This window comes from Nocardioides sp. cx-173 (genome assembly GCF_021117365.1).
Taxonomy (GTDB): domain Bacteria; phylum Actinomycetota; class Actinomycetes; order Propionibacteriales; family Nocardioidaceae; genus Nocardioides.
In genome coordinates, this window is sequence record NZ_CP088262.1 from 2,233,943 (window position 1) to 2,345,609 (window position 111,667).

Annotated in this window: 109 protein-coding genes and 1 tRNA gene (1 of these 110 only partly in view); 44 read left to right on the forward strand and 66 right to left on the reverse strand. The window is 71.5% G+C overall.

What is annotated here, in order from left to right:
* Positions 1 to 51: 51 nt before the first annotated feature.
* Positions 52 to 507, reverse strand: a complete 456-nt coding sequence (locus LQ940_RS10835) for an Lrp/AsnC family transcriptional regulator (protein ID WP_269217202.1) — start codon at positions 505 to 507, stop codon at positions 52 to 54.
* A gap of 68 nt (positions 508 to 575) precedes the next feature.
* Between LQ940_RS10835 and LQ940_RS10840 the strand changes: the two genes are divergently transcribed.
* Both LQ940_RS10840 and LQ940_RS10845 read left to right on the forward strand, forming a co-directional pair.
* Positions 576 to 1,478 (forward strand): 5'-3' exonuclease, encoded by a 903-nt coding sequence (locus LQ940_RS10840; protein WP_269214771.1) that lies wholly within the window; start codon positions 576 to 578, stop codon positions 1,476 to 1,478.
* Between the two features lie 34 nt (positions 1,479 to 1,512).
* Positions 1,513 to 2,172, forward strand: coding sequence for an NAD(P)H-binding protein (locus tag LQ940_RS10845; RefSeq protein WP_231243465.1), 660 nt, complete (start codon positions 1,513 to 1,515; stop codon positions 2,170 to 2,172).
* 193 nt (positions 2,173 to 2,365) lie between these two features.
* Here LQ940_RS10845 and LQ940_RS10850 read toward each other — a convergent pair whose 3' ends face one another.
* The 18 genes from LQ940_RS10850 to LQ940_RS10935 form a co-directional block, all read right to left on the reverse strand.
* Entirely contained in the window at positions 2,366 to 5,188 is a 2,823-nt protein-coding gene (locus LQ940_RS10850) for a DEAD/DEAH box helicase (RefSeq protein ID WP_231243466.1), read from the reverse strand.
* Positions 5,185 to 6,060, reverse strand: a complete 876-nt coding sequence (locus LQ940_RS10855; protein WP_231243467.1) for a diacylglycerol/lipid kinase family protein — start codon at positions 6,058 to 6,060, stop codon at positions 5,185 to 5,187. Before LQ940_RS10855 ends, LQ940_RS10850 begins: the two co-directional genes overlap by 4 nt.
* A gap of 26 nt (positions 6,061 to 6,086) precedes the next feature.
* Positions 6,087 to 6,497, reverse strand: coding sequence for a hypothetical protein (locus LQ940_RS10860; protein WP_231243468.1), 411 nt, complete (start codon positions 6,495 to 6,497; stop codon positions 6,087 to 6,089).
* Entirely contained in the window at positions 6,494 to 7,330 is an 837-nt protein-coding gene (gene tatC, locus LQ940_RS10865; RefSeq protein ID WP_231243469.1) for a twin-arginine translocase subunit TatC, read from the reverse strand. The genes LQ940_RS10860 and tatC overlap by 4 nt, the downstream gene beginning before the upstream one ends.
* Before the next feature lie 28 nt (positions 7,331 to 7,358).
* On the reverse strand, positions 7,359 to 7,631 hold the full coding sequence (gene tatA / locus LQ940_RS10870; RefSeq protein ID WP_231365021.1) for a twin-arginine translocase TatA/TatE family subunit: 273 nt from the start codon (positions 7,629 to 7,631) through the stop codon (positions 7,359 to 7,361).
* 57 nt (positions 7,632 to 7,688) lie between these two features.
* Positions 7,689 to 8,675, reverse strand: coding sequence for a helix-turn-helix transcriptional regulator (locus tag LQ940_RS10875; protein WP_231243471.1), 987 nt, complete (start codon positions 8,673 to 8,675; stop codon positions 7,689 to 7,691).
* Positions 8,672 to 9,640 (reverse strand): helix-turn-helix transcriptional regulator, encoded by a 969-nt coding sequence (locus LQ940_RS10880; protein ID WP_231243472.1) that lies wholly within the window; start codon positions 9,638 to 9,640, stop codon positions 8,672 to 8,674. Before LQ940_RS10880 ends, LQ940_RS10875 begins: the two co-directional genes overlap by 4 nt.
* A gap of 10 nt (positions 9,641 to 9,650) precedes the next feature.
* Complete coding sequence (locus LQ940_RS10885; protein ID WP_231243473.1) at positions 9,651 to 10,586, reverse strand: FKBP-type peptidyl-prolyl cis-trans isomerase; 936 nt, start codon at positions 10,584 to 10,586, stop codon at positions 9,651 to 9,653.
* 167 nt (positions 10,587 to 10,753) lie between these two features.
* Complete coding sequence (gene pafA, locus LQ940_RS10890) at positions 10,754 to 12,115, reverse strand: Pup--protein ligase (protein WP_231243474.1); 1,362 nt, start codon at positions 12,113 to 12,115, stop codon at positions 10,754 to 10,756.
* A 93-nt stretch (positions 12,116 to 12,208) separates the two neighbouring features.
* Complete coding sequence (locus LQ940_RS10895) at positions 12,209 to 13,216, reverse strand: hypothetical protein (protein ID WP_231243475.1); 1,008 nt, start codon at positions 13,214 to 13,216, stop codon at positions 12,209 to 12,211.
* Positions 13,217 to 13,395: 179 nt separating this feature from the next.
* A complete protein-coding gene (gene prcA / locus LQ940_RS10900; protein ID WP_231243476.1) occupies positions 13,396 to 14,316 on the reverse strand; it encodes a proteasome subunit alpha in 921 nt (306 codons plus the stop codon).
* The gene (gene prcB / locus LQ940_RS10905; protein ID WP_231243477.1) at positions 14,313 to 15,167 is read right to left on the reverse strand and encodes a proteasome subunit beta; all 855 of its coding nucleotides are present in this window, start codon (positions 15,165 to 15,167) and stop codon (positions 14,313 to 14,315) included. The genes prcA and prcB overlap by 4 nt, the downstream gene beginning before the upstream one ends.
* The gene (locus LQ940_RS10910; RefSeq protein WP_231243478.1) at positions 15,164 to 15,361 is read right to left on the reverse strand and encodes a ubiquitin-like protein Pup; all 198 of its coding nucleotides are present in this window, start codon (positions 15,359 to 15,361) and stop codon (positions 15,164 to 15,166) included. Before LQ940_RS10910 ends, prcB begins: the two co-directional genes overlap by 4 nt.
* A gap of 106 nt (positions 15,362 to 15,467) precedes the next feature.
* Positions 15,468 to 16,976: a depupylase/deamidase Dop gene (gene dop, locus LQ940_RS10915; protein WP_231243479.1), complete on the reverse strand. Its 1,509-nt coding sequence runs from the start codon at positions 16,974 to 16,976 to the stop codon at positions 15,468 to 15,470.
* 581 nt (positions 16,977 to 17,557) lie between these two features.
* Positions 17,558 to 19,315 carry a proteasome ATPase gene (gene arc / locus LQ940_RS10920; protein ID WP_231243480.1) on the reverse strand — a complete coding sequence of 586 codons (1,758 nt, stop codon included), beginning with the start codon at positions 19,313 to 19,315 and terminating at the stop codon, positions 17,558 to 17,560.
* 195 nt (positions 19,316 to 19,510) lie between these two features.
* Positions 19,511 to 20,242 carry a glutamine amidotransferase gene (locus tag LQ940_RS10925; RefSeq protein ID WP_231243481.1) on the reverse strand — a complete coding sequence of 244 codons (732 nt, stop codon included), beginning with the start codon at positions 20,240 to 20,242 and terminating at the stop codon, positions 19,511 to 19,513.
* The gene (locus LQ940_RS10930) at positions 20,239 to 21,243 is read right to left on the reverse strand and encodes a tRNA (adenine-N1)-methyltransferase (RefSeq protein ID WP_269217203.1); all 1,005 of its coding nucleotides are present in this window, start codon (positions 21,241 to 21,243) and stop codon (positions 20,239 to 20,241) included. The genes LQ940_RS10925 and LQ940_RS10930 overlap by 4 nt, the downstream gene beginning before the upstream one ends.
* 26 nt (positions 21,244 to 21,269) lie before the next feature.
* Positions 21,270 to 22,403, reverse strand: a complete 1,134-nt coding sequence (locus tag LQ940_RS10935) for a site-2 protease family protein (RefSeq protein WP_231243482.1) — start codon at positions 22,401 to 22,403, stop codon at positions 21,270 to 21,272.
* A gap of 99 nt (positions 22,404 to 22,502) precedes the next feature.
* Between LQ940_RS10935 and LQ940_RS10940 the strand changes: the two genes are divergently transcribed.
* Positions 22,503 to 23,390: a RecB family exonuclease gene (locus LQ940_RS10940; RefSeq protein ID WP_231243483.1), complete on the forward strand. Its 888-nt coding sequence runs from the start codon at positions 22,503 to 22,505 to the stop codon at positions 23,388 to 23,390.
* Here the strand turns inward: LQ940_RS10940 and LQ940_RS10945 are convergent.
* From LQ940_RS10945 to metH, 8 genes are all read right to left on the reverse strand, one after another.
* Complete coding sequence (locus LQ940_RS10945; RefSeq protein WP_231243484.1) at positions 23,387 to 24,502, reverse strand: ABC transporter ATP-binding protein; 1,116 nt, start codon at positions 24,500 to 24,502, stop codon at positions 23,387 to 23,389. The two genes, LQ940_RS10940 and LQ940_RS10945, sit on opposite strands and share 4 nt — an antisense overlap.
* Entirely contained in the window at positions 24,499 to 25,539 is a 1,041-nt protein-coding gene (locus LQ940_RS10950; protein WP_231243485.1) for an ABC transporter ATP-binding protein, read from the reverse strand. The genes LQ940_RS10945 and LQ940_RS10950 overlap by 4 nt, the downstream gene beginning before the upstream one ends.
* Positions 25,540 to 25,543: 4 nt before the next feature.
* Complete coding sequence (locus LQ940_RS10955) at positions 25,544 to 26,503, reverse strand: ABC transporter permease (RefSeq protein ID WP_231243486.1); 960 nt, start codon at positions 26,501 to 26,503, stop codon at positions 25,544 to 25,546.
* Positions 26,500 to 27,504: an ABC transporter permease gene (locus LQ940_RS10960; RefSeq protein ID WP_231243487.1), complete on the reverse strand. Its 1,005-nt coding sequence runs from the start codon at positions 27,502 to 27,504 to the stop codon at positions 26,500 to 26,502. The genes LQ940_RS10955 and LQ940_RS10960 overlap by 4 nt, the downstream gene beginning before the upstream one ends.
* 42 nt (positions 27,505 to 27,546) lie before the next feature.
* On the reverse strand, positions 27,547 to 29,211 hold the full coding sequence (locus LQ940_RS10965) for an ABC transporter substrate-binding protein (protein WP_231243488.1): 1,665 nt from the start codon (positions 29,209 to 29,211) through the stop codon (positions 27,547 to 27,549).
* Positions 29,212 to 29,440: 229 nt separating this feature from the next.
* Complete coding sequence (locus LQ940_RS10970; RefSeq protein WP_269217204.1) at positions 29,441 to 30,151, reverse strand: HAD family hydrolase; 711 nt, start codon at positions 30,149 to 30,151, stop codon at positions 29,441 to 29,443.
* Between the two features lie 161 nt (positions 30,152 to 30,312).
* Positions 30,313 to 32,388 (reverse strand): MDR family MFS transporter, encoded by a 2,076-nt coding sequence (locus tag LQ940_RS10975; RefSeq protein WP_231243489.1) that lies wholly within the window; start codon positions 32,386 to 32,388, stop codon positions 30,313 to 30,315.
* Positions 32,389 to 32,495: 107 nt separating this feature from the next.
* On the reverse strand, positions 32,496 to 36,233 hold the full coding sequence (metH, locus tag LQ940_RS10980) for a methionine synthase (RefSeq protein WP_269217205.1): 3,738 nt from the start codon (positions 36,231 to 36,233) through the stop codon (positions 32,496 to 32,498).
* 212 nt (positions 36,234 to 36,445) lie between these two features.
* Between metH and LQ940_RS10985 the strand changes: the two genes are divergently transcribed.
* Positions 36,446 to 37,306 carry a PAC2 family protein gene (locus LQ940_RS10985; RefSeq protein ID WP_231243490.1) on the forward strand — a complete coding sequence of 287 codons (861 nt, stop codon included), beginning with the start codon at positions 36,446 to 36,448 and terminating at the stop codon, positions 37,304 to 37,306.
* Positions 37,307 to 37,416: 110 nt separating this feature from the next.
* Here LQ940_RS10985 and mshC read toward each other — a convergent pair whose 3' ends face one another.
* From mshC to LQ940_RS11005, 4 genes are read right to left on the reverse strand one after another with little or no spacing between them, the layout of a single operon-like run.
* Positions 37,417 to 38,655, reverse strand: coding sequence for a cysteine--1-D-myo-inosityl 2-amino-2-deoxy-alpha-D-glucopyranoside ligase (gene mshC / locus LQ940_RS10990; RefSeq protein ID WP_231243491.1), 1,239 nt, complete (start codon positions 38,653 to 38,655; stop codon positions 37,417 to 37,419).
* A gap of 22 nt (positions 38,656 to 38,677) precedes the next feature.
* Positions 38,678 to 39,469, reverse strand: coding sequence for an SCO1664 family protein (locus tag LQ940_RS10995; RefSeq protein ID WP_269217206.1), 792 nt, complete (start codon positions 39,467 to 39,469; stop codon positions 38,678 to 38,680).
* Positions 39,466 to 40,050 (reverse strand): DUF3090 domain-containing protein, encoded by a 585-nt coding sequence (locus LQ940_RS11000; RefSeq protein ID WP_231243492.1) that lies wholly within the window; start codon positions 40,048 to 40,050, stop codon positions 39,466 to 39,468. The genes LQ940_RS10995 and LQ940_RS11000 overlap by 4 nt, the downstream gene beginning before the upstream one ends.
* Before the next feature lie 10 nt (positions 40,051 to 40,060).
* Complete coding sequence (locus LQ940_RS11005; protein WP_231243493.1) at positions 40,061 to 40,780, reverse strand: histidine phosphatase family protein; 720 nt, start codon at positions 40,778 to 40,780, stop codon at positions 40,061 to 40,063.
* A gap of 33 nt (positions 40,781 to 40,813) precedes the next feature.
* Here LQ940_RS11005 and corA point away from each other — a divergent pair, with 33 nt between their 5' ends.
* Entirely contained in the window at positions 40,814 to 41,794 is a 981-nt protein-coding gene (gene corA / locus LQ940_RS11010) for a magnesium/cobalt transporter CorA (RefSeq protein WP_231243494.1), read from the forward strand.
* An 81-nt stretch (positions 41,795 to 41,875) separates the two neighbouring features.
* Here corA and LQ940_RS11015 read toward each other — a convergent pair whose 3' ends face one another.
* On the reverse strand, positions 41,876 to 42,700 hold the full coding sequence (locus LQ940_RS11015; RefSeq protein ID WP_231243495.1) for an undecaprenyl-diphosphate phosphatase: 825 nt from the start codon (positions 42,698 to 42,700) through the stop codon (positions 41,876 to 41,878).
* Positions 42,701 to 42,772: 72 nt separating this feature from the next.
* Between LQ940_RS11015 and LQ940_RS11020 the strand changes: the two genes are divergently transcribed.
* Both LQ940_RS11020 and LQ940_RS11025 read left to right on the forward strand, forming a co-directional pair.
* Positions 42,773 to 43,723: an aldo/keto reductase gene (locus LQ940_RS11020; RefSeq protein WP_231243496.1), complete on the forward strand. Its 951-nt coding sequence runs from the start codon at positions 42,773 to 42,775 to the stop codon at positions 43,721 to 43,723.
* Positions 43,720 to 43,938, forward strand: a complete 219-nt coding sequence (locus tag LQ940_RS11025; protein WP_231243497.1) for a DUF5703 family protein — start codon at positions 43,720 to 43,722, stop codon at positions 43,936 to 43,938. Before LQ940_RS11020 ends, LQ940_RS11025 begins: the two co-directional genes overlap by 4 nt.
* A 95-nt stretch (positions 43,939 to 44,033) precedes the next feature.
* On the opposite strand, the gene LQ940_RS11030 is transcribed toward LQ940_RS11025, so the two are convergent.
* Entirely contained in the window at positions 44,034 to 44,429 is a 396-nt protein-coding gene (locus LQ940_RS11030; protein WP_231243498.1) for a tetratricopeptide repeat protein, read from the reverse strand.
* A 3-nt stretch (positions 44,430 to 44,432) separates the two neighbouring features.
* Positions 44,433 to 45,767, reverse strand: coding sequence for a M20/M25/M40 family metallo-hydrolase (locus tag LQ940_RS11035; RefSeq protein ID WP_231243499.1), 1,335 nt, complete (start codon positions 45,765 to 45,767; stop codon positions 44,433 to 44,435).
* A gap of 77 nt (positions 45,768 to 45,844) precedes the next feature.
* Between LQ940_RS11035 and LQ940_RS11040 the strand changes: the two genes are divergently transcribed.
* Positions 45,845 to 45,930 (forward strand) — tRNA-Leu (locus LQ940_RS11040).
* Between the two features lie 73 nt (positions 45,931 to 46,003).
* On the opposite strand, the gene LQ940_RS11045 is transcribed toward LQ940_RS11040, so the two are convergent.
* The gene (locus tag LQ940_RS11045) at positions 46,004 to 46,696 is read right to left on the reverse strand and encodes an NADPH-dependent F420 reductase (RefSeq protein ID WP_231243500.1); all 693 of its coding nucleotides are present in this window, start codon (positions 46,694 to 46,696) and stop codon (positions 46,004 to 46,006) included.
* Positions 46,697 to 46,736: 40 nt separating this feature from the next.
* Complete coding sequence (locus LQ940_RS11050) at positions 46,737 to 47,300, reverse strand: TetR/AcrR family transcriptional regulator (RefSeq protein ID WP_231243501.1); 564 nt, start codon at positions 47,298 to 47,300, stop codon at positions 46,737 to 46,739.
* 86 nt (positions 47,301 to 47,386) lie between these two features.
* Here LQ940_RS11050 and LQ940_RS11055 point away from each other — a divergent pair, with 86 nt between their 5' ends.
* Positions 47,387 to 48,103 (forward strand): SDR family oxidoreductase, encoded by a 717-nt coding sequence (locus LQ940_RS11055; RefSeq protein WP_231243502.1) that lies wholly within the window; start codon positions 47,387 to 47,389, stop codon positions 48,101 to 48,103.
* Positions 48,104 to 48,219: 116 nt separating this feature from the next.
* Here LQ940_RS11055 and LQ940_RS11060 read toward each other — a convergent pair whose 3' ends face one another.
* The gene (locus LQ940_RS11060; protein ID WP_231243503.1) at positions 48,220 to 48,747 is read right to left on the reverse strand and encodes a potassium channel family protein; all 528 of its coding nucleotides are present in this window, start codon (positions 48,745 to 48,747) and stop codon (positions 48,220 to 48,222) included.
* Between the two features lie 372 nt (positions 48,748 to 49,119).
* On the opposite strand from LQ940_RS11060, the gene LQ940_RS11065 reads away from it, so the two are divergent.
* From LQ940_RS11065 to LQ940_RS11075, 3 genes are all read left to right on the forward strand, one after another.
* Positions 49,120 to 49,536 (forward strand): pyridoxamine 5'-phosphate oxidase family protein, encoded by a 417-nt coding sequence (locus LQ940_RS11065; protein ID WP_231243504.1) that lies wholly within the window; start codon positions 49,120 to 49,122, stop codon positions 49,534 to 49,536.
* 54 nt (positions 49,537 to 49,590) lie between these two features.
* Positions 49,591 to 50,502 carry a universal stress protein gene (locus tag LQ940_RS11070; protein WP_231243505.1) on the forward strand — a complete coding sequence of 304 codons (912 nt, stop codon included), beginning with the start codon at positions 49,591 to 49,593 and terminating at the stop codon, positions 50,500 to 50,502.
* A gap of 109 nt (positions 50,503 to 50,611) precedes the next feature.
* Positions 50,612 to 51,391, forward strand: a complete 780-nt coding sequence (locus tag LQ940_RS11075) for an isocitrate lyase/PEP mutase family protein (protein WP_231243506.1) — start codon at positions 50,612 to 50,614, stop codon at positions 51,389 to 51,391.
* A 129-nt stretch (positions 51,392 to 51,520) separates the two neighbouring features.
* Here the strand turns inward: LQ940_RS11075 and LQ940_RS11080 are convergent, their stop codons facing one another.
* A complete protein-coding gene (locus tag LQ940_RS11080) occupies positions 51,521 to 52,489 on the reverse strand; it encodes an NAD(P)H-binding protein (RefSeq protein WP_231243507.1) in 969 nt (322 codons plus the stop codon).
* 76 nt (positions 52,490 to 52,565) lie between these two features.
* Between LQ940_RS11080 and LQ940_RS11085 the strand changes: the two genes are divergently transcribed.
* On the forward strand, positions 52,566 to 53,150 hold the full coding sequence (locus LQ940_RS11085) for a LysR family substrate-binding domain-containing protein (RefSeq protein ID WP_231243508.1): 585 nt from the start codon (positions 52,566 to 52,568) through the stop codon (positions 53,148 to 53,150).
* Positions 53,151 to 53,238: 88 nt separating this feature from the next.
* Here the strand turns inward: LQ940_RS11085 and LQ940_RS11090 are convergent, their stop codons facing one another.
* Positions 53,239 to 54,678 carry a GuaB1 family IMP dehydrogenase-related protein gene (locus LQ940_RS11090; protein WP_269217207.1) on the reverse strand — a complete coding sequence of 480 codons (1,440 nt, stop codon included), beginning with the start codon at positions 54,676 to 54,678 and terminating at the stop codon, positions 53,239 to 53,241.
* Positions 54,679 to 54,700: 22 nt separating this feature from the next.
* Between LQ940_RS11090 and galK the strand changes: the two genes are divergently transcribed.
* Positions 54,701 to 55,804, forward strand: a complete 1,104-nt coding sequence (gene galK, locus LQ940_RS11095) for a galactokinase (protein WP_231243509.1) — start codon at positions 54,701 to 54,703, stop codon at positions 55,802 to 55,804.
* Here the strand turns inward: galK and LQ940_RS11100 are convergent.
* Complete coding sequence (locus LQ940_RS11100) at positions 55,791 to 57,098, reverse strand: DUF2252 domain-containing protein (RefSeq protein ID WP_231243510.1); 1,308 nt, start codon at positions 57,096 to 57,098, stop codon at positions 55,791 to 55,793. The two genes, galK and LQ940_RS11100, sit on opposite strands and share 14 nt — an antisense overlap.
* 117 nt (positions 57,099 to 57,215) lie before the next feature.
* Between LQ940_RS11100 and LQ940_RS11105 the strand changes: the two genes are divergently transcribed.
* The 3 genes from LQ940_RS11105 (at position 57,216) to LQ940_RS11115 (ending at position 58,854) form a co-directional block, all read left to right on the forward strand.
* Positions 57,216 to 57,503, forward strand: coding sequence for a YiaA/YiaB family inner membrane protein (locus LQ940_RS11105; protein ID WP_231243511.1), 288 nt, complete (start codon positions 57,216 to 57,218; stop codon positions 57,501 to 57,503).
* 122 nt (positions 57,504 to 57,625) lie between these two features.
* A complete protein-coding gene (locus LQ940_RS11110; RefSeq protein WP_231243512.1) occupies positions 57,626 to 57,988 on the forward strand; it encodes a hypothetical protein in 363 nt (120 codons plus the stop codon).
* Positions 57,989 to 58,104: 116 nt separating this feature from the next.
* The gene (locus LQ940_RS11115; RefSeq protein WP_231243513.1) at positions 58,105 to 58,854 is read left to right on the forward strand and encodes a hypothetical protein; all 750 of its coding nucleotides are present in this window, start codon (positions 58,105 to 58,107) and stop codon (positions 58,852 to 58,854) included.
* A 72-nt stretch (positions 58,855 to 58,926) separates the two neighbouring features.
* Here LQ940_RS11115 and LQ940_RS11120 read toward each other — a convergent pair whose 3' ends face one another.
* Both LQ940_RS11120 and LQ940_RS11125 read right to left on the reverse strand, forming a co-directional pair.
* Entirely contained in the window at positions 58,927 to 60,144 is a 1,218-nt protein-coding gene (locus tag LQ940_RS11120) for an acyl-CoA dehydrogenase family protein (protein ID WP_231243514.1), read from the reverse strand.
* Positions 60,144 to 61,508: an acyl-CoA dehydrogenase family protein gene (locus LQ940_RS11125; protein WP_231243515.1), complete on the reverse strand. Its 1,365-nt coding sequence runs from the start codon at positions 61,506 to 61,508 to the stop codon at positions 60,144 to 60,146. The genes LQ940_RS11120 and LQ940_RS11125 overlap by 1 nt, the downstream gene beginning before the upstream one ends.
* Positions 61,509 to 61,585: 77 nt before the next feature.
* Here LQ940_RS11125 and def point away from each other — a divergent pair, with 77 nt between their 5' ends.
* A complete protein-coding gene (gene def / locus LQ940_RS11130) occupies positions 61,586 to 62,179 on the forward strand; it encodes a peptide deformylase (protein ID WP_374229531.1) in 594 nt (197 codons plus the stop codon).
* Between the two features lie 3 nt (positions 62,180 to 62,182).
* Entirely contained in the window at positions 62,183 to 62,818 is a 636-nt protein-coding gene (locus LQ940_RS11135; protein ID WP_231243516.1) for a sulfotransferase family 2 domain-containing protein, read from the forward strand.
* Positions 62,819 to 62,908: 90 nt separating this feature from the next.
* On the opposite strand, the gene LQ940_RS11140 is transcribed toward LQ940_RS11135, so the two are convergent.
* Complete coding sequence (locus LQ940_RS11140) at positions 62,909 to 63,712, reverse strand: TrmH family RNA methyltransferase (protein WP_231243524.1); 804 nt, start codon at positions 63,710 to 63,712, stop codon at positions 62,909 to 62,911.
* 10 nt (positions 63,713 to 63,722) lie between these two features.
* On the reverse strand, positions 63,723 to 64,946 hold the full coding sequence (gene cobA / locus LQ940_RS11145) for a uroporphyrinogen-III C-methyltransferase (RefSeq protein WP_231243525.1): 1,224 nt from the start codon (positions 64,944 to 64,946) through the stop codon (positions 63,723 to 63,725).
* Positions 64,947 to 65,016: 70 nt separating this feature from the next.
* On the opposite strand from cobA, the gene LQ940_RS11150 reads away from it, so the two are divergent.
* Positions 65,017 to 65,538 (forward strand): YbhB/YbcL family Raf kinase inhibitor-like protein, encoded by a 522-nt coding sequence (locus tag LQ940_RS11150; RefSeq protein ID WP_231243526.1) that lies wholly within the window; start codon positions 65,017 to 65,019, stop codon positions 65,536 to 65,538.
* A gap of 23 nt (positions 65,539 to 65,561) precedes the next feature.
* Here the strand turns inward: LQ940_RS11150 and LQ940_RS11155 are convergent, their stop codons facing one another.
* The gene (locus LQ940_RS11155; RefSeq protein ID WP_231243527.1) at positions 65,562 to 66,158 is read right to left on the reverse strand and encodes an FMN reductase; all 597 of its coding nucleotides are present in this window, start codon (positions 66,156 to 66,158) and stop codon (positions 65,562 to 65,564) included.
* Positions 66,155 to 67,276 (reverse strand): LLM class flavin-dependent oxidoreductase, encoded by a 1,122-nt coding sequence (locus LQ940_RS11160; protein WP_231243528.1) that lies wholly within the window; start codon positions 67,274 to 67,276, stop codon positions 66,155 to 66,157. Before LQ940_RS11160 ends, LQ940_RS11155 begins: the two co-directional genes overlap by 4 nt.
* A 135-nt stretch (positions 67,277 to 67,411) precedes the next feature.
* On the opposite strand from LQ940_RS11160, the gene LQ940_RS11165 reads away from it, so the two are divergent.
* From LQ940_RS11165 to LQ940_RS11175, 3 genes are read left to right on the forward strand one after another with little or no spacing between them, the layout of a single operon-like run.
* Positions 67,412 to 68,212 (forward strand): ABC transporter permease, encoded by an 801-nt coding sequence (locus LQ940_RS11165; RefSeq protein ID WP_231243529.1) that lies wholly within the window; start codon positions 67,412 to 67,414, stop codon positions 68,210 to 68,212.
* A complete protein-coding gene (locus LQ940_RS11170; protein ID WP_231243530.1) occupies positions 68,205 to 69,002 on the forward strand; it encodes an ABC transporter permease in 798 nt (265 codons plus the stop codon). Before LQ940_RS11165 ends, LQ940_RS11170 begins: the two co-directional genes overlap by 8 nt.
* A gap of 1 nt (position 69,003) precedes the next feature.
* Complete coding sequence (locus LQ940_RS11175) at positions 69,004 to 69,975, forward strand: ABC transporter ATP-binding protein (RefSeq protein ID WP_231243531.1); 972 nt, start codon at positions 69,004 to 69,006, stop codon at positions 69,973 to 69,975.
* On the opposite strand, the gene LQ940_RS11180 is transcribed toward LQ940_RS11175, so the two are convergent.
* The 4 genes from LQ940_RS11180 to LQ940_RS11195 form a co-directional block, all read right to left on the reverse strand.
* Positions 69,929 to 71,044: a PP2C family protein-serine/threonine phosphatase gene (locus LQ940_RS11180; RefSeq protein WP_231243532.1), complete on the reverse strand. Its 1,116-nt coding sequence runs from the start codon at positions 71,042 to 71,044 to the stop codon at positions 69,929 to 69,931. The two genes, LQ940_RS11175 and LQ940_RS11180, sit on opposite strands and share 47 nt — an antisense overlap.
* Before the next feature lie 92 nt (positions 71,045 to 71,136).
* The gene (locus LQ940_RS11185; RefSeq protein WP_231243533.1) at positions 71,137 to 73,560 is read right to left on the reverse strand and encodes a GcvT family protein; all 2,424 of its coding nucleotides are present in this window, start codon (positions 73,558 to 73,560) and stop codon (positions 71,137 to 71,139) included.
* Positions 73,553 to 74,467: a choline kinase family protein gene (locus LQ940_RS11190; protein ID WP_231243534.1), complete on the reverse strand. Its 915-nt coding sequence runs from the start codon at positions 74,465 to 74,467 to the stop codon at positions 73,553 to 73,555. The genes LQ940_RS11185 and LQ940_RS11190 overlap by 8 nt, the downstream gene beginning before the upstream one ends.
* Positions 74,467 to 76,065 carry an amino acid permease gene (locus tag LQ940_RS11195; RefSeq protein ID WP_231243535.1) on the reverse strand — a complete coding sequence of 533 codons (1,599 nt, stop codon included), beginning with the start codon at positions 76,063 to 76,065 and terminating at the stop codon, positions 74,467 to 74,469. Before LQ940_RS11195 ends, LQ940_RS11190 begins: the two co-directional genes overlap by 1 nt.
* 155 nt (positions 76,066 to 76,220) lie before the next feature.
* Here LQ940_RS11195 and LQ940_RS11200 point away from each other — a divergent pair, with 155 nt between their 5' ends.
* The 7 genes from LQ940_RS11200 (at position 76,221) to LQ940_RS11230 (ending at position 82,644) form a co-directional block, all read left to right on the forward strand.
* A complete protein-coding gene (locus LQ940_RS11200) occupies positions 76,221 to 76,955 on the forward strand; it encodes a FadR/GntR family transcriptional regulator (protein ID WP_231243536.1) in 735 nt (244 codons plus the stop codon).
* Between the two features lie 7 nt (positions 76,956 to 76,962).
* Positions 76,963 to 78,339 carry a glutamine synthetase family protein gene (locus tag LQ940_RS11205; protein ID WP_269214787.1) on the forward strand — a complete coding sequence of 459 codons (1,377 nt, stop codon included), beginning with the start codon at positions 76,963 to 76,965 and terminating at the stop codon, positions 78,337 to 78,339.
* Positions 78,339 to 79,697, forward strand: coding sequence for an aldehyde dehydrogenase family protein (locus tag LQ940_RS11210; RefSeq protein WP_231243537.1), 1,359 nt, complete (start codon positions 78,339 to 78,341; stop codon positions 79,695 to 79,697). The genes LQ940_RS11205 and LQ940_RS11210 overlap by 1 nt, the downstream gene beginning before the upstream one ends.
* Before the next feature lie 70 nt (positions 79,698 to 79,767).
* Positions 79,768 to 80,547 carry a 3-oxoacyl-ACP reductase gene (locus LQ940_RS11215; RefSeq protein ID WP_231243538.1) on the forward strand — a complete coding sequence of 260 codons (780 nt, stop codon included), beginning with the start codon at positions 79,768 to 79,770 and terminating at the stop codon, positions 80,545 to 80,547.
* A 1-nt stretch (position 80,548) separates the two neighbouring features.
* Positions 80,549 to 81,265: a gamma-glutamyl-gamma-aminobutyrate hydrolase family protein gene (locus tag LQ940_RS11220; RefSeq protein ID WP_231243539.1), complete on the forward strand. Its 717-nt coding sequence runs from the start codon at positions 80,549 to 80,551 to the stop codon at positions 81,263 to 81,265.
* 12 nt (positions 81,266 to 81,277) lie between these two features.
* Positions 81,278 to 82,252 (forward strand): alpha/beta hydrolase, encoded by a 975-nt coding sequence (locus LQ940_RS11225; protein ID WP_231243540.1) that lies wholly within the window; start codon positions 81,278 to 81,280, stop codon positions 82,250 to 82,252.
* A gap of 26 nt (positions 82,253 to 82,278) precedes the next feature.
* Positions 82,279 to 82,644 (forward strand): hypothetical protein, encoded by a 366-nt coding sequence (locus LQ940_RS11230; protein ID WP_231243541.1) that lies wholly within the window; start codon positions 82,279 to 82,281, stop codon positions 82,642 to 82,644.
* A gap of 12 nt (positions 82,645 to 82,656) precedes the next feature.
* On the opposite strand, the gene LQ940_RS11235 is transcribed toward LQ940_RS11230, so the two are convergent.
* From LQ940_RS11235 to LQ940_RS11250, 4 genes are read right to left on the reverse strand one after another with little or no spacing between them, the layout of a single operon-like run.
* Positions 82,657 to 83,421 carry a sulfite exporter TauE/SafE family protein gene (locus tag LQ940_RS11235; protein ID WP_231243542.1) on the reverse strand — a complete coding sequence of 255 codons (765 nt, stop codon included), beginning with the start codon at positions 83,419 to 83,421 and terminating at the stop codon, positions 82,657 to 82,659.
* Positions 83,422 to 83,424: 3 nt separating this feature from the next.
* Positions 83,425 to 84,552: an SPFH domain-containing protein gene (locus LQ940_RS11240; RefSeq protein WP_231243543.1), complete on the reverse strand. Its 1,128-nt coding sequence runs from the start codon at positions 84,550 to 84,552 to the stop codon at positions 83,425 to 83,427.
* A gap of 36 nt (positions 84,553 to 84,588) precedes the next feature.
* Positions 84,589 to 85,050, reverse strand: a complete 462-nt coding sequence (locus LQ940_RS11245; protein ID WP_231243544.1) for an NfeD family protein — start codon at positions 85,048 to 85,050, stop codon at positions 84,589 to 84,591.
* 9 nt (positions 85,051 to 85,059) lie between these two features.
* Positions 85,060 to 85,854: an ABC transporter ATP-binding protein gene (locus LQ940_RS11250; protein WP_231243545.1), complete on the reverse strand. Its 795-nt coding sequence runs from the start codon at positions 85,852 to 85,854 to the stop codon at positions 85,060 to 85,062.
* 64 nt (positions 85,855 to 85,918) lie between these two features.
* Here LQ940_RS11250 and LQ940_RS11255 point away from each other — a divergent pair, with 64 nt between their 5' ends.
* Positions 85,919 to 86,650 (forward strand): hypothetical protein, encoded by a 732-nt coding sequence (locus tag LQ940_RS11255; RefSeq protein WP_231243546.1) that lies wholly within the window; start codon positions 85,919 to 85,921, stop codon positions 86,648 to 86,650.
* A 121-nt stretch (positions 86,651 to 86,771) separates the two neighbouring features.
* Complete coding sequence (gene serB, locus LQ940_RS11260; RefSeq protein ID WP_231243547.1) at positions 86,772 to 87,989, forward strand: phosphoserine phosphatase SerB; 1,218 nt, start codon at positions 86,772 to 86,774, stop codon at positions 87,987 to 87,989.
* 89 nt (positions 87,990 to 88,078) lie between these two features.
* On the opposite strand, the gene LQ940_RS11265 is transcribed toward serB, so the two are convergent.
* Together LQ940_RS11265 and LQ940_RS11270 are read right to left on the reverse strand one after the other, a co-directional pair.
* Entirely contained in the window at positions 88,079 to 89,044 is a 966-nt protein-coding gene (locus tag LQ940_RS11265) for a type IV toxin-antitoxin system AbiEi family antitoxin domain-containing protein (RefSeq protein WP_231243548.1), read from the reverse strand.
* Between the two features lie 205 nt (positions 89,045 to 89,249).
* A complete protein-coding gene (locus tag LQ940_RS11270; RefSeq protein ID WP_231243549.1) occupies positions 89,250 to 89,765 on the reverse strand; it encodes a SixA phosphatase family protein in 516 nt (171 codons plus the stop codon).
* A 23-nt stretch (positions 89,766 to 89,788) separates the two neighbouring features.
* On the opposite strand from LQ940_RS11270, the gene LQ940_RS11275 reads away from it, so the two are divergent.
* From LQ940_RS11275 to LQ940_RS11290, 4 genes are read left to right on the forward strand one after another with little or no spacing between them, the layout of a single operon-like run.
* On the forward strand, positions 89,789 to 90,781 hold the full coding sequence (locus LQ940_RS11275; protein WP_231243550.1) for a cyanophycinase: 993 nt from the start codon (positions 89,789 to 89,791) through the stop codon (positions 90,779 to 90,781).
* Positions 90,778 to 93,552, forward strand: a complete 2,775-nt coding sequence (gene cphA / locus LQ940_RS11280) for a cyanophycin synthetase (protein ID WP_231243551.1) — start codon at positions 90,778 to 90,780, stop codon at positions 93,550 to 93,552. Before LQ940_RS11275 ends, cphA begins: the two co-directional genes overlap by 4 nt.
* On the forward strand, positions 93,552 to 93,926 hold the full coding sequence (locus LQ940_RS11285) for a cupin domain-containing protein (protein WP_231243552.1): 375 nt from the start codon (positions 93,552 to 93,554) through the stop codon (positions 93,924 to 93,926). Before cphA ends, LQ940_RS11285 begins: the two co-directional genes overlap by 1 nt.
* A gap of 9 nt (positions 93,927 to 93,935) precedes the next feature.
* On the forward strand, positions 93,936 to 94,640 hold the full coding sequence (locus tag LQ940_RS11290) for a YwaF family protein (protein WP_231243553.1): 705 nt from the start codon (positions 93,936 to 93,938) through the stop codon (positions 94,638 to 94,640).
* On the opposite strand, the gene LQ940_RS11295 is transcribed toward LQ940_RS11290, so the two are convergent.
* The 4 genes from LQ940_RS11295 to LQ940_RS11310 are packed head-to-tail and all read right to left on the reverse strand — an operon-like array spanning position 94,596 to position 98,078.
* Positions 94,596 to 96,284, reverse strand: a complete 1,689-nt coding sequence (locus LQ940_RS11295) for a Mur ligase family protein (protein ID WP_231243554.1) — start codon at positions 96,282 to 96,284, stop codon at positions 94,596 to 94,598. The genes LQ940_RS11290 and LQ940_RS11295 overlap by 45 nt on opposite strands.
* Before the next feature lie 17 nt (positions 96,285 to 96,301).
* On the reverse strand, positions 96,302 to 97,090 hold the full coding sequence (fabI, locus tag LQ940_RS11300; protein WP_231243555.1) for an enoyl-ACP reductase FabI: 789 nt from the start codon (positions 97,088 to 97,090) through the stop codon (positions 96,302 to 96,304).
* 1 nt (position 97,091) lies between these two features.
* Entirely contained in the window at positions 97,092 to 97,817 is a 726-nt protein-coding gene (gene fabG, locus LQ940_RS11305) for a 3-oxoacyl-ACP reductase FabG (protein WP_231243556.1), read from the reverse strand.
* Between the two features lie 48 nt (positions 97,818 to 97,865).
* On the reverse strand, positions 97,866 to 98,078 hold the full coding sequence (locus tag LQ940_RS11310) for a dodecin (RefSeq protein WP_231243557.1): 213 nt from the start codon (positions 98,076 to 98,078) through the stop codon (positions 97,866 to 97,868).
* A 65-nt stretch (positions 98,079 to 98,143) separates the two neighbouring features.
* Here LQ940_RS11310 and LQ940_RS11315 point away from each other — a divergent pair, with 65 nt between their 5' ends.
* Positions 98,144 to 98,464: a DUF3099 domain-containing protein gene (locus tag LQ940_RS11315; protein WP_231243558.1), complete on the forward strand. Its 321-nt coding sequence runs from the start codon at positions 98,144 to 98,146 to the stop codon at positions 98,462 to 98,464.
* 32 nt (positions 98,465 to 98,496) lie between these two features.
* The gene (locus tag LQ940_RS11320; protein WP_231243559.1) at positions 98,497 to 98,691 is read left to right on the forward strand and encodes an acetone carboxylase; all 195 of its coding nucleotides are present in this window, start codon (positions 98,497 to 98,499) and stop codon (positions 98,689 to 98,691) included.
* A gap of 223 nt (positions 98,692 to 98,914) precedes the next feature.
* Here LQ940_RS11320 and moaA read toward each other — a convergent pair whose 3' ends face one another.
* Positions 98,915 to 99,913, reverse strand: a complete 999-nt coding sequence (gene moaA / locus LQ940_RS11325; protein WP_231243560.1) for a GTP 3',8-cyclase MoaA — start codon at positions 99,911 to 99,913, stop codon at positions 98,915 to 98,917.
* A 35-nt stretch (positions 99,914 to 99,948) separates the two neighbouring features.
* On the opposite strand from moaA, the gene LQ940_RS11330 reads away from it, so the two are divergent.
* Entirely contained in the window at positions 99,949 to 100,821 is an 873-nt protein-coding gene (locus LQ940_RS11330) for an SURF1 family cytochrome oxidase biogenesis protein (RefSeq protein WP_231243561.1), read from the forward strand.
* 66 nt (positions 100,822 to 100,887) lie between these two features.
* Here LQ940_RS11330 and LQ940_RS11335 read toward each other — a convergent pair whose 3' ends face one another.
* The 3 genes from LQ940_RS11335 to LQ940_RS11345 form a co-directional block, all read right to left on the reverse strand.
* A complete protein-coding gene (locus LQ940_RS11335) occupies positions 100,888 to 102,771 on the reverse strand; it encodes an ABC transporter ATP-binding protein (RefSeq protein ID WP_231243562.1) in 1,884 nt (627 codons plus the stop codon).
* A 35-nt stretch (positions 102,772 to 102,806) separates the two neighbouring features.
* The gene (locus tag LQ940_RS11340) at positions 102,807 to 103,598 is read right to left on the reverse strand and encodes an enoyl-CoA hydratase/isomerase family protein (RefSeq protein WP_231243563.1); all 792 of its coding nucleotides are present in this window, start codon (positions 103,596 to 103,598) and stop codon (positions 102,807 to 102,809) included.
* Positions 103,599 to 103,798: 200 nt separating this feature from the next.
* The gene (locus LQ940_RS11345) at positions 103,799 to 105,397 is read right to left on the reverse strand and encodes an ABC-F family ATP-binding cassette domain-containing protein (protein WP_231243564.1); all 1,599 of its coding nucleotides are present in this window, start codon (positions 105,395 to 105,397) and stop codon (positions 103,799 to 103,801) included.
* Positions 105,398 to 105,468: 71 nt separating this feature from the next.
* Between LQ940_RS11345 and ypfJ the strand changes: the two genes are divergently transcribed.
* The 5 genes from ypfJ to LQ940_RS11370 all read left to right on the forward strand — a co-directional run bounded on the left by ypfJ (position 105,469) and on the right by LQ940_RS11370 (position 110,499).
* Positions 105,469 to 106,416, forward strand: a complete 948-nt coding sequence (ypfJ, locus tag LQ940_RS11350; RefSeq protein ID WP_231243565.1) for a KPN_02809 family neutral zinc metallopeptidase — start codon at positions 105,469 to 105,471, stop codon at positions 106,414 to 106,416.
* Between the two features lie 132 nt (positions 106,417 to 106,548).
* Positions 106,549 to 107,562: an iron-siderophore ABC transporter substrate-binding protein gene (locus LQ940_RS11355; RefSeq protein WP_231243566.1), complete on the forward strand. Its 1,014-nt coding sequence runs from the start codon at positions 106,549 to 106,551 to the stop codon at positions 107,560 to 107,562.
* An 83-nt stretch (positions 107,563 to 107,645) separates the two neighbouring features.
* Positions 107,646 to 108,647, forward strand: coding sequence for a FecCD family ABC transporter permease (locus tag LQ940_RS11360; RefSeq protein ID WP_231243567.1), 1,002 nt, complete (start codon positions 107,646 to 107,648; stop codon positions 108,645 to 108,647).
* Positions 108,644 to 109,678 (forward strand): FecCD family ABC transporter permease, encoded by a 1,035-nt coding sequence (locus LQ940_RS11365; protein ID WP_231243568.1) that lies wholly within the window; start codon positions 108,644 to 108,646, stop codon positions 109,676 to 109,678. Before LQ940_RS11360 ends, LQ940_RS11365 begins: the two co-directional genes overlap by 4 nt.
* Positions 109,675 to 110,499 (forward strand): ABC transporter ATP-binding protein, encoded by an 825-nt coding sequence (locus LQ940_RS11370; protein WP_231243569.1) that lies wholly within the window; start codon positions 109,675 to 109,677, stop codon positions 110,497 to 110,499. Before LQ940_RS11365 ends, LQ940_RS11370 begins: the two co-directional genes overlap by 4 nt.
* A 9-nt stretch (positions 110,500 to 110,508) precedes the next feature.
* Here LQ940_RS11370 and LQ940_RS11375 read toward each other — a convergent pair whose 3' ends face one another.
* Both LQ940_RS11375 and LQ940_RS11380 read right to left on the reverse strand, forming a co-directional pair.
* Entirely contained in the window at positions 110,509 to 111,414 is a 906-nt protein-coding gene (locus LQ940_RS11375) for a phosphotransferase (RefSeq protein WP_231243570.1), read from the reverse strand.
* A 26-nt stretch (positions 111,415 to 111,440) separates the two neighbouring features.
* On the reverse strand, positions 111,441 to 111,667 hold the 3' end of the coding sequence (locus LQ940_RS11380; protein WP_231243571.1) for a metallophosphoesterase family protein. 280 nt of this gene lie beyond the right edge of the window; 227 of the gene's 507 nt are visible here — the last part of the coding sequence; the start codon falls outside the window, past its right edge; the stop codon is at positions 111,441 to 111,443.

A 111,667-nucleotide genomic window follows, 5' to 3' on the forward strand; every position in this document is an offset into this window, starting at 1 on the left:
CCAGTAGAACCTGCGGTTTGTGACCAAACCGCGGGTCCGCCGCGCGCAGGCTCAGCCGGTGACCGGGCGGTTGTCGTACGGCGTGGACAGCACGATCGTGGTCCGGGTGGAGACGTTGGCGGCCGCGCGGACGCGCGCGAGCAGGTCCTCCAGGTCGGCCGGCGTGGGAACCCGGATCTTGAGGATGTAGGACTCCTCCCCCGCGACCGACCAGCAGCACTCGATCTCCGGGATGTCGCGCAGCCGCTCCGGCGAGTCGTCGGGCTGGGAGGGGTCGATCGGCCGGATCGAGATGAACGCCGTCAGCGGCAGGCCGATCTCGTCGTAGTTGATGGTGGCGCCGTAGCCCAGGATCAGTCGGCGCTGCTCGAGCCGCTTGACGCGCTGGTGCACCGCGGACGTCGAGAGGCCCGTCGCCTTCCCGAGGTCGGTGAAGGACATCCGCCCATCGCGGGCCAGGAGTTCGAGGATCCTGCGGTCGGTTGACTCGAGGTCGGTCGCTGCCACGCGGCACAGACTAGACCCAGCGCCGTGGCAGGATGCGCGACGTGACCAGCCCGCAGAACGGCCGTTTGATGCTCCTCGACACCGCCTCGATGTACTTCCGGGCCTTCTACGGCGTCCCGGAGATCACCGGGCCCGACGGTACGCCGGTCAACGCCGTGCGCGGGCTGATGGACTTCATCTCCCGGCTCGTGGACCAGTACCGCCCCACCGACCTGGTCTGCTGCTGGGACAACGACTGGCGCCCGCAGTGGCGGGTGGACCTGCTGCCGTCGTACAAGGGTCACCGCGTCGTGGAGGAGGTCGCCACCGCTCCGGACGTCGAGGAGGTGCCCGACCCGCTCCAGGTGCAGGTGCCGATCATCTTGGAGGTCCTCGAGGCGTTCGGGATCCGGGTGATCGGTGCCGACGGCTACGAGGCCGACGACGTCATCGGGACCCTCGCGACCGGGGCCGGGCAGCCGGTGGACATCGTGACCGGCGACCGGGACCTGTTCCAGCTGGTCGACGACGACGCGGACGTGCGGGTGCTCTACATCGCCCGCGGCGTGGGCAACCACGAGCAGGTCACCAACGACTGGGTGCGCTCGAAGTACGGCGTCGACGCCCACCAGTACGCCGACTTCGCGACCATGCGTGGCGACGCCTCCGATGGGCTGCCGGGGGTCCCGGGGGTCGGCGAGAAGACCGCCGCGACCCTGTTGGGGCGCTTCGGCGACATGGACGGGATCATCGCGGCCGCCCAGGACCCCGCCAGCGACATGGGCCCCGGTCCGCGCGGCAAGATCAAGGCCGCCGCGGAGTACCTCGCGGTCGCGCCCCAGGTGGTCGCGGTCGCCCGGGACCTGGACCTCGAGCGCGGCGGCTGGGCGCTGCCCTCGTGCGCCGCCGACCCGGAGCGGGTGGCCGACCTGGCGGCGCGCTACGGGCTGGAGAGCCCCACCCAGCGGCTGCTAGCGGTCCTGGCCGGCTGAGAGCGGCGCTGGCTCGCCGCCGTACGGTGGGTACATGTCCCGCATCGCCATCGTCGGGGGCCACGGAGCCGTGGCCCGACACCTGCTGACCGTCCTGCGTCGTGCCGAGCACACACCGGTAGCGCTCGTGCGCCGCGAGGAGTACCGCGAGGAGCTCGAGGGCCGAGGCGCCGAGGTGCGCCTGCTCGACATCGAGCAGCAGGGCGCCGAGGCGTTCGCGGAGGCCTTCGAGGGGTGTGACGCGGTGGTCTTCGCGGCGGGTGGCGGCCCGGACGGCAACGTCGAGCGCAAGCGCACCGTCGACCTCGAGGGGTCGCTGAAGTCGATCCAGGGCGCGAAGCAGGCCGGCATCTCCCGGTTCGTGCAGGTCTCCGCCATCGGCGTCGACGAGCCGCTGCTTGCCGACACCGCCGAGGTCTGGGCGGCGTACGTCGTCGCCAAGCGCGACGCCGACGCCGCGCTGCGCGACAGCGGGCTGGCGTGGACGATCCTGCGCCCCGGACGCCTCACCGACGACCCGGCCACCGGCCGGGTCACCCTGGCCCCCGAGGTGCCCCGCGGTGACGTCACCCGCGCCGACGTCGCCGCCGTCATCGCCGCCGTGCTCGACCACGACGCCTCCATCGGGCACCAGTGGGAGCTCGTCAACGGCTCCACGCCCGTTCACGACGCCCTCGCCGCAGCCACCCGCTGACCCGCCGGGTCGCGGTTTGGTCACAAACCGCAGACCGGACCGCTCGTCGCCTGCGGTTTGTGACCAAACCGCACGCCGGTGGCCGACGCACCACGGTCGGAGCGTGCATACGCGGTTTGGTCACAAACCGCATCCTTCGGAGACTCGGACGTGCGGTTTGTGACCAAACCGCACGCCTAGGGGCGGGCCGACCTCACTCGGCGAGGCCCGAGTAGGCGACGACACCGCGACGGAGGGTGCGGACGAGGTCGCGGGAGGTGGCGCGGAGCGGGGAGTCACCGGCGGCGTCGGCGACCTGACCGGCCAGGTCGAGCAGCTGCTTCATCCACCGCACGAAGTCGCCGGCAGCGAGCTCGGACCCGCCGAGGACCTCGTCGAGGTCGTCGCCCTCGGCCCACCGGTAGGCGATCCAGGCGAAGCCGAGGTCGGGCTGGCGCAGGAAGTCGAGCTTGTGGGCGCGCTCGAGCTCGTCGAGCTCGGCCCACAGCCGCACCATCTCCGCGACCACCTCCTTGACGACCCCACCGGGCAGACGGGGCGCGCTGGCGTCGTCGGGCCGACGAGCCTCGAACACCAGGGTCGAGAGCACCGCCGCCAGCTGGGACGGCGAGAGGTCGTCCCAGAGGCCGCGCCGCAGCGCCTCGGCGGCGACCAGGTCCATGTCGGAGTACAGGCGCCGCAGGTGCCGGCCGCGGGGCGTCACGTCGTCCCCCTCGAGGTAGCCGAGCGACGTCAGCACCTCGCACACCCGGTCGAACTGGCGCGCGACGGTGTTGGTGCGCTGCTCGACGCGTCGGCGCAGCGTGGCGGCGTCGCGGTGCAGCTTGAACCACCGCTCCGCCCACCGGGCGTGGTCCTCGCGCTCGGGACAGGCGTGGCAGGGGTGCGCCTTGAGCTCGGCCCGCAGCGTGTCGATCTCGTCGACCACCGCCGGCGGCAGTCCGCCACCGGCGCGCCGTCCGGTCGCGGACGGCGGCGGCGCGGTCAGGTCGTGGGTGCGCGACCTCAGTGCCGAGGCCAGGTCGCGGCGCATCTGCGGGTTGCGCGGGTTGAAGCTCTTGGGCACCTTGAGCCGGGTCAGCGCCGACACCGGGACCGGGAAGTCGATCATCGCCAGCCGGCGCGCCTGGCGGTCGGCGGTGACGACGTACGGACGCGGGCCGTCGGGCGAGTAGCCGGGGTCGACGACGACCGCGAAGCCCGCGAACTTGCCGGCCGGCACCTGGATCACGTCGCCCACCTTGAGCTCCGCGAGCGAGGCGAGCGCCTCCTCGCGCCGGTCCGAGCGCCGGGCCCGGCTGGCGTTCTTCTCGGCGTCGCTGATGGCGCGCCGCAGCCCGGCGTACTCCATGAAGTCGCCCAGGTGGCAGGTCGCCGCCTCGACGTACCCGTCCAGCGCCTCCTCGGCCTTGCGCAGCTGCCGGGCCAACCCGACGACGGCCTTGTCGGCCTGGAACTGCGCGAACGACTGCTCCAGCAGCTCCCGGCTGCGCTCGCGGCCGAACTGGTGGACCAGATTGACCGCCATGTTGTACGACGGCCGGAACGACGACCGCAGCGGGTAGGTCCGGGTCGAGGCCAGACCCGCGAGCTCGCGCGGGTTCATCCCCGGCTGCCACAGCACGACGCCGTGCCCCTCGACGTCCAGGCCGCGGCGGCCGGCGCGACCGGTGAGCTGGGTGTACTCCCCCGGCGTGATGTCGGCGTGGGTCTCGCCGTTCCACTTCGAGAGCTTCTCGATCACGACGGTGCGGGCGGGCATGTTGATGCCCAGTGCCAGGGTCTCGGTCGCGAAGACCACCTTGCACAGCCCGCGCACGTAGAGCTCCTCGACGCACTGCTTGAACGCCGGCAGCATCCCGGCGTGGTGGGCGGCCACGCCGCGGGTGAGTCCGTCGAGGAAGTCGTGGTAGCCCAGGACGTGCAGGTCGTCCTCGGGCAGGTCGCGGCAGCTGGCCTCGACGAAGGCGAAGATCTGGTCGCGCTCCTCGGTGGTGGTCAGGCGTACCCCCGCGTTGAGGCACTGGGTCACCGCGGCGTCGCAGCCCACCCGGCTGAAGATGAACACGATCGCCGGGAGCAGCCCCTCGCGGTCGAGCCGGTCGATGACGTCGGGACGGCTGGGGATCCACACCCGGCGTCCGTTGCCGACCTGCCGGGGCCCGCCGGTGCGGCCGCCCCGTCCGCGCGGAGTACGGCGGTCCTTCATCCGCGAGGACGCCCAGTCGTCCCGGGCGATCCGGTTGAGCTCGTCGTTGACCGGGGCCCCCTCCTTGACGAAGCCGGCCGCCGCGTCGACGTCCGAGGAGGCGAACAGGTCCAGCAGCCGCCGGCCCACCATCACGTGCTGGTACAGCGGCACCGGGCGGCGCTCCTCGACGATGGTGGTCGTCTCCCCGCGCACGGTCGCGAGCCACTCGCCGAACTCCTCCGCGTTGGACACCGTCGCGGACAGGGAGACCAGCGCCACGGACTCGGGCAGGTGGATGATCACCTCCTCCCAGACGGCGCCGCGGGAGCGGTCGGCGAGGTAGTGGACCTCGTCCATCACCACGAAGCCGAGGCCCAGCAGCGTCCGGGAGCCGGCGTACAGCATGTTGCGCAGCACCTCGGTGGTCATCACCACGATCGGCGCCTCGCCGTTGATCGTGTTGTCGCCGGTGAGCAGGCCGACCTGCTCGGCGCCGTAGCGCGCCACCAGGTCGTGGTACTTCTGGTTCGACAGCGCCTTGATCGGGGTGGTGTAGAACGCCTTGCGACCCGTGGCCAGCGCCAGGTGGATCGCGAACTCGCCGACGATCGTCTTGCCCGACCCGGTCGGCGCGGCGACCAGGACGCCGCGCCCGTCCTCGATCTCGCGACAGGCGCGGTCCTGGAAGTCGTCGAGCGGGAAGTCGTAGTGGGCCGCGAAGTCGCGCAGCACGGGGTGGCGGCGGTCCTTGCGCTGGGCCGCGTAGCGCTCGGCGGGGCCGGGCTCGGCCGCGGACTGGGTGCGCGAGTGGTCGGAGGTGGTCATGACAGCAGGCTCAGTGCTCCTGGGACGCTTTCGATGGTGAGGGGCAGCGGACCGAACCGCTCGCCGTCGGCGTACCCCACGATGCCAGGTGCCGCAACCGTGACCCTGCGGGCCCGGTGCCGCTCGTACTGCGGATGGCTCATGTGGGTGCCGGTGAAGAGCCTGGGGTAGGTGCGGACCAGGTCCCGCCTGCTGATCGGCTTGATGACGATCACGTCGAGCAGGTCGTCGTCGAGCCGGGCGCCCTCGGCGATCCGCAGGCCCCCGCCGAACGACGGGCCGTTGCCGATCGCCACCAGCATGGCGGGCAGTCGCAGGACCGTGCCGTCCAGGTCGATCGTGTAGTCGAGCGGCCGGAAGGTACGCAGCTCCGCGAGGGTGGCCAGGTGGTAGCGCAGCTGCCCCTTCGGCCAGGTCATGCTGTTGGCGCGCTCGTTGACCACCGCGTCGAACCCCGCGGCCATGACGGTGACGTAGTAGCGCCCCTGGCACAGCGCCAGGTCCATCGTGGTGGTGCGGCCGGTCAGGACCCGGTCGGCCGCGGCGAGCGGGTCGGCGGGCAGGTCGACGTAGCGGGCCACGTCGTTGCCGGTCCCGGCGGGGATGATCCCGAGCGGGGTGTCGGTGCCGACGACCGCCTGGATCCCGAGGTTCGCCATGCCGTCCCCGCCCACCACGACCAGCGCGTCGACGCCCTCGGCGACCAGCGAGTGGGCCAGGTCGAGGCCCTCGTCGGCGTCGCGCCCCTGCGCCGCCCGGACGTCGTGGCCGCGGCTGCGGAGCCGCTCGAGTGCCACGGCGCCGTGCCGCGCTCCCTTGCCCCTGCCGGAGGTGGGGTTGGTCAGGAGCGCGATCACCCGGGTGTCGGCCACCCACGGAGCCTAGTGGGTGCGCATGCCTACCGGTGGCCGATCCGCAGGTGCACGGCGTAGCGCTCCGGCGATGCTCCGACCGCCATCGCCAGCCGCGCCAGCGCCTCGAGGACGAGGTCGGCGTCGAAGCCGGTGCCGGGCACCAGCAGCGTCAGGCGGCCGTCGTACGTCGCCAGGTGCAGCTGCCCGTGGCGCCAGGCCTGGTGGGTGCGCGAGCGCAACGGCGCGTCGGTGACCGGCTCGGGGTAGGCCTCGTCGACCGCGAGCAGGTCGCAGGGGAGCACGGGAGCCGCCTCGGGGCCGCTGCCGGTCAGTCGCCCGGCGACGAGGTGCCCGGTGCGCAGCCCGGAGTCGGAGGACCAGGTGACCTCCCGCTCCCCCAGCCAGTCGGGCAGGTCGAAGGGGTCGACGTCGAGGACGGTGACGGCGGCGCTCACAGGACCGAGGCCTCGTCGGGCGACAACCCGGAGTTGGGGTCGCTCCTGGCGCGGCGCCGGTCGTTGTAGCGGGCGATCTGCTCGGCGAGGAGGAACAGCAGCACCATCGGGACCGCCATGAACGTCATCGTGAAGGGGTCGGCCGACGGGGTGGCCACCGCCGCGAACACGAACACCCCGACGATGATCCAGGGCCGGTGGGCACCCAGCCCCTTGCCGGTCACGACGCCGGCGAGGTTGAGCAGCACCACGAACAGCGGGATCTCGAAGGCGATGCCGAACACCAGCAGCGTCCGGCTGAAGAACGTGAGGTACTCGTTGAACTCGACCAGGTTGGTCAGCCCGTCCGGGGTGAAGCCGATCAGGATCTCCAGGCCCTTGGGCAACGTGACGTAGCCGAGCAGCACGCCGGCGATGAACAGCGGCCCGGCGATGGCCGCGAAGATCCGCGACCAGCGCTTCTCCTTGTCGTGCAGCCCGGGCAGGATGAACGCCCAGATCTGGTACAGCCAGAACGGGCTGGTGGCGACGACGGCCGCGAGGCCGCAGAGCTTGAGGTAGAGCATCAGGCCGCCGCCCGCGCCGTTGGTCGTGGCCTCGGTGGCCCCGTTGGGCAGGGACTTCTGGGCCTGCAGGTAGGGGTCGTAGACCAGCTCGAACAGCGGGTCGAAGTAGACCAGGGCGACGGCGAGGCCGAGCAGGACGACCACCGTCATCTTCAGGATGCGCGCGCGCAGCTCCCGCAGGTGGTCGGACAGGGCCATCCGACCGTCGGGACCGACCGGGTGGACCGGCTTGCCCACGAACCACTGGACGACGCCGGAGATGGACACGCGGTGATGCTCTCAGGCCGCGGTGCGGTCAGCTGTTGCGGGTGTCGGACTGCTGCTCGGTGGGCGGCTGCGGCTGGGAGACCTGGGGGCCGACGGGGGGTGGGACGGGAGGCAGCTCGGCCGACGGGGTCACCGGCGGCGTGGTGGGGTCCTTCTCGTCGTCCTCGCGCAGGCCCTTGGTCTCGGCCTTGAAGATGCGCAGCGACTGCCCGGTGCTGCGGGCCAGGGCGGGGAGCTTGGCCGCACCGAAGACCAGGATGACGATGGCCAGGATGACGAGCCACTCGGCTCCATTCGGCATGCCAATCAGCGGGTAGGGCATCGGGACCTCATTACGTCGGGGGCGTGCGTCACTAGCCTACGCCGGGGGTGGCCGGTACAGGCGGAGGGCGTCGCCGGCCGCCGCCCGGAACGCCTCGCCGTACGCCGCGGGGGCGACGACGTCCGCGTGCGGGGCCAGGCGCAGCAGCAGCCGGGTCAGCCACCGCTGGTCGGCCACCTGGAGGTCCACCTCGAGGCTGCCGTCGCCCTGGGGACGCACCGCCTCCATCGGGTAGTACTCGGTCACCCAGTGCGCCTCGGGCCGCAGTCGCAGCGTCACCGGCGTGGTGTCGGAGGAGGAGGTGAACAGCCCGTCGCCCAGATCCCGGGGCTCGGTGTCCGGCCGGGAGACCGGCGTCTCGAGGGTCTCGGCCTGTGCGATCCGGTCCAGGCGGAACAGCCGCGGGGCCTCAGCGCTGTGGCACCAGGCGTCGAGGTAGGCGAGGCCGCGGTGGGTGATGACGCCGTGCGGGTCCACTACGCGCACGGACTCCTCGTCGCGGGCCGGCACGTAGTAGGTCAGGCGGATCTGGCGGCCGCGGCCGGCTGCGTCGCGCAGCCGTACGGCGAGCAGCGCCTGGTCGGCGTCGGCGGCGTTGACGCCCGGGTCGATCTGCGGGGCCGCGGAGCCCTCGGCGGCGGCCGCCTCGAGCTTGGCCAGGGCGCGGTCGACGACCTCCCGGGTCTCGTCCTTGGCGCCGCTGCGCAGCGCGCGCAGCGCCACGATGATCGCGCTCGCCTCGGTGGGGGTGAGGCGAAGCGGGCGGGCGAGGTAGTCGGCGTTGGAGACCCGGATGACCCCTGCCTCGAGGGCGTCGAGGTCGACGTCGATGAGGTCGTCGGGGTAGCCGCCCGGCAGCCCGCACATGAGCAGCACCTTCAGGTCCTTGACCAGCTGCTCCTCGGGGACCCCGAGCGCCGCCGCCGCGGTGTCGATGCGGACCTGCCCGTGGGTGTGCAGGAACGGCACCAGCGTGAGCAGCCGGGCGACCTGGTCCTTGGCGCCGGAGGGGGTGATGCTCACGCGGCTCCCCCCACTGCGCTCAGGCGCGACACGACCGCGTCGCGCAGCTCGGCCGGCTCCTCGACGTACACGTCGGCACCGTAGCCGAGCAGCTCGTCGGCCAGCCCGGTCGCGGTGCGGGTGAGGACCAGGCGGTCCCACGAGGTGCGGTCGTCGGGTCCGGTGACGCCCGGGGTCACCTCATCGGCCTCCCGCCGCAGCGGCAGGCCGGCACCGGCGCGGGCGAGGACGACCGCGCGCTCGTGGCGCGGTGCCGGGGCCAGTCGGCGCGCGACCTCGCTGACGTCGGTGCCGGGCGGGACCTCGTAGGCGCCGGCGGGACCGACCTTGCGAGCGCTCCCCCGCACCCGGGAGAGCCGGAACAGACGCTCGGCGTCCCGGTCGAGGTCGTGCCCGACGACGTACCACCGACCGGCGTAGCGCGCGACGCCCCAGGGGTGCAGGCGTCGCCGGCTGACCTCGCTCTGGCCGGACCGTACGTAGTCGAACTCGACGGCGCTGCGCTCCTGCACCGCCTCGAAGAACACGTCGAACGACGGCTCGTCCGCGCTCAGCCGAGGCTGCACGATGTCGAGCGCGGACACGTCGAGCGGCACGCCGAGGGCAGTGAGCTTGCGCACGACGTCGGTGGTGGCCTCGGCGAGCCGAGCGTGCTCCCACACCTTGGTGGCCAGGCCGATGATCGCGGCCTCGTCGGGCTCGAGGTCGATGTCGGGCAGCGCGAACTCATCGGGGCGGATGCGGTAGCCGGGCTCGTCGGCGAAGAACGCGTCCATCTGGCCGACCTCGATGGGCACCCCGAGGCTGCGCAGCTCCTCCTTGTCGCGCTCGAACATCTTCTCGAAGGCATCCGTGCTGGAGTCGGGGTAGAGCAGGCTGCGGATGCGCTCCTTGGGCACGAAGTGGCGCTGGACGAGCAGCATGATGAGCAGGTTGAGCAGTCGCTCGCTCTTGCGCTCGTTCACGACCGGCAGGCTACTTGGCCGAGATGATGTCGACCACGAAGTACAGGGTGCTGTTGGGCGGGATGGTCTCCTTGTCCGCGGCGTTGCCGTAGCCCAGGCTCGGCGGGATCGTGAGCAGCACCCGGCTGCCGACCTTGACCCCGTCCAGGCCCTGGGTCCAGCCCGGGATGACCTGGGTGAGCTTGAACTTCGCCGGCTCGGCGGAGAAGCTCTGGTCGAACGGCTCGGCGCCTTCGTAGACCGAGCCCAGGTAGTTGACGGTCAGCTCCATGTCCTGGGTGACCGGCTTGCCGGTGCCCTGCTTGACGACGGTGCGCAGCAGGTTGCCGTCGGTGGACGGCTTCTCGATGCCGGAGAAGTCGAACCCGGTCGGTTTGCCGTCCTTCTCGACGAGCGAGGGCTGGCGGCGCGCCGGGACGTCCTTGAGCACCGGCGTCCGCGGCGGCTTCATCAGGTCGAGGATGAGCAGCACGGTGTCCTTGTTGCCGATGCCCAGGCCGGGGTTGCCCATGTCGCCGAAGGCGTCCTTCGCCGACGACGTCACGGCCACGCGGGAGCCGATGGTCTGGCCGAGGAGAGCGTCCTTGAACGCGGCGGTGACCTCGTCGGACACCGGCACCGTCTCCGGCGCGCCGCTGTCGTAGGTGCTGTACGTCTTCTGCTGGGTGAAGCCGTTGCCGACCCAGTAGTTGACCGACACCTCGTCGCCCTCGGCGACCTCGGCGCCGTCGCCCTCGCTGAGGACCTCGATCTCGACCTCGTCGGCAACCAGCTTGTCCTTCCAGGTCACCTTGGGCTCCTCGCCGTACTCGCCGGAGATCTCCACCGCGGCGAGCCCCTCGAGCCCATCAGCTTCCTCCGCGGAGTCATCACCACACGCGGCGAGGATGGGCAGCAGGAGCGCGGACACGGCCAGGGCCGCGGCACGACGACGACGTGAGAGCAAGAGATTCACCTTCTGGAGCGGAGCATGACAGCGCGGTCACCCTACAAGCCGCGGCTGAGAGAACCCCAAGGCCCGGGGTCGGTCCGGGGCGGGGTTTGGTCACAAACCGCAGGCCGCAGCCATCACGTGATGCGGTTTGTGACCAAACCACAGGTGGGCGGACCGGCTCACATGCCGTCGATCAGCCGCTGCACCCGCTCGTCGTAGGCGCGGAAGGGGTCCTTGCACAGCACGGTGCGCTGGGCCTGGTCGTTGAGCTTGAGGTGCACCCAGTCGACGGTGAAGTCACGCCGCCGCTCCTGGGCCTTGCGGATGAAGTCGCCGCGCAGCCGAGCGCGGGTGGTCTGCGGTGGGACCGACTTGGCCTCGAAGATGCGCAGGTCGGTGGAGACCCGGGCGACGGCGCCGCGCTTCTCCAGCAGGTAGTAGAGCCCGCGGCCACGATGGATGTCGTGGTAGGCCAGGTCCAGCTGGGCGATCCTGGGGTGGCCGAGAGGGAGCCCGTGCTTGGCGCGGTAGCGCTCGATGAGCTTCCACTTGATGACCCAGTCGATCTCCCGGTCGACCAGCCCCAGGTCGTCGGACTCGACCGCCTTGAGACCCCGCTCCCACAGGTCGAGCGCGCGCTCGATCAGGGGGGTGCTGATCTGGCGACGATCCACGAAGTCGCGCGCCTTGGAGAGGTACTCCCCCTGGATCTCCAGGGCGCTCGCCTCCCGGCCGTTGGCCAAGCGGACCTTCCGGCGACCGGTCACGTCGTGGGAGATCTCACGGATGGCGCGGATCGGGTTCTCCATCGTGAGGTCGCGCATGACCACGCCCTCCTCGATCATGCGCAGGACGAGGTCGCAGGTGGCGACCTTCAGCATCGTCGTGGTCTCGCTCATGTTGGAGTCGCCGACGATCACGTGCAGTCGCCGGTACTTCTCGGCGTCCGCGTGCGGCTCGTCGCGGGTGTTGATGATGGGACGGCTGCGGGTGGTGGCGCTGCTGACGCCCTCCCAGATGTGCTCGGCACGCTGGGAGATCGAGTACGACGCGCCGCGCGGCGTCTGGGTGATCTTGCCCGCGCCGACGACGATCTGGCGTGTCACGAGGAACGGGATCAGGATGTCGGCCAGTCGGCTGAACTCACCGGCGCGCCCGACCAGGTAGTTCTCGTGGCAGCCGTAGGAGTTGCCGGCGGAGTCGGTGTTGTTCTTGAACAGGTAGATCTCACCCTGAATGCCCTCGTCGTGCAGCCGCTGCTCGGCGTCGAGCAGCAGCCCCTCCAGGACCCGTTCCCCCGCCTTGTCGTGGGTGACGAGCTCGGCGATGTCGTCGCACTCCGGTGTCGCGTACTCCGGGTGGCTCCCGACATCGAGGTACAGGCGCGCCCCGTTGCGCAGGAATACGTTGCTCGAGCGGCCCCAGCTCACGACCTTGCGGAACAGGTACCGGGCTACCTCGTCCGGGCTGAGGCGTCGCTGACCCTTGAACGTGCACGTGACGCCGTACTCGTTCTCGATGCCGAAGATCCGCCGGTCCACACCTAAACCCTACGGTGCCCCTGCGCACGCGTCCGCACGTTCTCGGTGCGGCGCGGTCGCGGTTTGTGACCAAACCACGATCTCGGCGACGCCTCAGGCGACCCGGGACCAGTCGATCACGCCGGTCGCGCGCTGCCAGCGCAGCAGCAGTCGTCTTCGACACGACGCGGAGTACATCGAGTTCTCGACCAGGACGCGCCACCTGGTCAGCCGTGAGCTCTGGTGTGCGCGTCCCAGCGTGCGGTCGATCTCGTGCATGGTCGCCGCTGGGTGATTCAGCAGGTCGTCGAGGGTGAAGCCTCGGCGCGTGTACGTCGGCGAGAGCCCGCGCTCGCGCCTCAGATCGGTGCGCTGCTGGACCTTGCCGCGGTGGTGCTCACCGTCGTACTCGTGCACCAGCCGCGTGCCCGAGACGAGCAGGTCGACGCGCCCCAGGAACCGACCCGACTCGTCCGTGATCCGGACCTGCGGCTCGACGGGCACCCCGATCGCCCGGTGAAAGAGATGCAGGACCGTCTCCCCGGCCGACTCCGCCCTGCGGTCGGCCAGCAACCAGGCCGTGCGCAGCTGGCGTACGCCCGGGCGACGGCTGCGGAGGAGAGCCTCCATGCGGTCCGGGTCTATGTCGCCGAGGCGCAAGGCCGAGTTGATCATGATGACCAGGTCCAGGACGCCCAAGTCGCGGGCGGCCCGGAGCAGGATCTCCTCCGCGCCGTCCACCGGGAGCCCGTGCCTCACCTCGGCGTGCGACTCCCCCACCAGCCGTGCACACAAGAGCCCCGGTCGGCGAGGACGGCGTTGCCCCGTGCGCACCGCGGCGAACACGGGTAGGTCATCGGGCAGACGCGGCAGCTCCCACCCGCGAAGCATTGCCCCCGTCAGGTGAGTGAGGACCGCTCCTGCGGGCAGCACCAAGAGCCAGGCGGCCAGGTCGCGCAGGAGCTCCGTCCAGGCGTCGCTGTCGGTGCTCGGTCGCTGCAGGCCGTGGCTGACCCGGCGCATCCCGGCCAGCCGCACCTCGCCCCTCGACGCACCTGCGGCCTTGATGGCCGCCGCCGCCGCCTGCTCCACCGCCGCGCCGCTCGCCTGCTTCCCCGACATACCCTCCAGCCTGAGTCCTTCGAGCCCGGCTGAAACTCGCGTCGCCACCGCCTGTGGACGAACGCCTGAGCGGGTGACGGCGCGGGGCACCACCTCGTGGTTTGGTCACAAACCCCGGGATGGCGGCGCCCCCAGCTGCGGTTGGTGACCAAACCGTGAGGCGAGGCCACGGCACGACGTCAGAGCGGCGAACCGGACCCCGGCGCGGGGGGCGCGACGGGCGGCTCCGGGTCCTGGTCGGCCCTGCCTCCCCTGGCGGGCTCACCGGTGAGCGGATCCTCCAACGGAGCGACGTGGCCGCTCGACTGGTCGGTGGGGTCGGCCGGGTTGTCGGGGCTGGCGTCGCTCGGTGCCGACCCCGCCTGGGTGTCCTCCGGGGAGGGCACCTCGGGAGAGGAGGGCCCGCGCTCGCCGAGGAGCCCCTGGAGGCGCCCGGGCGCGAGCCGCACGAACTTGCGGGGCTGCGTCCTGGTGCGGTCCAAGATCGCGACCTCGAGGTCCTCGACGTCGATGACCCGGTCCTGGTCGGCCGTGTGTCCCAGGGCAGCGACCGCCAGCCGAACCACGTCCTCCAGGCTCGAGTCGGTGACGTAGTGCTCCCGGATGTATGCCGCCACCACATCGGAGGCGCCGCCCATGACGGCGAAGCCCTGCTCGTCGGCGACCTGTCCGTCATAGGTGAGCCGGAAGATCTGGTCGTCGGCGGCGGTGTCGCCGACTTCGGCCACGAAGATCTCCACCTCGTAGGGCTTCTCGCCGCCGCTGGAGAAGATTGTCCCGAGGGTCTGGGCGTAGGCGTTGGCGAGGCCGCGACCGGTGACGTCGCGACGGTCGTAGGCGTACCCGCGCATGTCCGCAAGGCGGACGCCGGCGATGCGCAGGTTCTCGAACTCGTTGTAGCGACCCACCGCGGCGAACGCGATGCGGTCGTAGATCTCCGAGACCTTGTGCAGTGCCTGCGAGGGGTTCTCGGAGGCGAACATGATGCCCTCGGCGTACTGCACCGTCACGACGGAGCGCCCGCGGGCGATGCCCTTGCGGGCGAAGTCCGCCCGGTCCTTCATCAGCTGCTCGGGCGAGACGTAGAAGGGCATGCTCATCGCTGGCCTCCCGTCGTACCGCCGGTCAACGGTGCGCCCGGCCCATCGGGCCGGATCATGCGGCCGGCGATGACACGGTCGGCGATCTCCGCCACGTCGTCGTCGAGCAGGCGGCGACCCCCATCAGCGGTGATCACCCGCACGACGGGGAAGATCCTCCGCGCCATGTCGGGGCCACCGGTGGCGGAGTCGTCGTCGGCGGCGTCGTACAGGGCCTGGATCACCGCGGTCACGCACCCCGTCTCGTCGAGGTCCTCGCGATAGAGCTTCTTCAGCGACCCCTTGGCGAACAAGGAGCCCGAGCCCACCGAGTAGAAGGCGGTCTCCTCGTAGCGTCCGCCGGTCACGTCGTAGCTGAAGATCCGGCCCTGGCTGTGCCGCAGGTCGAACCCGGCGAACAGCGGTACGACGGCCAGCCCCTGCATGGCCATGCCGAGGTTGGCCCGGATCAGGGCAGCGAGACGGTTGGCCTTGCCGTCCATCGACAGCGTGGTGCCCTCGATCTTCTCGTAGTGCTCGAGCTCGGTCTGGAACAGGCGCACCATCTCAACCGCGAGACCGGCGGTCCCAGCAATGCCCACGGCGGAGAACTCGTCAGCTGGGAAGACCTTCTCGATGTCTCGCTGAGCGATGATGTTGCCCATCGTGGCGCGGCGGTCCCCGGCCATGACCACGCCGCCAGGGAACGTTGCGGCGACGATGGTGGTCCCGTGAGGAGCCAGCTCACCGGCCTGGCCCTGGGGCAGCGCACGGCGGCTCGGCAGCAGGTCGGGCGACTCTGCTGCGAGGAAGTCGCTGAACGACGAGATGCCGGGCTGGAGGTAGGAGGCCGGTAGGCGCGGGTCGTTCACTGGCCGCCCTTCTGGATGAACGACTTCACGAAGTCTTCGGCGTTGGACTCCAGTACCTCGTCGATCTCGTCGAGGATGGCGTCCACGTCGTCGTCGAGCGCTTCCTTGCGCTCGGCCACGTCGGTCTCCGGGGCGACCTCCGTCGTCTCCTCGGTCTCCGATGCCTTGCGCGGTTGCTTCTGCTCCTGGGCCATGACTCGACCTTATCCAGTAGCGCCAGCGACTTCGCGGTTTGGTCACAAACCGCAGGCTCCGGCGGCCGGATGGCGCGGTTTGTGACCAAACCGCATCCCCGCCGGCTCAGCGCGTGAGCACAGCGAACAGCTGCTCGGCCGTCTCGCACCGGTCCAGGAGCTCCCCGACGTGGGCGCGGCTGCCCCGGAGGGGGTCGATGGTGGGCACGCGCTGGAGGGACTCGCGGCCGGGAAGATCGAAGATGACGGAGTCCCAGGACGCCGCGGCCACGTGGTCGGCGTACTGCTCCAGGCACCGACCGCGGAAGTAGGCCCGCGTGTCCTCGGGAGGGTCGTGCATGGCTCGAACGACGCTCTCCTCGTCCAGAAGGCGCTCCATCCGCCCCGAAGCGGCCAGGCGGTTGTAGAGCCCCTTGTCCGGGCGGATGTCGGAGTACTGCAGGTCGATCAGCGCCAGCTTGGCGTCGTCCCAGTCCAGCCCGTCGCGTTCGCGGTACTGCTCGAGCAGCTTGAGCTTGGCGACCCAGTCCAGCTCGGTGGCGCACAGCATCGGGTCCCGCTCCAGCCGGTCGAGCACCGACTCCCAGCGGGCGAGCACGTCGATGGTCTGGGCGTCCGCGTCGGCTCCCAGACGGTCTTCGACGTACTTCTTGGCCAGGTCCAGGTACTCCAGCTGCAGCTGCACTGCGGTGATGGTGCGGCCATCCGTGAGCGTCAGCGTCTGGCGGAGCGTGGGGTCGTGTGAGACCGAGCGCAGCGCGGCAACGGCGCCGTCCACGGTGAGGTCCGGACCGATGAAGCGGTCCTCGATCATCGCCAGGACCAGCGAGGTGGTGCCGACCTTGAGGTACGTCGACACCTCGGAGAGGTTCGCGTCGCCGATGATCACGTGTAGGCGTCGGTACTTCTCCGGGTCCGCGTGCGGCTCGTCGCGGGTGTTGATGATCGGGCGCTTCAGCGTGGTCTCGAGGCCCACTTCGACCTCGAAGAAGTCGGCGCGCTGGCTGACCTGGAAGCCGTGCTCCCGCCCGTCCTGGCCGATGCCGACCCGGCCGGCGCCGCAGACCACCTGCCGGCTGACGAAGAACGGCGTGAGGTGGCGCACGATGTCGCCGAACGGCGTCGAGCGCCGCATCAGGTAGTTCTCGTGGGCACCGTAGGAGGCGCCCTTGTTGTCGGTGTTGTTCTTGTACAGCGCGATGGGGGCGCCGTTGGGCAGGGCCCCGGCCCGCCGCTGGGCGTCGAGCATCACCTGCTCCCCCGCCTTGTCCCAACGGACGATGTCGAGCGGGTTGGTCACCTCGGGCGTGGAGTACTCCGGGTGGGCGTGGTCGACGTACAGCCGGGCCCCGTTGGTGAGGATGACGTTCGCCAACCCCATGTCCTCATCGGTCAGCTGCGAGGGGTCGGCGACCTGGCGCGCCATGTCGAACCCGCGTGCGTCGCGCAGCGGGGACTCCTCCTCGAAGTCCCAGCGAGCGCGCCTGGCCCGTACGGTCGCCGACGCGTAGGCGTTCACCACCTGCGAGGACGCCACCATCGGATTGGCCAGGGGCTGCCCCTGCACCGAGATGCCGTACTCGACCTCCGTCCCCATGACCCGCCGTACGCTCATGGAACGAGCCTACGCGGCCCGCCAGCGCCCGTTCTCAGCGCTTGCGGAGCACCATCTGAGCGAGGTAGATGATGACGAGGACGACGACGATGATGACGAGGATCTTGATCATGGGTGGCTCCGGGGGTGCGGGCCGTCCGCGGTGGACGACGCAGAAGCCATGAGTAGCACACCGCGGGCCGCACCGGTCCGCTCCGACGCGCCGGTGGGGCCGTCGAGATGAGGTGTCGAAGGAGGGTGTGGTCCCCAGTCTCGTGGAGGCGTCGCTGCGCGGGGAGGAGCATAGGCCCCGCCGCGACCGTGCCGGTGCCGACTCGAACGGCGTGGTGCCCCGAACTGGGCTTCGGCAGTGGTCTCAACCTGGCTCCCTGCCTCCGTACGCGCTGAGCGGGGGCTGTTCCCTCTTCGTGGTTTGGTCACAAACCGCACATCTCGGCTGCGTTCGCCCACGGTTTGTGACCAAACCACGGCAACCTGCAGACACCGAGCCCTGATGCATCCGTTGTGGTTTGGTCACAAAGCGCAGGCAGCGCCGGCCGATGCCTGCGGTTTGTGACCAAACCACGCGCAGATGGGCCGGGCTACAGGTACTGCCCGGTGTTGGCGACGGTGTCGATGGAACGTCCGGGCTCGGTGCCCTGCTTGCCGGTGACGAGGGTGCGGATGAAGACGATCCGCTCGCCCTTCTTGCCGGAGATGCGGGCCCAGTCGTCGGGGTTGGTGGTGTTGGGGAGGTCCTCGTTCTCCTTGAACTCGTCGACGCACGCCTGCAGCAGGTGCGAGACGCGCAGACCGCGCTGCTGGTGGTCGAGGAGGTCCTTGATCGCCATCTTCTTGGCCCGGTCAACGATGTTCTGGATCATGGCGCCGGAGTTGAAGTCCTTGAAGTACAGGACCTCCTTGTCGCCGTTGGCATAGGTGACCTCGAGGAACCGGTTCTCCTCGGTCTCGGTGTACATCCGCTCCACCGTGGCCCGGATCATCCCCGCGACGCAGGCGTTCCGGTTGCCGCCGAACTCCTCCAGGTCATCCGCATGCAGCGGCAGGCTGGGGGTGAGGTACTTCGAGAAGATGTCGCGGGCGGCCTCGGCGTCGGGGCGCTCGATCTTGATCTTCACGTCCAGCCGGCCCGGTCGCAGGATCGCCGGATCGATCATGTCCTCGCGGTTGGACGCCCCGATGACCAGCACGTTCTCGAGTAGTTCGACACCGTCGATCTCACTGAGCAGCTGCGGCACGATCGTGTTCTCGACGTCGGAGGAGACGCCGGAGCCACGGGTGCGGAAGAGCGAGTCCATCTCGTCGAAGAAGACGATGACGGGGGTGCCTTCGCTGGCCTTCTCCCGCGCACGCTGGAACACCAGGCGGATGTGACGCTCGGTCTCGCCGACGTACTTGTTGAGAAGCTCGGGGCCCTTGATGTTGAGGAAGTACGACTTCCCCTCCTGGCCGGTCTTGGCCGCCACCTTCTTGGCCAGCGAGTTGGCCACGGCCTTGGCGATGAGCGTCTTGCCGCAGCCCGGAGGCCCGTAAAGCAGAACCCCCTTGGGCGGCTTCAACTCGTGCTCGAGGAACAGCTCGGGGTGCAGGTAGGGCAGCTCCACGGCGTCGCGGATCTGCTCGATCTGACCGAACAGGCCTCCGATGGACTCGTAGTCGATGTCCGGCACCTCTTCGAGGACGAGCTCCTCGACCTCGGACTTCGGTACCTTCTCGTAGACGTAGCCCGCGCGCGAGTCGAGCAGAAGCGAGTCGCCGGCCCGGATCGTGTCGCTGAGCAGCGGCTGCGCCAGGCGTACGACGCGCTCCTCGTCGGCGTTGGCGATCACCAGGGCGCGTTCGCCGTCGGCGAGCAGCTCCTTGAACATCACCACCTCGCCGACCTCTTCGTAGTCGAAGGCGGCGACGACGTTCAGGGCCTCGTTGAGCATGACCTCCTGGCCGCGACGCAGGTCATCGAGCTGCACCGACGGGCTGACGTTGACCCGCAGCTTGCGCCCGCCGGTGAAGACGTCCACGGAGTCGTCCTCGTTGCGAGCCAGGAAGGTGCCGAAGCCCGCGGGCGGCTGGGCGAGCCGGTCGACCTCTTCCTTCAGCTTCATGATCTGGTCGCGCGCCTCGCGCAGCGTCTCCGCGAGGCGCTCGTTCTGAGACGTGACCGCCGACAGCGAGCGCTGGGCGTCTGCCAGCCGCATCTCCACCCCATGCGAGTGCGTCGGCACCTCGTTGAGCCGGCGGCGCAGGTCGGTCACCTCGGACTCGAGGAAGCGCACCTGGCTCTCGAGCTCGTCGGGACTCCGCCCGCTACCGCTGCTGGACACACCATCTGACATCGACATGAGGCCCACCTCCTGTACGTGCGACCCTACCCGGGCATCACACCAACGGAAGTCTGTGAGCCACGGTGTTGGTCACGATTTGGGACAGGGTCGGTCACCGGACGTCCCGTGGTTTGGTCACAAACCGCACGTCGGCGGGCCTGCGCTTTGCGGTTTGTGACCAAACCACGGGTGGACGGCGTCCGCCCGCGGGGGTCAGCGGGCGTAACGGCGGGCGAAGTTGCGCAGGAGGGTGCCGGGATGGGTGACGGCGACGGCGCGGGCGGTGTCGCGCAGGCGGTCGGCGTCGGCGGGGTCGAAGTAGCCGTGCGTCGCGTAGACCGAGATCCGGGTCAGCAGGCCGGGCAGGTCGAGCTCGGGGTGGAACTGGGTGGCGTAGACGTGCTCACCCACCCGGAAGGCCTGGACCGGGCACGCCGCGGCCGTCGCCAACAGCGTGGCGTGGGCGGGCAGCAGCGAGATCGCCTCCTTGTGACCGCCGTACGCCGTGAAGGAGCGCGGGACGTCGGCGAACAGCGGGTCCGCGAGGCCGGCGTCCGTGAGCGTCACCGACAGGGGGCCCACGGGCTCGGGGTGGCTGGTGTCGACCACCCCGCCCTGGTGGGTGCCCAGCGTACCGATCCCGTAGCAGGCGCCCAGGAAGGGGAAGTCGGCCGCGACCACCCTGTCGAGCAGCGCCCCCAGGTCGGCCTCTGCGTGCCGCTGGGCCGCCGACTTGACCCGCTCGGGGTCCGACACGGTGAACGCGCCGCCGCCGAGCAGGATCCCGGACCAGTCCTCGAGCACCACGTCCCCCAGGGGGCCGGAAGCCAGGGATCGGGTGTGCAGCTCAGCAGGCGAGACCTCCAGGAAGCGGCAGAACGCGTCGTACTCCTCCCGTGCCGCCGCCTCCTCGGCGCGGATGGAGAGCAGCAGGAACGGTCTCACTCGCCCCCAGCCTCCCCGACCGCCTCCCCGGCCTCCCCGACCGCCTCGCCGGACCCGTCCTCGACGACCTCGGCGCGCGGCCCGGTGTAGTCGGGACCGTAGGCGCCCGGGGCGGGACGGCGGCGCTTGAGCGGAGCCCTCTGGCCGGGCGCCATGCGACGAGCGGTCACCAGGAAAGCCGTGTGCCCGATCATCTTGTGACCGGGACGTACGGCGAGCCCCTCGACGTGCCAGTCGCGCACCAGCGACTCCCACGCCTGCGGCTCGGTGAAGCCGCCGTGCAGCCGCACCGTCTCCATGAAGCGCGACAGCTGGGTGGTGGTGGCGACGTACGCGCACACGATCCCACCGGGCCGCAGCGCGTCGGCGGTGGCGTCGAGGCACTCCCACGGCGCGAGCATGTCGAGGATGACCCGGTCGTAGCGCTCGCCGCTCGCCGGCAGCTCCTCGGCGAGGTCGCCCAGCCGCAGCGACCAGGCCGGGTGGGTCTCGCCGTCGGGCGCGCCGAAGAACTGGGTCACGTTCTTGCGCGCGACCTCGGCGAACTCCTCACGACGTTCGTAGGACGTCACCCGCCCGAACGGGCCGACCGCCCGCAGCAGCGAGCAGGTGAGGGCACCGGAGCCGACCCCGGCCTCCACCACGTCGGCTCCGGGGAAGATGTCGGCCATCGCCACGATCTGGGCGGCGTCCTTGGGGTACACGACCGCGGCCCCACGAGGCATCGACACCACGAACTCCGAGAGCAGCGGCCGGAAGACGAGGTACTCGCCACCCGACGTCGAGGTGATCGTGAAGCCCTCCTCGCGCCCGATCAGGTCGTCGTGGGACATCCCGCCGCGGTTGGTGTGGAAGGTCTTGCCGGCCTCGAGGCAGATGTTGTGCTTGCGCCCCTTGGCGTCGACGAGCCGCACCCACTCGCCCTCGCGCAGGGGCCCGCGGTGGACTCCCGACCAGGCCTGGGGGGCAACATCGTCGTCGTGCGGTTGGGTCGAGGACACCGCGGAACCTTACTGGGGGCAGGCGCTCACTGGCGAAACGCTCGGTCGACGTCGGCGGTGGACAGCACGCCGTACACGCTCCCGTCCTCCTCGACGAGCACGTACTCCGCCGCGGGGGTCCGGTTGATCGCCATGACCAGCTCCTCGCCGTCGATGCCGACCGGGAGCCGCAGCCCCTCGTCGAGGGTGCGCGCGACGGTGGACACCGCGACCCAGGGACGCCGCTCCGGCGGCGTGGCCAGGAGCGCGGCCTCGTTGACCACGCCGACCGGTCGCCCCCCGGTGGTGACGGTGACGATGCTGCCCGCCTCCGCCTCCTGGGCGCGCCGCACCGCCTCGGCCAACGGCAGGTCGTCGGGCACGGCGAGGGTACGGCGGGCGAGGTCGCGGGCGCGCAGCTCGGGCAGTCGCGCACGCAGCCGGGCCGAGGCCATCGCCGCGGTGGCTCCCGACCACAGGAAGGAGGCGATGACGATCGCGAGCACGAAGTCGATGACGTCGGGGGGCCGCCCCAGTGCCTGCTCCTGGAAGAGCGGCCACAGCAGGACCAACCCGGCCGTGATCCGGCCGCCCCAGCCTGCCGCGAGGGTGCCGCGGTGCACGTTTCCGGTGACGCGCCACACGGCGGCCTTGAGCACCCGGCCTCCGTCCAGCGGCAGTCCCGGCACCAGGTTGAGGACCCCGACGAGCAGGTTCGCGCCGGCGAGGCCCTGCACGGCCATCAGCAGCAGGCCATCGGGGGTGACGAACCACAGGCCCACCCCGACGGCGCCGACCGCCAGCGAGGTCAACGGCCCCACGACGGCGATCCAGAACTCCTGGCGCGGCGTGCGGGCCTCGCCCTCGATCGAGGTCATCCCGCCGAGGAAGTGCAGCGTGATCGACTGCACCGCGAAGCCGTAGCGCCGCGCCATGAGCGCGTGCGAGGCCTCGTGGAGCAGGACCGACCCGTAGAGGATCACCGCGAACGCGAGGCCGGCGACGTACTTCCCGGCGCCCAGGCCTGGTTGCACCACCTCGACCTGCGGGGCCATCAGGACGGCGATCAGCCCGGCAATGAGGAACCACGACGAGGACACGAGGACCTCGCTGCCCGCGATCGTGCCCAGCTTGAAGGTCCCGGGGGGCCGGGGAGCAGGGCGCGGGACGGGGTCGGACACACCTCGAACCTAGCCGACCCGCGTTCGCCGTCAGCGTGCGGCGTCGCCCTCCCGCGGGCTGTCGGCGACCTCGCCTAAGGTCGAGGGCGTGAGGTCACGATGACGGTCCATCAAGCGGCGGACGCCTCCCCGGCGCAGCGGGTCTCGACCCCCGTGGACGGGGTGGAGGTGCTCGGCGCGCTCTCCCCCAGCCGCGCCGGCGACTTCCTGACCTGCCCCCTGCTCTACCGCTACCGCACCATCGACCGGCTCCCCGAGCCCTACTCGGCCGACGCCGTGCGCGGCACGGTGGTCCATCGAGTCCTGGAGAACCTCTTCGACCTGCCGGCGCTCGAGCGCACCCCGGAGCGCGCGCGCGGACTGCTCATGCCGGCCTGGGACGAGCTGCTCGACGCCGAGCCCGGCGTGGCCGAGATGTTCGGCACCGAGGGCCCCGACGTCGCCGCCTGGCTGACCTCGTGCCGCACCGTCCTCGACCGCTACTTCTCCCTCGAGGACCCCCAGCGCCTCGAGCCCGCCGAGCGCGAGCTGTACGTCGAGGCGCTGCTCGACTCCAAGCTGCTGCTGCGCGGCTTCGTGGACCGCATCGACGTCGCCCCCGACGGCGCGATCCGGGTGGTCGACTACAAGACAGGGCGCTCGCCGACCGAGGACTTCGAGGCCAAGGCCCTGTTCCAGATGAGGTTCTACGCCCTCGTCATCTGGCGCACCCGCGGCGTGGTGCCGGCGATGCTGCAGCTGATCTATCTCGGCAACGGCGAGATCCTGCGCTACGTCCCCGACGAGCGCGACCTGCTCGCCACCGAGCGCAAGGTCGAGGCGGTGTGGCAGGCGATCCGCCACGCCACCGCTACCCGCGACTGGCAGCCGCGCCGCAGCCGGCTGTGTGACTGGTGCGCGCACCAGGCCATCTGCCCGGAGTGGGGCGGCACTCCCCCACCGCTCACCCCCGATGAGGGCCGCGACCCCGCCCAGGACGCGCGCTAGGCGGACAGCTCGGCCTCGGCCGCCGCCACGGACTCCGCCGTGACCTCGTGCGGCTTGATCCGCCCGTCGCGGATGTCCTCGGCGTAGTGGCAGGCCACCAGGTGGCCCGCACCGCCGAGCAGCCGCAGCTCGGGCCGCTCGGTGTCGCAGCGGGTCTCCTGCCGAAACGGGCAGCGGGTGTGGAAGCGGCAGCCCGGGGGCGGTGCCGACGGCGACGGCAGGTCGCCGGCCAGGACGATCCGCTCGCGGCGTGCCTCGATCTTCGGGTCGGGCACGGGGACGGCCGACATCAGGGCCTTGGTGTAGGGATGCAGCGGCTCGGCGTACAGGTCGTCGCTCGAGGCCTGCTCCACGATCCCGCCGAGGTACATGACCGCGACCTCGTCGGAGACGTGCCGGACGACGGCGAGGTCGTGGGCGATCACCAGGTAGGTCAGGTTGAGCCGCTCCTGCAGCTCCCCGAGCAGGTTGAGCACCTGCGCCTGGATCGAGACGTCGAGCGCGGAGACCGGCTCGTCGGCGATCACGAAGCGCGGCTCGAGGGCGATCGCGCGGGCGATGCCGATGCGCTGCCGCTGCCCGCCGGAGAACTCGTGGGGGTACTTCAGCGCGGCCGACGCGGGCAGGCCCACCTGGTCCAGCAGCTCGCGGACCCGGTCGCGGCGGTCGTAGGCGATCCCGTGCGCGCGCAGGGGCTCGGTGAGGATGGTCTCGACGCTCTGGCGGGGGTTGAGGCTGGCCAGCGGGTCCTGGAAGACCATCTGCATGTGCTGGCGCATGCGGCGCAGGCTCTCGCGTGGCAGGGCCGCGACGTCGGTGCCGTCGTAGATGACCCGGCCCTCGGTCACCGGCGCCAGCCTGAGCACCGCCTTGCCCAGCGTCGACTTGCCGCAGCCCGACTCGCCGACCAGGCCCAGCGTGCGGCCGGCGGGGATCGAGAGGTCGACGCCGTCCACGGCCTTGACGGCGCCCACCCGGCGGCCCAGCAGGGCCCCGCTGCGGATCGGGAAGTGGACCTTGAGTCCCTCGATGCGCACCAGCGGCTCTGACCGCTCGGTCGGCGGCAGATCCTCCGGCATCTCCTGCGCCACCGCGCCGGGGATCTCGCTCATCGCGTCTCACCTCTCGCCGGGCGGGATGGGTCCAAGGGGTTGTGGCACCGCACGTGGCGCACCCCCTCGTCGGTCAGCTCGGGTGTCTGCGTGGTGCACACCTCGAGGACGTTCTGGCAGCGCGGTGCGAACGCACAGCCCTGCGGCCACGGCAGGACGTTGGTCGGCGAGCCGGGGATGGCCGTCAGCGGCTCCCCTCGCGGCGAGTCCAGCCGCGGGATGCTGCCGAGCAGGCCCCCGGTGTAGGGATGACGCGGCTCCTCGAAGAGCACGTCGCGGGTGGTCGACTCGACGATGCGGCCGGCGTACATCACGTTGACGCGGTCGCACAGGCCGGCGACGACGCCGAGGTCGTGGGTGATCATCAGCAGCGCCGCGCCGGTGTCGGCCACGAGCTCCTTGAGCACCTCGAGCACCTGGGCCTGGATCGTGACGTCGAGGGCCGTGGTCGGCTCGTCGGCGATCAGCAGCCGGGGCTGGCACGCCAACGCGATGGCGATCAGCACCCGCTGCCGCATCCCGCCCGAGAGCTGGTGGGGGTACTCCTTGAGCCGCCGCACGGGGTCGGGGATCCCGACCTTGCGCAGGAGGTCGCCGGCGCGGTCCCGGGCCTCCTTGCGGGAGACCTCGTTGTGGCGGCTGATCACCTCGGCGATCTGGACCCCGACCGTGACCACCGGGTTCAGCGAGGTCATCGGGTCCTGGAAGACCATCGCGATGTCGCGCCCGCGCAGCTGGCTCATCTCGTTGCGCGACAGCGACATCAGGTCGACGTCGCCGTAGCGGATCTCCCCCGACGTGCGCACGCCGCGCCGCGGGAGCAGTCCCATGATCGCGAGCGACGTCACGGACTTGCCGCTGCCCGACTCCCCCACCAGGCCGACGTGCTCGCCGGGCCGGATGTCGAAGGAGACCCCGTCCACGGCGCTGGTACGACGTTGTCCGCGCAGCCCGAACTCCACCCGGAGGTCGCGCACGGTGAGCAGTGGCTGGCGGCCCGGGTGGGCGCTGACGGTGTCGTGCAGGGACATGGTCATGCCGTCACCTTCGAGTTCGGGGGTCGAGGGCCTCGCGCAGCGCTTCGCCGAAGAGCGTGAAGCCGAGTGCGGTGATGGCGATGGCGACGCCCGGGTAGATGGCGAGTCGCGGGTCCGCCTGGAAGCGGTCCTGCGCGGCGACCAGCATGCGGCCCCACTCCGCCACGGCCGGATCGGCCTCGCCCAGCCCGAGGAAGGACAGGGCGGCGACCTCGATGATCGCCGTGGCGAGGTTGAGGGTGGCCTGGACGATCGTGGGCCCCAGCGAGTTGGGCAGGATGTGGCTCATCACGATGCGCCGCTTGCGCAGGCCCAGCGACGAGGCGGCCAGCACGTAGTCCGAGCGGCCCTGAGACAGCATCGACCCGCGCAGCAGCCGCGCGAAGATCGGCACCTGCACGACGCCGATGGCGATCATGATCGCGTAGGCGTTCTTGCCCAGGATCGCCGCGATGCTGACGGCCAGGAGCAGGCTCGGGATCGAGAGCATGATGTCGACCAGCCGCATGATGGCGGTGTCCACCCAGCGGCCGAACCGGCCGCCGACGCTGCCGAAGCCGCCGGCCAGAAGCCCGAGCGTCGCGCCCACGGCCAGGCCGATGGCGGTGGAGACGACGCCGTAGATGAGCGACTGCCGGGCCCCGTAGAGCATCTGGGTCCACATGTCCGAGCCGAAGGAGTCCAGGCCGAGGAAGTGCTCGTCGCTGGGGCCAGGCACCTTGCTGGGGGTGATCTGGCCGGCCCACTCCGGCGACGCCGGCTCGTAGGACGTCAGCAGCGGGGCGATGATCGCGATGACCACGAACGCCAGCACGATCAGGGCGCCGAGGATGGCCGAGGGGTTGCGGCGCAGCCGACGCATCGCCCCGCGCCACAGGCTCACCCCGTGCTCCTCCGGATCGCCGCCCGTGGCCGGGTCCAGGCTGGCCGGACCCGGCGCGGCCGGCATCAGCGGGATGCTCATGCGACCCTCAGCCTCGGGTCGATGACGCCGTAGAGCAGGTCGACGGCGAGGTTGATCAGCGAGTAGATGATCGCGATGAAGATGATGTAGCCCTGCAGGACCGGGTAGTCACGGTTGGTGATCGCCAGGAACAGGTAGGACCCGATGCCGTTGAAGCTGAAGACGGTCTCGGTGAGCACCGCACCGGAGAACAGCAGCCCGGTCTGGAGGCCGATCGTGGTCGCCACCGGCAGCATCGCGTTGCGCAGGACGTGACGGCGCGAGATGACGCTGCGGGCCAGGCCCTTGCTCTCGGCGGTGCGCACGTAGTCCTCCTGCATGACGTCGGCGACGGAGGCGCGGGTGATGCGCACGATGATCGCCAGCGGGATGGTGCCCAGCGCGACGGCCGGCAGCGCCAGGTGGATCACGGCGTCCCACGAGGCGTCCCACTCCTGGGTCAGGAGGCCGTCGAGCACCGCGAAGCCGGTCACGTCGGTGGAGTCCATGCGCGGGTCCTGTCGCAGCGCGGTCGGGAACCAGCCCAGCCAGTCCGCGAAGACCAGCTTGAGCAGGATCGCCAGGAAGAAGACCGGGGTCGTGACCCCGAGCAGGGAGCCGGAGACGACGAAGGTGTCGAGCAGGCGGCCCTGGTGGCGCGCGGCGAGGTAGCCGAGCGGGATGCCCAGGACCACGGCGAACAGCAAGGCCGCGAGAGCCAGCTCGATCGTCGCGGGGAAGCGGCTCAGGAAGCTGTCCAGGACCGGCTGGCCGGTCTGGATGGAGTTCAGGAAGTCGCCCTGCAGGAGGCTCTTGAGGTACGTCAGGTACTGCTGCAGCACCGGCTCGTCGAAGCCGTAGGCCTCGGTGACCCGACGCAGGCTGTCCGCGTTTGCGCGCTCGCCGAGCAGCGCCCGGGCCGGGTCGCCCGGCAGGGCCCTCACCCACACGAAGAGGAGGATCGAGAGCCCTGCCAGGACGGGCACCATCTGCGCCAGGCGGCGGAGGGTGAGACGAAGCATCTCCCTACCGCCGCCCGGACGCTGACGCCTGGTGGGACCCGATCACTCGTTCGAGACGGTGATCAGGTTCCAGACCTCGTCCTGCACCGGACTCGGCTCGTAGCCCTCGACACCGGGCGCGAACCCGAGCGACGGCACCGGGTGCGCGATCGGCACGCCGGGCAGGTACTCCATGACCTGGCGGTTGATCTCCTCGTAGAGCGGGGTCTGCTCCTCGACCGTCGGGATCCCGCGCGCCTCGTCGAGGCCCTGGAAGATCTCGGCGTTCTTGAAGCCCCACTCGTTGGACTCCTGGCCGAAGAAGACGCCGAGGAAGTTGTCGGTGTCGTTGTAGTCACCGGTCCAGCCGAGCAGGTGGATGCCGTGCTTGTCGGTGCCCTGGATCTTCTCCAGGTAGTCCGGGTCCCACTGGTCCGCGGTGGGCGTGACCTTCAGGCCGACGGCCTGGAGCTGGGTCCGGATGATGTTGAAGGTGCCCTCCGGGTCCGGCATGTACGGGCGCGAGACCCCGGTCGGGTAGTTGAACTCGATGGTGGCGCCGGCGGCACCGGCATCCTCCAGCAGGGACTTGGCCTTGGCCGGGTCGTAGTCGTAGGTGGTCACGTCGCTGGCGTAGCCGTTGACGACCTCGGGGATGAACTGCGTGGCCGCCTCGGTGCCCTCGGGCATCGAGGTGCTGATGACCTCCTCGAGGTTGATCGCGTGCGCGATCGCCTGGCGCACCCGCAGGTCGTCCAGCGGCTTCTGCTTCTGGTTCATGCCCAGGTAGAGCACGTTGAAGGCGGGCCGGTTCTCGATCTGCATGCCCGCCTTCTCGAGGGGGCCCAGGTCGGCGGGGCCGACGAGGTCGAAGCCGTCGATCTCCCCGTTGGTCAGCGCGTCCGCGCGGGCCTTCGGGTCGTCGATCGCGACCACGATCGCCTTGTCGATCTTGGCCTTCTCGCCCCAGTAGTCGTCGTTGCGCGCGAGGGTGACGTTCTCCTCGCGGTTCCAGGCCTCGAAGACGAACGGGCCGGTGCCGGTCGGGTGCGCGGTGGAGTACTCGGTGTTGCGCGGGTTCTCGGCGGCGTCGTCCTGGAACTCCTCGAGGGCCGAGGGGCTCTGCATCGAGAAGGCAGGAAGCGACAGGGCCGCGATGAAGCCGGCGAAGGGCTTCTTCAGGACGATCGTCGCCGCCGCGTCGCCGTCGGCGGTGCACGAGTCGTAGACCGCGGCCTTGGCGTTCTCACCGGTGGCGAAGCCGCGGAACAGTGCCCCGTAGTAGTAGGTGAGGTCCTCGGTCTGCGCCGTCTCGGGCACGTTGTACCAACGGTCGAAGTTGGCGCACACCGCCTCGGCGTTGAAGTCGGTGCCGTCGTGGAACTTCACGCCGGTCTCGAGATCGAAGGTGTAGGAGAGACCGTCGTCGGACACCTCCCAGCTCTTGGCGAGCAGTGGCGCGGGGTCGGCCGTGCCCGGCACGGTGCCGACCAGACCCTCGAAGATCTGCCGCGCCACGCGGAAGCTCTCGCCGTCGGAGACGAAGAACGGGTCGAGCGCCACCGGCTCGGCCGACCCGGCGAAGACGAACGTGCCCCCGGCCTCGCCCTCGCCGCCACCTCCGTCCCCGTTGTCGCGGTCGCTCTCCGCGCATCCGGCGAGGACGAGCGACCCCGCAACCAGGCCGGCGAGAGCGCCGGCTCGTAGACGATTCCTCTTGGTCCGCACGATTCACCTCATGGTCGACACGTTCTCGCAGAGCCCCGGATACTGCCGTGCTCGTAGAGCGAACGCAGGGGAACATACTCGGCCGCCGACCCCGATGGCTACCGGACGTACCGCGGCCGATGGTCGCGAATTGGCAACGATCTGAACTCGAGTCGCCCTCCCACGGGCAGCCTTACACCATCATGACCTCGCGGCGAAGGCCTCTCGTGGGGTCGCAGGCGCCGGGACGCTACCCGCGCGCTGAGCCCGCCAGGCTCCACTCGTGCGACGGTCGGCCCACCAGGTCGACCAGCGACGACAGGAAGACTCGCCCTGGCCCGGCCGGCACCTCCACGTGGTTGGGGACGACCAGCACCGTGCAGCCGGCCGCCTCGCCGGACGTGGCTCCGGTGGCGGAGTCCTCGACGGCCAGGCAGTCCGAGGGCTCGACGCCGAGCGCCGCGGCGGCCGTGAGATAGGGCTCGGGGTGCGGCTTGCCGTGGCGGACCTGGTCGCCCGTGACCACGACGTCGAAGGTGTCGTCCGGCAGCTGGTCGAGGATGGGCTCGACGAATCGCGTGTAGGACATCGTGACGAGGGCGCAAGGCACGCCCTCGGCGCGCAGCTCGGCCAGGAGCTCGCGCGCACCGGGACGCCATGGCACCTCGCCGCGCACCCGGCCCACGACCCCGTCGAGCAACCGCTCCACGATCTCCTCCGCGGTGAGCGGCAGGCCGAGCTCCTCGCGCATGTAGCGTCCCGACGACAGCAGGTCGTTGCCCACGAGCCGCATCGCGTGCTCGTGGCTCCACGTCGCCCCGAACTCTGCGGCGAGCGCATACTCCGCGTCGATCCAGTACGGCTCGGTGTCGACCAGCGTCCCGTCCATGTCCCAGAGCACGGCCTGGGGAGTCCAGCCGGTAGCGTCCGGTGCCGCATCCGTCTCGGCGGCCTGTTCCACGGTGCTCAGAATGCTCTCCCCTTCGGTGACTCCTGGACGACGTCGGTCTCCAGTATCGGCTCTGCAGGGCGTGGTCGCACATCGGCGCTGCTGCTGCCCTCGCAGTGGCAAGCGACCTGGCCGCCGAGGCGCTCCTTGCGGCTTCTCCACCACGGCCCAGCTCAGCCGGAGGCTGGACCTCCGACTCGATGGTCGGCGCCAGCCGCCGCGCGCGGCGGACTCGGCTCGTGCTCGGACCGCTCCACCACGATCCGCTGGGCGACCGATGCCACAGCCTGCCGGACACCCTCCGGCGTCTGGTCGTCCATGCCCTCGAGATGCGCCAGGATCCACTCCGCCAGGTCGTCTCGCAGCCGGCCGACGGCCCGGAGGCCGCGTGCGCTGAGCACGAGGTCGTGCAGGTCGCCCTCGATGAAACCCTGGTCGGCCACGCGGCGGAAGACCGGCTCCAGGACCGCCGGCGGGAGGCTCCGCGACCCGGCTATCCGGGCGATATCGGCGGTGCGCCTCGAGGAGGTCAGCCCGTAGATCTGGACCAGGGCCCAGATGCCTGCCGCATCGAGGTCCGGCGTGCCGGCCTCGAGCACCTCCAGGACCCGGTCGCCCTCGCGGCCGTGGAGCAGGCGCGCGATCCGGCGGGACAGGAGCTCCTCGCTGGGTAGCGCCTCCGGCGCGCCGAAGCCCGACCCGAGGTCGCTCGCCCCGTGCGCCAGGCTGTCGACCAGATGCACCTGCGGAAGCAGCAGTGCGAGGACGAACGCGACCAGCGCCACGGGGGCGGCCCACAGGAACACCTGACTGAGCGCGTCGGCGTACGCGTCGACGATGGGGGCGATGACGCTGTCCTTGAGCCTGTGGAGCGCGCTCGGGGTGGCCAGTTCGGCGGAGGTGACACCGGGGCTCTTGGCGATGGCCGCGGGAAGCCGGTCACTGAGGAAGTTGGCGTAGAGGGTCCCGAAGATGGCGGCGCCGAAGGCACTGCCCATGGTGCGGAAGAAGGTGACGCCCGACGTCGCGACCCCGAGCTCGGCGTAGGGCACCGAGCCCTGCACGATGATCGTGAGCACCTGCATGCTCAACCCGATGCCCAAGCCGAGGACGAACAGGTAGAGCGAGGACAGCGCCAGCGGGGTCGACGCATCCATGCGTGAGAGCAGGGCCAGCCCGACCGCCATGACCAGGCTGCCCACCACGGGGAAGACCTTGTAGCGCCCGGTCTTGCTCACGATGTTGCCGCTGAGGATCGCCGTGAGGAGCAGGCCGAGCACCAAGGGCAGCATCCGCATCCCGGAGTCGGTGGCCGAGACGCCCTCGACGTACTGGAAGAACGTGGGCAGGAACGTCATCGCACCGAGCATCGTGAAGCCGACGACGAAGCTCAGGGCGCAACAGTCGGCGAACACCCGCGACCGGAACAGCCGCATGGGCAAGATCGGCTCCGTCGCCCGTCTTTCGATGAGCACGAACACGGCGAGCACCGCGAGGCCGCCGACGATCAGGCCCACGATCTGCCATGACCCCCAGCCGTAGGTGGTGCCGCCCAGGCTGGTCGCGAGCACGAGCATCGAGGCACCCAGCGCGACGGTGGCCATGCCGGCGTAGTCGATGCGATGGCGGGCTCCGCCGGGGATGTGGGGAATGGTGAAGCGGGCCGCGACGATGACGACCGCGGCGAGCGGCACGTTCACGTAGAAGCACCAGCGCCAGCTGGCGCTGTCGGTGAGCACCCCACCCAGGAGCGGGCCGATGACCGTGGCGACCCCGAAGACCGCGCCGAGGGCTCCCTGGAACTTGCCGCGCTCACGAAGGGGGATGATGTCGGCGATCAGGGCGGTCGCGGTGACCGTGAGCCCCCCGGCCCCGATCCCCTGGACCGCGCGGGACGCGATGAGCCAGACCATGCCCTCCGAGAGCCCACAGAGCGCGGAGCCGAGGATGAACACGGTGACGCTGAGCTGGAACAGGAGCTTGCGCCCGAACTGGTCGCCGAACTTGCCGACGATGGCCGTCACCGCAGTCTGCGCCAGCAGGTAGGACGTCACCACCCAGGAGACGTGGTTGCCCCCGCCCAGGTCACCGACGATCGTCGGCAGGGCCGTGGAGACGATCGTCCCGTCCAGTGCGGCCAGCAGCATCCCCATGCCGATGGTCGCGAACGCCATGGTCCGGGCCCGCCCGGTGAGGGCGACCGGCCGCGACGCAGTCTCCGGGTCAGTGGGAGCCGTGGCGACAGACATCGAGCCTCCTCGAGATGGCGACGCTCGAAGTCTTCGCCTGCGCCGACGTCGTGAGAAGGGTCCTTCGCCCCTGTCCCGCGACACAGGCTCGCCGCGGGCGGCCTGGCTCAGTCCTCCGGGTCGTAGCCCAGGTTGGGCGAGAGCCAGCGCTCGGCCTCCGCGAGGGTCCAGCCCTTGCGCTCGGCGTAGTCCGCGACCTGGTCGCGGCCGAGTCGGCCCACCACGAAGTACTGCGACTCCGGGTGGCTGAAGTACCACCCGGAGACCGAGGCGCCCGGCCACATCGCCATGGACTCCGTCAGCGTGATGCCGGTGTTGGCCTCGACGTCGAGCAGGTCCCACAGCAGGGGCTTCTCGGTGTGGTCGGGGCACGCGGGGTAGCCGGGCGCGGGCCGGATGCCGTCGTACTTCTCGGCGATCAGGTCCTGGTTGCTGAGCTGCTCGTCGGCGACGTGGCCCCAGAACTCGGTGCGCACGCGCTGGTGCAGGCGCTCGGCGAATGCCTCCGCGAGGCGGTCGGCGAGGGACTCGATGAGGATGGCGTTGTAGTCGTCGAGATCGTCGCGGAACGCCTTGACCCGCTCCGGCAGCCCGATCCCGGCCGTGACCGCGAAGCCGCCGATGTGGTCGGGCAGACCGGTGCCGACAGGGGCGACGTAGTCGGCGAGCGAGCGGTTGGGCACGCCCTCGCGGTGGTCGCCCTGCTGGCGCAGGTGATGCAGCACCGTGCCGGTCTGCTTGCGGGAGTCGTCGGTGAAGGTCAGGACGTCGTCGCCGTCGGAGTTGGCCGGCAGGAAGCCGTAGACGCCGCGGGCGGTGATCCACTTTTCCGCGATGATCCGGTCCAGCATCTCGTTGGCGTCGTCGTAGAGCTTGCGCGCCGTCTCGCCCGACGTCGGGTTGTTGAGGATGTCGGGGAACCTGCCCTTCATCTCCCAGGCGTTGAAGAACGGCTGCCAGTCGATGTACTCGCGCAGCTCGGCGATGTCGTAGTCGTCCAGGACGTGGACGCCGCTCTGCTTCGGCGGCGGAGGGACGTAGCCCTCCCAGTCGATGGGGGTCGCGTTCGCCTTGGCGTCCGCATAGGAGAGCAGCTTGCGCTCGCTCTTGCCCGCGTGGCGGGCGCGCAGCGCGTCGTAGTCCTCCTTGACCTCGGCCATCAGGGCCGTACGGCGGTCGTCGTGCAGGAGCGCGGCGGCGGTCGGCACCGACCGGGACGCGTCCTTGACCCAGACGACGGGACCGTCGTACTTGGGGTCGACCTTGACGGCCGTGTGGGCGCGCGAGGTCGTGGCGCCGCCGATGAGCAGCGGGATGGTGAGCCCCTGGCGCTGCATCTCGGTCGCGAGCGTCACCATCTCATCGAGCGAGGGGGTGATCAGGCCGGACAGCCCGATGATGTCGGCGTCGTGCTCCTTGGCCGCGTCGAGGATCTTCTGAGCGGGGACCATCACGCCGAGGTCGATGACCTCGTAGTTGTTGCACTGCAGGACGACGCCGACGATGTTCTTGCCGATGTCGTGCACGTCGCCCTTGACCGTGGCCATGACGATCGTGCCGTTGGTCTCCTTCGCGGTGGCGTACTCGGGGTTGTCGAGCTTCTCCTGCTCGATGAACGGGATCAGGTAGGCCACGGCCTTCTTCATCACCCGCGCCGACTTCACGACCTGGGGCAGGAACATCTTGCCCGCCCCGAACAGGTCGCCGACGACGTTCATGCCGTCCATCAGCGGGCCCTCGATGACCTCGATCGGCCGGCCGCCGCGATCCGCGATGAGCTGGCGGAGCTCCTCGGTGTCGGACTCGGCGTAGGCGTCGATGCCCTTCACGAGCGCATGGGTGATCCGCTCGCCGACGGGCAGGGAGCGCCACTCCTGGGCCGCGGTCTCCTCCTTCTCCCCCGCCTTGTTGTGCGCCTCCGCGATCTCGAGCAGCCGCTCCGCGGCGTCCGGTCGGCGGTTGAGCACGACGTCCTCGATGCGCTCGCGCAGCTCCGGCTCCACCTGGTCGTAGACGACCAGGGCACCGGCGTTGACGATGCCCATGTCGAGACCGGCCTCGATCGCGTGGTACAGGAAGACCGCGTGGATCGCCTCGCGCACCGGGTTGTTGCCGCGGAAGGAGAAGGAGACGTTGGAGATGCCGCCGGAGACCTTGGCACCCGGCAGGTTCTGCTTGATCCAGCGGGTGGCCTCGATGAAGTCCAGGCCGTAGGAGGCATGCTCCTCGATGCCGGTGGCGACGGCGAAGACGTTGGGGTCGAAGATGATGTCCTCGGGCGGGAAGTCGACCTCGTCGACCAGGATCCGGTAGGCGCGCTCGCAGATCTGCTTGCGCCGCTCCAGGTTGTCGGCCTGGCCGTCCTCGTCGAAGGCCATGACGACCGCGGCTGCGCCGTACTTCTTGCACAGGCGCGCGTGCTCGCGGAACTTGTCCTCGCCCTCCTTCATGGAGATCGAGTTGACGATCGGCTTGCCCTGCACACACTTGAGGCCGGCCTCGATCACCTCCCACTTGGAGGAGTCGACCATGATCGGGACCCGGCTGATGTCGGGCTCCGAGGCGATGAGCTTCAGGAAGCGGTCCATCGCCGCGACCCCGTCGATCATCCCCTCGTCCATGTTGACGTCGATGACCTGGGCGCCGTTCTCGACCTGCTGCAGGGCCACGGCAAGGGCAGCGTCGTAGTCGCCGTCCTTGATGAGGTTGCGGAACCGCGCCGAGCCGGTGATGTTGGTGCGCTCGCCGACGTTGACGAAGAGGCTGTCCTCGTCGATCGTGAACGGCTCCAGGCCGGACAGGCGCATGGCCGGACTGACCTGGACCGGCTCGCGACGCGGCTTGCCCTCGACGGCCTGCGCGATGGCCGCGATGTGCGCCGGGGTGGTGCCGCAGCAGCCGCCGACCAGGTTGACGAAGCCGCTCTCGGCGAACTCCTCGACGATCGCGGCGGTCTCCTCCGGCGCCTCGTCGTACTCACCGAACGCGTTGGGCAGGCCGGCGTTGGGGTAGCACGACACGAAGCTGTCGGCCAGGCGGGACATCTCGGCGATGTAGGGCCGCATCTCCTTGGCCCCGAGCGCGCAGTTGAGACCGACCGCCAGCGGGCGGGCGTGCCGGATCGAGTCCCAGAACGCCTCGGTCACCTGGCCGGAGAGAGTGCGCCCCGAGGCGTCGGTGATCGTGCCGGAGACGATGACGGGCCAGCGGCGGCCGTACTCCTCGAACAGCGTCTCGACCGCGAAGATCGCGGCCTTGGCGTTGAGGGTGTCGAAGATGGTCTCGATGAAGAGCAGGTCCGAGCCGCCGTCGAGCAGCCCGCGACCGGCCTCCAGGTAGGCCTCGACCAGCTGGTCGTAGCTGACGTTGCGGGCGCCGGGGTCGTTGACGTCGGGCGAGATGGAGGCCGTGCGGCTGGTCGGACCGAACGCGCCGGCGACGTACCTGGGCCGATCCGGCGTCCGCGCGGTCATGGCGTCGGCCTCGCGGCGGGCCAGCCGGGCGGACTCGTAGTTGAGCTCGTAGGCGAGCTCCTGCATGCCGTAGTCGCCCAGGGAGATGGCGTTGGCGTTGAACGTGTTGGTCTCGACCAGGTCCGCGCCGGCCTCGAGGTACTCGCGGTGGATGCCGCCGATGATGTCCGGCTGGGTCAGCGTGAGGAGGTCGTTGTTGCCCTGGAGGTCGCTGGGCCAGTCCGCGAACCGCTCGCCGCGGTAGCCGGCCTCGTCCGGGCGGTCCCGCTGGATCGCCGTCCCCATGGCGCCGTCGATGACCATGATCCGCTCCCGCAGCGTCGCGGTGAGGAGGTCGGTGGCATCGGGTCGCAGGTCCTGAGGTCGGGACACGGGACTCCTCTCGGGCTCGTTCGGCGCCCGGGTGGCACCGCTCCTCCAGGGTAGGAGCGCGTCCACCGGCTGGACTGGGTTTCCGAATGGTGACACCGGGCGCGGAGCGCGGTGAAATCCTCGTCGGTCCCAGCGCACGTCGCTCCGCGCGCATTCCCGTCGGGTGTGCTGGTCGGCCGGAGAGCCTCGCGGTCGGCGACTAGGCTTTCGACGTGATCGAGATCGAGGACGCCCCCGAGCTGGTGGACCCCATTGTGATCGCCGCCTTCGAGGGTTGGAACGACGCGGCGGATGCCGCGTCCGGGGTGGTGGACCACCTGATGTCCGTGTGGCACGCGCGGGTGGTGGGTGCCGTCGATCCGGAGGACTTCTACGACTTCCAGGTCAACCGCCCGCAGGTCGGTACCGACGAGCACGGCTACCGGCGCCTGACCTGGCCCAGCACCCAGATCGCCGTGGCGTCCCCGCCCGACCTCGACCGCGACGTGATCCTGATCCGCGGCATCGAGCCCAGCATGCGGTGGCGTCAGTTCTGCGCCGAGCTCCTGGCCGCGATCGACGAGCTCGGCGGCGAGCTCGTCGTCACTCTCGGCGCCCTGCTCGCGGACTCCCCCCACACCCGACCGATCCCGGTCACCGGAACCGCCACGGAGCCCGAGCTGGTCGACCGGCTCAAGCTGGAGCAGTCGACGTACGAGGGCCCGACCGGGATCGTCGGCGTCTTCCAGGACGCCTGCGCCAAGCTCGACGTCCCCGCGGTGTCGTACTGGGCGGCCGTCCCCCACTACGTCGCCCAGCCGCCGTGCCCGAAGGCCACGCTGGCCCTCCTCGGCCAGCTCGAGGACCTGCTCGAGGTCAGCATCCCGCTCGGGGACCTGCCGGAGGACGCCCGTGCCTGGGAGCGCGGCGTCGACGAGCTCGCCGAGGAGGACGAGGACGTCGCCGACTACGTCCGCAGCCTCGAAGAGACCCGGGACACCGCCGACCTGCCCGAGGCGTCCGGCGAGGCCATCGCCCGCGAGTTCGAGCGCTACCTCAAGCGCCGCGGTGGCGACGAAGCCGGCCCTGGCTGATCGCGCCTGCCGGGTGTCGCACCTGCGGTTTGGTCACAAACCGCAGGTTCTCGCCGCCCGGATCTGCGGTTTGTGACCAAACCGCAGGGTCCGCGACCCAGGCCGGCCCCTCAGAGCGACAGGCCGAGCGCGGCGTCGAGCAGCGCCAGCATGGTCATGGCAGCGTCCGGGTCGCTGGTGTCGGCCAGGCCGTCGGTGCCGAGGGTGGCGGCGGCCCACGCGTCGACCGCAGCGGCGGCGCGGGGCGCGTCGAGGTCGTCAGCGAGTGCTGCCAGGACCTCCGTCACGACGGGGCCGGCGGGGGCACCGGCGCCGAGCGAGATCGCCTTGCGCCAGGACGTGACCGTGTCGACGGAGTCCCACAGCTCCGCGTCGGTCCACTCCCAGTCGGAGCGGTAGTGGTGGCGCAGCAGCGCGAGGCGGATGCCCATCGGGTCGACGTCACTGTTGCGCAGCGCGGAGACGAAGACCAGGTTGCCGAGCGACTTGGACATCTTCTCGCCGTCGTAGGCGACCATCCCGGCGTGGGCGTAGACCTGCGCGAAGGGCGTGCCGGGCACGGCGACCTGAGCGTGGCCGGCGCACATCTCGTGGTGGGGGAAGACCAGGTCGGAGCCGCCGCCCTGGACGTCGAACGCACCGCCGAGGTGGTGCATGGCGATCGCGGCGCACTCGATGTGCCAGCCAGGACGACCCGGCCCGAACGGGCTGTCCCACTTGGGCTCACCGGGCCGCTCCCCGCGCCAGAGGACACAGTCCAGGGGGTCGCGCTTGCCGGCTCGCTCCGGGTCACCGCCGCGCTCGCCGAAGATGCGCAGCATGGTCTCGCGGTCGTAGCCCGACTCCTGACCGAAGGCCGGGTCGGCGGTCACGGAGAAGTACACGTCGCTGTCGACGCGGTACGTCGCCCCGGCGGCCTCGAGCCGCTCGATGAGCGCCACCGCCAGGGGGATCGACTCCACCGCCCCCACCAGGTGGTCGGGCGGGAGGACGCGCAGGGCGGTCATGTCCTGGCGGAACAGCTCGGTCTCGCGCTCGGCGAGCTCGACCCAGTCGACGCCGACCTTCGTGGCGCGCTCCAGGAGCGGGTCGTCGACGTCCGTGACGTTCTCGACGAAGCTGACCTCGTGGCCGGCGTTGCGCCAGGCGCGGTTGAGCAGGTCGAACGCCACGTACGTCGCCGCGTGGCCGAGGTGGGTGGCGTCGTAGGGCGTGATGCCGCAGACGTAGAGGCGCGCCGGCCCGTCGGGGGTGGTCGTGACCCGGGCACCGGTGGCGGTGTCGTGCAGCGCCACGGGCGGACCCACCTCGGGCAGGGTCGGGACCTCGGGGGCGCTCCAGGCTCGCATGGCGCCAGCCTAGTAGGGCTGGTCAGAAGGGCGGCCACGGGATGGCAGGCCAGTCGCTGCTCGACAGCGGGAGGTGCCCGGTGTTGACCAGGCGGCGACACCGGCGGTCGAAGGCCTCGATCTCCTGGTCGGTCAGGTGCTGTGCCAGCGCCTCGCCCAGACCACCGCGGAGCTCGGCGCGCAGGCGGCGCACGACCCGGTCCTCCTCGTCAGTCAGCGCCTCGCCCTGCCATCCCCACAGGACGGTCCGCAGCTTGTGCTCGTGATGGAAGGCGATGCCGTGGTCCACGCCGTAGCGGTGCCCATCGCTCATCGCCAGCACGTGGCCGCCCTTGCGGTCGGCGTTGTTGACCACGACGTCGAACACCGCCATGCGCCGTAGCGCCACGGTGTCCTCGTGGATGAGCGAGACCCCCTGCTCCCGCCCGTCGAGCCCGTCGAAGACGTGGAGCCAGCCGTCCGGCACCTGACCTTCCGGGACCAGGGTGACCGCCTCCTGCTTCTCGTCCGGCTCCTGCCAGAGCTGGCACATGCCGAGACCGTGCGGCCCCTCGCGCAGCCAGGTGTGCGGCACGACGTCCCAGCCGGTGGCCTCGGAGACCAGGTACGCCGCCACCTCGCGGCCGGCCAGGTGGCCGTCGGGGAAGTCCCACAGCGGCCGCTCCCCCGCGATGGGCTTGTAGACGACGGTGGTCTCGCCGATCTGACCGAGGAAGGTCGCGTTGGAGGCCGGCATGATCCGCCCCTGCAGAGTGAGCTCCCCGTCGGGCTCGAACGCCGGCCTGGGAGCCGGGTCGGGCACGGCCTGGGTCACGGGTCCCGCCTGCGGAACCCGTTGGCGCGCACGCAGAGGTGGCCGTCGGGGTCCATCGGGTTGCCGCAGAAGGGGCAGCTCGGGCGGCCGGCGTCCAGCACCTGCGCGGCCCGCTTGACGAACGCCCGGGCGTGACCGGCGTCGATCCGCACGACGAAGACCTCCTCCGGCTCGGGCTCCTCGAAGTCCACGTCCTCCTCCGCCTGGTCCGGGGTCACGACGGCGGCCTCGGAGAAGGGGAACACCTCGATCACGATCTTCTGGTCGGAGGGGTCCCAGGACAGGGTCATGGTTCCGGCGCGGAACTCCTCCTCGATCGGCTGCTCCAGGGGGTGGGTGTCCTCGAGGCCCAGCGGTGCCACGGCCGGGATGACGCCCGCGGCCGTGTCACTGGCCATCACCTCGTCGAGCAGCTCGTCGACGCGCTCGGCCAGGGCGGCTACCTGCTGCTTCTCCAGCGCGATGCTGGTGAGTCGGACGCCGCTGCGCGCCTGGAGGAAGAAGGTGCGCGATCCCGGGGGTCCGACCGTGCCCGCGACGAAGCGCTCGGGCGGGTCGAATCCGTGCATGATCGGTGCCATGCCGACCACCCTATGACCGGGCCGAAGGGCCCGCGCCACCGCCAACGGGTGCGTCCTCGGCGGTCTTGCGGCGGCGGGTCCGCTTCGCGGGCGGAGCCGCGAGCCAGGACAGGTCGCCGTCGTGGGTGTTGGTGGCGAGGACGTAGGGGCGAGTGCCGGTGTAGCGCACGATCGACACCGAGGCCGGGTCGACGTGCAGGCGCTGGAACAGGTCGAGGTGCATGCCGAGGGCGTCGGCCAGGACCGACTTGATGATGTCCCCGTGACTCACGGCCACCCACACCGCCCCGGGCCCGTGCTCGGCCTCGATCGCCGCGTCATGGCGCCGTACGGCCTCGACCGAGCGGGCCTGCATCGCCTGGAGCGACTCCCCGCCGGGGAACGTCGCCGCCGACGGCTGGGTCTGCACCACGCCCCAGATCTTCTCCTTGGCGAGGTCCTTGAGCAGCCGGCCCTGCCACTCGCCGTAGTCACACTCGGTGATGCCGCGCTCGCTGACGGTCCTGGGGGCGGCAGGATGGCCGGCGGTGATGATCCTCGCCGTCTGGCGGCAGCGCTCCAGGGGGCTGGTGACCACGGCGGAGAGCGGGACCACGGCCAACCGCTCGGCCGTACGCCGCGCCTGGGCCGTCCCGGTCTCATCGAGCTTGACGCCTGGCGTGCGCCCCGCGAGGGTGCCGCTGGCGTTGGCGCTCGTCCGGCCGTGTCGGACCAGGATCACAGTTGCCATGCCCGGGACTGTAGTGGGGCTACCGTGACTCACGTGATCATCGACAGCGCGGTGTACCGCCACGGCGTCCGGCTGCCGGTCGACTGCCAGCCGCACGACTACGCGACGCTGCGCGCCCAGGCCAAGGAGCACGGCGACTTCGTGTGGGTGGGGCTCCACGAGCCCGACCAGGCCGAGTTGGAGCGGGTCGCCGACGCCTTCGAGCTGCACCGCCTGGCCGTGGAGGACGCGGTCGCCGCGCACCAGCGCCCCAAGCTGGAGCGCTACGGCGACCACCTGTTCCTCATCCTCAAGACGCTCTGGTACATCGACGAGCAGGACGCCGTCGAGACCGGCGAGATCAGCATGTTCGTCGGCCACGACTTCGTCATCACCGTGCGGCACGGCGAGGGCGGGGCGCTGCACTCGGCCCGTCACCACCTGGAACAGCGCAGCCAGGTGCTCACCCACGGCCCCTCGGCCGTCGTCTACGCGGTCTGCGACTCGGTGGTCGACGCCTACGCCCAGGTCATCGAGGCGCTCCAGGAGGACGTCGACGAGGTGGAGGAGTCGGTCTTCTCCCCCACGCGAAGCGACGACTCGGTGCGGATCTACACGCTCAAGCGCGAGATCGCCGAGGTCCGGCGTGCGGTGCTGCCCCTGCGCGAGCCGATGCGCCGCTTCGCCAGCGGCACGGTCCCGGGGATGGACGAGGGCGCGGCGCCGTTCTTCCGCGACGTGGCCGACCACCTCGCGCGCGACGCCGAGACCATCGACGGCCTGGACTCTCTGCTGTCCACCGCCTTCGACGCCTACATCGCCCGGATCTCGGTCCAGCAGAACGACGACATGCGCAAGATCTCCGCCGGCGTCGGCCTGGTCGCGGCCCCCACCTTGATCGCGGGGATCTACGGCATGAACTTCGAGCACATGGCCGGGCTGGGCTGGTCCCTCGGATACCCCGTCACGCTGCTGCTGATGGCGTTGTCGTCGGGGGTGCTGTGGGTGTTCTTCAAGAAGTCCGGGTGGCTGTAGGTCCGTGGTTTGGTCACAAACCGCACGCCCCGACCCCGAGAACCTGCGGTTTGTGACCAAACCGCACGCCCCGGCGAGCGCTCAGGCGCTGAGGACGCCGGTGGCGAGCAGCACCAGCACCGCGGTGCCGAGGGCGACGCGGTAGAGCACGAACGGCGTGTAGGAGCGGGTGGAGACGTAGCGCAGCAGCCAGGCGATGGCGGCGTACCCGACGGCGAACGAGATGACGGTGGCCACGATGGTCGGGCCCCAGCTGTAGGTGTTGTCGCCGTGCGGGATCTCCTTGAGCTCGTACAGGCCGGCGCCGACGACGGCGGGGATGGCCAGCAGGAAGGCGTAGCGGGTGGCCGCCTCCCGGTCGTAGCCGAGCATCCGGCCCATGGAGAGCGTGGCGCCGGAGCGGGAGACGCCGGGGATCAGCGCCACGGCCTGGGCGGCGCCCATCAGGACGGCGTCGCGCAGGGTGATCTCCTTGATCCGCTTCGAGGTCGCTCCGAACCGATCGGCCAGGCCCAGGACGAGACCCAGGACGATCAGGGTCGTGCCGATGATCCACAGGTTGCGGAAGTCGCGCTCGATGACGTCCTTGAGCAGCACGCCGAGGACCACGATCGGAAGCGAGCCGATGATGATGAACCAGCCCATCCGCGCATCCAGGTGCCCGCGGTACTCCGCCCGGAAGAGCGACTTGGTCCACATCGAGGCGATGCGCCAGATGTCCTCACGGAAGTAGATGAGCACGGCCAGCTCGGTACCGATCTGGACGACCGCGGTGAACGCCGCCCCCGGGTCACCCCACCCGAACAGCTCAGGGTAGATGCGCAGGTGCGCGCTGCTGGAGATCGGAAGGAACTCCGTGAGGCCCTGGATGACGCCGAGGACAACGGCCTGGAGGTAGTCCCACACGAGCAGGAAGCCTAGGGCCACCCGGGCGAGCCGCCGCGCCGCCCCCAGGGTGTGCCCACTAGTTTTGTCGCCATGCAGCAGCGGTCAGTGGGCCACACCGGCCTCAAGGTGTCGCGCGTCGGCCTGGGCACCATGACCTGGGGCCGCGACACCGACGAGCACGAGGCGCGCGACCAGCTCATCGCGTTCGCCGAGGCGGGTGGCACGCTGGTCGACACGGCCGCCGGCTACACCGACGGTGACTCGGAGTCCCTCATCGGTCGCCTGATCGGCGACGTGGTGGCGCGCGACGAGATCGTCCTGGCCACGAAGGCCGGCATCTCGCGGCGCTCCGGGGAGCGGGACACCAACACCTCCCGCGGCAGCCTGCTCACCACGCTCGACGCGTCCCTGCAGCGCCTGGGCGTCGAGCATGTGGACCTCTGGCAGGTCCACATCTGGTCCGACGAGACCCCGATCGAGGAGACGCTCACGGCCCTCGACCTGGCGGTGACGTCCGGCCGGGCGTCGTACGTCGGCATCTCCAACTACACCGGGTGGCAGACCGCCCAGGCCGCCACATGGCAGCGGGCGGTCCCCGGGCGGGTGAGCCTGGCGTCCACCCAGGTCGAGTACTCCCTGCTCAACCGCGGCGTCGAGCGAGAGGTGCTCCCCGCGGCGCAGGCGCTCGGCCTCGGGGTGCTGCCGTGGTCGCCGCTGGGCCGCGGCGTCCTCACCGGCAAGTACCGCACCGGCACCCCCTCGGACTCGCGGGGCGCCTCGCCGGTCTTCTCCGGCTTCGTCAGCGCCTACCTCGACGAGCGCAGCGGTCGCATCGTGGAGGCGGTGGCCCGCGCCGCGGAGGGCCTCGGCTGGACGACGCTCGAGGTGGCGCTCGTGTGGGTGCGGGACCGTCCTGGCGTCACCTCCCCCATCGTCGGTGCCCGCACCGCCGCCCAGCTCCGCGGAGCACTCGCCCTCGAGGACAAGGAGCTCCCGCCCGAGATCGTCGCCGCCCTCGATGACGTCTCGGAGCCGACATGAGCCGGCACGAACGCCGGGCGCCGGGGCGCGGGGTGGAGTGGGAGTTCGACCGGGTGACCTTCCCCCGCGAGTTCCCGCGCAACGTCGTCACCAAGCTGCTCGTCGAGCGCGCCGAGCACGGCGGCTGGGAGCTCGACCGGGTCCGCATGACCGCCGACGGGACCCGGCGGGTCGTGCTGCGCCGCAAGATCATCCGGGCCGTTCGCACCGCCTGAGCTCGGCGAAGGCCCGCGGTTTGGTCACAAACCGCGCGCCGGCGGCCCGCAGATCTGCGGTTTGTGACCAAACCGCGGGGTCGACCCGCGCGCGATCACTCGCCGCGCAGCGCCCGGAGACTCTCCTCCGCGGTGAGCCGCGACGCCTCGGGGAGCGTGGGCAGCGCGAGCAGCCGCTCGAAGGTCTCGATCGCCTCCTGGCGACGCTCGAGGCGCTCCAGGGAGATTCCCATCGCGCCGAGCGCCACCGCCGCGGACTCCCCGTCCGGGTCGAGCTGCACCGCCCGCTCGTACCACTCCATGGCCTCATCGACGCGCTGCGCCCTGAGATGCATCGTCGCGATGTTCGTGCTCGCCAGGGACCTGGCGTACTCCGGGACGTCGTCGAGGGCGAGCACGCTGAGGAAGGTGCGGTAGGCCTGCTCGGCGTCGCCGGCCTCGCTGGCCCCCAGCGCCTGGACGAAGAGGTGCTCCCAGGGAGTCGTCGTCATGGCTCAGGCCTCGCCCAGGAACCGGTCGAACACCCGCGCCCCGAACTCCAGCGCGTCGACGGGCACCCGCTCGTCGACGCCGTGGAAGAGCGCGGTGAAGTCCAGTTCGGCAGGTAGCCGCAGGGGCGCGAAGCCGTAGGAGGTCATGCCCAGCTTGCCGAAGTGCTTGGCGTCGGTGCCGCCGCTCATCAGGTACGGCGCCACGATCGCGTCGGGGTCCTCCGCCAGGAGGGCGCGGGTCATCGTGTCCACGATGGCGCCCTCGTAGGGCATCTCCCACGGCTGCTGCTTGGAGAGGTAGTCGATGGACACGTGCTCGCCGCACAGCTCGGCCAGCGTCGCGAAGAACTCGTCCTCGTAGCCGGGCAGGAAGCGCCCGTCGACGTGCCCGGTCGCCTCGGTCGGGATGACGTTCACCTTGTAGCCAGCGCTGAGCATGGTGGGGTTGGTGGTGTTGCGGATGACCGCGCCGAGCATCCGGGCGGCACTGCCGAACTCCTCGATCAGGCTCTCGGCGTTGTCCGGGGTCGCCTCCGTGCCGACCAGCTCGGCGACGGACGCCAGCAGGGTCTGCATCGTGGGGGTGAGCCGGACCGGCCACTCGTAGGCGCCGATGCGCGCCACGGCCGCGGCCAGGTCGGTGACGGCGTTCTCGGCGTTCATCATTGAGCCGTGACCCGCGCGACCGCGGGCCGTCAGGCGCATCCAGGCCATGCCCTTCTCGGCGGCCTCGATCAGGTACAGCCGCCGACCGCGGACCGTGGTGCTGAAGCCCCCCACCTCGCCGATGGCCTCGGTGCAGCCCTCGAACTCCTCGGCGTGCCTCTCGACGAGCACCTGCGCGCCGAGGTGGCCGCCGGCCTCCTCGTCGGCGGTGAAGGCGAGTACGACGGGCCGCTGCGGGACGGCGCCGGCCCGCGCCCGCGCGCGCACCACCGAGAGCAGCATCGCGTCGAAGTCCTTCATGTCGACGGCACCCCGGCCCCACACGTAGCCGTCCTGCACCTCGCCGGAGAACGGGTGAACCTGCCAGTCCGCGGCTGCGGCCGGGACCACGTCCAGGTGGGCGTGCAGCAGCAGCGCGCCCCGCTCGGGGACACTGCCGTCCGCCGGACCGCCCCAGTGCGCCACGACGGAGGTGCGCCCCGGTGTCGACTCGTACAGCCGCGACTCGATGCCGACCTCGTCGAGCAGTCCGGCGACGTACTCGGCCGCCTTGCGCTCCCCCGGGCCGTCCTGGTCGCCGTAGTTGCTCGTGTCGATCCGGATCAGCTCGCGACACAGCTCGACGACCTCGCCGGTGGGGTCGTAGGCCATGGTCTCGCCCTCGGTGGTCATGACCCCATCAAAGCATTGCCGCGCGGCCACCCGATGCGGGGCCGGGGCGCTGCCTTTGCTACTGTTCCACAGCACTCGTCCGGGTGGCGGAATTGGCAGACGCGCTAGCTTGAGGTGCTAGTGCCCGTATTAGGGCGTGGGGGTTCAAGTCCCCCCTCGGACACTCAGAAGGCCCCGGCTCCACGGGGCCTTTTGTTCATTTCGGGCCCTCGCGACCTGTCCGTACGGCGTCCTCCTCAGCCGGGGATGCGCTCTGCCCGCTGCAGGTTGCGGACGAGCTCCTCCGAGCTCTGCCCGTCGACGTGATGGCGCCACATCGGCGTCCCGGGGGCGCTGCGCCACGACTCGCTCAGAGGGCTGTTGTCGACAGCGTCGAACCCGAGGTCGTCGTACAACCGCGTCACCAGCTCGACAGCCTCGCGGTGGTCGCTCGAGACGACGAGCGCCTTGCGGTCGGGGTGGCCGGCGGGCCGCGCCAGTCGGACGATGCCCGGCAACGCGTCCTCGGGACCGCGCAGCGGGAGCCGCTCGTGGAACTGGACGTGAGTGAACGCCTTGACGACCTGGGAGGTCGGCAGCTGCTCCTGTCGGAGCTCGTGGACCGTGCTGCGGCCCGAGTCGACCTCGGGGTAGTTGCCGTCACGCCAGACCATGTAGTTGTTGTTGTCGATCACGACCTTGCCCGCCAGCTCGTCCGCCGGCAGCGTGGCGCCGGGTGCGTACGGGAACGCCAGGATGGCGAAGTCCGACTCCGCGGCTGCCTCCGAGCTCGTGGCGGCCCGCGCCCGAGGACCGAGCTCGCGCACCAGGTCCTGCAGGGTCTCGGGCCCTCGTGAGTTGGCGATGACGATGTCGTAGCCCGCGTCCACCGCTATCCGGGCCAGGACACTGCCTGCCTGGCCGGAGCCGAGGATTCCGAACGTGCTCATGTCGTCCTGCTCTCTGAGGGTGCTGCGATGCTGCGGTGCGTTAGTCGACCCGCGGCGCCTGGGGCAACGTCGCCAGGGCGGCCTCGGCGATGGCCATGACCTCCTCGGCGCTTCCGCCGTCCCGGGCGCAGCCGGACATGCCACGCAGCACGGCCACGAGGAACAAGGCCAAGCGGCCGGTGTTGGTCGTGGCCGGGAGGTCGCCGTCCCGCACCCCCTGGTCGAGGCGGTCCTGAAGACGCCTGCGGAGAGCCTCCCGCTGTGCAGCGAGCCGCGGCTCGGTCAGCATGAGACATCCCGGCGGCGTCTCCGAGTCGGTGTGGGCGCGAGCGGCGTCGTCCAGGATCTGGGCGATCGCGTCCCGCGCCGTCGGCAGGGCCGCTGCCCGATCGACGGCCTCGCACGTGCGCTGGAAGTACACGCTCGAGGCCTCCTCGAAGAGGCGGTGCTTGTCGCCGAAAGCGGCGTACAGGCTCGGTGGCGTCACCCCCATCGCCGCGGTGAGGATCGCGACGGACGTCTCGTCGTAGCCGGCGCGCCAGAACTGCTCGACCGCCACCGCCAGAGCGGCGTCTCGGTCGAAGCTTCGGGGTCGGCCTGCCATGAGGAGAAGCATACCGTAGTGATCGCTACGGTATGTGCTACGCTCCCCGAATAATCAATAGTGATCACTACAGAATGAGGATCGTCATGAATCTCGAGGGGGCAGTGGTGCTGGTCACCGGCGCGAACCGAGGCATCGGAGCAGCGTTCGTCGACCAGCTCAAGCAGCGCGGGGCACGCAAGATCTACGCCGGAGCGCGTGACATCGAGACCCTGGATGCTCAGGGCGTGCACCCACTCGAGCTCGACGTCACCGACGCCGACCACATCGACGCCGCGGCTCGCGCGGCCGGCGACGTCCAGGTGCTCATCAACAACGCAGGGATCTCGACGGGAACGGCGTTGGTGACCGGGGCGGAAGCGAACATCCGGCGCGAGCTGGACACGAACTTCTACGGACCGCTGTTGATGACGCGTGCGTTCGCCCCGGTCCTGGCCGGCAACGGAGGTGGCGCGCTCCTCAATGTGATCTCTGCGCTGTCGTGGTTCACGGCGCCGGGCGCCGGCGCCTACGCCGCATCGAAGGCCGCGGCCTGGATGCTGACCGACAGCACGCGACTGGAGCTCGCAGCGCAAGGCACCCACGTCGTGGGAGTGCACATGGGCATGGTCGACACCGACATGGTCCGCGACATCCAGGGGCCGAAGGTCGCACCGGCGGACCTGGCCAGCGCCGGCCTCGACGCCATCGAGTCGGGTGCCCAGGAAGTGCTCGGCGACGACTGGGCGCGGTTCGTGAAGTCCGGGCTCACCCTGGCTCCGGGCGCGCGGTACGAGCAGATCCTCGCGGCGCTGGCAGCCTGAGGCGGATCACTCGCTCGTCCGCGGGCCTGCCACCGACGTGCTCACGCCATCGGGCCGACTCCGTCACCAGGGACCCGGGACCACGTACCTCGTGCGGATGCCGGGTCGTGGCGTGATCAGCGTCCCGGCCTGGCGGCGGCGCTCCGCACCAGCGACGTCACGACGACGACGCTGAACACGATCAGCCCGCACACCATGGCGCGGGCCAGCTGTCCCTCGGCGTGCACGTCCCCATAGCCGACCGTGGCCATGGTGCTGAGGGTGAAGTAGAGCGCGTCGGTGCGGGTGCTGAGGCCGTCGAACTGACGAGGGGCGAGCAGCTCGACGAGGTAGAAGGCCAACGAGAACGCCGCGACGAGCGCCACCACCATGATCGTCAGCACGCCGCCGGGGCGCATCTCGGCGCCACGGCGGACGTGGCGCAGCTCGAGCGCCATCGCTCCCCCGACCAGAGCGAGGCCGGCCACCGTCAGCAGCAGGCTGGCCGCGATGGCGGCGGTGGATCCGGCCCACTCGACGGGGAAGGCGAAGTAGGCGACGAGCACGCCGGTGGACGCCCAGGCCGGGTGCTGCCAGCGCGCGACGCCGCGAGCACGACCGGAGCCGTCCCGCTCGTGCGACGGGGGAACGGACTCCGCGGCCATGGCGACCTCCTGAGGCGGCAGGACTCCAGCCACCGCGACTGGAGGTCGTGCGGCGCGTCGTGCTCGCGCCGTTCCATCGTCGGGTACGGGCGAAGATGCGTCGAGGCTCGACCTGCGTCCACCCGCGGAGGGGACTACCTGGTTCGGACGGTCCCGCCCGCCTCGCTGTGGGACCTCCGGCGGCGCTATGTCTCAGGGCGCCGTGTCCCGTCCACGTGCGATCCGGACCATCGCTCCACGGGCCTGGGGTGCGTCTCGGACCTCAGGTAGGCGCAGCGCGCACGGGACCAAGGTCCCGGTTCGGTGGGTCCGCTGGTCCCTCGCCGTCCCGGCCCTGCTGGGTGAGACTGGCTGGACGAGGAGGTGACCCACGTGGACGCCAACCGGAGCTTAGGACGACTCGCCGAGCTCACGCCGTACGACTGCTGGTCGCTGCTCGAGGACGTCGAGGTCGGGAGAGTGGCCTGGTGCACCATCGACGGACCGGCGGTGGTGCCGGTCAACGTCACGGTCGCCGACGGGGCGCTGTGGTTCCGCACCGCGCCGTACTCCACCCTCGTCAACCACTGCCGGGGCGGCCGGGTCGCCGTCGAGATCGACAACCTGGATCCGACGCGACGCGCCGGCTGGAGCGTGGTCGTCACCGGCATCGCCGAGATCGTGGACGGCGACGAGGTCCCCGGCGGCGTGCACCTGCTGGACACGTGGGCGCCGGGCAGCCGCACCGCCCACGTGCGCGTGGAGACTCAGCAGGTGACCGGTCGCCGGCTCACACCCCCCGCGCCCTGACCACTCCCCTTCGCTGCCACCTGTCGCCCCGTCCGCCACGCCCCGAGGAGAACCATGACCGACGCCCCGCAGACCCACCTCGACAGCATCTTCGTCGGCTTCGACGGCTCGGCACCGTCCGAGGCGGCCCTCGAGTGGGCCGCGGAGCAGGCGTCGCTGGAGGGCCGGCCCCTCGTGCTGGTCCATGCCGTGGCGCCGCTGAGCTCCGGAGCCGCCGCATCGCTCGGCTCGCTCGGCATCGACACACTGCGCCTGCGTGAGGACATTCTGGCCGACGCCGAGGCGCTGCTCGAGCGCGCGCGCAAGCGTGCGACCGCCGGGCGCCCGGACCTCGAGGTGCACCAGATGGCGCGGATCGCGGATCCCCGCGAGACGCTGCTGTCGCTGGCCGGCGAGGACCGCCTCGTGGTCGTGGGCTCGCGCGGCATGGGCCCCGTCCGCAGCCTGCTCCTCGGCTCGGTCAGTCTGGCCCTCACCAAGCACGCATCGGGCCCGGTGGTCATCGTGCGGCCGAACCGGGCGGCCGAGGCCCCCGGGGACGTCCTCGTCGCGGTCGCCCTCGACGGGACCGACGGTCCCGTGCTGGACCTGGCCTTCCGGGTCGCCTCCTTCCGCGGGCAACAGCTCACCGTGCTGCACTGCTTCTGGGACGCCAGCCAGGTCTCGAGCGGCTCCGCCGACGTGCCCGACGACGAGCCGGGCCTGGAGGATCTGCGCGCGCAGATCAGCAAGCTGGTCGAGGCGTCGCAGGCGGCGTACCCGTCGGTGCCCGTGCACCTGCAGCTCGCCCGAGGATTCGTCGACGCCCGGCTGCTGGAGGCCAGCCGCCACACCGGCCTGGTGGTGCTCGGCCACCAGCGCAAGCCCCTGCTCGGGGAGCTCGTCTACGGCTCTGTCGCACCCCAGGTCGTGGAGGCCAGCGCCTGCTCGGTGGCAGTGGTCGGTCTCGCCGACCCGGAGCACTGAGAACGGGACCGGCCCGGCGCCGGCCCTGTCGCGCCGTGAGCGCGGGCTGGAGGCGGTGACTCTTCTCGTACCCCTCCCGGCTGACACCGGCTGGGTGCACGATGGGCGCATGACCGACCTACAGCACCGCGCCAGCGAGCTCCTCCGCCTTCACCAGGACCCGAGCCTCCTCACCGTCGTCAACGTCTGGGACGTGATTACGGCGAAGGTCGTGAGCGCCGTCGAGGGCACCACCGCCCTCGCCACCGCGAGCCACTCGATCGCGGCGTCCCGCGGCTACGAAGACGGCGAGAACATCCCGGTCGACGAGATGATCGCCGAGGTCGCGCGCATCGTCGCCGCGACCTCGTTGCCGGTCTCGGCCGACCTGGAGGGCGGCTACGGCGACGCGCCGGAGACCATCCGCAAGGCGATCGGCGTCGGCGTCGTCGGTGCCAACCTGGAGGACCAGATGAAGCCGCTGTCCGAGGCGGCCGCGCAGGTCGAGGCGGTCATGAGGGCCGCCGCCGCGGAGGGCGTCGCGGACTTCGTGCTCAACGCCCGCACCGACGCCTTCCTCAAGGCCGGTGACCGCGACCCGGCCGACGTCCTCGCCGACGCGATCGCGCGCGGGCGCGCATTCCTCGACGCCGGCGCCCCGGTGGTGTTCGTGCCGGGCCGGCTGAACGAGGAGCAGGTCGTCGCGCTCGTGGACGCCCTCGGCCCGCAGCGCCTGACCCTCATCGGCATCCCTGGCATCCCACCCTTGAGCCGCCTGGAGGAGCTCGGCGTCGCCCGCGTCTCCTACGGCCCGATGCCGCAGAACGTCGCCCTCACCGCCCTCGCCAAGCTGGTCGAGGACGTCCACGCCGGTGGCGGGGTGCCCGCCGACATGCGCATCCTGAACTGACCGCGCCCCGGATTCGACCCGCGGATTGGTCACAAACCGCGCGTACCGGCCGGTAGAACGTGTGGTTTGGTCACAAACCTCGGGTACAGCCGGCAGCCGATCGCGGTGGTCGTACGTACGGACGCGGCGTCAGCGCAGGGTGGTACCGACCCAGGCAGGGTCGCTGTCCGCCTGTCCCTGGATGTCGCCGTCGGAGTCGGTGGCCTGGGTCTGGCCGGCCAGTGAGCGGACGATGGCCTCGTCGACCGACAGGAAGCTGTGGCCGGGAGCCAGGTCGCGACGTACGTCGTCCTCGGTGCAGACCATGTCGTGGGCCAGGCTCCGCACGAGAGCGCGGACGGTGGCTCGTGGCAGACCCGACACCAGCGCGACGGCCTCCCCGACCAGGCACTCCGGCGCGAGGGGCAGGACCAGCTGCGGCCGCTGCAGGTCGGCGAGCGTGGCGAACCGGTCCAGCAGCTCTCGGTAGCTGAGAACCTCGTCCCCGCCGACGTCGTAGGCCCGGTTGTCCGGGTCGCCGTCGAGCGCCCGCACCAGCAGGTAGACGACGTCCTCGACGGCGACCGGCTGGATGTCGCGCTGCATCCACGCCGGCACCGGCGTCACGGCGAGCCGCTCACTGACCCGGCGCATCAGCTCGAAGGACGTCGAGCCGGCACCGATGACCATGGCCGCGCGGAGCACGGTGGTGGGGACGGCGCAGGCCAGCAGGATGTCCTCCACCTCCAGGCGCGAGCGCAGGTGGTCGGACAGACGGCCCGGCGGCACCAGGCCGGAGAGGTAGACGATGCGCGACACCTGGGCGTACTCGCACGCGTCGGCGACGTACTGGGCGGCCTCCCGGTCCCGCTTGAGGAACTCCCCCGAGGCCATCGAGTGCACCAGGTAGAACAGGGCGTCCACCTCACGGACGGCCAGGTGGACCGACACGGTGTCCTCGACGTCGAGATAGCGGCGCTCCACACGGTCCGACCAGGCGAAGCGGTCGAGAGCGTCCAGGTCACGCGCCGCAGCGACCACGTCGTGCCCCGCGGCGAGCAGCGACGGCACCAGCCGCGACCCGACGTACCCCGTCGCGCCCGTCACCAGCACCCGCATGTCCCATCCCTCCGTCGCCGCGCCCGGCAAGGCCCTCGACGCTAGCCAGTGCGTCCCACTACCCCATACTCGGGCGGTGGACACCCGCCCCTTCCGCGTCGGCTTCGTCACCGGCGCGACCCCCGACAAGTGGGCGCGCGTATGGCGCCAGCGCTACCCCCGCACCCCGCTCGAGCTGGTCCCGGTGACCCAGGCCGACCAGGAGCGCGGCCTGCGAGAGGGGAGCCTGGACATGGCGCTGGTCAGGCTCCCCGTGAACCGAGAGGGCCTGCACTGCATCCCGCTGTACGACGAGGTGCCGGTCGTGGTCGCCGGGCTCGAGCACCTGGTGGCCGCCGCCGACGAGGTCACGCTGGACGACCTGGCCGACGAGCAGCTGGTGCTCCCCCACGAGTCGGGGTGGACGCCGAGCGCCGAGCAGCTCGACTGGCCGGACATGGACCTCAAGGACGCCGTCGAGGTCGTCGCCTCCGGCACGGGGATCCTGCTCGTGCCGATGTCGGTCGCCCGGCTCCACCAGCGCAAGGACGTCGTCTACCGTCCCGTCACCGACCTGCCCACCACCAAGGTGGGCCTCGCGTGGCTCGTCGACAACGACGACGACCGGGTCCAGACCTTCATCGGCATCGTCCGCGGCCGCACCGAGCGGTCCTCGCGCTAGCCCTGCCGGGCCCCGCACCACCCGTGGTTTGGTCACAAACCGCAGATCGCCGAGCCGCGGAGATGCGGTTTGTGACCAAACCGCGTCCTCACCAGGACGTTGCGAGCGGCCGGCCCTCGTGGAAACCGGCGGCCGACTGCACGCCGACGACGGCGCGGTCGTGCAGCTCGGCGAGGGTGGCGGCGCCGGCGTAGGTGCAGGCGGAGCGCACGCCGGAGCAGATCTCGTCGATGAGGTCCTCGACGCCGGGACGGGCGGGGTCGAGGTACATCCGCGACGAGGAGATGCCCTCCTCGTAGAGGCCCTTGCGGGCGCGGTCGTAGGCCGACTCCGTGGAGGTCCGGTTGGCGACGGCGCGGGCCGACGCCATGCCGAACGACACCTTGTAGGCACGACCCTGGGAGTCCTCGAGCAGGTCGCCGGGCGACTCGTGCGTCCCGGCGAACCACGAGCCGACCATCACCGAGGACGCGCCCGCGGCGAGCGCGAGGGCCACGTCGCGGGGGTGGCGCACCCCGCCGTCGGCCCAGACGTGACTGCCCAGCTCCCGGGCGGCGGCCGCGCACTCCAGCACCGCCGAGAACTGCGGGCGGCCCACGCCGGTCATCATCCGCGTCGTGCACATGGCGCCGGGCCCCACGCCGACCTTGACGATGTCCGCCCCGGCCTCGACCAGGGCGCGAGTGCCCTCGGCCGACACGACGTTGCCGGCGGCGACGGGCACCCCCGGATCCAGGGCGCGTACGGCGCGCAGTGCGTCGAGCATCCGGTCCTGGTGGCCGTGGGCGGTGTCGACGACCAGGCAGTCGACCCCCGCGCCGAGCAGTTCGGCGGCCTTGCCGGCCACGTCGCCGTTGACCCCCACCGCGGCGGCGACCCGCAGCCCGCCGGTGGCGTCGACGGCCGGGCGGTAGAGCGTGGCACGCAGGGCGCCGGTGCGGGTCAGGACGCCCGCCAGCCGGCCGTCGCGGCGTACCGCCACGGCGAGGATCGCCCCGGTCTCGTCGAGCGCGTCGAAGGCCGCGCGCGGGTCGGCGTCGTCGGGGATGAGCACGGGGCGATGGTTCATGACCTGGCCGACCTGCGCGAAGCGGTCGACCTCGGCGCAGTCGGACTCCGAGACCACCCCGAGCGGGCGCCCCAGGGCGTCGACGACCACGGCGGCCCGGTGCGCCCGCTTGGGGATGAGCGCGAGGGCCTCGGCCACCGTCTGGTGCTCGGTCAGCTCGATCGGGGTGTCGAAGACCAGGTGCCGCGACTTCACGTCGGCCACCACCTGCTCGACCACCGGGAAGGGGATGTCCTGCGGGATCACCACGAGCCCGCCGCGCCGCGCCACCGTCTCGGCCATCCGCTTGCCGGCGATCGCGGTCATGTTGGAGACCACCAGCGGGATCGTGGTGCCGGTGCCGTCGGAGGTGGCGAGGTCGACGTCGTACCGGCTGGCGACGCCGCTGTGCCGCGGCACCATGAAGACGTCGTCGTAGGTGAGGTCGTGGGGCGAGGTGGCGTCGTGGAGGAAGTGCACAGCCAGAGCCTAGGGTCGGGGCATGACATCGTCCGTCGGCCGCTCCCCCGGCCGCGTCAATCTCATCGGCGAGCACACCGACTACAACCAGGGCCTCTGCCTGCCGCTCACCATCCCCTACGCCACGACCGTCACCGCGACCTCCCGTGAGGACGACGGCGTCACGGTGCGCAGCGACACGCAGGACGAGCCGTGGACCGGCACCCACGCCACCACGGGCCCCGGCGCCGCCGAGGGCTGGGCGACGTACGCCGTGGGCGTGCTCTGGGCCCTGCAGGAGGAAGGCTGGCACCTGCCCGGCGTCGACCTCGAGGTGCGGAGCACCGTGCCGATGGGGGCCGGGCTCTCGAGCTCGGCCGCACTGGAGTGCGCGGTCGCGGTCGCCGTGTGCGGGCTGACCGGGCGCGAGCTCACCGGCGACCTGCGCCATCAGCTGGTGGCGGCCTGCCGCCGCGCCGAGAGCGAGGTGGCCGGCGCCCCGACCGGCGGGCTGGACCAGAGCGCGGTGCTCCTCTCCGCGCCCGGCGCCGGTCTGCTGATCGACTTCGAGGACGGCTCCACCCGCGATGTGCCCCTCCCGTGGGACGAGGCCGGGCGCACCCTGCTGGTCGTGGACACCCGGGTCTCCCACGCACTCACCGACGGCGGGTACGGCGCCCGCCGTCAGGACTGTGAGGCCGCCGCCGAGGCGCTCGGGCTGCCGTCGCTGCGCCGCGCCACGCTGCGCGACGTCGGCGGGCTCGACGACCCCCGGCTCCGGGCCCGTGCTCGCCACGTGGTCACCGAGAACGCCCGCGTCGCCGACGCCGTCGCGGCCGTCGAGAGCGGCGACTGGGCCGCCCTGGGGGAGCTGATGATCGCCTCCCACGACTCGCTGCGCGACGACTACGAGGTCTCCTGCGCCGAGCTCGACCTGGTCGTCGCGACCGCGCTGGACGCCGGCGCGCTCGGCGCCCGCATGACCGGCGGCGGCTTCGGAGGCTCGGCGATCGCGCTGGTCCCGGCCGAGCGCGCCGAGGCCGTGCGCAGGGCGGTCGACGCCGCCTTCGCGGCCGCCGGCTTCGCCGCACCGCGCCACCTGGACGCCGGCCCGAGCGGCCCGGCCGAGCTCCTCAGGTCGCCGTGACCCCCACGCGCCCCTCCCGGAAGGCGTGCACGAAGAGCGCGTGGTCCTCGCGGACCCGGTCGGCGTAGCCCATCGCGAAGTCGGTCACCCAGCGCACGAGCTCGCGCCGCCGGCCCTCCACGCTCTCCGCGATCGCCTCCTCGACCTGGAAGTCGACCAGGTCCTGGTCGCTGTCCTCGTCGGAGGCGCAGTGGATCTTGGCGGTGGCGCGACCCAGCAGGTCGACCACCTGGGCGATCTCGCGGGGCTCGGTGACGTTCGACCAGTCGAGGTCGACCTCGTACGGCGACAGCTCGCTCACGACGTAGCCGACGCCGTCCAGCTCGGTGTAGCCCAGCATCGGGTCGGTGTGCACCTGCAGGGCCCGCTGGCTCACGACCGTGCGGTGGCCCTCGTGCTCGAAGTACCGCTCCACCTGGGTGGTGTCGACGAACCGGCTGATGGCCGGCACGTTGGCCTGCTTCATCGACAGCACGACGTCGTTGTCCAGGGCCTGGCTGTAGCCCTCGACCAGCACGTTGTACGCCGGCAGCCCGGCGCTGCCGATGCCGAAGCCCGACCTGCCGACGACGTCGCGCAGCTCGTAGAAGAGGTCGCGACCGGAGCGACGGCGCTCCGGGATGGTCTCCAAGTAGGCCTCGAAGGCCTGGACCACCTGGGCGCGCTCCCGCTTGCCCAGACGGCGCACCCCGCGCCCCTCGCGGAAGAGCCGGATCCCCTCGATCTCCTCGGTGCTGGCGTCGAGCAGCTCGGCGCGGCGCTGGTGCCGCGCGAGGACCAGCGCCTCCTTCACCGGTCCCTCGGTGTTGTCGAGGTGCAGCGCGAAGTCGTCCTCCTCGCTGTGGCGGTACTCGTCCACCTGCGACAGGTACGCGCGCAGGTAGCGGCCGATCAGCCGCCTCACGTCGTCCTCGGGCAGCGCCTTCTGCCAGCCCACCAGCGCGAGCGACGCCGCGAAGCGCTGCAGGTCCCAGGTGAACCGCCCCAGGTAGGCCTCGTCGAAGTCGTTGATGTCGAAGACCAGCCGGCCGTCGGAGTTGAGGTAGGTGCCGAAGTTCTCCACATGCAGGTCACCGTGCACCCAGATCCGGCCGCTGCGCTCGTCGGCGAACGGGTCGTCGGCGCCGCTCACATCGGCGTAGAACAGGCAGGCCGTGCCCCGGTAGAACGCGTGCGGGTCAGAGGACATGGTGCGGAACTTGCCGCGGAACGCCGCCGGGTCGGCCTCCATCAGCGGCGCGAACGCGTCGCCCAGCGTCGACACGATCAGCTCGGTCCGCTCGTCCCCGGTCACCCGGCAGAGACTGCCATGCTCCGCCTCACCCATCCAGAGCGTGTGAGGGCGCGTACTCAGACGCAGCCGGGTACGCGGGCCGCTCCCCCACGGCCCTACGACGGACAGGCTGGAGGCATGAGCACTCCGACCCCCTCCAAGAACACCAACGCCTTCTTCGCGCAGGCCGCGATCTCGTTCGGCATCGCGCTGCTGACCATGATCTTCGCGATCCTCTACCTGCCGGTCGACCCGTGGATCCGGGCGTTCCTCGGCCTCGGGACGCTGTTCCTCACCACGTCGTGCTTCACGCTCGCCAAGTGCGTGCGCGACACCCAGGAGAACCAGTACGTCGTCTCCCGGCTCGACCAGGCGCGCGTCGACAAGATCCTCGCCGAGCACGACCCCTTCCGTAGCGTCTCCTGACCCCCGGCTCCGCCTCGCTCCCCCGTCCCAGGGCGGGCGCACCGTCCCGGACGGTGTGCCCGCCCTTCTGCATGCTGGTTGAATCGCCGGTAGACCGTTCGCGACGACGACAGGGAGTGCCCGTGGCAGCCATCGACCGGATCAAGAGCGCCGCGTCCGGGGTCGTGGTGATCGGCACCGCGCTCGGCGCGAGGGCGACCCGCACCGCGCGACCGCTGCTCGACAGGGCCGTCCAGGCGGTGCGTGCCCGGACCGGCACCGGCATGCCGACGCCCGTGGTGCCCAGTGCCGCCCCTGCCCCCGCGCCTGAGCGCCGAACCGCGCCGCAGACCCAGTCACCACCGGCATCCGGGCTGCCCACGCCCGCGGCGGTGGCGCGGAACATCGCACCGCACCCGCCGACTCCGAGCCCCGCCAAGGCGAAGCCGGCCAGAGCCTCGGCGCCGGGCGCCAAGCTGCCGGTACGCCGCAGCGCCACCGACTGATCCCGCTCGGGGCGCCCCGGCGCGCTCCGCTGGTGCCCAAGGTCACCCTGACCAACCGCGTCCCGGCTCGTTGGCTGGGTACAGGCATGACGAACGCACCGACGAAAGGACCTCCTGTGGCCCGCAAGAACCCGATCAAGACGATCACCGACGTCGCCCTCGGCACGGCGGAGACCGCCGCCAGCCTGACCGTCGAGACCGCCAAGGGTGGGGTCGGGCTGGGCAGGCTCGTCGCCGGCGCCATGGCCGCCAAGGCCTCGGAGACCGTCACCGCGCTGCTGCCCGGCCGCACCCCGGTCGCCACTCCGCCGGCCGCCGCGCCGCGGGGCACGGCCGCGGAGAGCCTCCCCGCCGCGGTGCCCGCAGAGGTCTCGCGCAAGGTCCAGGGCGACGCCCTCGCTCCGGAGACCGCGGCCAGGGTGGCCCCCACGAAGGCTCCTGCCCAGAAGGCTCCGGCCAAGAAGACGGCCGCGAAGAAGACTCCGGCCCAGAAGACGCCGGCCCAGAAGACGCCGGCCAAGAAGTCCGCCGCGAAGAAGGTCGCCGCGCCGAAGGTCGAGGTCGACCCCAGCACGCCGGTCAACGTCACCGAGGAGCTGGGCCTGGACCCGTCTCCCGTCGCCAAGAAGGCTCCGGCCAAGAAGGCTCCGGCGAAGAAGGCGCCGGCCAAGGCACCCGCCAAGAAGGCCGCTGCGAAGAAGACACCGGCGAAGAAGGCACCCGCCAAGAAGTCGCCCGCCAAGAAGGCCGCCTCGCCGTCGGCGGAGCCGTTGACCGACATCGACAAGCAGGCCGACACCGAGCACGTGGACGTGACGCCCGCCGACATCGCGCCGGTGGTGGCGAAGAAGTCGGCCGAGGGCTGAGCCTCCCGACCATCGACGACGCGCGAAGGCGGCGGATCCCCATGGGGCCGCCGCCTTCGTCGTCGGGGGGGGCTACTTCAGCTCGGCGCTGGAGAGCCCGAGCACGCGCCGGGCCACGATGAGCTGCTGGATCTGCTGGGTGCCCTCGAAGATGTCGAGGATCTTGGAGTCGCGGGCCCACTTCTCCAGCAGCTCGGTCTCGCTGTAGCCCACCGAGCCGGCCAGCTCGACGCAGCCGAGGGTGATGTCGGAGCCCACCCGGCCGGCCTTCGCCTTGGCCATCGAGGCCTCCAGCGAGTTGGGCTTGCGGTTGTCGGCCATCCACGCCGCCTGGAGGGTGAGCAGGTACGCCGCTTCCCAGTCCGCCTCCATCTGCAGCAGCCGGGCCGCGGCGGCCGACTGGGTCTGGGCGGGTCGGTCGTAGTCGACGGTGACCCCCGCCTGCGCCAGCAGGTCGCGGGTGAGGTCGAGCGCGGCGCGGGCGCAGCCCACGGCCATCGACGCCACCAGTGGGCGGGTGTTGTCGAAGGTCGCCATCGCGCCGGCGAAGCCCTGCGAGGTGTCGACCTCCGGTGAGCCGAGGAGGTTCTCGGCGGGGACTCGGCAGTCCTCGAAGATGATCGTCGCGGTGTCGGAGGCCCGGATGCCGAGCTTGTGCTCGAGCCGGTCGACGCGCATGCCGGGCGTGCCCTTCGGCACCACGAACGACTTGATCGCGGCCCGTCCGAGGCTCTTGTCGAGGGTCGCCCAGACCACGATGTGGTCGGCGCGGTCGCCCGAGGTGACGTAGATCTTCTCGCCGTTGAGCACGTAGTGGTCGCCGTCGAGGGTCGCCGTGGTCGAGATGTTGGCCGAGTCGGAGCCCACGCCGGGCTCGGTGATCGCCATGCCGGCCCACACCCCGGCGAACCGCTGCTGCTGCTCCTCGTCGGCGACCGAGGCGATCGCGGAGTTGCCGAGCCCCTGGCGCGGCATGGACAGCAGCAGCCCCACGTCGCCCCAGCACATCTCGGCGATGGACATCACCGAGGCCAGGTTGGTGCCGTTCCTGACCCCGGCGTCGGCACCATCGGCCTCCTCACGGCGTACGCCGGCGGCGCCCGCACCCTCGCTGGCGCCGGACTCGGCGAGCCCGTCGATCATCGCGGCGAGCATGTCGAGCTCCTTGGGGTACTCGTGCTCGGCGCGGTCGTACTTGCGCGAGATCGGGCGCAGCATGTTCATGGCGACCTGGTGGGCCTGGCCGACCAGGGGGCGGAGCTTCTTCGGGTCGTCGAGATTGATGGCCATCAGACCAGCACGCTTCCTTCCATGACGCCGACCGCGCGCAGGTCGCGGTACCAGCGCTCGACGGGGTGTTCCTTGACGAAGCCGTGGCCGCCGAGCAGCTGGACGCCGTCGAGGCCGATCTGCATGCCCTTGTCGGCGCACAGGCGCCGGGCCAGCGCGACCTCGCGCGCGAAGTCCTTGCCCGCGGCGGCTCGGGAGGCCGCCTTGTAGGTCAGCAGCCGCATGGACTGGAGCTCGATCGCGATGTTGGCGACCATGAACGCCACCGACTGGCGGTGCGCGATGGGCTCGCCGAACGCGTGGCGCTCCTTGACGTAGGGGGTGACGTAGTCGAGCACCGCCTGGCCCGTGCCGACGGCGAGCGCGCACCAGGCGAGCCGCGAGAGGCGCACGCACTCGGCGTACGAGGTGCCGTCGGTGTCGCCGAGCACCGCGTCGGCCGGGACCGCGACGTCGGTGAGCGTCAGCCGTGCCAGCGAGGCGGCGCGCACGCCCATCGCCGGGTCGCCCTCGACCGCGAGGCCTGGGGTCGAGGACTCCACGAGGAAGAGCACCGGTCGACCCTCGAGCGAGGCGCCGACGACGAAGAGCTCGGCCTGCGCGCCACGCGGGACCAGGGTCTTGACGCCGTCGAGGACGTAGCCGCCGGGGGTGCGGGTCGCGGTCGTCGAGGGGCTCAGGACGTCGAAGAGCACCGTGGGCTCGTTGAGCGCGAGGGCCGCGGCCGGGACGTCGTCGCCCGTGAACGCCGGGAGGTAGGTCTGCTGCTGGGCGTCGGTGCCCCAGAGCCCCAGGGCGGTCGCGACCGAGCCGGGCGCGAGCGCCGCGACGGCCAGGCCGAGGTCGCCGTGGGCGAGGGCCTCGGCGACGAGGGTGCCGGCCATGGCCGAGCGCTCCTCGGAGATGCCGCCGAGGGACTCGGGCACGCCGAGGATGGGCAGGCCGATCTCCAGGCTGGCCTTCAGCAGCGGCTCGGGAGCCGCGCACGCCTCGTCGGCCTCTGCGGCCGCCGGGCGCACGACCTCCTCGGCGAACTCGCTCACGACGTCGACCAGCATCTGCTCGTCCTCGGTCGGCGTCAGGTCGAAGACGCCCGGCGTCGGCGCGGGCGCCGCACGGACCCCCGGCTCCCCCGCGCGCCCCGACGCCGCGAAGGTCCGGCTCGCGGCGGTGAGGGTCTTGAATCCGCCACGCGTCACCGTGAAGACGGCCTGCTCGGCCGGCTTGCGCAGCCGCACGCGGTCGAGGACGTCGCTCTGCGCCAGCCGGTTCAGACCGGCGACGAGATAGCCGATGGGGTCACGCGACTCGCCGCTCGGGACGCCGTGCCGGCCGCCGGGACGCAGGCTCTGGAGGAGGGACATACCGATAATGTAACTGGGAGTTACACTTGCCGCTACACCATGTCGGGTGCGGCAGGTCACACCACTACGATGGCTCCGTGCCTGATCCGGAAGCCCCCAGCGTCCTCGCGCCCTACGGCCCCCTCCCCACCGGTGGTCGGGTCCGCCCGATGACCCGGTGGGGCACTCCGGTGATGCACCGCCCCCAGGCCCTCGTGACGACCTACGACGAGGAGCTGACGGCCCTGGCCGCCGACATGGTTGCGACGATGTACGCCGCCGACGGAGTCGGCCTCGCGGCGTGCCAGATCGGCGAGGACGTCGCGATGTTCGTCTTCGACTGCCCCGACGAGTCCGGGCAGCGCACGGTGGGCGTGGTGTGCAACCCGGTGCTGAGCCTGCCGGAGGGTCGCGACCGGGTGCTCGACGAGGACGACGAGGGCTGTCTGTCCTTTCCCGGGGCGTTCGTGGAGCTCGCCCGCCCCGACACCGCGACCGTGACCGGCACCGGCCTGGACGGCTCGCCGGTCACCTTCTCCGGCGACGGCCTGCTGGCGCGCTGCCTGCAGCACGAGACCGACCACACCCTCGGCACCGTCTTCGGCGACCGCCTCCCGACCAAGCTGCGCAAGCGTCTGCAGAAGCAGCACGACAAGGTCGCCGACGAGTACCCCGAGACCTGGCCGGCCTGAGGGATGCCGATCTTCCTACGCGGGGGACGCGCGGTGCTGTTCGTCCACGTCCCCAAGACCGGGGGCACCAGCATCGAGCGGGTCTTCGAGCGCGCGGGATGGTCCACCTACCTCCTGGAGACGCCGGACACCGAGCGCGAGCTGGTCGCCGTACGCAAGTGCTCACCGCAGCACTACCACGCGGAGCTGCTGCGGGCGCTGCTGCGGCTGGGCCGCTTCGAGGCGACGTTCATGATGGTGCGCGACCCGCTCGCGCGCTTCCGCTCGGAGTTCCTGATGCGCCACAGCCGTGAGCCGCGCACGTCGGCCGCCGACGTCGAGGAGTGGGCAGACCGGTTGCTGCGCCGCTACCGCAGCAACCCGTTCGTGCTGGACAACCACGTGCGGCCCCAGAGCGAGTTCCACCTCAAGGGGGCGACCGTCTACCGGCTGGAGGACGGCGTGGACAGCATGGTCGGCGACCTCAACGCCCGCCTCGGCCTCGACCTGGACCCGGCGGTCCCCCACACCATGCACGGCACCCAGAGGGCGGGCCTGCCGAGCTCCGCCGTGGAGCTGTCCCCGGCGCTGGTCGACCGGCTGAGCGACTTCTACGCCTCCGACTTCGAGCTGTTCGGCTACCCACGCCCCGTGCCCTGACGGCGGGCCGAGGCCCGCGGTTTGGTCACAAACCGCAGGTTCCGGGCTCCGGAACGTGCGGTTTGTGACCAAACCGCGCCCACGTCGACGTCAGCGGCGGGCGGTGACCCAGCAGGCGACGGCGCAGGCGGCGGCGACGTTGAGGGAGTCGATGCCCTCGCGCATCGGGATGACGGCGCGCCGGTCCGCGGACTGCTCCCATCGCGAGGACAGCCCGTGGCCCTCCGAGCCCAGCACCAGCGCGACCCGGTCCAGGCCGGCGACCGCCTCCTCGATCCCGACGGCGTCGTCGGCGAGGGTGAGCGCGACCGTGGTGAAGCCGCGGGCGGACAGGTCGGGCAGGGCGCCGTACCAGTCGGGCAGCCGGGTCCAGGGCATCGTGAACACAGCGCCCATGCCGACCTTGATCGAGCGCCGGTACAGCGGGTCGGCGCAGCGCGGAGCGAGCAGGACGGCGTCGAAGCCCAGGGCTGCCCCGCTCCGAAAGACGGCACCCACGTTGGTGTGGTCCACGAGGTCCTCCAGGACCAGGACCGAGCGGGCACCCGCCAGCACCTCGTCGATCGAGCGCAAGGGCGGGCGGTGCAGGGAGGCGAGCGCGCCGCGGTGGACGTGGAAGCCGGTGACCTGCTCGGCCAGCCGCTCCTCGAGCACGAAGCACGGAGCGTCGGAGCGGTCCAGCACGTCGGCCAGCCCGTCCAGCCAGCGCGGCGCCATGAGGAACGACCGGGGCTCGTAGCCGGCCTCGACCGCACGCCGTACGACCTTCTCGCCCTCGGCCAGGAACAGCCCGTGCTCCCCCTCGAGATGCTTGCGCAGCTCGACGTCGCGCAGGTCGCGGTAGTCGGCGAGCCGGGGGTCGTCGGGGTCGTCGATCGCGATCAGCTCGGCCATCAGGACCCCATCACGCGAAGCGCTCGGGATGGGCAACCGCGACGACCTCGCCGACGACGATGATCGCCGGAGGCAGGACGGCGTGGGCGCTGAGCTCCTCGGTCAGCGTGCCGAGGGTGGCGAGCACGGTCCGCTCCCCCGCCATGGTGCCGTCGGCGATGACCGCCACGGGGGTGCCCGCGTCGCGGCCGCCACGTACCAGCGCCTCGGCGATGGCCGGCGCGTTCTCCACCGCCATCATCAGGACCAGGGTCCCGTGGAGCGCCGCGACGGCGGCCCAGTTGGTCAACGACTCGGGGTGGCCGGGCGGGAGGTGGCCCGAGAGCACGGTGAATTCGTGGGCGACGCCGCGGTGGGTGACCGGGATGCCGGCGACGGCGGGTACGGCGACCGGGCTGGTCAGGCCCGGGATCACGGTCACCGCGACCCCGGCCTCGCGGCAAGCCAGGACCTCCTCGTAGCCGCGGCCGAAGACGAAGCTGTCGCCGCCCTTGAACCGCACCACCCGCTTGCCGGCGAGCGCCCGGTCGACGATGACCCGGTTGATCTCCTCCTGCTGCGCGGAGCGGCCGCGCGGGAGCTTGGCCACGTCCACCAGCTCGACGTCGGCGGGCAGCTGGCCGAGCAGCTCGCGCGGAGCCAGCCGGTCGGCGACCACCACGTCGGCCTCCATGAGCGCCTTGCGGCCGGCGACCGAGATCAGGTCCGGGTCGCCCGGACCACCGCCGACCAGCGTGACGCCCGGGGTGTGCGTGCGCTGGTGACGGCCGTGGATGGTGCCCTCCCGGAGACCGGCCAGGATCTCGTCGCGCACCGATGCGGAGAGGCGCGGCTCGCGGTTGCCGAGCACGGCGACGGTGACGCCCGCGGCGCGGCCGACGGCCGGCGTCCAGGCGGTGGCGTCGCTCGCGTCGTCGGCGCGCACGCAGAAGACCCGCCGCCGTTCGGCCTCCGCGGCGACGCGCTCGTTGACCTGCGCGACGTCGGTGACGGCCATGGCGTACCAGGTGTCCTCCAGGTCCGCCTCCGCGAACCCGCGCCGGTGCCAGGTGACCTCGCCCGCTCCGACCAGGCCCTCGATCGCGGGGGTGACGTCCGGGGAGACGACGTGGACGACGGCGCCGGCGGCCAGCAGCTGCGGGACGCGGCGCTGCGCGACATGGCCACCGCCCACCACCACCACCCGCCGGCCGGCCAGGCGCAGCCCCACGGGGTACGTCGCGATCTCGTCCACGCGCTCATCATCGCCGGTCCCGCGTGCGGGGTGATGGCCAGGGTTCGGTGCGGCTACTAGGTTGGTCCGCATGAGTCTCGAGCGTCCTCGCAGCCCGAACCCCTACGACCTCCTGCCCTCCGTGCCGTCCTTCACGGTCACGAGCACCGACGTGGACCACGGCGAGCCGCTCAAGGACGACCAGGTCGCGGCCCAGGGCAACACCTCCCCCCAGCTCTCCTGGGAGGGCGCGCCCGAGGGCACCAAGAGCTACACCGTCACCTGCTTCGACCCCGACGCCCCCACGCCGAGCGGCTTCTGGCACTGGGTGCTGGTCGACCTGTCGGCCGACGTGACGTCGCTGGACACCGGCGCGGCCGCCGGGCCGCTTCCCGGCAACGCGTTCCACGTCCGCAACGACGCCGGCGAGCTCGGGTTCAGCGGCGCCGCCCCGCCGGAGGGGGACCACGCCCACCGCTACTACTTCGTCGTGCACGCGGTGAAGGACGAGTCACTGGGGGTGGACGCCGACGCCTCCCCTGCGGTCGTGTCGTTCAACCTGGCCTTCAAGACCCTCGGCCGCGCGATCCTGCACGGGACCTACCAGCACTGAGCGAGTCGGCCGCCAGGCCCGGCTCAGGTGCTGAGGCCGCGGAGTCGGTCGGCGAACGGCGTGGGGTCGGCGAACTCGTCGCGGACCACGTGCAGTGAGCGGCGGCCGCCGAGCAGGTCGGCCAGCTCGCCCGCCGCCCGCTCGATGCGCTGCTCCAGGCCATGGTCGCCAAAGTCCTCGGTCGCCGCGAACACGCCCGTGGGCACGACGACCGCGCGCAGATAGGCGAACAGCGGCCGCAGCGCGTGGTCGAGCACCAGCGAGTGGCGCGAGGTGCCCGCCGTGGCGCCGATCAGGACCGGCTTGCCGATGAGCAGGCCGGGCTCCAGCACGTCCACGAAGGTCTTGAACAGGCCGCTGAACGATGCGCTGAACACCGGCGTGACCATGACCAGCGCGTCGGCCTCGCGGACCTGGTCGAGCACCGCCTCGAGCTCGGCGTTCGGGAATCCGGTGAGCAGGTGGTCGGCCAGGGCATGCGCGAGCGGGCGCAGCTCGACGACGTCCACCTCCGCGCCGGCGCCGAGCCGGGCTCGCACCGCGTCGGCCAGGCGATCGGTGAGCAGCCGGGTCGACGAGGGCGACGACAGGCCGGCCGAGACGGCGAGGACGCGGGTCATGCCGACACCGTCCCCACGCCCCCCGCCCGCTCGACCGACCCGGCCGCGGCGTCTCGCGCGGCCACGAGTCCGGCGTGGGTGGGCCCGTCGGGCACGTGGGCGGGACGCCCCTCGGCGAAGCCGGCCCGCAGGTCGGGCAGGATCTCGCCGAGCAGGTCGAGCTGCTCCAGCACGGTTTTCTGCGGCAGGCCCGCGTGGTCGACGAGGAACAGCTGGCGCTGGTAGTCGCCGACGTACTCGCGGAAGCCGAGGGTGCGCTCCAGCACCTCCTGCGGGGAGCCCACCGTGAGCGGGGTCTGCGAGGTGAAGTCCTCGAGCGAGGGACCGTGGCCGTAGACCGGGGCGTTGTCGAAGTACGGACGGAACTCCCGGACGGCGTCCTGGCTGTTGCGGCGCATGAAGAACTGCCCGCCCAGCCCGACGATCGCCTGGTCGGCGGCGCCGTGACCGTAGTGCTCGAAGCGCCGGCGGTAGAGCTCGACCATCTGCCGGGTGTGCGAGGCCGGCCAGAAGATGTGGTTGTGGAAGAAACCGTCGCCGTAGTAGGCCGCCTGCTCGGCGATCTCGGGGCTGCGGATGGAGCCGTGCCACACGAACGGGGGTACGCCGTCGAGTGGGCGCGGCGTGGCGGTGAAGCCCTGCAGCGGCGTGCGGAACCGGCCCTCCCAGTCGACGACGTCCTCGCGCCACAGGCGGTGGAGCAGCGCGTAGCTCTCGATCGCGAGATCGATCCCCTGACGGATGTCCTTGCCGAACCACGGGTAGACCGGGCCGGTGTTGCCGCGGCCCATCATCAGGTCCATGCGGCCGTCGGTGAGGTGCTGCAGGGTGCCGTAGTCCTCAGCGATGCGCACCGGGTCGGTGGTGGTGATCAGCGTGGTCGAGGTCGAGAGCAGGATCCGCTCGGTCTGCGCGGCGATGTAGGCCATCGTGGTGGTCGGCGAGGAGGCGACGAACGGCGGGTTGTGGTGCTGGCCGACGGCGACCACGTCGAGCCCGACCTGCTCGGCCTTCTTCGCGATCTCGACCTGCGCCTTGATCCGCTCGTGCTCGCTCGGCGTCCGCCCGGTCGTCGGGTCGGTGGTGACGTCGCCGACGGTGAAGATGCCGAACTGCATGTTGCCCATCTCCTCGCACTGGTTGAACGATCTATTACCCGCTCCAACCCGCCCGCGACCTGCGCTATTCCACTCGCCTCGAACGTCCCCGCCAACGTCCCCGCGAACGCCGTCGAGTCGTGGGAGGCTGCGGCAATGCCCCTGCACGTCGCCGTCGCGACGCGCGCCTTCAAGAGGTACTCCACCTACGTGGGGGCCACGCTCGCCGGCATCTTCACCAACTGCGTCTTCGGCGTGATCGCCTGCTTCGTCTACATCGAGGTGTGGGGCCAGAGCCCCGACGCCGGCGGGTACGACGTCACGGACGCCGTCACCTACGTGTGGCTGGGGCAGGCGATGATCATGACCGTCGCGATCTGGGGCGGCGGCACCCCCGACGACCTGGCCCAGCGGATCCGCTCCGGTGACGTGGTGATCGACCTCTACCGTCCCGTCGGGATCCTGGGCTGGTACCTCGCCGGCGACCTCGGCCGGGCGGCGTACCACTTGCTCACCCGCGGCGTCGCGCCCACGGTGGTCGGCGGGCTGCTGTTCGACCTGCGCTACCCCGCCGACGTCGTGACCTGGGTGTGGTTCCTCGCGGCGCTCCCGGTGGCGGTCACGGTCAGCTTCGGGCTGCGGATGCTGGCCGCGCTCACCGCGTTCTGGCTGCTCGACGACCTCGGGCCGCGGATGCTGCTCGGCTTCGCGGCGCTGTTCTTCAGCGGCCTGACCGTCCCCCTGGTGATCCTGCCCGGCGCCCTGCGCGACGTCGCGATGGTGCTGCCCTGGGCGACGTTCCTGCAGGTGCCGGCCGACATCTGGCTGGGCAAGCGCACGGGCGCCGAGGTCGCCGAGGGGCTGGCCTTCATGCTCGGCTGGGCCGCGGTGCTCCTCGTCGCCTGCGCCTACGTCCTGCGCCGCGCCGAGCGCCGGGTGGTGGTCCAGGGTGGCTGACGCGGCGGTCGACTACTACCGGATCGCGAGCCTGTGGGTGCGCTCGTCGATGGCCTACCCGGCGTCGTTCTGGATGATGGCGATCGGCAGCTTCCTGATGACCGGGCTCGACTTCGTCGCGATCTGGGTGCTGCTGCGCAACGTCGACGAGCTGGGCGGGTTCGGCCTCACCGAGATCGGCCTCCTCTACGGCGCCACGGGGCTCGGCCTCGCGTTCGCCGACCTGCTCGTGGGTCGGGTGGACCGGCTGGGCCAGATGATCCGGCTGGGCCGCCTGGACACGATGATGACCAAGCCGGTGCCGCTGCTGGTGCAGGTGTGCGCCGACGAGTTCGCGCCGCGCCGCTTCGCCCGGGTGGCGCAGGCGGGGATCGTCTTCGTCTGGGCGGCGACGTACGTCGACTGGTCGCTGCCGCGGGTCCTGGTCGCCGCCGAGATGCTCCTCAGCGGGGCGGTGATCTTCTTCAGCCTGTTCGTCGCGCTGGCGTGTGTGCAGTTCTGGACCGCGGAGGGCACCGAGTTCGCCAACGCGTTCACCTACGGCGGCAACCAGGTCACGCAGTTCCCGATGTCGGTCTTCCCCGCGGAGCTGGTCAAGGCGCTGACGTTCATCCTCCCGATCGCCTTCGTCAACTGGTACCCCTGCCTCTACCTCCTCGGCCGCGAGGACCCCTTCGGCCTGCCGAAGGTTTTGCAGTTCGCCTCCCCCGTCGCGGCCGCCCTGTGTCTGGGCGCCGCCGTCCTCGCCTGGCGCTTCGGCGTCCGCCACTACCGATCCACCGGGAGCTGACATGTCGCTGATCGAGGTGACCGACCTGCGTCGCACCTTCACCGTGCGCCGCCGCGTCGAGGGCGCGCGCCGCAAGCAGCGCACGGAGGTCGAGGCCGTCCACGACCTGACGTTCGGCATCGACGCCGGTGAGATGGTCGGCTACATCGGACCCAACGGCGCCGGGAAGTCCACGACGATCAAGATGCTCACCGGGATCCTGGTGCCCACCAGCGGGCGGATCTCGGTCGCCGGCGTGGACCCGAGCCGCCACCGCACGGCGCTGGCCCGGCGGATCGGCGTCGTCTTCGGGCAGCGCACCTCGCTGTGGTGGGACCTCCCGCTGCGCGACTCCTTCGACCTGCTGCAGAAGATCTACCGGACCGACCCGGCGCGCCACCGCATCAACCTCGAGGAGTTCCTCGAGCTGCTCGACCTGCGCGAGCTGCTCGACACCCCCGTGCGCCAGCTCAGCCTCGGCCAGCGGATGCGCGGCGACATCGCGGCGGCGCTCCTGCACGACCCCGAGATCCTCTACCTCGACGAGCCCACCATCGGCCTCGACGTCGTGAGCAAGGGCCGCCTGCGCGAGTTCCTGCGCGCCCTCAACCGCGAGCGGGGCACCACCCTCATGCTCACCACCCACGACCTGCAGGACATCGAGGCGCTCTGCGACCGGGTGATCGTCATCGACCGGGGCACCCTGGTCCACGACGGCACGCTGCCCGGGCTGCACGAGCGCGGCGGCTCGCACCGGACGGTCGTGGTCGACCTGGTCGACGAGGCGCCGCCGATCGAGGTAGCGGGCGCCGTGACCCGCCGGGTGGAGGGGCCACGGCAGTGGTTGAGCTTCCCCGCGGACACCAGCGCCGCCCCGATCGTGGCGGCGCTGGCCTCGTCGTACGACGTCGCGGACCTCTCCATCCAGGAGCCGGACATCGAGGACGTCATCCGCGAGCTGTACTCGCGCCCGCGGCCGGCCCGGTCCGACTGAGGACCAGGACCGCCCGGTCGTCGTCGCCACGCTCGACCTGCTCGATGATTCGCTGAGCCGAGCCGACGGGGCCGCCGTCGCGGATGGCGCCGCGGGCGACGCCGCGCAGCCAGTCGATCCCGGAGTCCAGGTCGCTGGTGGGCGACTCGATCACCCCGTCGGTGTAGAAGAGCAGGGCGTCGCCGACGCAGAGCACGCCCTCACTGACCATCAGCTCGGGGTCGCGCTCGATCCCGATCGCCATCCCGCGGGCGTTGTCGATGTGCCACACGTCCGCGGTCGCCTCCCAACGCAACGCCGGGGGGTGTCCCGCGCTGGTGATCGAGTAGCGACCGTCGTCCAGGTCGAGGGCAACGTGCACCGCGGTCGCGAAGGAGTCGTCGAGTCCGCGTCGCAGCAGGAACCGGTTGGCCGCCTGCATGAGGTCGCCCGGGGGCAGGGAGCCGATCAGGCCGCCGAGCGCACCGGCGAACTGCAGCGCCTGGGGTCCCGCCCCGAGGCCCTTGCCGCACACGTCGACCAGGATCAGCTCGAGCCGGCGGCGCTGCTCGTCCAGGTCGGCCACGAGGAAGTCGCCGGCGTACCCCACCCCGTCGGAGGCGATCATCGCCGTCTCCGTATGCCAGCCGTCCGGCAGCGCCGGGAGTGCGCTCTGCGACTGCAACCGCTCCCTGAGCTCGGACAGCAGGGCCTCGCTCAGCGGCGACGGAAGTCCGCTGCGCTGGCGGCTGGACTGGTACAGGATCAGCGCGACCGCCACGCCGAGGGTGAGCAGCGCCGCAGCGCGCGGTCCCGTGACCGGCCCGTCCAGCAGCATCGCGGTCACCGCTGCTGCGGCGGTGCAGGTCGTCATGGCGGCCAGGAACCAGAACCGCAGCAGCAGCATGCCCACGATCAGCCACACGAAGTACGAGGTGAGCGGCACCGTGTCGTAGTCGATGACCGAGGCGACGAACGCGCACGCGACGCAGATCAGGAGCACGCCCAGGACCTCGCGCTGACCCTCGGTGGAGCCGGTGCGCCAGCGCCGCACGCGGTCGCGCACATAGCGGGAGACGGTGCTCGTCACGTTCGTCGGCTCGAGCTCACAACCGGGAGGCTAGTGCTCGCGGCCCTCGCTCGTGGCCGTTGGGTCGAAGCCGTCATCACGATTCGGACACGTCAGCGCAGCGGTGCCCGCAGGGACATGCCCAGCGCGGCGAGCTCGCCGCCCACGTCGACTCGCCACTCGCCTGCCTCCAGCCACGCCGAGGTGACCGGGGCGTCGTGGCGCAGCAGTGCCAGCCCGACGCACACGCCGGCGGTCTCCCCCCACGCGGCGCTGGTCACCTGCCCCACCGGCGAGCCGTCGCGGAGCACGAGCTCGCCGCCCCAGAGCATCGGCTCTGCGTCCTCCACGACGAACGACGCCACCCGGCGCCGCGCGCCACCCTGCGCGAGCGCGGCGCGGTGCCCCTCGAGCGCCGCTCTGCCCAGGAAGTCCTTGTCGCCGTCCAGCGCCGTGGCGAACACGAGCCCCGCCTCCACGGGCGTGAGGTCAGGGGTCAGCTCACGGCCGAAGGCGCGGTAGCCCTTCTCCAGGCGCAGCGACTCGATCGCGTAGTAGCCGGCGTCGACCGCACCCCCGGCCCGCAGGGCCGCGTGCAGGCGCACCGCGTCGGCCGGGGGCACCATCAGCTCCCAGCCGAGCTCGCCGACGTAGGTCATCCGCGTGGCCCGCACCTGCGCCCCCGCGAGGGTCACCGGACGGCTGGTGGCGAACGCGAACCCCTCCTCGGAGAGGTCCGCGTCCGTCAGCCCGGCCAGCAGGTCACGCGCCGTCGGTCCCATCACGCCGAGCACGGCGTACTCGTCAGTCACGTCGCGCACCCGCATGTCGAGCCCGTCCGGCGCCTGCCGTCTCAGCCAGTCGAGGTCGCGGACGGTGGTCGCCGAGCTGGACACCAGCAGGAACGTCGACTCCCCCGTCCGGGTCACCGTCAGGTCGGCCTCGTAGGTGGCGCGCCGGTTGAGCATCGGCGTGTACACACAGCCTCCGACCGGCACGTCCACGTCGGCGGCGCACAGCCACTGCAGAGCGGGCAGCGCGCCGGGACCCTCCACGACGTACTTGCTGAAGGAGGTCTGGTCGAACACCGCGACCGCCGTGCGCGTCGCCCGCTGCTCGACCGCCGACGAGGCCAGCCAGTCGGGCTTGCCCCAGGCGTAGTCGAGCGAGGCGGGGCCGAACACGAGCGGGCGCTCCCAGCCCATACGGGTGCCGAACACGGCACCGGACGCGGCCAGCACCTCGTGCAGTGGCGAGGTCCGCTGCGGCCGGCCGGACCGGAGCTCGCGGTTGGGCCACGGCACGGCGTAGTGCAGGCCGAGCACCTCCACGACCCGCGAGCGCAGCCACGTCTCGTCTGCGTGGAACGGCGCGAAGCGACGCACGTCGACCGCCGCCAGGTCGCTGGTCGGCTCGCCCTCCACGATCCACTCGGCCAGGGCCCGCCCGGCACCTCCGGCCGACGCGATGCCCACCGAGTTGAAGCCCGCTCCGACGAAGAGCCCGGCGACCTCGGGGGTCTGTCCGAGCAGGAACTGGTTGTCGGGTGTGAAGGACTCCGGCCCGTTGTAGAACTTGCGGATCCCGGTCTCGGCGAGCGCCGGCACCCGGCGCACGGCCTCGTCCATGAGGACCGAGAAGTGGTCCCAGTCCTCCTCGAGCAGCTGGAACTCGAACGGGTACGGCAGGTCCGAGGGTGAGCGCCAGGGCTTGGCCTCGGGCTCGAAGCCACCGACGACCAGCCCGCCGACCTCCTCCTTGAAGTAGGTCCACCCGTCGGGGTCGCGCATGATGGGCAGGTCGGGATGGCAGCCCTCGACAGCCTCGGTCACGACGTAGAAGTGCTCGGCGGAGTGCAGCGGCACGGTGACGCCGGCGAGGTCGCCCAGCGCCTTCGCCCACTGACCGGCGCAGTTGACGACGACCTCGGCCTCCACGTTCCCGTGGTCGGTGCGGACGCCGGCGACCCGCGGGCGCCGGGGGCCGTCGACCAGCTCGAAGCCGGTGACCCGCACCTGCTCGACGATCCGCACGCCGCGCTGCCGGGCACCCTTGGCCAGCGCCTGGGTGACGTCGGTCGGGTTGACCTTGCCGTCACCTGGAAGCCAGATGGCCCCGAGCAGGTCGTCCACGCGCATGGCCGGCCACAGCTCCTGGGCACGCTCCGGCGACACCAGCTCGCAGTCCATGTCGTACGCCGTCGCGTTGGCGGCCGTGCGCCTCAGCTGCGCCATCCGGTCCTCGGTGCGCGCGACGATGAGCCCGCCGGTGTTGCGGTAGCCCGTGGCGAGCCCGGTCTCCGCCTCGAGCGAGGCGTAGAGCTCCGCCGAGTACTGCACCAACCGGGTGCCGCTCTCAGAGGCCCGCAGCGGCCCCACCAGGCCGGCCGCATGCCAGGTCGTGCCGCCCGACAGGTGGCCCTGCTCGAGCAGCAGCACGTCGGTCCAGCCCAGCCTCGCCAGGTGGTAGGCGACCGAGGTGCCGATCACGCCGCCGCCCACGATGACGACGCGCGATCGCTGCGGCAGGTCAGCCACCGGCAGCCACCTGGTCCAGCAGACGCGGCAGGTCGGGGCCGCGGAAGACGGCCGCGGCCTTGTCCAGCCGCTGCGCACCCCACGCGAAGAAGTCGAAGTCGAGCGGGCTCGTCGCGGCCTGGATGAAGCCCCACAGCGACCAGCCGTAGGCCGAGCACAGCGCCTGGACCCGCACCCGCGCCAGGTCGGCCGGCGTCGGGTCGCCGAAGTAGGCGGCCGTCCACGCCTCGACGAGGTCGGCGTCGAAGTCGCACTCGGTAGCGGTGTTGCCGAGCTCGAAGGCGGCGTCGTTGTTGCCGGAGTACTCGTAGTCGATGAGCCACACCCGGGTGCCATCGTCGATGAAGTTGGCCGCGAGCAGGTCGTTGTTGCACGGCACGGTCGGGCGACGGGCGACGGCGACCGCTCGTCGTACCGTCTCCCAGTCCTCGGCGAGGTCGTCGTAGGACGACGGCAGCCGGAAGCCGTTCGACTTCACCGTCGCCAGGTACGTCGCCTGGCGGGCGAACATGTCGAAGTCGCCGGCGAAGCGGGAGCCGGCGTGCAGGGCGCGCACCGCCTGCGCCGCGCGTCCGAGCACCCGCTCGTCGGCGAACGAGCCGTTGTCGAGGACCGCGCCGGGCAGGTGCTCGATCACCAGCATCCGCAGATCCGGCCGGTACTCGACGACTCGTGCGCCCACCCCGGCCTCGGCGGCCCGCCGGGTGTTGTGATGCTCGGCGTCCCGATCGATGCCCAGCAGGGCCACGTCGCCGGTCGAGCAGCGCACCACGAAGTCGCCTCCGTCGCCGGTGCGAACCCGCACGTTGTGGTTCGTCAGCCCGCCCGGCAGCTCGGAGACCCGGCGGGACCGCCCCGCCAGGCAGGCGAGGCGGTCCAGGTCGCTGTCGAGCTGGGACAGGGTCACTACTCGTCGAAGGCCTCGACGACGGCCTTGTCGATGGTCACCTGCGGCCCGGTGAACCAGTGCTTGGCCGAGACCGCCCACCAGACCGCCAGGACCGCCAGCGATCCGAGGGTCAGGATCGGCGCGTAGTTGACGAACTTCCACGAGAACTCGTCGTTGAACGGGTTGCCGGCCGGGACGAACGGCAGGATGAAGTAGATGCAGATGATGGCGATCTCGGCGACCGCGATGATGTTCATCCACTTGTACTTGCTGCCGTTGGTCCAGCTGCCGGGCTGGAAGTCGTCGCCCATCCGCCAACGCAGCCAGATCGGGATCAAAAAGGCGAGGTAGAGACCGATCACCGCCACCGAGACCACGGCGTAGAAGGCCGTCGGCACGATGAGCGGGTCCTCCTCGGTGCCGATGTTGACCTCGACGAGCGCCGGCAGGGTGATCAGGGCGGCGACGACGGCGACGAGCAGCACGGCGTTGGCGGGGACCTTGGTCCTCGGGTTGACCTTGGACCACAGCGAGGAGCCGGGGATGGCCTTGTCCCGGGAGAACGCGAAGGTCATGCGCGAGGCGCTGGTCATGCAGGCGGTCGAGCAGAAGAACTGCCCGACGGCCGAGATCAGCAGGACCGTCCCCGCTACGTTGGTGTCCAACACCGAGGTGAAGATGTAGGCCACGCCGTTGGCTCCGACCCCGGCGTTGTCCGGGTCGCCGGCCGCGTTGTCGGGGACCGCGAACAAGAACGCGAGCAGGAGGATCCAGCCCCCGATGGCGGAGTAGAAGATCGAGCGCCAGATGCCCTTGGCCGCCCCCTCGGAGGCTGCGGTGGTCTCCTCGGACAGGTGAGCCGAGGCGTCGAAGCCGGTGATCGTGTACTGCGTGAGCAGCAGGCCGAACGGCATCACGAGCAGCCAGTAGGTCATGCCGCTCGTGGATCCGCCGTCGTAGCCGGAGTTGTTGAATCGCTCGGTGAACACGTAGCTGAAGCTCTGGTGGCCGTCCGGGAGGAAGACCAGGATCAGCACGATGGCCAGGGCGCCGACGACGTGCCACCAGACCGACACGTTGTTCATGATCGCCATCAGGTGGCCGCTGAAGATGTTGAGGAGCGAGGCGAGCGCCAGCACGATCACGAAGATGAGGAACACGCGAGTGAGCGAGTAGCCCTCGGCGAAGCCGGTCGAGAAGGTGCTGAGCGTGAGGTCGATGAACGTCGCACACCCGTAGGCGACCGAGGCCGTCACCGCGACCAGGCCGATGAGGTTCAGCCAGCCGGTGAAGAACCCGGCCCTGGGGCCGCCCATCTTGGCCGCCCACCAGTAGATGCCGCCCGAGGTCGGGTACGCCGACACCAGCTCGGACATCGTGAAGCCGATCAGCAAGATGAACGCCGAGACGATCGGCCAGCCCCAGGAGATGGCGACCGGACCGCCGTTGTTGAAGCCCTGGCCGAAGGTCGTGAAGCAGCCGGCGAGGATCGAGATGATCGAGAAGGAGATGGCGAAGTTGGAGAACCCGGACCAGGTCCGGCTCAGCTCCTGCTTGTACCCGAGTTTCGCCAGGAGCTCCTCGTCAGCGTTCTTCGGCATGGTGTCGTCAGACATGGAGCGCCTCCGGGTCGGTTCGTGCGAACGTGAACGGGACGCTAGACCCGCGTCGACGGGCTGTAAATGGGTCCCGGGTAATTTTGGTATGAACTCAGACCATTGAGTGGTGAGCGGTTTGACACTGCCGGGCACCCGAACGAAGGATGACGTCCATGACCGCCCCCTCAGCGCAGCACCTGCCTGAGGCGGTGCTCCGGCCGGTGCGGGGCCACCATGCCTTCGAGGCCTGCGTGGAGCAGCTGGGCACGGCCATCCGGCTCGGCGTCTACCCCCTCGGCTCGACCCTCCCGCCGGAGCGCGAGCTGGCCGAGCGGCTGCGGGTCTCCCGGGCCACGCTGCGCGAGGCGATGGCCGCGTTGCGCGAGGCCGGGCTGGTCCAGACCACGCGCGGGCGCGGCGGCGGCACCGTCGTCACCCTCAAGCCCCGGACGCCGTCCGCCCGCGCCGCGGCGCGGATCGCCCCGGCTAAGAGACGCGACTGGCTGGACGCGCTGGAGTACCGGCGCGTCGTCGAGCCGGGCGCCGCCGCGCTCGCCGCCCAGCGCGAGCTGACCGGCGTACGGCGGGAGCGGCTGGAGCAGGCGCATGCCGAGGTCGCCGGGGCCGATCGTGCGGCCGCGCACCGGCAGGCCGACAGCCGGTTCCACCTGACGGTCGCCGCGCTCAGCGAGTCGCCGCGGCTGATCGAGGCCGTGACCTCGGTCCAGGCCACCCTGCACGAGATGCTGCTGGCGATCCCGGTGCTGGACGCCAACATCGCCCACTCCGACCGCCAGCACGCGACGGTCGTGCGGGCGATCCTCGCGGGCAGCCCCGACCGGGCCCGCCGGGCCATGGAGCACCACTGCGACGACACAGCCGCGCTGCTGCGCGGCCTGCTGGGATAGGAGCCCCATGACGACCACCGAGCTGCGCAACGAGCGCCACCTGAGCATGCAGCACCTGCTCGACCGGATCCGCGACGGCAGGGTCGACACCGTGATCGTCGCCTTCACCGACATGCAGGGGCGCCTGCAGGGCAAGCGCCTGCACGGGCACTACTTCGCCGAGCACGTGGTGGCCCACGGCACCGAGGGCTGCAACTACCTGCTCGCCGTCGACGTCGACATGAACACCGTCGACGGCTACGCCATGTCCTCGTGGGAGCAGGGCTACGGCGACATGGAGTTCGTCATGGACGAGCGGACGATCCGGCTGCTCACGCACCTCGACGGGACCGCGATGGTGCAGTGCGACCTGGCGTGGTCCGACCACTCCCCGGTCCTGCAGTCCCCCCGCTCGATCCTGGCCCGCCAGCTCGAGCGCTGCGCGGAGCAGGGGTGGACGGCGCTCGCCGGCACCGAGCTGGAGTTCATCGCCTTCGACACGACGTACGAGGCGGCCTGGGCGTCGGGCTACCGCGACCTCACGCCGGTCAACCAGTACAACGTCGACTACTCGATCCTCGGCACCACCCGCGTCGAGCCGCTGCTGCGCTCGATCCGCAACCACATGTACGCCGCCGGGATCGACGTCGAGGGCGCCAAGGGCGAGTGCAACCTCGGCCAGCACGAGATCGGCTTCCTCTACGCCGACGCGCTGACCACCGCGGACAACCACGCGGTCTACAAGAACGCCGCGAAGGAGATCGCCGCCCAGCAGGGCAAGGCGATCACGTTCATGGCCAAGTACGACGAGCGCGAGGGCAGCTCCTGCCACATCCACCTGTCGCTGCGCGGGACCGACGGGTCGCTGGTGTTCTGGGACGAGGACAAGGGCGAGCGCACCCCGCTGTACGACCACTTCGTGGCCGGCGTGCTCGCGACGGTCTCGGACTTCACGCTGATGTTCGCCCCGAACATCAACTCCTACAAGCGCTTCGCCGACGGCTCGTTCGCCCCCACCACGATCGCCTGGGGGCTGGACAACCGCACATGTGCGGTGCGGCTGGTCGGGCGCGGACCCACGGCGCGCATGGAGAACCGGATCCCCGGCGCCGACGCCAACCCCTACCTCGCGCTGGCCGCCATGCTGGCCGGCGGTCTGCACGGCATCGAGCACCGGCTGGAGCTGGAGGAGCCGCTGACCGGCAACGCCTACACCTCCGGGCGCCCCAAGGTGCCCTCGACCATGGCCGCGGCACGCGAGGCCTTCACCACCTCGGCCATCGCGCGGGCCGCGTTCGGCGACGAGGTCGTGGACCACTACACCAACATGGCCGACGTGGAGCTCGCCTCCTTCGGTGCGGCCGTGACCGACTGGGAGCTGCGACGCGGCTTCGAAAGGCTGTGATGAGCTCCTACACCGTCATCAACCCGGCGACCGCGACGCCGGTGACCGACGTCCACCTGGCCTCGGTCGAGGAGACCGACGCCGCGATCGAGGCCGCCCAGGAGGCGTTCGTCGGCGGCTGGCGTGACCTCGCGCCCGGGGAGCGCGCGCGGCTGTTGCGGCGCTTCGCCTCGGTGGTCGACGCCCACGTGGAGGAGCTCGCCGAGCTCGAGGTCCGCAACGCCGGCCACACCTGGGGCAACGCCCGCTGGGAGGCGGGCAACGTCCGCGACTGCCTCAACTACTACTCCGCCGCCCCCGAGCGCCTCTTCGGCCGGCAGATCCCGGTGCCGGGCGGGGTCAACCTGACCTTCCGCGAGCCGCTGGGCGTCGTGGGCGTGATCGTGCCGTGGAACTTCCCGATGCCGATCGCCGGCTGGGGCTTCGCGCCCGCGCTGGCGGCCGGCAACACCGTGGTCCTGAAGCCGGCCGAGCTCACGCCGCTGACCGCCATCCGCCTGGGCGAGCTCGCCCTGGAGGCCGGCCTCCCGGAGCACGTGCTCACGGTCATCCCGGGCAAGGGCACGGTGGTCGGCGAGCGGTTCGTGACCCACCCGCTGGTGCGCAAGATCGTCTTCACCGGCTCGACCGCGGTGGGCAAGCGGATCATGGCCGGCTGCGCCGACCAGGTGAAGCGCCTGACCCTCGAGCTCGGCGGCAAGAGCTCCAACATCGTCTTCGCCGACGCCGACATCGACGCGGCCGCGGCCACGGCGCCGTACGCCGTCTTCGACAACGCGGGCCAGGACTGCTGCGCCCGCTCCCGCATCCTGGTCCAACGCTCGGTCTACGACGAGTTCCTGTCCAAGCTGGAGCCGGCGGTCACCGGCCTGCGGGTGCTCGACCCCACCGACGAGGCCAGCGAGATGGGTCCGCTGATCTCCGCACAGCAGCGGGCGACGGTGCGCGGCTTCCTGGACGAGGTCGAGGTGGCCTTCGCCGGGACGACCCCCGGCGGTGACGGGTTCTGGGTGCCCCCGAGCGTGGTCACCACCGAGGACGCCGAGGCCCGCATCTGGCGCGAGGAGGTCTTCGGGCCGGTCGTGGCGGTCATGCCGTTCGACGACGAGGCCGACGCCGTGGCGCTGGCCAACGACACCGAGTACGGCCTGTCCGGCTCCATCTTCACCCGCGACCTCGGCCGCGGGCTGCGCGTCGCCCGCGCGGTCGAGAGCGGCAACCTCAGCGTCAACTCCCACTCGGCGGTCCGCTACTGGACACCGTTCGGCGGCTACAAGCAGTCCGGCCTGGGCCGCGAGCTCGGCCCGGACGCCACCACGGCGTTCACCGAGGAGAAGAACGTCTTCATCGCCCACTGACCCCCCACCGGTGGTCGAGGAGGGACGAAGTCCCGTCTCGAGACCCCGCAAGACGAAAGGCATCATCACCATGGCAGGACGCATCCAGGACCGGGTCGCCGTCATCACCGGCGGCTGCTCGGGCATCGGCCTGGCGACCGTGCAGCGCTTCGTCGAGGAGGGCGCCAAGGTCGTCATCGGCGACATCGACGACGAGCGAGGCGAGAAGCTCGTCGACTCGCTCGGCGGGGAGCGAGTCGCTGCGTACGTGCACGTCGACGTCACCGACAAGGAGCAGGTCGACGCGCTGTTCCGCACGGCGAAGGAGACCTACGGCTCGGTGGACATCGCCTTCAACAACGCCGGCATCTCCCCGCCCGAGGACGACTCGATCCTCGACACCGACCTAGACGCCTGGCGCAAGGTGCAGGAGGTCAACCTGACCAGCGTGTACCTGTGCTGCAAGGCGGCGCTGCCCTACATGCTCGAGCAGGGCAAGGGGTCGATCATCAACACGGCGTCCTTCGTGGCCGTGATGGGTGCGGCCACGTCGCAGATCTCCTACTCCGCCTCCAAGGGCGGGGTGCTGTCGATGACCCGCGAGCTCGGCGTGCAGTTCGCCCGCCAGGGTGTCCGCGTCAACGCGCTGTGCCCCGGCCCGGTCAACACCCCGCTGCTGCAGGACCTGTTCGCCAAGGACGCCGAGCGAGCCGCGCGCCGCCTGGTGCACGTCCCGATGGGACGCTTCGGAGAGCCGGAGGAGATGGCCTCGGCCGTGCTGTTCCTGGCCTCGGACGACTCCTCCTTCATGACCGCGAACACGTTCCTGGTCGACGGCGGCATCTCCGGCGCCTACGTCACCCCGCTCTGACATGTCCGCGCCCGTCATCGGCCTGACCACCTACCGCGAGCAGGCGGCCTGGGGGGTGTGGCGCCAGCGCGCCGACCTGCTGCCCACGCAGTACGCCGAGGCCGTCACGGCCACCGGCGGCCTGCCCGTCCTGCTGCCGCCGGTCGCGGTCGCCGGTGCGGCGGACGAGGTGGTGGCCCGCCTCGACGGGCTCGTGGTCTGCGGCGGCGCGGACGTCGACCCGGCGCGCTACGGCGCCGAGCCGCACCCGCGCACGGCCGGGTGGCGACCCGATCGCGACGCCTGGGAGGCGGCGCTCCTCGACGCGGCGGAGGCGGCCGGCCTGCCCGTGCTCGGCGTGTGCCGGGGGATGCAGCTGATGGCCGTCCACGCGGGCGGTGCGCTCGACCAGCACACGCCGGACCTGGTCGGCGACGAGCGGCACTCCCCCGGCGGAGACGAGTTCGGCGCGGTGTCCGTCGCCACGGCGCCGGGCTCCCGGCTCGCGGGGCTGGTGGGCGAGCACCTGGCGGTCAGCTGCCACCACCACCAGTCCGTGCGCTCGCACCCCGGCTTCGCCGCCGTCGCCCACGCCGACGACGGGACCGTGGAGGCCATGGAGGCGCCGGGCGACCGGTTCTGTCTCGCCGTGCAGTGGCACCCGGAGACCGCGGCCGACGTCGGGCTGCTCGCCGGGCTGGTACGTGCGGCCTCGGCGTACGCCGCGCAGCGGGCCTGACAGACTGCGGGCATGACGCTGGAGCCCACCCCCGACGTCCTCGGCGAGCCCTGGGTGGCGGAGACCCTCACGCTGCGCCCCGACGACGAGGGCGAGGTGGTGGCGACCCTGGTCAGCCGACGGGCGCCGTTCGCCAGCCGCGGCGCCGTGCTCCACGTGCACGGCTTCGCCGACTACTTCTTCCAGACCGAGTACGCCGAGTGGTGGCTCGAGCGCGGCTACGACTTCTACGCCCTGGACCTGCGCAAGTACGGACGCTCGCTGCTGCCGCACCAGACCCCCAACTACGTCGCCGACCTGCGCGAGTACGACGAGGAGCTGGCCGAGGCCTGGCACCGGATCACCGCGCGCGACGGGCACACGCAGGTCGTGGCCTCCGCTCACTCCACCGGCGGGCTGATCCTCCCCCTGTGGCTGGACCGACGCCGACCGAGCCAGCTCGCCGCGCTGGTGCTCAACTCCCCCTGGCTGGACCTGCAGGGCAGCGCCGCCGCGCGGCTGGTCGGCACCCCCATCATCAAGCGGGTCGGCGCGCGCCAGCCGATGCGCGAGATCAGGCGGGCGGTCTCCGGGCTCTACGCCCGCAGCCTGCACGCCCAGCACGAGGGCGAGTGGGACTTCGACCTGGCCTGGAAGCCGATGATGTCGTTCTCGGTCTACGCCGGCTGGCTGCGCGCCGTACGCGAGGGGCACGCCCGTCTCCAGCGCGGCCTCGACCTGCGCTGCCCGGTGCTGGTGCTGTCCTCGGATCGCTCCTCACAGCCGCAGGCGATGGGCGAGGACGTTCACAGCACCGACATCGTGCTCGACGTGCGCCAGATCCGCCGCTGGTCCACCGCGGTCGGCACCCACGTCACCTACGTCGCCGTCCCCGGTGCCCGCCACGACGTCGTGCTCTCGCGGGCCGAGCCGCGCGCCCGCATCTACGACGAGCTTGGCCGCTGGCTCACGACGTACGTCGCACCCCCGTCGCGCTCGCTGCTCTGAGCTGCCCGACCGCTAGGGTCACCCGCATGAACTCCGTGACCGGTCTCGCCCTCGGCCGCATCGCCGTCGGCGTCGCCTCGCTCGCCAAGCCCGACCTCGTCGCCTCCTCGATGGGACAGCCGCCCTCACCGCTGCTGACCCAGTGGTTCGGCTCGCGCGAAATCGCGCTCGGCGCCCTGACCCTGGTCGCCTCCGGCAGCGCCCGCCGCAACCTGGTCCTCGTCGGCATGGCCGTCGACGGCGCCGACGCCGGCACGGCGTACGCCGCCATCCAGGCCGGCCACCTGCCCAAGCAGACCGGCTACGGCCTCATGGCGGTCGCCACCGGCGCCGTGCTGTCCGGGCTGATGGGGCTGCGCGTCAAGAAGCGCAAGACCCTCACCGCCGCGTAGCGGGCGCGGTCGTCAGGTCAGCAGCAGCGCAACCAGCGCCACCAGGCCGACGATCACGATGATGGTGCGCAGCACCAGCGGCGGCAGCCGGCGGCCGACGCTCGCCCCGAGCACGCCTCCCACGACCGAGCCGGCGCCGATCAGGACGACGATCAGCCAGTCGACGTCGGCCACGAAGGCGAACAGCAGCCCGGCGACCCCATTGACGCCGGCGGCGAGCACGTTCTTGACGGCGTTGAGCCGCTGTAAGTGCTCGGCGACCCCGATCCCGAGGACCGCCATCAGCAGCACGCCCTGGGCGGCGCCGAAGTAGCCGCCGTACACGCCGGTCAGCAGCACCGCCGGCCACACCCACCAGGCGCCGTCGCGGCCGGTGTCGCCGCGCGCCTCGCTGCGGCCCGCGACCCACGCGGAGAGCCGCGGCTGGAAGATCACCAGCACCACGCCGAGGAGGATCAGCACCGGCACGATCGCGGAGAAGGCGTCCTCGGGCAGCACCAGCAGCAGCACCGCGCCCACGGCGCCGCCGATGAGCGAGCCCGACAGCAGCCTCAGCACCCGCGAGCGCTGTCCGGCGAGCTCTCGCCGGTAGCCGATGGCGCCCGACACCGACCCCGGCACCAGGCCGATGTTGTTGGAGACGTTGGCCGTGACCGGCGGGACCCCGAACGCCAGCAGGGTCGGGAACGTGATCAGCGTCCCCGACCCGACGACGGTGTTGATCGTGCCGGCCGCGACCCCGGCGAGCAGGATGGCGGCAGCCTCGAGGAGCGGCACCGACTACGAGACGGGGGGAGGTGGTGGCGCGTCGTCCGCGGCCGGCGGCACGGCGCCGGTCGGCTTGGTCGGGTTGGCGGCGGCCTTGGCCTCGGCGATGGCGTCCTCGACGGCCTTGCTGGTACGTCCCCGCTCGGACTCCGCGAGCGCGCCGCTGCCGGCGAGCTGCGCCGGCTCCGTGCTGCCCATGTCGACCCGGGTGCGCGGGCCCTCGGTCTCGCGCGGGATGCCGGCCATCTCGGTCATCGTCGAGCCCAGGCCCTCGAGCGCCTTGCCGATCTCGCTCGGCACGATCCAGAGCTTGTTGGAGCTGCCCTCGGCGAGCTTGGGCATCATCGTGAGGTACTGGTAGGCCAGCAGCGACTGGTCGGGGTTGCCGTCGTGGATCGCCTGGAAGACGGTCTGGATGGCCTGTCCCTCGCCCTGGGCGCGCAGGATCGACGACTCCCGGTCGGCCTGGGCACGCAGGATCAGCGACTCGCGGTCACCCTCGGCCGACAGAATCGAGGCCTGCTTCTCGCCCTCCGCGGTGAGGATCGCGGCCTGGCGGCCGCCCTCTGCGGTGAGGATCTGGGCCCGCTTGTCGCGGTCGGCGCGCATCTGCTTCTCCATCGAGTCCTTGATGGAGGGCGGCGGGTCGATGCCCTTGAGCTCGACCCGGTTGACCCGGATGCCCCACTTGCCGGTGGCCTCGTCGAGCACCCCGCGCAGGCGGGTGTTGATCTCGTCGCGGCTGGTGAGCGTGGCCTCGAGGTCCATGCCGCCCACGATGTTGCGCAACGTGGTCATCGTGAGCTGCTCGACGGCCTGAATGTAGTTGGCGATCTCGTAGGTCGCCGCGATCGGGTCGGTGACCTGGAAGTAGATGACGGTGTCGATGGAGACCACCAGGTTGTCCTGGGTGATGACCGGCTGCGGCGGGAAGCTCACGACCTGCTCGCGCAGGTCGATGAGGTAGCGCACCTTGTCGATGAACGGCACGACGACGTTCAGGCCGGCGGACAGCGTCTCCTTGTACTTGCCGAACCGCTCCACCACGCCCGCCCGCGCCTGCGGCACGATCCGGACGGTCTTGGCGAGCAGGACGATCACGAACAGGAACAGCAGTCCCAGCAGGATCAGGGCGACCATGGGGTTCTCCTTGGCATGCGGCTCAGGGCTGGCGGGTCAGGGCTCGAGGGTGGGGACGGGGTGCACGTAGGCGGTGGCGCCCTTGATCGCGAGCACCTCGACGGTCTGGCCGGGCGCGATCACGAGGTGCTCGTCGTACGGTGCGGCGGACCATACCTCGCCACCGAGGCGGATCCGGCCGACCTCGAGACCGCTGATCTGCTCGGTCACGACGGCGCGCTGGCCGACCAGCTTGGAGTGGCCCAGGGTGAGCTCGGGGCCGCCGTGGAAGCGCCGCGCGAGCTGGGGGCGCACCAGCGCCAGCATCGCGACCGACGCGCCAGCGGCCACGAGCGCCTGCAGGGCGAACGGCGCGCCCACGAGGGCGAGGATCATCCCGGCGACCGCACCGGCGGCCATCATGATCAGCACCAGGTCGAGACTGAACATCTCCGCGACACCGAGGACGATGGCCAGGCCCAGCCACGTCTGCCACAGGTTGTCCGCCAGCCAGTCCATGTCCGGAGCCTATCGGTGGCGCGTCTGTCGGCGGGCGGAATAGCGGCCCTCCTCGTGGTGCAGCGCCAGCGGCATCCCGAAGGTCGCCGAGAGCACCGGCTCGGTGAGCACGTCCGCCAGCGGTCCGGCAGCCACGACCCTGCCCTGGCGGAGCAGCAGCGCGTGCGTGAAGCCGGGCGGGATCTCCTCGACGTGGTGCGACACCAGGACCGTCGCGGGCGAGTCCGCGTCCATCGCCAGGACCGACAGCGTGGACACCAGGTCCTCGCGGCCGCCGAGGTCGAGGCCGGCTGCCGGCTCGTCCAGCAGCAGCAGCTCCGGGTCGGACATCAGCGCCCGGGCGATCTGGACGCGCTTGCGCTCGCCCTCGCTGAGGGTGCCGAAGGTGCGCTCGGAGAGGTGACTGACCCCGAGCTCCACCAGCAGCGCGTGGGCCCGCTGGTGGTCGAGGTCGTCGTAGGTCTCCACCCAGCGGCCCACCACGCCGTACGACGCGGAGACGACCACGTCGTGGACCCGCTCGCTGCGCGGGACGCGCTCGGCGATCGCGGCGCTGGTGAGACCGATGCGGGGGCGCAGCTCGAAGACGTCGACGGTGCCGAGGACCTCGCCGAGGATGCCGGCGACCCCGGTGGTCGGGTGCATCTGGGCGGAGGCGACCTGGAGCAGCGTGGTCTTGCCGGCGCCGTTGGGGCCCAGGATCACCCAGCGCTCGTCCTCCTCGACGGTCCACGAGACCTGGTCCAGAAGGGTCGCCTGGCCGCGCCGGACGGTCACGTCGGCGAACTCCAGCACGGCTCCCATGGCGGTCACCCTATCCAGACCCGTCGGCGCCGTCCGCGGGGCGTGGCAACTACCATCGAGCGTCGTGAGTAGCCCTCTTGCCGTCTCGGGCCGCGTCGCGTGGTGGGGCACCTCCTGGCTGCGCGGCCACATCGTCGCCGACCAGCTGCTGGACGCCCTGCTGACCGACAGCGTCTCGCACCTGGTGAGCGGTCTCGGCGAGGGTGGTCCCGAGCCGATCCTGACCGCCCTGGCCCGGCTGCGGGCGCTCGGGGCGACCGGCTTCGGTGCTGCCCTTCCCGCGGAGGGGGACCCGGTCGGGCTCGGCGGCCCGGCGGAGTTCAACGCCGAGGCGCTGGAGGTCGGCGAGGCGGTGATCGCCATCGGTGCGGGGGTGGGTCTCACACCGCGGGCGGTGGGTCCGACGTACGAGTGGCACGCCCGGCCGGCGGCTCCCCGTCAGCTTCCCGACGTCGGCGAGGCCGACCGGGCCCTGCGCACCGCGCTGCTGGAGAGCGCCCGCGATCTCGCCGCCCTCGACGTCGCCCGGTGGCGGCCCGAGGTCGCGGACCGGCTGCTGAACCTGCGCCACGTCGTGCCGCTCGCGGCGCCACCGGGCGTGCCCGCGCGGTGCGTGGACCTGGCCGCACGCGCCCTCCAGGCCCTCGAGATCGTCGACCTCGCGCTGGCCGACGACGGCGGCGCCATCACCGCCGCCGAGATCGCGGCGCGGCGCGCCGCGCTGGTGGTGCTGGAGCGCGCCGGGCGCCGCGCCCTCGTCGCCGCCTGCTCCCCCGAGGTCTGGCCGCCGTCCTAGCCTGCGGTCCGGCCGCCCGTCACCACTCGGCGTGGCGTCGGTGCCGGGCGGGAGCGATCATGGCGCCAGCATGGACGGCACCATCGACAGCGAGACGGTGGGCGATAGCCTCGCCTGCATCATGAGCCCGAAGTCGAAGCCCGAGACGCTCCTGATCACCCTCACCGGCAAGGACCGGCCCGGCGTGACCTCGTCGGTCTTCGGCGCGCTGGCGCAGGCGGGCGTCGAGGTGCTCGACATCGAGCAGATCCTGCTCCGCCGGCGGCTGATCCTCGGCGTGCTGGTGACGGCCCCGCGGGACTGGCGCAAGCTCAAGGCCGCCGTCGAGGCAACCGCCGCCGAGCTCGGGATGACCGTCGAGGTCGACCGGGGGTCCGGCGACAACAAGCCGCGGCGTGAGGGCCGCTCCCACGTCACGATCATCGGAACGCCGCTGAAGGCAGGGGCCATGGCCGCCATCGCCGGCCGGATCGCGGACTGCGGCGGCAACATCGACCGGATCGAGCGGATGGCCCGCTATCCCGTCACCGCCATCGACCTGCACGTCTCCGGGGCGGACCCCGAGCGCCTGCGCGCCGTCCTGGCCGCCGAGGCGGCGACCCAGACGGTCGACGTCGCCGTACAGCCCGCCAACCTGCTGCGCCGCGGCATGCGCCTGATCGTCCTCGACGTCGACTCCACGCTGATCCAGGGCGAGGTGATCGAGATGCTCGCCGCCCACGCCGGTCACGAGGCGGAGGTCGCCCGGATCACCGAGTCCGCGATGCGCGGCGAGCTCGACTTCGAGGCCTCCCTGCGCGCCCGCGTGCGGTTGCTCGCCGGCCTGGACGCCTCCGCACTGGACGCGGTGTACGAGGAGATCGTGGTGACGCCGGGCGCGCGCACGATGGTGCGGACCCTGCGGCGCCTCGGCTACCGCTTCGCGATCGTCTCCGGCGGCTTCAGCCAGATCACCGACCGCCTCGCCGAGGACCTCGGCATCCACTACGCCCGCGCCAACGAGCTCGAGATCGTCGACGGCGTCATCACCGGTGAGATCGTCGGCGACGTCGTAGACCGAGCCGGCAAGGCTCGCGCCCTGCGGGAGTTCGCGGCCGAGGTCGGCGTACCCGAGGCCGCCGTCATCGCCATCGGCGACGGCGCCAACGACCTCGACATGCTCAACGCCGCCGGCCTCGGCATCGCCTACAACGCCCGCCCCATCGTCCAGCAGGCCGCCGACACCTCCGTCAACGTCCCCTACCTCGACGCCATCGTCTACCTCCTCGGCATCTCCCGCGAAGAGGTCGAGATGGCCGACGCCGAGGCCGGGATTGTCACGCCGGCGCCGCCGGTGTGAGCAGGGTTATCAGCATCTGCTGATAACCAGGCGCTCCTGGGCACGAATTCCGGCCCAGAAGCACCGGAGAACCCCCAGAACCCGGCTCGTCAAGAAGCGATTCCCATGGGGAACAGCTCGCGCCTGATCCGCGCGGCCAAGCGTGCGGGGTCGGCCAGCTCGCTCCAGGTGACTCGGATGCAGCGCCACCCGGTCAGACGACAGATCTCGCGCTCGCGGTCGCGCTCGCGGATGACGACGTCGCTTGTGCGCTCGCCCGGCTTGAGCAGCTTCTCGTACTTCACCCAGCCGTCGAACTCGACGAACACGCCGAGCTCAGGCCATGCGAAGTCCACGCGCCACACGACTCGTCCCCACTCGTCCCGGATCTCGTACTGCGGAACGGGGCACGGCAACCCCTGTTGGTAGCAGCACCAGAAGGTGCGCGACTCCCCCACTGTCTCGATCCGCGCGTCCGACAACCGGAGGACGAGCTCGATCCCGATCGACCCGGGCCAGTTCTCCATCCCGACGTACTGCGTATGAAGCTGCTCGGCCGTGGCGAGCCGCCGGTGGAGGACGTCGTTCGCGGCGCAAAGAGCTGCCTCGGTGCTGGCGAGCGTGGCGGACTCCAGCACAGCTCGGGCCGGCGTCATGACAGGCACGTTGTTCACCACGCGAAGGTCCCCCGGCCCAAGTCGCCCTTCGTGTTGGTTGATGTCGCGACCCCGCCGGCCGGACAGACCGTCGGTCCGCGTGGTGTGGACCGTCGAAAGATCGAAGCCCCACAGCGGCACGTCCCACTCGGCGAGAGCGGAGGTGTGCGAGAGCACCACGGGAGTGCGTGCCACTCCCAGGACGGCGTGCCCGCGCAACACGTAGCGGCTCTCCTGGTCACAAGAGGTCCAGACGGTGTCGGGGGCGTAGGTGCCCACTCTGACCTTCACCAGCCCCTCGCGCTTGACCAGGCGGGCGATGGCACGGTCGTCCAGACCTTGCGCTATCAGGTCTCGACGGAACGTGAGCGGTGCGTTGCGTGGATGATCGGCAGGGCGAGTCCGGGTGGGAAGTCTCATGGACGTCACGCTGCCCGGCAAGCGCGTCGTCGCACGGCAAGCCGGCATCAGCGGTGGAGAAGCGTGGCAGGACCGCGTCCTGTGGACAGCAGGTGGCCATCACGACCCAGCCGCCTCTGGGACTTTCCCTGCTGTTCTGGGCAAGAATTCCGGCCCAGAACAGCAGGGTTATCAGCATCTGCTGATAACCCCGCCCACCAGCCGCTCAGGCGCGGGCGACATGGAAAGCAACCAGCCGAGCGCGGCCGGCGTCGAGGTCGGCCCATGACGCGTCGTAGGAGAAGAGGGCGAGGGAGCAGGTGGGGAAGCCGGTGGTGAGGTCGGCGGCAGCCGCGGGGTCGCCGTCGCCGTCGTCGAGCAGCGAGGCGAGGTAGGCCATGGTCGGGTTGTGGCCGACCATCATCACCGAGGCGACGTCGTCGGGCAGCGCGCGGACCAGGTCCAGGGCGGTGTCGGGGCCGGCGGAGTACAGGCCGCGGTCCAGCGACGGGTCCAGCGACCAGCCGGCCTCGGCCGCCACGGCCGCCCACGTCTCCTGCGTGCGTACGGCGGCCGAGACGAGCGCGACGTCCGGGCGCACCGACCGGGACGCCAGCCAGGCGCCGGCCGCGGTCGCGTCGGCACGCCCACGAGCCGTCAGCGCGCGCTCGAAGTCGGTGGTGCCGGCCGGCTCGGCCTGGGCGTGACGCATGACCACGACGGTGCGATGAGCTGCGGGCATCCCCACACCATAGGGTGACTCGCATGGCCAAGGGACCCCTGATGATCATCGGCGGCGCCGAGGACAAGCTGCGCAAGCGCAGCATCCTCCAGGCGTTCGTCACCGCCGCGGGTGGGGCCGAGGCGCGCATCGCCGTCATCCCCACCGCGTCCTCCCTCGGCGTGGAGGTCGTGCAGGTGTACGACGCCCTGTTCCGCCGCGAGGGCGCGGCCGATGTGATCGCCGTCCGCCCCGAGACCCGCGAGGACGCCCACGACGAGACGCTGGTCAAGGAGCTCTCCGACGCGACCGGCATCTTCATGACCGGGGGCAACCAGCTCAAGCTCTCCGCCATCATCGGCGGGACGCCGCTCGGCGACGCCATCATCGACGCCCACGAGCGCGGCGTGGTGGTGGCCGGTACGTCGGCCGGCGCCAGCATCCAGTCCAGCCACATGGTCGCCTTCGGCGGCCCGGGGGCCACGGCCAAGCAGCGCATGACGCAGGTCGCCGCGGGGCTGGGGCTGCTGCAGACCTCGGTCATCGACCAGCACTTCGACCAGCGCAACCGCTACGGCCGGCTGCTCATGATCGTCTCCCAGTCCCCCCAGCTGCTCGGGATCGGGGTCGACGAGGACACCGCCGCGATCGTGGAGTCCCGCGAGATCGACGGCGAGGAGCACGAGGTCCTGCGGGTCATGGGGCGCGGTGCGGTCACCGTCTTCGACCCGGCCCACATCACCACCAACGCCTACGAGGCCAAGCGCTCGGCGCCGATCCTGGCCAGCGGGGTGGTCCTGCACGCGCTTCCGGCCGGCAGCGAGTTCGACCTCACGAGCCGCACGCTGGTCCCCCCGGACCAGCGGGTCGACCTCGAGGAGGCGGCCGAGATCGCGGAGGCCAGCCACGACCTGCGCCAGATGGCCCGCGACATCGCGGCCGCCGACGCCTCCCCCAGCGCACTGCGGCGCCGCCTCGCGCGCGCCCGCAGGCAGAGCACACCGCCCACCCACGGCCCGGACGGAGTCACCTCATGAGCGAACGCCCCACCCCCGACCTCCACATCCTCGAGACCCGGGTCTACCGCGGCGCCAACATCTGGTCCTACGACAAGGCCATCCACCTCGTCGTGGACCTCGGCTCGCTCGAGGACTTCCCGACCAACACGATCCCCGGGTTCACCGACAACCTCCTGCAGATGCTGCCCGGCCTGCGCGACCACTCCTGCTCGCGCGGCAAGCGCGGCGGCTTCGTGGAGCGCCTCAACGAGGGCACCTGGCTCGGCCACGTCGCCGAGCACACCGCGCTCGCCCTGCAGCAGGTGGTCGGCCACGACATCCGCCGCGGCAAGACCCGCCAGGTCAAGGGCCAGAAGGGCGTCTACAACGTCATCTTCGGGTACGCCGACGAGCAGGTCGGCCTGGCCGCCGCCCGGCTCGCGGTGCGCCTGGTCAACCACCTGGTCCAGGCCGACCCCGAGCTCGACTGGGAGCAGGAGCTCGAGTCCTTCATCCTGCGCGCCGAGCGCACGGCCTTCGGCCCGTCCACGCAGGCCATCCTGGACGAGGCGGTCTCGCGCGACATCCCCTGGCTCCGGCTCAACCAGCACTCGCTGGTGCAGCTCGGCCAGGGCGTCCACGCCAAGCGCATCCGCGCCACCATGACCTCCAACACCTCCGCGATCGCCGTCGACATCGCCTCCGACAAGGACCTCACCACCCGGCTGCTGGGCGCGGCGGGGCTGCCGGTGCCCAAGCAGGACACGGTGCGCACCGAGGACCAGGCGGTCCGCGCGGCCGACCGCATCGGCTACCCGGTGGTCGTCAAGCCGCTCGACGGCAACCACGGCCGCGGCGTGTGCCTCGACCTGCAGGACGCGCAGGAGGTGCGCCAGGCGTTCGCCATCGCCAAGGAGCAGTCCCGGCGCGGGGTGGTGGTCGTCGAGTCACTGATCGTCGGCAAGGACTACCGCTGCCTGATCATCGACGGCCGGGTCGCCGCCATCGCCGAGCGGGTGCCGGCCTCGGTAACCGGCGACGGCACGAGCACCGTCGAGCAGCTCGTCGACACCGCCAACGCCGATCCGCGCCGCGGCGTCGGCCACGAGAAGGTGCTGACCCGGATCAAGGTCGACGACGCCGCGGTCGAGCTCGTCCGCGAGCAGGGCTTCGAGATGACCGAGGTACCGCCCGAGGGCCAGGTGGTGAAGCTGGCCCTGACCGGCAACATGTCCACCGGCGGCATCTCCATCGACCGGACGTTCGAGGCGCACCCCGAGAACGTCGAGATCGCCGAGGAGGCCGCCCGCATGGTCGGGCTCGACATCGCCGGCATCGACTTCATCTGCCCCGACATCACCGAGCCCGTCCGCGAGACCGGCGGCGCCATCTGCGAGATCAACGCCGCGCCGGGCTTCCGCATGCACACGCACCCGACGATCGGCGAGCCGCAGTTCATCGCCAAGCCGGTGGTCGACATGCTGTTCCCGCCGGGGGCGACCAGCCGGATCCCGATCGTGGCCGTCACCGGGACCAACGGCAAGACCACGACCTCGCGGATGATCAGCCACATCTTCAAGGGGATGGGGCGCAAGGTCGGCATGACCTCGACCGACGGGGTCGTGATCGACGAGCGGCTGCTGATCCGCTCCGACGCGTCCGGCCCGCGCTCGGCCCGGATGGTCCTGCAGAACCCACGCGTCGACTTCGCGGTCTTCGAGGTGGCGCGCGGCGGGATCCTGCGCGAGGGTCTCGGCTACGAGCGCAACGACGTCGCCGTCGTGCTCAACGTGCAGCCCGACCACCTCGGGCTGCGTGGCATCGACACGATCGAGCAGCTCGCCGACGTCAAGGCCGTGCTGGTCGAGGCGGTCCCCCGCGACGGCCACGCCGTGCTCAACGCCGACGACCCGCTGGTGCGCGAGATGCGCCGGCGCTGCTCGGGCCAGGTCGTGTGGTTCTCCATGGAGGAGCCGGGCTCGGAGGTACGCGACATGATCGACGCCCACTGCCGCCGCGGCGGCAAGGCGCTGGTCCTCAACCCCTCGGAGCGGGGCGAGATGATCGTCGTCAAGCACGGCCCCCGAGAGATGCAGCTCGCGTGGACCCACCTGCTGCCGGCGACCTTCGGCGGGCGGGCGCGCATGAACGTCCAGAACGCCCTCGGTGCCGCGGCCGCCGCCTTCGCGGCGGGTGCCCCGCTGCACGACATCCGCCTGGGTCTGCGGACCTTCTCGACGAGCTACTACCTCTCCCCCGGCCGCCTGAACGAGATCGAGGTCAACGGCGTCAACGTCATCGTCGACTACTGCCACAACGCCCCCGGCATGCGCATGCTCGGGGACTTCGTGGACCGCGTCGGGGAGACGCTGGCCTCGTCGCACGACCTGGCCCGCCCGTCGCGGATCGGCGTCATCGCCACCGCCGGCGATCGCCGGGACCAGGACATGTGCGAGCTCGGCGAGATCGCGGCCCAGCACTTCGACGTGGTCATCGTCCGCGAGGACGCCAGCCTGCGCGGCCGCGAGCGGGGCGACGTCGCCGGCCTGGTGGCGCAGGGGGTGCGCGCGGCCATGGACGCCGGCGCGCGCTGCAAGCAGGTCGAGGAGGTGCACGACGAGATCGAGGCCGTGCGCCATGCCATGGCGCGCGCCAACCGCGGCGACCTGGTGGTGATCTGCGTCGACAAGCACGCCGCGGTGATGACCGAGCTCGAGGACTGGTCGTCGCAGGCCCAGGCCGGGGCCGGGGTGACGTTGGACGCCCCGGCGGCCGACCCCGACTTCGTGGCGACCCCCAGCGAGGCCTGATGCGGGTCCTGGACCTCACCACGCTCCCCGGCCGCCGGGTCGACTCCCACGGCAGCCGGGGCTTCTCCGTGGCGGCGTTCGGCCTCACCGCCGACGCCCACCTGGTCACGGTGACGCTGGCGCCCGGTGGCGTCATCGCCCGGCATCCCGCGGCCGGCCGCCAGCTGCTGGTCGTGCTCGCCGGTGCGGCCGTCGTCTCCGGCGGCTCGGACGGGGAGGGCCAGGAGGTGGCCGTGGGTCCCGGACAGGCGGTGGTCTGGGAGCCGCACGAGCCCCACGAGACCCGGACGACCGACGGCCTCACCGCGCTGGTGATCGAGGGCGAGGTCGAGGTCGGCAGCCCCGGCCACCACGTCGACCCCGGCGACGTCTGAGGTACGACGATGGACGCCTACAGCACCTCACACCTCGTGATGCTGGCGGCGTTCGTCGTCGGGCTGCCCCTGGCGGTGCTCCTCGGCCGCTGGGAGCGGCGTACGGGCACCAGGACGATCAGCAGGACCGCCGCGCTCGCCATTCCGCTGGTGCACGTGCCGACCCAGGTCTACGACGTCGCGACGCGCTTCGAGCTGGGGGTCTCGCTGCCGTTCCACCTCAGCGACCTCGCCTGGATGGCCGCGGCGGTGGCGCTGTGGACGCACCACCGCTACGCGGTCGCGCTCACGTACTTCTGGGGCCTGGTCCTCACCACCCAGGCCATCGTCACGCCGTCGCTGGGTGAGGACTTCCCCGACGTGCGCTACTTCGCCTACTGGTTCATCCACCTGCTGGTGGTGTGGGCGGCCGTCTTCCTGGTCTGGGGACACGGGCTCGCACCGCGCTGGCGCGACTACCGGTTCACCGTGGCGGCCACGTTTGCCTGGGCGGTCTGCGCCTACGCGTTCAACGAGGTCGCGGGGACCAACTACGGCTACCTGCAGCGCAAGCCCGGAGGGGGCTCGGCCCTGGACCTGCTGGGGCCGTGGCCGGTCTACGTCTTCGCGGAGATCGGCATCGTCCTGGTCGTGTGGGCGCTGATGACCTGGCCGTGGGTGCAGCGGGCCTCAGCCGGCCGCGGCGCGGACCTTGGCGGCCAGCGTCTCGGGTGAGTCCGGCTTCCCGCCATGCTCGGCGATCCAGTCGTAGCACTCCTGGCGCTCGGCGTGGCACATGATCCCGACCACGTCACCCGGCAGCGCCTGACCGACGAGCGCCGCCAGGACGCCGACCTCGGTCGGGTACGCCGGCACGCCGGTGACGCCGACCCGCTCGGCGCCGGCGCGCATCAGGGCCTCGAGCTCCTCGGTGGTCCGCCCGCGCAGGTAGTGCTCCTTGTGGCCGATCGCCACCACGTCGCTGTCGCGGGCCGCGATCTCACCGAGCTTCTCGATCAGCTCGTCCTGGCGGTCGCCCACGACTCCCAGCCCCAGCAGCAGCCGGGCCCCGGGGGCGCGCACCCCGTTCATGATCTCCATCAGCGCCTCGAGCCCGGCCTCGTTGTGCGCGAGGTCCATGACCACCGACACCTCCCCGAGCGAGAAGAAGTTCATCCGCCCGGGGTTGTGCTCCTCGTCGGGCAGGAAGCTGCGCAGCCCCTCGGCCACGACCTCGCGCGCGACCCCGATCGCGAGGGAGGCCGAGACGGCCGCCAGGGTGTTCTCGACGTTGAAGCGCGAGAGCCCGGCCAGCGTCATCGGGACGTCGACGAGCTCGACCAGGGGGTCCGGATCCGCCTTCGCGGTGAGCACGCAGACCCAGCCGTCGATCACGGTGGTGGCCCGACCGCCGGCGGTCAGCGTCTCGCGGATCGCCGGGGAGTCGGGGTCACGGCTGAAGACCCACGGCTTGCACCGGATCAGGTTGCGCATGTCGTAGACGCGTGGGTCGTCGCCGTTGAGCACCGCCCACCCGCTCTTGCGGGTGATCCGCGGCACGACCGCCTTCACCTCGGCCAGCTGGTCGACCGTGTCGATGCCCTGGAGCCCGAGGTGGTCGGCCGTGACGTTGGTGACCACGGAGACGTCGTTGCGGGTCAGCCCGATGCCCTTGAGCAGGATCCCGCCGCGGGCCGTCTCAGTCACCGCCAGCTCGACCTCCGGGTGGTCGAGGACGCGGCCGGCGCCGCTGGGCCCGGAGTAGTCACCGCCCTCGACCAGCTCGCCGTCGATGTAGATGCCGTCGGTGTTGGACCACCCCACGAGCCGGCCGTCGGTGCGGCCGATGTGGGCGATCATCCGGGACGTGGTCGTCTTCCCGTTGGTGCCGGTGACGGCCACGACCGGCACCCTCGGCGTCAGCGTGCGGGGCCGCTCCCCCGGCTCGCTGGCCGAGACCCGCGCGGCCGCCGCGCTCACCGCGGTGTCGATGTCCTTGCTCAGCAGCGAGTCGAGGACGTCGCCGATCGCGCGCCCCATCTCCTGCGCGCGCTCGCGGTGGGTCCACGGGAAGGCCACCACGATCCGGTGCTGGTCGCTGGTGGGTCGCACGCGTACGCCGAGCCGCGACGTGCCCGACTCCTGCGCGACCGCACGCACCAGCCGCGCGACCGCGCGGAGCGCGAAGCGCTGGCGGAACCCCGACTCCGGCGCCCCGGGCCGGGCGTTCTTCAGGCCGATCCGCGTCGCGAACCGCAGCGCGGTCTCCTCCGACGCCGCGGCCAGCGCACTGATGTCCAGCGTCAGCTTGATGGCGGCGCGGGGGAAGTACAGGTTGGGCCCCTCGAGGACCCGGAGCTCGATGAGGGAGGACGTCACCGCCCGAACGCTACTGGTCAGGCACCCATCGCATGGAAGCCGCCGTCGACGTGCACGATCTCGCCGGTCGTGGCCGGGAAGAAGTCCGACAGCAGGGCGCAGACGGCCTTGGCCGTCGGCTCCTGGTCGGTGTTGTCCCAGCCGAGCGGGGCGCGGGTGCCCCACATGTCCTCGAGGTCGCTGAACCCGGGGATGGCCTTGGCCGCCAGCGTGCGCAGCGGACCGGCCGCGACCAGGTTGACCCGGATCCCCTCGGCGCCCAGGTCACGGGCCAGGTAGCGCGACGTCGACTCGAGCGCGGCCTTCGCCACGCCCATCCAGTCATAGGCCGGCCAGGAGACGGTCGCATCGAAGGTCAGCCCCACGAGCGAGCCACCGGAGCCCAGGAGCGGCCGGGTCGCCTGCGCCAGCGCCTTGAGCGAGTACGCCGAGACCTGCAGCGCCTGCGCCACGTCGTCCCACGGGCCGTCCATGAAGTTGCCGCCCAGCAGCGTGGCGGGGTTGCCGTAGGCGATCGAGTGGACCACCCCGTCGAGACCGTCGACGTGCTCGCGCACGGCGTCCGGGAGGGCCGCCAGATGGCCCTCGTCGGTCACGTCCAGCTCGATGACCGGAGGGGTCTCGGGCAGGCGCTTGGCGATGCGGCGGGTGATGCCGAGCGCCCGGCCGAAGTTGGAGATCAGGACGGTCGCGCCCTGCTCCTGGGCCACCTTGGCCGTGGCGAAGCCGATGGAGCTGTCCATCGTCACGCCGGCGACCAGGATCCGCTTGCCGGCCAGGATGCCGTTCGGGTTGATCTCGCTCATCTCAGTGTCCCATCCCTAGTCCGCCGTCCACCGGGATGACCGCCCCGGTCACGTAGGCGCCGCCGTCGCCGGCCAGCCAGGTCACCGCGGCGGCGACCTCCTCGGGGGCGGCGTAGCGCCCCAGCGGCACCTGGGTCTTGATCGCCGCGCGCTGCTCGTCGGTGAGCACGCCGGTCATGTCGGTCTCGACGAACCCGGGCGCGACGACGTTCGCCGTGATCGAGCGCGAGCCGAGCTCCCGGGCCAGCGAGCGCGCCATGCCGATCAGGCCCGCCTTCGAGGCGGCGTAGTTGACCTGCCCCGGGGAGCCCAGCAGGCCCACGACCGAGGAGATGAAGATGATCCGGCCGCGGCGCAGGCGCAGCATGCCCTTGGCGGCGCGCTTGGCCAGCCGGAACGAGCCGGTCAGGTTGGTGTCGATCACCGACGACCATTGCTCCTCCGACATCCGCAGCAGGAGCGTGTCGTCGGTGATGCCGGCGTTGGCGACCAGCACCTCCACCGGGCCGTGCTCGGCCTCGACGGCGAGGAACGCCGCCTCGACCGCCTGCGGGTCCGTCACGTCGCAGCGGACGTCGAGGGCGCCCATGGGCGCCCCGCCGCTGCGCGTCGTCACCGCGACCCGGTCGCCCTGCGCGAGGAAGGCCTCGGCGATGGCGCGGCCGATGCCGCGGTTGCCGCCGGTGACCAGGACCGATCGGGGCTCGTGCTGCGTGTCGTCGCTCACGCTCACCGACGCTAGCGATTACCGGGAGGTAGGCCTAAAACGGATGCGTCAGTCGTCCTCGAGCCGGAAGCCGACCTTGATGCCGACCTGGAAGTGCTCGACCGCCCCGTCCTTGACCTGGCCGCGCACCTGGGTCACCTCGAACCAGTCGAGGTGGCGCAGGGTACGAGCGGCACGCTCGACCCCGTTGCGGATCGCGGCGTCGATGCCCTCGGGAGAGGTGCCGACGATCTCGGTGACGCGGTAGGTGCGGTCGCTCATGGGGTGCCTTTCGTTGCACGAGTTCGGGTGCCTGGAGGCTACCGCCACCGGCGTAGGATCGAGACATGGCGCGGCAACGCAAGACGGACGACGAGGCCGTCCGCATCACCACCGCGGCGGCGAGCCGCGAGGAGGACATCGCGGCCCGCCAGCGGCGCTACCTACTCTCCATGAGCCTGCGGTCCGCCTGCTTCGTGGGCGCGGTCGTCGCCGCGATGGCCGGCCTCACCTGGCTGTGGCCGTTCCTGATCGCCTGCGCGATCGTGCTGCCCTACATCGCGGTCGTGCTGGCCAACGTCGCCACCACCCGCAAGGAGGGCTTCGAGCTCCGCGGGACGCCGGGATCCCACCCGGAGCTGCCCTCCGGCGCCGGCCACCGGGACTGAGCCGCCGGGAGCTCGTGGGACAGACTGGTCCCATGGACCCCGACCTGTGCTCGGCCAAGGGCTGCCAGGCGCCTGCCACCTGGCAGCTGCTGTGGAACAACCCCAAGCTGCACACCCCCGACCGGCGCAAGATCTGGCTCGCCTGCGACGAGCACCAGGGGTCGCTGTCGGACTTCCTGACGGCGCGTCGGTTCTTGAAGGACGTGCAGCCGCACCCGGCTGCGTAGTCCCTGGCGTCGGCGGCCGGGTCACCGGGTCTGGACAGGCTTCGTCGGCGGCCCCTACGCGCGGTCCGCTTTCGGCTCACCGGGTTTCGACAGGCTCCGTCGGCTGCGTAGTCCCTGCCGCCAGCGGTCGGGTCACCGGGTCTCGACACGCTCCGTCGCGGCTTCGCGAGCTCAGCCGCGGTCGCTGCTCGACCACCGACGTTGACCCCCGCTGACGCGGTGGTCAACCCCCGATGGCGGACATGGGGCGGTCGGGCTGGAGGAAGCCGGGGTCGTCGATGCCGTGGCCGGGCAGCTTGCCGGCGACCGCGGCGACCCAGCGACGGGCGATCTCGTCGTCCCCGGCGCCGCTGCGCAGCGCCAGGCGGAGGTCGGACTCCTCGCGCGCGAACAGGCAGTTGCGGACCTGGCCGTCGGCCGTGAGCCGGACCCGGTCGCAGTCGCCGCAGAAGGGGCGCGAGACCGAGGCGATGACGCCCACGGTCCCCGGCCCGCCGTCGACCAGGAACAGCTCGGCGGGGGCACTGCCGCGCGGCTCCTGCGCGGGCGTGAGGGCGAAGCCGGTGGCGAGCCGGGCGAAGATCTCGTCGGCGGTCACCATGCCGTCGCGCTGCCAGCCGTGCTGCGCGTCCAGGGGCATCTGCTCGATGAAGCGCAGCTCGTAGCCGCGGTCCAGGCACCAGCGCAGCAGCTCGGGCGCCTGGTCGTCGTTGACGCCCCGCATCAGCACGGCGTTGACCTTCACGGGTCCCAGCCCCGCGGCCTCCGCGGCGGCGAGCCCGGCGATGACGTCGTCGACCCGGTCGCGGCGGGTGATGGTCTTGAAGGTGTCGGCCCGCACGGTGTCGAGGCTGACGTTGACCCGGTCCAGCCCCGCGTCGGCAAGCGCCTGCGCCGAGCGCGCCAGCCCGAGCGCGTTGGTGGTCATCGACAGGTCGACGCCGGGGCCGATCTCGCGTACCCGGCCGACGATGTCGACGATGCCGCGGCGCACCAGTGGCTCACCGCCGGTGAACCGGATCTCCTGGATCCCCAGCCGCTCGACGCCCACGCCGATCAGCCGCACGAGCTCGTCGTCGGTCAGCATCTTCTCGTCCGGGAGCCAGTCCAGGCCCTCCGCCGGCATGCAGTAGGTGCACCTCAGGTTGCACTTGTCGGTCAGCGAGACGCGCAGGTCGGTCGCCACGCGGCCGAACCTGTCCCCGAGCTGCAAGACCTCCATGAACGCAGTCTAGGGGGCGCAGATAATCTCGAGGGGTGCGCGCGTTCCGGTTTCTCAAGAGCAGACGGTGGGCGCTCTTCGCGGCGGCCATCGTGGTGGTGGCCTTCGCCACCTGGTGGCTGGGTCAGTGGCAGTTCGACCGGCTGGCCGACCGCAAGGAGCGCAACGAGGTCGTCCGCGCCAACGAGGGTGGCGCCCCGACGCCGGTCGGCGAGGTGCTCGAGCCCGGCGGGGACGTCGCCGAGGACCATGAATGGCTGATCGTGACGGCCACCGGCACCTACGACACCGACGACACGGTGATCGTGCGCTACCGCACCCGGGACGGCAGGTCGGGGATCGACGTGGTGGTTCCGCTCGTCACATCCTCCGGCACGGCCCTGCTCGTCGACCGCGGCTGGATGCCCACCGCCAACCAGGGCGACGCCGCCCTCGACGACGTACCCGCTCCCCCGAGCGGCGAGGTCACCGTCACGGGCTGGGTCCGCGCCGACGGCACCGGCTCGTCCACGGCGGTCACCGACCGGTCCACCCGGGCCATCAACAGCGAGGCGATCGGCGAGGCCCTCGGACGCGACGTCTATGGCGGCTTCATCGAGCTCCAGTCCGAGGACCCGGCGCCGGCGACCAGCCTGGAGCAGGTGGAGCTGCCCGAGCTCGACAACGGCCCGCACTTCTTCTACGGCCTGCAGTGGTGGTTCTTCGGCGTGCTGGCGATCTTCGGCTTCTTCTACCTGATGTATGACGAGTGGCGGGGCAGCCGCCGTGGCCGCGGCTCGGGGGCGGTCCCGAGCCGCGAGCCCAAGCCGGTCAAGCAGGCACGCGTACGCCAGAGCAACCACCCCTATGTGCTCGCCCAGCGGGCCCGCGACGCCGAGCAGGACGACAGCCACCAGACCGACACGTAGCCGCGTAGAGGCCGGCGGTCGCGGCCCGCACGACGACCCCGGTGGACCGGGCGGCCGCGTTGGTCGCTAGGCCTCGACCGGCGCCGGCCTGTGGTCGAACTGGGTGCGGTACAGGTCGGAGTACAGCCCGCCGCGCGCCAGGAGCTCCTCGTGGGTGCCGAACTCCACGATCCGGCCGCCGTCGAGCACCAGGATCTGGTCGGCGTTGCGCACGGTCGAGAGCCGGTGGGCGATGACGAGGGAGGTGCGGCCATCCAGGGCCGCGTCGAGGGCCCGCTGGACGGCGGCCTCCGACTCGCTGTCGAGGTGGGCCGTGGCCTCGTCGAGCACGACGATCGAGGGCGACTTCAGCAGCAGTCGGCCGATGGCCAGCCGCTGACGCTCCCCACCGGAGAGGCGGTAGCCGCGGTCGCCGACGACGGTGTCGAGGCCGTCGGGCAGGCTGCCGACCAGCTGGGCGACCTGAGCCGCCTCCAGCGCCGACCAGATCTGCTCGTCGGTGGCGTCCGGGCGGGCGTAGATCAGGTTGGCGCGGATCGTGTCGTGGAACATGTGGGCGTCCTGGGTCACGTAGCCGACCACGTCCTCCAGGGAGTCCAGCGTGACGTCGCGCACGTCGTGGCCGCCGACGCGCACCGCACCGGACTCCACGTCGTAGAGCCGGGCGACCAGGTGGGTCATGGTCGTCTTGCCGGCGCCGGAGGGGCCGACCAGCGCGATCATCTGGCCGGGCTCGGCGACGAAGCCGACGTCGGTGAGCACCTGCTCGTTGTCGCGCGACTCGACGCGGGCCACGGACTCCAGCGAGCCAAGCGAGATGTCCTCGGCCTTGGGGTAGGTGAAGGAGACGTGCTCGAACTCCAGGCGCCCGGCGTCACGGGGCAGGGCGATGGCGCCGTCCTTCTCGCGGACCGAGGACGGCAGGTCGAGAACCTCGAAGACCCGCTCGAAGCTGACGAAGGCGGTCATGATGTCGATGCGCACGTTGGAGAGGCCCTGCAACGGGCCCAGCAGCCGCAGGAGCAGCGTGGCCAGAGCCAGCAGCGTGCCGATCGTGAGCGTCTTGTCGATCACCAGGCTGCCGCCGACGCCGTAGACCAGCGCCGTGGCGAGCGCCGGGACCAGCATCATCGACGCCCCGAAGATCCGGGTGATCAGGGAGATCCGGATCCCGAGGTCACGGACGTTGGCGGCCTTGGTCTGGAACAGCGCGTCCTCGTCGTCGCGGCGGCCGAACAGCTTGAGCAGCATCGCGCCGCCGACGTTGAACCGCTCGGTCATCACGTTGCCGAGGTCGGCGTTGCCGTCCATCTGGCGTCGCGTCAGTCCGGCCAGGCGACCTCCGACCCAGCGCGAGACGAAGAACAGGATGGGGAAGAGCGCGAGGCACAGCAGGGTCACCTGCCAGCTCAGGGCGACCATGGCGATGCCGACGACGAGCACCGAGATGCTGTTGGAGACCGTGCTCGACAGCGTCGAGGTGAAGGCGCGCTGCGCACCGATCACGTCGTTGTTGAGCCGGCTGACCAGGGCACCGGTCTGGGTGCGCGTGAAGAACGCGAGCGACTGGCGCTGGACGTGGGCGAAGACCTGGGTGCGAAGGTCGTAGATGAGGCCCTCGCCGATGCGCGAGGAGAGCCAGCCCCCCAGCACGGCGAGCACGGCCGTGAGCACCGCCACGCCGGCCATCGCGAGGGCGATCACGGTCACCACACCGCGGTCGCCGGCGAGGATGCCGTCGTCGACGATCCGCTGCACGAGCAGCGGCATGACCACGACCATCGCGGCGTCCACCACGGTGAGCGCGAGGAACACCGAGATCAGGCGGCGGTGCGGCCGGGCGAACCCGAGCACCCGCCGCACCGTCTTGCCCTCGAGGCGGTTGTTGACGACGCTCCGGTCGGTGCGCAGGTTGCGCCAGACGGCGCCGTTGGGGGACATGCCGGACATCCGGGCCCTCCTACTCCCCCGGCGCTGACGTCATGTCAGCCGGCCAGGAACTGGGCCACCTCGCGGAACCTGCGCACCTGGGCCTCACGCTCCAGGCGGCGCTGCTCCTCGAGAGGGCGCTGGGCTGCTCCGAGGAGAAGACCCTTGATCTCGGACACCGCACCCGGGAGGGGGGCGGTCAGGGCGACCACGAGGTCTGCGACCGTCGCATCCAGCTCGTCCGCCGGTACGGCGGTCAGCGCGAGGCCGAGGTCGACGGCCTCGGCCGCACCGACGGTGCGAGCGGTGGCGCAGATCTCGAGTGCCCGTGCGTAGCCAACGCACTCGACGAGCGGTTTTGTTCCCGTGAGGTCGGGCACCAGCCCCAGCGCGGCCTCCTTCATGCACAGCTGCGCGTCGTCGGCCAGGACCCGCAGGTCGCAGGAGAGGGCCAGCTGGAAGCCGGCTCCCACGGCGTGGCCGCGCACGGCCGCGACGGAGACGAAGCGGGGGTCGCGCAGAAAGGTGAAGCCCCGCTGGTAGACCTCGATCGTCGCGGCCATGTCCTCGTCGCTCATCGCGAACAGGTCGCCGACCGACTCCACGCCCTCGGGCGCGCTCGCGGGGTCCATCAGGGTGCGGTCGAGACCCGCGGAGAAGCTGGCGCCGGCGCCCTGGACGACCACCACCCGCACCGAGTCCGGCAGCTCCTCCCCGATCCGGCCCAGGGCACGCCACATGGCGGGGGTCTGGGCGTTGCGGACGGCGGGGCGATCGAGCGTGATCGTCGCGACGACGTGGTCCAGGTCGAGGCGCAGGCCGGCAGCGGCCAGCTCGTCAGGGGACATGTCCGGAGTCTAGGAAGCCCCACCGACGGTCCCAGGAGGGGCACTGGTGCCGAGCCCGCACGCCAGGTACTGTAACTACATGAAGTCACTAGAGATTGCCACGCGCTGGGCGCTGCTGGTGGGCGGTTTCGTGATCGTGAGCGGCTGGTTCCTCAGCAGCCTGCTCGTGCGCGGCGCCTGAGCACGCCGCCACCGCCGGCTCAGGCCAGCGACACCAGGTCGGCGTACTCGTCGTTCCAGAGGTCCTCGTCGCCGTCGGGCAGCAGCAGCACCCGGTCCGGCTCGAGCGCGAGCACGGCTCCCTCGTCGTGGGTCACCAGCACGATGGCGCCCTCATAGGTGCGGATCGCCGCCAGGACCTCCTCGCGGGACGCGGGGTCGAGGTTGTTGGTGGGCTCGTCGAGCAGCAGCACGTTGGCGCTGGAGACCACGAGGCTGGCCAGGGCCAGGCGGGTCTTCTCGCCGCCCGACAGCACCGCCGCCAACTTGTTGGCGTCGTCGCCGGAGAACAGGAACGAGCCGAGCACGCTCCTGGCCTCGGTGTCGGTCAGCTGCGGCGCTGCGCTCTGCATGTTCTCCAGCACCGTGCGGCTGGTGTCGAGGGTCTCGTGCTCCTGGGCGTAGTAGCCGATCTTGAGCCCGTGCCCGGGGATGACCCGGCCCGTGTCCGGCTTGTCGACGCCCGCGAGGATCCGCAGCATCGTGGTCTTCCCGGCGCCGTTGAGACCGAGGATGACCACCCGTGAGCCCTTGTCGATCGCCAGGTCCACGTCGGTGAACACCTCCAGCGACCCGTAGGTCTTCGACAGCTCCTCGGCCATGAGCGGCGTCTTGCCGCAGGGAGCCGGCGAGGGGAACTTGATGTTCGCGACCTTGTCGGCCTGCCGCTCGCCCTCGAGCCCGGCCATCATCTTCTCGGCGCGCTTGAGCATCGACTGGGCCGCGACCGCCTTGGACGCCTTGGCCCGCATCTTGTTGGCCTGGTCGGTGAGCGTCTTCGCCTTGCTCTCGGCGTTGGCGCGCTCGCGCTTGCGGCGCTTCTCGTCGGTCTCACGCTGGGTGAGGTAGTGGCGCCACCCCATGTTGTAGACGTCCATCGTCATCCGGTTGGCGTCGAGGTGGAGGACCTTGTTGACGGTCTCCTCCAGCAGCGCGTTGTCGTGGCTGATCACGATGAACCCGCCCTTGTGGGCCTTGAGGAAGTCGCGCAGCCAGACGATCGAGTCGGCGTCGAGGTGGTTGGTGGGCTCGTCGAGGATCAGGATCTCGGCGCCGGAGAACAGGATGCGGGCCAGCTCCACGCGACGACGCTGCCCGCCGGAGAGCGTCTTCAGGGGCTGGCCCAGGATCCGCTCCTGGATCCCGAGGCTGGCCGCGATCGTCGCCGCCTCCGACTCCGCGGCGTAGCCGCCCCCGGCATGCAGCTCCGCGTCGGCGTTCGTCCAGCGCCGCATGGCTCGCTCGGAGACCGCCGGGTCGTCGCTGCCCATCTCCGCCTCCGCCTCGCGCAGGCGGCGTACGACGTCGTCGAGGCCGCGCGCGGACAGGATCCGGTCGCGCGCCAGGACCTCGGGGTCGCCGGTGCGCGGGTCCTGCGGGAGGTAGCCGACGTCGCCGGTGGCGGTGACCTGTCCGGACGCGGGCTGCGCCTCACCGGCGAGGATCTTGGTGAGTGTGGTCTTCCCGGCGCCGTTGCGGCCGACCAGGCCGACCTTGTCGCCGGCGGCGACGCGGAAGCTGACGTTGTCCATGAGGAGCCGCGCGCCGGCTCGTACTTCGAGCTGGTGGGCAGTGATCATCAGGGTCACTAGTGTAGGTACGCCGTCCCGGGTACTCGGTCCCGGCATGCCCTTCGACCGAGAGGAAGCCGATGCGCTTCAACCCCAAGGCCAGGCTCGACACCAGCAGGATGCGCGACGCCGGCCGCGGGACCCGGGGTGGCGGCAGGGGCGGGGGCAGGGGTCTACCCATCCCGGGAGGCATCGGCGGAGGCGGCATCGGAGGTGTGGTCCTGCTCGTCGTGCTGTTCGTCGTGGCGCAGTGCTCGGGGGTCGACATCCTCGGCGGCGGCGGCGGTGGCGGCACCGGTGGTAGCGGCAGCGCCTTCGACACCAGCCGCATGGCCGACACCGGGCGCTACGCCAAGTGCGAGGACGGCAACGACGCCAACGAGGACAAGGACTGCCAGCGCGTCGCCGTCGAGAACTCGCTCTACCAGTTCTGGAGCGAGGAGCTGGGCGAGGAGTTCCAGCCGCAACAGGGGCTGGTGACCTTCTCCGGCTCGGTGGAGACGGGCTGTGGCGGCGCCACGTCCGACGTCGGTCCGTTCTACTGCCCGCCCGACCAGACCATCTACCTCGACTCGACGTTCTTCGACCAGGTCCTCGAGGACCAGCTCGGCGGCCCTGACGGCGGCTTCGTGGAGGCCTACGTCCTCGCCCACGAGTACGGCCACCACATCCAGAACCTGCTCGGCGCCATGGGCAAGGTCCGCACCCAGCAGGGCCCGCAGAGCGACGCGGTCAAGCTCGAGCTGCAGGCCGACTGCTACGCCGGGATGTGGACGAGGGCGGCCACCCAGACCGAGGACCGCGACGGCAACGTCCTGTTCTCCTCGCTCACCGACGAGGACATCCGCCTGGCCCTCGAGGCCGCGGCCGCCGTGGGCGACGACCGCATCCAGAGCAAGACCCAGGGGCAGGTCACCGAGGAGTCCTGGACCCATGGCTCCGCCGAGCAGCGGCAGCGCTGGTTCGAGGTGGGTCTCTCCGAGGGCTCACTCCAGGCCTGTGACACCTTCGACGGCCGGCGCGTCTGACGCGTCTCATTGACCCCACGGTCAGCACGCCAGGAGAGCGAGTTAGGTTAGGCTAACCACTCCTCCGGTGGCCACTCGCGCCCAGCACCTCACTCGGGCCTGGCGGCCGCCGCCTGTCGAAAGGTCTCTGCCGTGCGCTCACTGCGCCTCCTGGTCGGCTCCCTCGCCGCCTCCCTCCTCCTCGCCGGTTGCGGCGGCACCTCGGATGCCTCCGACGACGAGGCGCCCACTCCCTCCGGGGACTTCCCCATCACCATCGAGCACGCGTTGGGCACCACGACCATCAAGAAGGCGCCGGAGCGGGTAGCGACGGTCAACTGGGCCAACCACGAGGTGCCGCTTGCCCTCGGCGTCGTTCCGGTCGGCATGGCGGCCGCCAACTTCGGCGACGACGACGGTGACGGTCTGCTGCCCTGGGTCAGCGAGAAGCTCGAGGAGCTCGACGCCGAGACGCCGGTCCTCTTCGACGAGACCGACGGCATCGACTTCGAGGCCGTGGCCGACACCCAGCCGGACCTGATCCTGGCGCCGTACTCGGGTCTCACCCAGTCCGACTACGACACCCTGACCGAGATCGCCCCCGTGGTGGCCTACCCGGAGGCGCCGTGGTCGACGGAGTGGCGCGACATGATCCTGCTCGCGAGTGAGGCCATGGGCATGGCCACCGAGGGTGAGGAGCTCGTCGCCGACCTCGAGGACGAGATCGCCACGACCGTGGCAGAGCAGCCTGCCCTGGAGGGCACGTCGGCGATGTTCCTGACGCACGTCGACACGACCGATCTGAGCGAGGTGAGCTACTACACGACTCACGACACCCGCGCGAAGTTCTTCGAGGACCTCGGTCTCGGGACGCCCCAGAGCATCGCGACCGCCTCGGCGGAGACCGAGGAGTTCTCCGGCACGCTGAGCGCCGAGCAGATCGACCGGCTCGACGACGTCGAGGTCATCGTGACCTACGGCGACCAGGAGCTGGTGGACACGCTGAAGAGCGACCCGCTGCTGTCGAAGATGCCGGCGGTCCAGAACGACGCCATCGTGCTGCTGCCCGACTCCCCGCTGGGCACCGCCGCCAACCCGACGCCGCTCTCGATCTCCTACGTCCTCGAGGACTACGTCGCCATGCTGGCCGAAGCCGCCGGCGTCTAGCTACTCCAGTGACCGCGAGCCCCTCGGCGCCCCCCGGCGTCGCGTACGCCCCGTCCGGCCCGGCTGCCGGGGACACCGCACCCGTGCGGCGTTCCCGGCGGCTGCGCGCTGTCTGGTTCCTGGTCAGTCTCGCCGTCCTGGCGGCGCTGGCGCTGGTCTCGCTCGCGCTCGGCTCGCGCGAGGTCGCCTGGGCCGACATCGTCGCGGCCCTGAGCGGGTCCAGCGTCTCCCTGGAGGAGGCCGCGGTCTACAAGCGCATCCCTCGCACGCTGCTGGCCGTGGCGGTCGGTGGCGCGCTGGGCCTGTCCGGAGCCGTGATGCAGGGCGTGACGCGCAATCCGCTGGCGGACCCCGGCATCCTCGGCGTCAACATGGGCGCCTCCCTCGCGGTGATCTGCGCGATCGCGTGGTTCAACCTGACCGCGGCGTCGAGCTACATCTGGCTGGCGCTGCTCGGGGCGTCCGCCACGGCGGTCTTCGTGTACGTCGTGGGGTCGCTCGGCCGCGGCGGGGCCACGCCGCTCAAGCTGGCGCTGGCCGGCACCGCGACGTCGGCGGCGTTCGCCTCCTTCATCACCGCGGTCGTCCTCCCGCGCGGCGACATCGCCGGCGGCGTCCGCTCCTGGCAGATCGGCGGGGTGGGAGGCGCATCATTCGAGACCATCCGCCTGGTCCTGCCGTTCCTGCTCGTCGGCCTCGTCGTGAGCCTGGCGTCGGCACGCGGACTGAACTCCCTGGCGCTCGGGGACGACGTGGCGGCGGGGCTCGGGCAGCGCGTGGCGCTCACCCGCGTGGCCGCCGCCCTCGGCGCCGTGCTGCTCTGTGGGGCCGCGACGGCAGTGGCCGGCCCCATCGGCTTCGTCGGCCTCGTCGTGCCGCACCTGTGCCGGCTGCTCGTCGGCGTCGACCACCGGTGGCTGCTGCCCTTCTCGGCGGTCGGGGGCGCTGCGCTGCTGACCGCAGCCGACGTGCTGGGTCGGGTCGTCGCGCGTCCCAGCGAGATCGACGTCGGCATCATCACCGCCCTGGTCGGCGCGCCGTTCTTCATCCACGTGGTGCGCCGCCAGAAGGTGCGTGCTCTGTGACCGCGTCGACGGTCGAGCGGGTCGCGCGCGGGCGGGCGCGGCGCGTCGCGCGGCGTCGTCACGTCATCGTCGTGCTCGGCGTGCTCGTGATCGCCACGTTCGCGACCAGCCTCATGGTGGGGCGGACCTTCTACCCGCCCGCCGACGTCATCCGGGTCGTCCTCGGCGAAGAGGTCTCCGGCGCGTCCTTCACGGTCGGCCGCCTCCGCCTCCCCCGCGCCGTGCTGGCCCTGCTCGTCGGAGCCTGCTTCGGGCTCGCGGGCGTGACGTTCCAGACCATGCTGCGCAACCCGCTCGCCAGCCCCGACGTCATCGGCATCAGTGCCGGCTCCAGCGCCGCGGCGGCGTTCGCGATCGTGACCCTCGGGCTCTCCGGCACGGCCGTGTCGGTCTTCGCCATCGCGGTCGGGCTGGGAGTCGCCCTGCTGATCTACGTGCTCAGCTTCCGCGACGGCGTGGCCGGCACGCGGCTGATCCTCATCGGGATCGGGATCGCCGCGATGCTGGAGAGCGTCACGGCCTACGTGCTCAGCCGCGCGGCGCAGTGGGACCTCCAGGAGGCCACCCGGTGGCTGACCGGCAGCCTCAACAACGCCGGGTGGCCGAGCGTCGTACCCACCCTGGTGGCCCTCGCGGTCCTGGGCCCGCTTCTGCTGCAGCGCGCGCGGGACCTCGAGACCCTGCAGCTCGGCGACGACGCGGCCTCGGCGCTCGGGGTCCGGGTCGAGCGCACCCGGCTCGTGGTCATCGTGGCCGCCGTCGGGCTGGTCGCGTTCGCCACCGCGGCCGCCGGCCCGGTGGCCTTCGTCGCCTTCCTGTCCGGGCCCATCGCGGCCCGGATCATCGGGCCGGGCATCTCGCTGCTGGTGCCATCGGCGCTGGTGGGGGCGCTGCTCGTGCTGGTCGCCGACCTCGTGGGCCAGTACGCGTTCGACCACCGCTACCCGGTCGGCGTGATCACCGGCGTGCTCGGCGCGCCGTACCTCATCTACCTCATCATCCGCAGCAACCGCGCCGGAGGAACCCTGTGACCAGCCGCCACACACTCACCGTCGCCGAGCTCACCCTGGGCTACGGCGACCGCACCGTCGTCGAAGCGCTCGACCTGGTCATCCCGGCAGGCCGGATCACCGCCATCGTCGGTGCCAACGCGTGCGGCAAGTCCACTCTGCTGCGCTCGATGACACGCCTGCTGCGGCCACGGCAGGGCCAGGTCCTGCTCGACGGCGAGCAGGTCCACAAGCTGCCCGCCAAGACGCTCGCCCGGACGCTGGGCCTGCTCCCCCAGGCGCCCATCGCCCCGGAGGGCATCACCGTGAGCGACCTGGTCGGCCGCGGGCGCAACCCCCACCAGCGCGTGCTCTCACGCTGGAACGCTGACGACGACAAGGCCGTCGCCGCCGCGCTGGAGGCCACCGACACCGTCGACCTCGCCGACCGCGCCGTCGACGAGCTCTCGGGCGGTCAGCGCCAGCGCGTCTGGATCGCCATGGCGCTCGCGCAGCAGACCGACCTGCTGCTCCTGGACGAGCCGACCACCTATCTCGACGTGAGCCACCAGATCGAGGTGCTCGACCTGCTCACGGACCTCAATCGGGCGCGTGGCACCACGATCGTGATGGTGCTGCACGACCTCAACCTCGCGGCGCGGTATGCCGACCACCTGGTCGCGCTCGCCGAGGGGCGCCTCCACTCCGCCGGCGAGCCCCACGCCGTCCTGACCGAGGACACCGTCCGGACGGTGTTCGGCATGGACTGCACCGTCATCGACGACCCGGTGTCCGGGCGGCCGCTGATGCTGCCCATCGGGCGTCACCACGTCGCCCCCGCGACGGTCTCGCCGGTCCACTGACCGGACGCCTCACCAGCCGAGCAGCGCCTCGATGGCGGGGAACTGGCGCTGCAGGGCCCGCAGGTGGGGCGCGACGGCGGGGTGGCGGTACTTGCCGGCCAGGGCGCCCTCGCCGCCGGCGACGCGCGACAGCGCCCACTCCGCGCGGGTGAGGGCGGTGAAGACCCCCGTGACGCGGGCCCCGGCGAGGACCTCCTCGCGCGTGGCCAGCCCGGGTGGCAGGCCGAGCAGGTAGGCGTCCAGCAGCGGCTCGAACTCCTCACGCGTGGCCAGCGACAGGAGGCCGAGGTCCGCCCCGACGGGCCCGGTGCCGAGGGTGGCCCAGTCGATCGCGACCACATCGTCCCCCGCTCGCCCGGGGAGGTTCGCCAGCGTCGGGTCGCCGTGCTGCGCGACGGCGGGCAGCGACTCGCTCAGGTCGAGCAGGGTGGAGCGGCGGGTCCACAGGTGGTCGGCGATGTCGGCGACCGTCGTACGCGCCAGGGTCGGCCAGCCGCCGCGAGCCTCGACCCGGCGCAGCCGGGTGCGCAGCTGGTCGCGGGCCAACCAGGCCAGGGCGGGCAGCCCCGAGCCGGCGAAGCGCCCCAGGGCCACCGCCACGAAGAGCCCGCTGACGGCCGCGTCCTCGACCCACTCCCGGGTGATCGTGATGCCCTCCCCGTCCTCCTCGACCGCGGCCGGGGTGGCGCGCAGACCCGGGGTGGCCGCGGTGAGGCTGCAGTCGAGCACGTCGGCCTCGCGCCGCCAGAAGGCGAAGTGGCGGGGGTCGGAGAGCTCCGGGGGGTCGCCGTCGACCGGTCGTGCGAGGCGCTTGACCACCATCGGGCGACCGCCGAGGGACGTGCGCCAGAGGCCGACCGTCGACGTGCCGGTGCCGCCCGGGAGCGGGTGCCACCCTGGCTCGGGCTGCCACATGCCCCGGACGCTAGCGGAAAAGGGGATCAGCGTCGCGGCGGCAGGCGGTGCAGCTCGACGTCGGTGAGCCGGCCGTCGAGTGCGACCGCGGTCATGAAGGTGCAGTGCGGCTGACGGCGGCGGTCGGTGGGCGAGCCGGGGTTGAGCAGCCGTAGCCCGGTGGCGGTCGTGGTGTCCCACGGGATGTGGCTGTGCCCGAACACGAGCACGTCGTCGTCCGGGTACGCCGCAGCGCACCGCTGCTCGCGCCCCT

Coding starts and splice junctions, on each gene's coding strand:
- LQ940_RS11220 (WP_231243539.1), top strand. CDS start 80,549: ATGTCCGCGCCCGTCATCGGCCTGACCACCTACCGCGAGCAGGCGGCC.
- LQ940_RS11005 (WP_231243493.1), bottom strand. CDS start 40,780: ATGGCAACTGTGATCCTGGTCCGACACGGCCGGACGAGCGCCAACGCC.
- LQ940_RS11250 (WP_231243545.1), bottom strand. CDS start 85,854: ATGGGAGCCGTGCTGGAGTTCGCCGACGTGACCGTCCGGCGCGGCCAG.
- LQ940_RS11175 (WP_231243531.1), top strand. CDS start 69,004: ATGTCGCTGATCGAGGTGACCGACCTGCGTCGCACCTTCACCGTGCGC.
- LQ940_RS11055 (WP_231243502.1), top strand. CDS start 47,387: ATGAATCTCGAGGGGGCAGTGGTGCTGGTCACCGGCGCGAACCGAGGC.
- LQ940_RS11050 (WP_231243501.1), bottom strand. CDS start 47,300: ATGGCAGGCCGACCCCGAAGCTTCGACCGAGACGCCGCTCTGGCGGTG.
- LQ940_RS11210 (WP_231243537.1), top strand. CDS start 78,339: ATGAGCTCCTACACCGTCATCAACCCGGCGACCGCGACGCCGGTGACC.
- LQ940_RS11125 (WP_231243515.1), bottom strand. CDS start 61,508: ATGTCCCTCCTCCAGAGCCTGCGTCCCGGCGGCCGGCACGGCGTCCCG.
- LQ940_RS11200 (WP_231243536.1), top strand. CDS start 76,221: ATGACCGCCCCCTCAGCGCAGCACCTGCCTGAGGCGGTGCTCCGGCCG.
- galK (WP_231243509.1), top strand. CDS start 54,701: ATGACATCGTCCGTCGGCCGCTCCCCCGGCCGCGTCAATCTCATCGGC.
- LQ940_RS10940 (WP_231243483.1), top strand. CDS start 22,503: ATGACGGTCCATCAAGCGGCGGACGCCTCCCCGGCGCAGCGGGTCTCG.
- LQ940_RS11120 (WP_231243514.1), bottom strand. CDS start 60,144: ATGGCCATCAATCTCGACGACCCGAAGAAGCTCCGCCCCCTGGTCGGC.
- mshC (WP_231243491.1), bottom strand. CDS start 38,655: ATGCGAGCCTGGAGCGCCCCCGAGGTCCCGACCCTGCCCGAGGTGGGT.
- LQ940_RS11310 (WP_231243557.1), bottom strand. CDS start 98,078: ATGAGCGACCGCACCTACCGCGTCACCGAGATCGTCGGCACCTCTCCC.
- LQ940_RS11320 (WP_231243559.1), top strand. CDS start 98,497: ATGGACCCCGACCTGTGCTCGGCCAAGGGCTGCCAGGCGCCTGCCACC.
- LQ940_RS10945 (WP_231243484.1), bottom strand. CDS start 24,502: ATGAGCGAGATCCCCGGCGCGGTGGCGCAGGAGATGCCGGAGGATCTG.
- LQ940_RS11045 (WP_231243500.1), bottom strand. CDS start 46,696: ATGAGCACGTTCGGAATCCTCGGCTCCGGCCAGGCAGGCAGTGTCCTG.
- LQ940_RS11285 (WP_231243552.1), top strand. CDS start 93,552: ATGCGGGTCCTGGACCTCACCACGCTCCCCGGCCGCCGGGTCGACTCC.
- LQ940_RS10950 (WP_231243485.1), bottom strand. CDS start 25,539: ATGACCATGTCCCTGCACGACACCGTCAGCGCCCACCCGGGCCGCCAG.
- LQ940_RS11105 (WP_231243511.1), top strand. CDS start 57,216: ATGAGCACTCCGACCCCCTCCAAGAACACCAACGCCTTCTTCGCGCAG.
- arc (WP_231243480.1), bottom strand. CDS start 19,315: ATGTCGATGTCAGATGGTGTGTCCAGCAGCGGTAGCGGGCGGAGTCCC.
- moaA (WP_231243560.1), bottom strand. CDS start 99,913: ATGGAGGTCTTGCAGCTCGGGGACAGGTTCGGCCGCGTGGCGACCGAC.
- LQ940_RS10845 (WP_231243465.1), top strand. CDS start 1,513: ATGTCCCGCATCGCCATCGTCGGGGGCCACGGAGCCGTGGCCCGACAC.
- LQ940_RS11000 (WP_231243492.1), bottom strand. CDS start 40,050: ATGGCACCGATCATGCACGGATTCGACCCGCCCGAGCGCTTCGTCGCG.
- LQ940_RS10955 (WP_231243486.1), bottom strand. CDS start 26,503: ATGAGCATCCCGCTGATGCCGGCCGCGCCGGGTCCGGCCAGCCTGGAC.
- dop (WP_231243479.1), bottom strand. CDS start 16,976: ATGAGCGTACGGCGGGTCATGGGGACGGAGGTCGAGTACGGCATCTCG.
- LQ940_RS11140 (WP_231243524.1), bottom strand. CDS start 63,712: ATGGCCGAGCTGATCGCGATCGACGACCCCGACGACCCCCGGCTCGCC.
- LQ940_RS10840 (WP_269214771.1), top strand. CDS start 576: ATGCTCCTCGACACCGCCTCGATGTACTTCCGGGCCTTCTACGGCGTC.
- LQ940_RS11245 (WP_231243544.1), bottom strand. CDS start 85,050: ATGGACTGGCTGGCGGACAACCTGTGGCAGACGTGGCTGGGCCTGGCC.
- LQ940_RS11020 (WP_231243496.1), top strand. CDS start 42,773: ATGCAGCAGCGGTCAGTGGGCCACACCGGCCTCAAGGTGTCGCGCGTC.
- LQ940_RS11080 (WP_231243507.1), bottom strand. CDS start 52,489: ATGCGGGTGCTGGTGACGGGCGCGACGGGGTACGTCGGGTCGCGGCTG.
- LQ940_RS10910 (WP_231243478.1), bottom strand. CDS start 15,361: ATGGCCCAGGAGCAGAAGCAACCGCGCAAGGCATCGGAGACCGAGGAG.
- LQ940_RS10850 (WP_231243466.1), bottom strand. CDS start 5,188: ATGACCACCTCCGACCACTCGCGCACCCAGTCCGCGGCCGAGCCCGGC.
- LQ940_RS11335 (WP_231243562.1), bottom strand. CDS start 102,771: ATGTCCGGCATGTCCCCCAACGGCGCCGTCTGGCGCAACCTGCGCACC.
- LQ940_RS11165 (WP_231243529.1), top strand. CDS start 67,412: ATGCCCCTGCACGTCGCCGTCGCGACGCGCGCCTTCAAGAGGTACTCC.
- LQ940_RS10960 (WP_231243487.1), bottom strand. CDS start 27,504: ATGCTTCGTCTCACCCTCCGCCGCCTGGCGCAGATGGTGCCCGTCCTG.
- LQ940_RS11135 (WP_231243516.1), top strand. CDS start 62,183: ATGCCGATCTTCCTACGCGGGGGACGCGCGGTGCTGTTCGTCCACGTC.
- LQ940_RS11150 (WP_231243526.1), top strand. CDS start 65,017: ATGAGTCTCGAGCGTCCTCGCAGCCCGAACCCCTACGACCTCCTGCCC.
- ypfJ (WP_231243565.1), top strand. CDS start 105,469: ATGCGCTTCAACCCCAAGGCCAGGCTCGACACCAGCAGGATGCGCGAC.
- LQ940_RS10895 (WP_231243475.1), bottom strand. CDS start 13,216: ATGTCGGGGAAGCAGGCGAGCGGCGCGGCGGTGGAGCAGGCGGCGGCG.
- LQ940_RS11275 (WP_231243550.1), top strand. CDS start 89,789: ATGGCCAAGGGACCCCTGATGATCATCGGCGGCGCCGAGGACAAGCTG.
- fabI (WP_231243555.1), bottom strand. CDS start 97,090: ATGAGCGAGATCAACCCGAACGGCATCCTGGCCGGCAAGCGGATCCTG.
- LQ940_RS11345 (WP_231243564.1), bottom strand. CDS start 105,397: ATGATCACTGCCCACCAGCTCGAAGTACGAGCCGGCGCGCGGCTCCTC.
- LQ940_RS11215 (WP_231243538.1), top strand. CDS start 79,768: ATGGCAGGACGCATCCAGGACCGGGTCGCCGTCATCACCGGCGGCTGC.
- LQ940_RS11025 (WP_231243497.1), top strand. CDS start 43,720: ATGAGCCGGCACGAACGCCGGGCGCCGGGGCGCGGGGTGGAGTGGGAG.
- serB (WP_231243547.1), top strand. CDS start 86,772: ATGAGCCCGAAGTCGAAGCCCGAGACGCTCCTGATCACCCTCACCGGC.
- LQ940_RS11340 (WP_231243563.1), bottom strand. CDS start 103,598: ATGTCCCCTGACGAGCTGGCCGCTGCCGGCCTGCGCCTCGACCTGGAC.
- cphA (WP_231243551.1), top strand. CDS start 90,778: ATGAGCGAACGCCCCACCCCCGACCTCCACATCCTCGAGACCCGGGTC.
- LQ940_RS11195 (WP_231243535.1), bottom strand. CDS start 76,065: ATGTCTGACGACACCATGCCGAAGAACGCTGACGAGGAGCTCCTGGCG.
- LQ940_RS11155 (WP_231243527.1), bottom strand. CDS start 66,158: ATGACCCGCGTCCTCGCCGTCTCGGCCGGCCTGTCGTCGCCCTCGTCG.
- LQ940_RS11270 (WP_231243549.1), bottom strand. CDS start 89,765: ATGCCCGCAGCTCATCGCACCGTCGTGGTCATGCGTCACGCCCAGGCC.
- prcA (WP_231243476.1), bottom strand. CDS start 14,316: ATGAGCATGCCCTTCTACGTCTCGCCCGAGCAGCTGATGAAGGACCGG.
- LQ940_RS11315 (WP_231243558.1), top strand. CDS start 98,144: ATGGCGCGGCAACGCAAGACGGACGACGAGGCCGTCCGCATCACCACC.
- LQ940_RS11070 (WP_231243505.1), top strand. CDS start 49,591: ATGACCGACGCCCCGCAGACCCACCTCGACAGCATCTTCGTCGGCTTC.
- LQ940_RS11075 (WP_231243506.1), top strand. CDS start 50,612: ATGACCGACCTACAGCACCGCGCCAGCGAGCTCCTCCGCCTTCACCAG.
- LQ940_RS11225 (WP_231243540.1), top strand. CDS start 81,278: ATGACGCTGGAGCCCACCCCCGACGTCCTCGGCGAGCCCTGGGTGGCG.
- LQ940_RS11030 (WP_231243498.1), bottom strand. CDS start 44,429: ATGACGACGACTCCCTGGGAGCACCTCTTCGTCCAGGCGCTGGGGGCC.
- LQ940_RS11160 (WP_231243528.1), bottom strand. CDS start 67,276: ATGCAGTTCGGCATCTTCACCGTCGGCGACGTCACCACCGACCCGACG.
- LQ940_RS11375 (WP_231243570.1), bottom strand. CDS start 111,414: ATGTGGCAGCCCGAGCCAGGGTGGCACCCGCTCCCGGGCGGCACCGGC.
- LQ940_RS11265 (WP_231243548.1), bottom strand. CDS start 89,044: ATGAGACTTCCCACCCGGACTCGCCCTGCCGATCATCCACGCAACGCA.
- LQ940_RS11230 (WP_231243541.1), top strand. CDS start 82,279: ATGAACTCCGTGACCGGTCTCGCCCTCGGCCGCATCGCCGTCGGCGTC.
- LQ940_RS11290 (WP_231243553.1), top strand. CDS start 93,936: ATGGACGCCTACAGCACCTCACACCTCGTGATGCTGGCGGCGTTCGTC.
- LQ940_RS11205 (WP_269214787.1), top strand. CDS start 76,963: ATGACGACCACCGAGCTGCGCAACGAGCGCCACCTGAGCATGCAGCAC.
- LQ940_RS11060 (WP_231243503.1), bottom strand. CDS start 48,747: ATGGCCGCGGAGTCCGTTCCCCCGTCGCACGAGCGGGACGGCTCCGGT.
- LQ940_RS11035 (WP_231243499.1), bottom strand. CDS start 45,767: ATGACCACCGAGGGCGAGACCATGGCCTACGACCCCACCGGCGAGGTC.
- LQ940_RS11240 (WP_231243543.1), bottom strand. CDS start 84,552: ATGGTCGCCCTGATCCTGCTGGGACTGCTGTTCCTGTTCGTGATCGTC.
- tatA (WP_231365021.1), bottom strand. CDS start 7,631: ATGCCGAATGGAGCCGAGTGGCTCGTCATCCTGGCCATCGTCATCCTG.
- LQ940_RS10975 (WP_231243489.1), bottom strand. CDS start 32,388: ATGTCTGTCGCCACGGCTCCCACTGACCCGGAGACTGCGTCGCGGCCG.